This is a genomic window from Hydrogenophaga aquatica, assembly GCF_054780915.1.
In genome coordinates this window covers 510,039-621,529 of record NZ_BAAGVK010000011.1, presented here as the reverse complement: position 1 = coordinate 621,529, position 111,491 = coordinate 510,039, and the positions used below count along the sequence as shown (strand labels likewise).

Annotated in this window: 106 protein-coding genes, 3 tRNA genes and 1 pseudogene (2 of these 110 cut by a window edge); 74 read left to right on the top strand and 36 right to left on the bottom strand. The window is 63.5% G+C overall.

All coding sequences use genetic code 11. The features are described from left to right. From ACYVHH_RS10330 to ACYVHH_RS10300, 7 genes are all read left to right on the top strand, one after another. Positions 1-194, top strand: partial view of a cation:proton antiporter gene (locus ACYVHH_RS10330; protein WP_460565054.1) — the 3' portion only. 139 nt of this gene lie to the left of the window's left edge; the window shows 194 of its 333 coding nt (coding positions 140-333); its start codon lies off the left edge, out of view; its stop codon occupies positions 192-194. A 163-nt stretch (positions 195-357) separates the two neighbouring features. After that, positions 358-3,189 carry a monovalent cation/H+ antiporter subunit A gene (locus ACYVHH_RS10325; RefSeq protein ID WP_460565053.1) on the top strand — a complete coding sequence of 944 codons (2,832 nt, stop codon included), beginning with the start codon at positions 358-360 and terminating at the stop codon, positions 3,187-3,189. Further along, complete coding sequence (locus tag ACYVHH_RS10320; RefSeq protein ID WP_460565052.1) at positions 3,186-3,584, top strand: Na+/H+ antiporter subunit C; 399 nt, start codon at positions 3,186-3,188, stop codon at positions 3,582-3,584. Before ACYVHH_RS10325 ends, ACYVHH_RS10320 begins: the two co-directional genes overlap by 4 nt. Beyond that, positions 3,584-5,257: a monovalent cation/H+ antiporter subunit D gene (locus ACYVHH_RS10315; RefSeq protein ID WP_460565051.1), complete on the top strand. Its 1,674-nt coding sequence runs from the start codon at positions 3,584-3,586 to the stop codon at positions 5,255-5,257. Before ACYVHH_RS10320 ends, ACYVHH_RS10315 begins: the two co-directional genes overlap by 1 nt. After that, positions 5,254-5,805 carry a Na+/H+ antiporter subunit E gene (locus tag ACYVHH_RS10310; protein ID WP_460565050.1) on the top strand — a complete coding sequence of 184 codons (552 nt, stop codon included), beginning with the start codon at positions 5,254-5,256 and terminating at the stop codon, positions 5,803-5,805. Before ACYVHH_RS10315 ends, ACYVHH_RS10310 begins: the two co-directional genes overlap by 4 nt. Further along, positions 5,802-6,080, top strand: coding sequence for a K+/H+ antiporter subunit F (locus ACYVHH_RS10305; RefSeq protein WP_460565049.1), 279 nt, complete (start codon positions 5,802-5,804; stop codon positions 6,078-6,080). The genes ACYVHH_RS10310 and ACYVHH_RS10305 overlap by 4 nt, the downstream gene beginning before the upstream one ends. Positions 6,081-6,100: 20 nt before the next feature. Then, complete coding sequence (locus ACYVHH_RS10300; RefSeq protein WP_460565048.1) at positions 6,101-6,436, top strand: Na+/H+ antiporter subunit G; 336 nt, start codon at positions 6,101-6,103, stop codon at positions 6,434-6,436. Positions 6,437-6,444: 8 nt separating this feature from the next. Here the strand turns inward: ACYVHH_RS10300 and ACYVHH_RS10295 are convergent, their stop codons facing one another. From ACYVHH_RS10295 to earP, 4 genes are all read right to left on the bottom strand, one after another. Continuing rightward, positions 6,445-7,332 (bottom strand): LOG family protein, encoded by an 888-nt coding sequence (locus tag ACYVHH_RS10295; protein WP_460565047.1) that lies wholly within the window; start codon positions 7,330-7,332, stop codon positions 6,445-6,447. Positions 7,333-7,408: 76 nt separating this feature from the next. Continuing rightward, entirely contained in the window at positions 7,409-8,287 is an 879-nt protein-coding gene (locus ACYVHH_RS10290) for an AEC family transporter (protein WP_460565046.1), read from the bottom strand. 81 nt (positions 8,288-8,368) lie between these two features. Next, positions 8,369-8,923 carry an elongation factor P gene (efp, locus tag ACYVHH_RS10285; RefSeq protein ID WP_460565045.1) on the bottom strand — a complete coding sequence of 185 codons (555 nt, stop codon included), beginning with the start codon at positions 8,921-8,923 and terminating at the stop codon, positions 8,369-8,371. Positions 8,924-9,044: 121 nt separating this feature from the next. Continuing rightward, entirely contained in the window at positions 9,045-10,121 is a 1,077-nt protein-coding gene (gene earP, locus ACYVHH_RS10280) for an elongation factor P maturation arginine rhamnosyltransferase EarP (protein WP_460565044.1), read from the bottom strand. A gap of 56 nt (positions 10,122-10,177) precedes the next feature. Between earP and uvrC the strand changes: the two genes are divergently transcribed. Genes uvrC through ACYVHH_RS10265 form a run of 3 tightly spaced genes read left to right on the top strand, consistent with a single transcriptional unit; the run spans position 10,178 to position 13,701 of the window. After that, on the top strand, positions 10,178-12,199 hold the full coding sequence (gene uvrC, locus ACYVHH_RS10275; RefSeq protein ID WP_460565043.1) for an excinuclease ABC subunit UvrC: 2,022 nt from the start codon (positions 10,178-10,180) through the stop codon (positions 12,197-12,199). Positions 12,200-12,220: 21 nt separating this feature from the next. Then, positions 12,221-12,790: a CDP-diacylglycerol--glycerol-3-phosphate 3-phosphatidyltransferase gene (pgsA, locus tag ACYVHH_RS10270; protein ID WP_460565042.1), complete on the top strand. Its 570-nt coding sequence runs from the start codon at positions 12,221-12,223 to the stop codon at positions 12,788-12,790. Positions 12,791-12,807: 17 nt separating this feature from the next. Then, positions 12,808-13,701, top strand: a complete 894-nt coding sequence (locus ACYVHH_RS10265) for a DMT family transporter (RefSeq protein WP_460565041.1) — start codon at positions 12,808-12,810, stop codon at positions 13,699-13,701. Here the strand turns inward: ACYVHH_RS10265 and ACYVHH_RS10260 are convergent. Further along, positions 13,655-14,629 carry a LysR family transcriptional regulator gene (locus ACYVHH_RS10260; protein ID WP_460565040.1) on the bottom strand — a complete coding sequence of 325 codons (975 nt, stop codon included), beginning with the start codon at positions 14,627-14,629 and terminating at the stop codon, positions 13,655-13,657. The genes ACYVHH_RS10265 and ACYVHH_RS10260 overlap by 47 nt on opposite strands. A gap of 101 nt (positions 14,630-14,730) precedes the next feature. Between ACYVHH_RS10260 and ACYVHH_RS10255 the strand changes: the two genes are divergently transcribed. The 6 genes from ACYVHH_RS10255 (at position 14,731) to ACYVHH_RS10230 (ending at position 19,237) form a co-directional block, all read left to right on the top strand. Then, entirely contained in the window at positions 14,731-15,825 is a 1,095-nt protein-coding gene (locus ACYVHH_RS10255) for a tartrate dehydrogenase (protein WP_460565039.1), read from the top strand. Between the two features lie 129 nt (positions 15,826-15,954). After that, complete coding sequence (locus ACYVHH_RS10250) at positions 15,955-16,227, top strand: HU family DNA-binding protein (protein ID WP_460565038.1); 273 nt, start codon at positions 15,955-15,957, stop codon at positions 16,225-16,227. Positions 16,228-16,250: 23 nt separating this feature from the next. Then, positions 16,251-16,326, top strand: a tRNA-Val gene (locus tag ACYVHH_RS10245). 53 nt (positions 16,327-16,379) lie between these two features. After that, the gene (locus tag ACYVHH_RS10240) at positions 16,380-18,302 is read left to right on the top strand and encodes a SurA N-terminal domain-containing protein (protein ID WP_460565037.1); all 1,923 of its coding nucleotides are present in this window, start codon (positions 16,380-16,382) and stop codon (positions 18,300-18,302) included. Between the two features lie 42 nt (positions 18,303-18,344). Next, a tRNA-His gene (locus ACYVHH_RS10235) sits at positions 18,345-18,420 on the top strand. A gap of 301 nt (positions 18,421-18,721) precedes the next feature. Further along, positions 18,722-19,237, top strand: coding sequence for a porin family protein (locus tag ACYVHH_RS10230; RefSeq protein ID WP_460565036.1), 516 nt, complete (start codon positions 18,722-18,724; stop codon positions 19,235-19,237). A 159-nt stretch (positions 19,238-19,396) separates the two neighbouring features. Here ACYVHH_RS10230 and ACYVHH_RS10225 read toward each other — a convergent pair whose 3' ends face one another. Then, a complete protein-coding gene (locus tag ACYVHH_RS10225) occupies positions 19,397-20,386 on the bottom strand; it encodes an NADPH:quinone oxidoreductase family protein (protein ID WP_460565035.1) in 990 nt (329 codons plus the stop codon). 116 nt (positions 20,387-20,502) lie between these two features. Here ACYVHH_RS10225 and surE point away from each other — a divergent pair, with 116 nt between their 5' ends. From surE to rlmD, 4 genes are all read left to right on the top strand, one after another. Continuing rightward, positions 20,503-21,306: a 5'/3'-nucleotidase SurE gene (surE, locus tag ACYVHH_RS10220; RefSeq protein ID WP_460565034.1), complete on the top strand. Its 804-nt coding sequence runs from the start codon at positions 20,503-20,505 to the stop codon at positions 21,304-21,306. Beyond that, a complete protein-coding gene (locus tag ACYVHH_RS10215) occupies positions 21,303-22,142 on the top strand; it encodes a protein-L-isoaspartate(D-aspartate) O-methyltransferase (protein ID WP_460565033.1) in 840 nt (279 codons plus the stop codon). Before surE ends, ACYVHH_RS10215 begins: the two co-directional genes overlap by 4 nt. Before the next feature lie 123 nt (positions 22,143-22,265). Next, entirely contained in the window at positions 22,266-23,096 is an 831-nt protein-coding gene (locus ACYVHH_RS10210; RefSeq protein WP_460565277.1) for a peptidoglycan DD-metalloendopeptidase family protein, read from the top strand. Next, positions 23,096-24,568, top strand: coding sequence for a 23S rRNA (uracil(1939)-C(5))-methyltransferase RlmD (gene rlmD / locus ACYVHH_RS10205; protein WP_460565032.1), 1,473 nt, complete (start codon positions 23,096-23,098; stop codon positions 24,566-24,568). Before ACYVHH_RS10210 ends, rlmD begins: the two co-directional genes overlap by 1 nt. Before the next feature lie 25 nt (positions 24,569-24,593). Here the strand turns inward: rlmD and ACYVHH_RS10200 are convergent, their stop codons facing one another. Further along, entirely contained in the window at positions 24,594-25,076 is a 483-nt protein-coding gene (locus ACYVHH_RS10200) for a hypothetical protein (protein WP_460565031.1), read from the bottom strand. Between the two features lie 103 nt (positions 25,077-25,179). Then, positions 25,180-25,872 carry a Bax inhibitor-1 family protein gene (locus ACYVHH_RS10195; RefSeq protein WP_460565030.1) on the bottom strand — a complete coding sequence of 231 codons (693 nt, stop codon included), beginning with the start codon at positions 25,870-25,872 and terminating at the stop codon, positions 25,180-25,182. 118 nt (positions 25,873-25,990) lie between these two features. Between ACYVHH_RS10195 and ACYVHH_RS10190 the strand changes: the two genes are divergently transcribed. Both ACYVHH_RS10190 and ACYVHH_RS10185 read left to right on the top strand, forming a co-directional pair. Next, the gene (locus tag ACYVHH_RS10190) at positions 25,991-26,398 is read left to right on the top strand and encodes a GlcG/HbpS family heme-binding protein (protein ID WP_460565029.1); all 408 of its coding nucleotides are present in this window, start codon (positions 25,991-25,993) and stop codon (positions 26,396-26,398) included. Positions 26,399-26,553: 155 nt separating this feature from the next. Beyond that, positions 26,554-27,621: a hypothetical protein gene (locus ACYVHH_RS10185; protein WP_460565028.1), complete on the top strand. Its 1,068-nt coding sequence runs from the start codon at positions 26,554-26,556 to the stop codon at positions 27,619-27,621. A gap of 11 nt (positions 27,622-27,632) precedes the next feature. Here ACYVHH_RS10185 and ACYVHH_RS10180 read toward each other — a convergent pair whose 3' ends face one another. The 7 genes from ACYVHH_RS10180 to ACYVHH_RS10150 all read right to left on the bottom strand — a co-directional run bounded on the left by ACYVHH_RS10180 (position 27,633) and on the right by ACYVHH_RS10150 (position 33,950). Beyond that, complete coding sequence (locus tag ACYVHH_RS10180; protein ID WP_460565027.1) at positions 27,633-27,854, bottom strand: hemin uptake protein HemP; 222 nt, start codon at positions 27,852-27,854, stop codon at positions 27,633-27,635. Further along, a complete protein-coding gene (locus tag ACYVHH_RS10175) occupies positions 27,851-28,258 on the bottom strand; it encodes an ExbD/TolR family protein (RefSeq protein ID WP_460565026.1) in 408 nt (135 codons plus the stop codon). The genes ACYVHH_RS10180 and ACYVHH_RS10175 overlap by 4 nt, the downstream gene beginning before the upstream one ends. A gap of 10 nt (positions 28,259-28,268) precedes the next feature. After that, a complete protein-coding gene (locus ACYVHH_RS10170; RefSeq protein ID WP_460565025.1) occupies positions 28,269-29,000 on the bottom strand; it encodes a MotA/TolQ/ExbB proton channel family protein in 732 nt (243 codons plus the stop codon). Between the two features lie 9 nt (positions 29,001-29,009). Then, on the bottom strand, positions 29,010-29,735 hold the full coding sequence (locus tag ACYVHH_RS10165) for an energy transducer TonB (protein ID WP_460565024.1): 726 nt from the start codon (positions 29,733-29,735) through the stop codon (positions 29,010-29,012). Positions 29,736-29,863: 128 nt separating this feature from the next. Then, positions 29,864-30,958: an alpha-hydroxy acid oxidase gene (locus ACYVHH_RS10160; protein ID WP_460565023.1), complete on the bottom strand. Its 1,095-nt coding sequence runs from the start codon at positions 30,956-30,958 to the stop codon at positions 29,864-29,866. Then, entirely contained in the window at positions 30,955-31,641 is a 687-nt protein-coding gene (locus ACYVHH_RS10155) for a Fe2+-dependent dioxygenase (protein WP_460565022.1), read from the bottom strand. Before ACYVHH_RS10155 ends, ACYVHH_RS10160 begins: the two co-directional genes overlap by 4 nt. Positions 31,642-31,643: 2 nt before the next feature. Then, complete coding sequence (locus ACYVHH_RS10150; protein ID WP_460565021.1) at positions 31,644-33,950, bottom strand: TonB-dependent receptor; 2,307 nt, start codon at positions 33,948-33,950, stop codon at positions 31,644-31,646. A 241-nt stretch (positions 33,951-34,191) separates the two neighbouring features. Here ACYVHH_RS10150 and ahpC point away from each other — a divergent pair, with 241 nt between their 5' ends. Further along, on the top strand, positions 34,192-34,755 hold the full coding sequence (gene ahpC, locus ACYVHH_RS10145) for an alkyl hydroperoxide reductase subunit C (RefSeq protein ID WP_068166484.1): 564 nt from the start codon (positions 34,192-34,194) through the stop codon (positions 34,753-34,755). A gap of 219 nt (positions 34,756-34,974) precedes the next feature. Continuing rightward, a complete protein-coding gene (ahpF, locus tag ACYVHH_RS10140; protein WP_460565020.1) occupies positions 34,975-36,561 on the top strand; it encodes an alkyl hydroperoxide reductase subunit F in 1,587 nt (528 codons plus the stop codon). A gap of 98 nt (positions 36,562-36,659) precedes the next feature. Here ahpF and bfr read toward each other — a convergent pair whose 3' ends face one another. Next, a complete protein-coding gene (gene bfr, locus ACYVHH_RS10135; RefSeq protein WP_460565019.1) occupies positions 36,660-37,136 on the bottom strand; it encodes a bacterioferritin in 477 nt (158 codons plus the stop codon). A 171-nt stretch (positions 37,137-37,307) separates the two neighbouring features. Between bfr and ACYVHH_RS10130 the strand changes: the two genes are divergently transcribed. Next, the gene (locus ACYVHH_RS10130) at positions 37,308-37,619 is read left to right on the top strand and encodes a hypothetical protein (RefSeq protein WP_460565018.1); all 312 of its coding nucleotides are present in this window, start codon (positions 37,308-37,310) and stop codon (positions 37,617-37,619) included. A gap of 142 nt (positions 37,620-37,761) precedes the next feature. Next, complete coding sequence (locus tag ACYVHH_RS10125) at positions 37,762-38,115, top strand: hypothetical protein (RefSeq protein ID WP_460565017.1); 354 nt, start codon at positions 37,762-37,764, stop codon at positions 38,113-38,115. Between the two features lie 65 nt (positions 38,116-38,180). Here the strand turns inward: ACYVHH_RS10125 and ACYVHH_RS10120 are convergent, their stop codons facing one another. Beyond that, positions 38,181-38,414 carry a (2Fe-2S)-binding protein gene (locus tag ACYVHH_RS10120; RefSeq protein ID WP_460565016.1) on the bottom strand — a complete coding sequence of 78 codons (234 nt, stop codon included), beginning with the start codon at positions 38,412-38,414 and terminating at the stop codon, positions 38,181-38,183. A gap of 102 nt (positions 38,415-38,516) precedes the next feature. After that, complete coding sequence (gene argA / locus ACYVHH_RS10115; protein ID WP_460565015.1) at positions 38,517-39,866, bottom strand: amino-acid N-acetyltransferase; 1,350 nt, start codon at positions 39,864-39,866, stop codon at positions 38,517-38,519. A 116-nt stretch (positions 39,867-39,982) separates the two neighbouring features. On the opposite strand from argA, the gene hrpA reads away from it, so the two are divergent. Continuing rightward, on the top strand, positions 39,983-43,966 hold the full coding sequence (gene hrpA / locus ACYVHH_RS10110; protein WP_460565014.1) for an ATP-dependent RNA helicase HrpA: 3,984 nt from the start codon (positions 39,983-39,985) through the stop codon (positions 43,964-43,966). Positions 43,967-43,969: 3 nt separating this feature from the next. Here hrpA and ACYVHH_RS10105 read toward each other — a convergent pair whose 3' ends face one another. The 6 genes from ACYVHH_RS10105 to lptF form a co-directional block, all read right to left on the bottom strand. Continuing rightward, complete coding sequence (locus tag ACYVHH_RS10105) at positions 43,970-44,350, bottom strand: hypothetical protein (RefSeq protein ID WP_460565013.1); 381 nt, start codon at positions 44,348-44,350, stop codon at positions 43,970-43,972. A gap of 120 nt (positions 44,351-44,470) precedes the next feature. After that, the gene (locus tag ACYVHH_RS10100) at positions 44,471-45,652 is read right to left on the bottom strand and encodes a pyridoxal phosphate-dependent aminotransferase (RefSeq protein WP_460565012.1); all 1,182 of its coding nucleotides are present in this window, start codon (positions 45,650-45,652) and stop codon (positions 44,471-44,473) included. A 13-nt stretch (positions 45,653-45,665) separates the two neighbouring features. Continuing rightward, on the bottom strand, positions 45,666-46,610 hold the full coding sequence (locus ACYVHH_RS10095; protein ID WP_460565011.1) for a CysB family HTH-type transcriptional regulator: 945 nt from the start codon (positions 46,608-46,610) through the stop codon (positions 45,666-45,668). Further along, positions 46,607-46,972, bottom strand: a complete 366-nt coding sequence (locus ACYVHH_RS10090) for a sirohydrochlorin chelatase (RefSeq protein ID WP_460565010.1) — start codon at positions 46,970-46,972, stop codon at positions 46,607-46,609. Before ACYVHH_RS10090 ends, ACYVHH_RS10095 begins: the two co-directional genes overlap by 4 nt. Before the next feature lie 9 nt (positions 46,973-46,981). Beyond that, a complete protein-coding gene (gene lptG, locus ACYVHH_RS10085; protein ID WP_460565009.1) occupies positions 46,982-48,097 on the bottom strand; it encodes an LPS export ABC transporter permease LptG in 1,116 nt (371 codons plus the stop codon). Continuing rightward, the gene (gene lptF / locus ACYVHH_RS10080) at positions 48,094-49,203 is read right to left on the bottom strand and encodes an LPS export ABC transporter permease LptF (RefSeq protein WP_460565008.1); all 1,110 of its coding nucleotides are present in this window, start codon (positions 49,201-49,203) and stop codon (positions 48,094-48,096) included. The genes lptG and lptF overlap by 4 nt, the downstream gene beginning before the upstream one ends. A 26-nt stretch (positions 49,204-49,229) precedes the next feature. On the opposite strand from lptF, the gene ACYVHH_RS10075 reads away from it, so the two are divergent. From ACYVHH_RS10075 to ACYVHH_RS10060, 4 genes are all read left to right on the top strand, one after another. Beyond that, complete coding sequence (locus ACYVHH_RS10075) at positions 49,230-50,756, top strand: leucyl aminopeptidase (RefSeq protein WP_460565007.1); 1,527 nt, start codon at positions 49,230-49,232, stop codon at positions 50,754-50,756. Next, the gene (locus ACYVHH_RS10070) at positions 50,753-51,196 is read left to right on the top strand and encodes a DNA polymerase III subunit chi (protein WP_460565006.1); all 444 of its coding nucleotides are present in this window, start codon (positions 50,753-50,755) and stop codon (positions 51,194-51,196) included. Before ACYVHH_RS10075 ends, ACYVHH_RS10070 begins: the two co-directional genes overlap by 4 nt. Next, positions 51,193-51,561: a hypothetical protein gene (locus tag ACYVHH_RS10065; protein WP_460565005.1), complete on the top strand. Its 369-nt coding sequence runs from the start codon at positions 51,193-51,195 to the stop codon at positions 51,559-51,561. Before ACYVHH_RS10070 ends, ACYVHH_RS10065 begins: the two co-directional genes overlap by 4 nt. 157 nt (positions 51,562-51,718) lie before the next feature. After that, on the top strand, positions 51,719-52,900 hold the full coding sequence (locus ACYVHH_RS10060) for a branched-chain amino acid ABC transporter substrate-binding protein (RefSeq protein WP_460565004.1): 1,182 nt from the start codon (positions 51,719-51,721) through the stop codon (positions 52,898-52,900). 99 nt (positions 52,901-52,999) lie between these two features. On the opposite strand, the gene ACYVHH_RS10055 is transcribed toward ACYVHH_RS10060, so the two are convergent. Beyond that, positions 53,000-53,965: an RsmB/NOP family class I SAM-dependent RNA methyltransferase gene (locus ACYVHH_RS10055; protein WP_460565003.1), complete on the bottom strand. Its 966-nt coding sequence runs from the start codon at positions 53,963-53,965 to the stop codon at positions 53,000-53,002. Positions 53,966-53,967: 2 nt separating this feature from the next. Then, the gene (locus tag ACYVHH_RS10050) at positions 53,968-55,509 is read right to left on the bottom strand and encodes a GGDEF domain-containing protein (protein WP_460565002.1); all 1,542 of its coding nucleotides are present in this window, start codon (positions 55,507-55,509) and stop codon (positions 53,968-53,970) included. A 310-nt stretch (positions 55,510-55,819) separates the two neighbouring features. Between ACYVHH_RS10050 and ACYVHH_RS10045 the strand changes: the two genes are divergently transcribed. The 10 genes and pseudogenes from ACYVHH_RS10045 to ACYVHH_RS10000 all read left to right on the top strand — a co-directional run. Continuing rightward, positions 55,820-59,662: an EAL domain-containing protein gene (locus ACYVHH_RS10045; RefSeq protein WP_460565001.1), complete on the top strand. Its 3,843-nt coding sequence runs from the start codon at positions 55,820-55,822 to the stop codon at positions 59,660-59,662. A gap of 247 nt (positions 59,663-59,909) precedes the next feature. Further along, positions 59,910-61,157 (top strand): tyrosine-type recombinase/integrase, encoded by a 1,248-nt coding sequence (locus tag ACYVHH_RS10040; RefSeq protein WP_460565000.1) that lies wholly within the window; start codon positions 59,910-59,912, stop codon positions 61,155-61,157. Beyond that, positions 61,154-61,684 (top strand): hypothetical protein, encoded by a 531-nt coding sequence (locus ACYVHH_RS10035; RefSeq protein ID WP_460564999.1) that lies wholly within the window; start codon positions 61,154-61,156, stop codon positions 61,682-61,684. The genes ACYVHH_RS10040 and ACYVHH_RS10035 overlap by 4 nt, the downstream gene beginning before the upstream one ends. Positions 61,685-62,116: 432 nt before the next feature. Then, positions 62,117-62,500: a helix-turn-helix domain-containing protein gene (locus ACYVHH_RS10030; RefSeq protein ID WP_460564998.1), complete on the top strand. Its 384-nt coding sequence runs from the start codon at positions 62,117-62,119 to the stop codon at positions 62,498-62,500. A gap of 665 nt (positions 62,501-63,165) precedes the next feature. Further along, the gene (locus ACYVHH_RS10025; RefSeq protein ID WP_460564997.1) at positions 63,166-63,834 is read left to right on the top strand and encodes a hypothetical protein; all 669 of its coding nucleotides are present in this window, start codon (positions 63,166-63,168) and stop codon (positions 63,832-63,834) included. A 357-nt stretch (positions 63,835-64,191) separates the two neighbouring features. Further along, positions 64,192-64,398: a hypothetical protein gene (locus tag ACYVHH_RS10020; protein ID WP_460564996.1), complete on the top strand. Its 207-nt coding sequence runs from the start codon at positions 64,192-64,194 to the stop codon at positions 64,396-64,398. Between the two features lie 76 nt (positions 64,399-64,474). Further along, on the top strand, positions 64,475-64,717 hold the full coding sequence (locus ACYVHH_RS10015; RefSeq protein WP_460564995.1) for a hypothetical protein: 243 nt from the start codon (positions 64,475-64,477) through the stop codon (positions 64,715-64,717). Between the two features lie 191 nt (positions 64,718-64,908). Beyond that, positions 64,909-65,940 (top strand): DUF4917 family protein, encoded by a 1,032-nt coding sequence (locus tag ACYVHH_RS10010; protein WP_460564994.1) that lies wholly within the window; start codon positions 64,909-64,911, stop codon positions 65,938-65,940. 125 nt (positions 65,941-66,065) lie between these two features. Then, positions 66,066-66,731, top strand: a complete 666-nt coding sequence (locus ACYVHH_RS10005; RefSeq protein ID WP_460564993.1) for a hypothetical protein — start codon at positions 66,066-66,068, stop codon at positions 66,729-66,731. An 82-nt stretch (positions 66,732-66,813) separates the two neighbouring features. Then, positions 66,814-67,724, top strand: a pseudogene (locus ACYVHH_RS10000) (IS5 family transposase); the annotation flags it as partial. Between the two features lie 264 nt (positions 67,725-67,988). On the opposite strand, the gene ACYVHH_RS09995 reads toward ACYVHH_RS10000, so the two are convergent. From ACYVHH_RS09995 to ACYVHH_RS09985, 3 genes are all read right to left on the bottom strand, one after another. Beyond that, a tRNA-Ser gene (locus ACYVHH_RS09995) sits at positions 67,989-68,079 on the bottom strand. Between the two features lie 59 nt (positions 68,080-68,138). Continuing rightward, positions 68,139-69,056 carry an SPFH domain-containing protein gene (locus ACYVHH_RS09990; protein ID WP_460564992.1) on the bottom strand — a complete coding sequence of 306 codons (918 nt, stop codon included), beginning with the start codon at positions 69,054-69,056 and terminating at the stop codon, positions 68,139-68,141. Between the two features lie 32 nt (positions 69,057-69,088). After that, the gene (locus ACYVHH_RS09985; protein WP_460564991.1) at positions 69,089-69,517 is read right to left on the bottom strand and encodes an NfeD family protein; all 429 of its coding nucleotides are present in this window, start codon (positions 69,515-69,517) and stop codon (positions 69,089-69,091) included. Between the two features lie 118 nt (positions 69,518-69,635). On the opposite strand from ACYVHH_RS09985, the gene ACYVHH_RS09980 reads away from it, so the two are divergent. Continuing rightward, positions 69,636-71,930, top strand: a complete 2,295-nt coding sequence (locus ACYVHH_RS09980; protein ID WP_460564990.1) for an Orn/Lys/Arg family decarboxylase — start codon at positions 69,636-69,638, stop codon at positions 71,928-71,930. Positions 71,931-71,993: 63 nt separating this feature from the next. Then, the gene (locus ACYVHH_RS09975) at positions 71,994-72,212 is read left to right on the top strand and encodes a YdcH family protein (protein ID WP_460564989.1); all 219 of its coding nucleotides are present in this window, start codon (positions 71,994-71,996) and stop codon (positions 72,210-72,212) included. Position 72,213: 1 nt separating this feature from the next. Here the strand turns inward: ACYVHH_RS09975 and ACYVHH_RS09970 are convergent, their stop codons facing one another. Continuing rightward, on the bottom strand, positions 72,214-72,759 hold the full coding sequence (locus tag ACYVHH_RS09970; protein ID WP_460564988.1) for a C40 family peptidase: 546 nt from the start codon (positions 72,757-72,759) through the stop codon (positions 72,214-72,216). A gap of 90 nt (positions 72,760-72,849) precedes the next feature. On the opposite strand from ACYVHH_RS09970, the gene ACYVHH_RS09965 reads away from it, so the two are divergent. The 8 genes from ACYVHH_RS09965 (at position 72,850) to zapE (ending at position 83,199) form a co-directional block, all read left to right on the top strand. Next, positions 72,850-73,452, top strand: coding sequence for an isochorismatase family protein (locus tag ACYVHH_RS09965; RefSeq protein WP_460564987.1), 603 nt, complete (start codon positions 72,850-72,852; stop codon positions 73,450-73,452). A 116-nt stretch (positions 73,453-73,568) separates the two neighbouring features. Further along, on the top strand, positions 73,569-75,467 hold the full coding sequence (locus ACYVHH_RS09960) for a propionate--CoA ligase (protein WP_460564986.1): 1,899 nt from the start codon (positions 73,569-73,571) through the stop codon (positions 75,465-75,467). Positions 75,468-75,579: 112 nt separating this feature from the next. Next, on the top strand, positions 75,580-75,957 hold the full coding sequence (locus tag ACYVHH_RS09955) for an ArsR/SmtB family transcription factor (protein WP_460564985.1): 378 nt from the start codon (positions 75,580-75,582) through the stop codon (positions 75,955-75,957). A gap of 6 nt (positions 75,958-75,963) precedes the next feature. Further along, the gene (locus ACYVHH_RS09950) at positions 75,964-76,200 is read left to right on the top strand and encodes a hypothetical protein (protein WP_460564984.1); all 237 of its coding nucleotides are present in this window, start codon (positions 75,964-75,966) and stop codon (positions 76,198-76,200) included. A 191-nt stretch (positions 76,201-76,391) separates the two neighbouring features. Continuing rightward, positions 76,392-79,283, top strand: a complete 2,892-nt coding sequence (locus tag ACYVHH_RS09945) for a 2-oxoglutarate dehydrogenase E1 component (RefSeq protein WP_460564983.1) — start codon at positions 76,392-76,394, stop codon at positions 79,281-79,283. A gap of 39 nt (positions 79,284-79,322) precedes the next feature. After that, a complete protein-coding gene (odhB, locus tag ACYVHH_RS09940; RefSeq protein WP_460564982.1) occupies positions 79,323-80,576 on the top strand; it encodes a 2-oxoglutarate dehydrogenase complex dihydrolipoyllysine-residue succinyltransferase in 1,254 nt (417 codons plus the stop codon). Between the two features lie 63 nt (positions 80,577-80,639). Continuing rightward, positions 80,640-82,067, top strand: a complete 1,428-nt coding sequence (gene lpdA / locus ACYVHH_RS09935; protein WP_460564981.1) for a dihydrolipoyl dehydrogenase — start codon at positions 80,640-80,642, stop codon at positions 82,065-82,067. Between the two features lie 4 nt (positions 82,068-82,071). Then, a complete protein-coding gene (gene zapE / locus ACYVHH_RS09930) occupies positions 82,072-83,199 on the top strand; it encodes a cell division protein ZapE (protein WP_460564980.1) in 1,128 nt (375 codons plus the stop codon). Between the two features lie 12 nt (positions 83,200-83,211). Here the strand turns inward: zapE and ACYVHH_RS09925 are convergent, their stop codons facing one another. Continuing rightward, positions 83,212-83,976, bottom strand: a complete 765-nt coding sequence (locus ACYVHH_RS09925; protein ID WP_460564979.1) for a PP2C family protein-serine/threonine phosphatase — start codon at positions 83,974-83,976, stop codon at positions 83,212-83,214. A gap of 63 nt (positions 83,977-84,039) precedes the next feature. Between ACYVHH_RS09925 and ACYVHH_RS09920 the strand changes: the two genes are divergently transcribed. After that, on the top strand, positions 84,040-86,082 hold the full coding sequence (locus ACYVHH_RS09920) for an ATP-dependent DNA helicase (RefSeq protein WP_460564978.1): 2,043 nt from the start codon (positions 84,040-84,042) through the stop codon (positions 86,080-86,082). Here ACYVHH_RS09920 and ACYVHH_RS09915 read toward each other — a convergent pair. Beyond that, positions 86,045-86,869: an outer membrane protein assembly factor BamD gene (locus tag ACYVHH_RS09915; RefSeq protein WP_460564977.1), complete on the bottom strand. Its 825-nt coding sequence runs from the start codon at positions 86,867-86,869 to the stop codon at positions 86,045-86,047. The genes ACYVHH_RS09920 and ACYVHH_RS09915 overlap by 38 nt on opposite strands. A gap of 34 nt (positions 86,870-86,903) precedes the next feature. On the opposite strand from ACYVHH_RS09915, the gene ACYVHH_RS09910 reads away from it, so the two are divergent. From ACYVHH_RS09910 to ACYVHH_RS09815, 20 genes are all read left to right on the top strand, one after another. Then, complete coding sequence (locus ACYVHH_RS09910) at positions 86,904-87,935, top strand: RluA family pseudouridine synthase (protein WP_460564976.1); 1,032 nt, start codon at positions 86,904-86,906, stop codon at positions 87,933-87,935. Between the two features lie 91 nt (positions 87,936-88,026). Next, complete coding sequence (gene scpB, locus ACYVHH_RS09905; RefSeq protein WP_460564975.1) at positions 88,027-88,668, top strand: SMC-Scp complex subunit ScpB; 642 nt, start codon at positions 88,027-88,029, stop codon at positions 88,666-88,668. Beyond that, positions 88,559-89,812, top strand: coding sequence for a pseudouridine synthase (locus tag ACYVHH_RS09900; protein ID WP_460564974.1), 1,254 nt, complete (start codon positions 88,559-88,561; stop codon positions 89,810-89,812). Before scpB ends, ACYVHH_RS09900 begins: the two co-directional genes overlap by 110 nt. Before the next feature lie 78 nt (positions 89,813-89,890). Continuing rightward, positions 89,891-90,316, top strand: coding sequence for a nucleoside-diphosphate kinase (gene ndk, locus ACYVHH_RS09895; RefSeq protein WP_460564973.1), 426 nt, complete (start codon positions 89,891-89,893; stop codon positions 90,314-90,316). Positions 90,317-90,323: 7 nt separating this feature from the next. Then, positions 90,324-91,472, top strand: a complete 1,149-nt coding sequence (gene rlmN, locus ACYVHH_RS09890) for a dual-specificity RNA methyltransferase RlmN (RefSeq protein ID WP_460564972.1) — start codon at positions 90,324-90,326, stop codon at positions 91,470-91,472. After that, complete coding sequence (pilW, locus tag ACYVHH_RS09885; protein ID WP_460564971.1) at positions 91,469-92,266, top strand: type IV pilus biogenesis/stability protein PilW; 798 nt, start codon at positions 91,469-91,471, stop codon at positions 92,264-92,266. The genes rlmN and pilW overlap by 4 nt, the downstream gene beginning before the upstream one ends. Next, positions 92,259-93,248, top strand: a complete 990-nt coding sequence (locus ACYVHH_RS09880) for a RodZ domain-containing protein (RefSeq protein WP_460564970.1) — start codon at positions 92,259-92,261, stop codon at positions 93,246-93,248. Before pilW ends, ACYVHH_RS09880 begins: the two co-directional genes overlap by 8 nt. Before the next feature lie 3 nt (positions 93,249-93,251). Next, complete coding sequence (gene ispG, locus ACYVHH_RS09875) at positions 93,252-94,523, top strand: flavodoxin-dependent (E)-4-hydroxy-3-methylbut-2-enyl-diphosphate synthase (protein ID WP_460564969.1); 1,272 nt, start codon at positions 93,252-93,254, stop codon at positions 94,521-94,523. A gap of 30 nt (positions 94,524-94,553) precedes the next feature. After that, a complete protein-coding gene (gene hisS, locus ACYVHH_RS09870; protein WP_460564968.1) occupies positions 94,554-95,849 on the top strand; it encodes a histidine--tRNA ligase in 1,296 nt (431 codons plus the stop codon). A 57-nt stretch (positions 95,850-95,906) separates the two neighbouring features. Further along, positions 95,907-96,560: a YfgM family protein gene (locus ACYVHH_RS09865; protein ID WP_460564967.1), complete on the top strand. Its 654-nt coding sequence runs from the start codon at positions 95,907-95,909 to the stop codon at positions 96,558-96,560. A gap of 10 nt (positions 96,561-96,570) precedes the next feature. Further along, positions 96,571-97,716: an outer membrane protein assembly factor BamB gene (gene bamB / locus ACYVHH_RS09860; RefSeq protein WP_460565276.1), complete on the top strand. Its 1,146-nt coding sequence runs from the start codon at positions 96,571-96,573 to the stop codon at positions 97,714-97,716. Further along, positions 97,713-99,050 carry a ribosome biogenesis GTPase Der gene (gene der, locus ACYVHH_RS09855; RefSeq protein ID WP_460564966.1) on the top strand — a complete coding sequence of 446 codons (1,338 nt, stop codon included), beginning with the start codon at positions 97,713-97,715 and terminating at the stop codon, positions 99,048-99,050. Before bamB ends, der begins: the two co-directional genes overlap by 4 nt. 63 nt (positions 99,051-99,113) lie before the next feature. Beyond that, a complete protein-coding gene (gene hfq / locus ACYVHH_RS09850) occupies positions 99,114-99,377 on the top strand; it encodes an RNA chaperone Hfq (protein WP_460564965.1) in 264 nt (87 codons plus the stop codon). Positions 99,378-99,466: 89 nt separating this feature from the next. Continuing rightward, positions 99,467-100,591, top strand: coding sequence for a GTPase HflX (gene hflX, locus ACYVHH_RS09845; protein WP_460565275.1), 1,125 nt, complete (start codon positions 99,467-99,469; stop codon positions 100,589-100,591). A 46-nt stretch (positions 100,592-100,637) separates the two neighbouring features. Next, positions 100,638-101,993 (top strand): FtsH protease activity modulator HflK, encoded by a 1,356-nt coding sequence (gene hflK, locus ACYVHH_RS09840; protein ID WP_460564964.1) that lies wholly within the window; start codon positions 100,638-100,640, stop codon positions 101,991-101,993. 20 nt (positions 101,994-102,013) lie between these two features. Beyond that, positions 102,014-102,898 (top strand): protease modulator HflC, encoded by an 885-nt coding sequence (hflC, locus tag ACYVHH_RS09835; RefSeq protein ID WP_460564963.1) that lies wholly within the window; start codon positions 102,014-102,016, stop codon positions 102,896-102,898. Positions 102,899-103,046: 148 nt separating this feature from the next. Continuing rightward, the gene (locus ACYVHH_RS09830) at positions 103,047-104,213 is read left to right on the top strand and encodes an ATP phosphoribosyltransferase regulatory subunit (RefSeq protein WP_460564962.1); all 1,167 of its coding nucleotides are present in this window, start codon (positions 103,047-103,049) and stop codon (positions 104,211-104,213) included. A gap of 27 nt (positions 104,214-104,240) precedes the next feature. Then, positions 104,241-105,629, top strand: a complete 1,389-nt coding sequence (locus ACYVHH_RS09825) for an adenylosuccinate synthase (protein ID WP_460564961.1) — start codon at positions 104,241-104,243, stop codon at positions 105,627-105,629. Positions 105,630-105,669: 40 nt separating this feature from the next. Beyond that, on the top strand, positions 105,670-106,194 hold the full coding sequence (locus ACYVHH_RS09820) for a phosphoribosyltransferase (RefSeq protein WP_460564960.1): 525 nt from the start codon (positions 105,670-105,672) through the stop codon (positions 106,192-106,194). A gap of 10 nt (positions 106,195-106,204) precedes the next feature. After that, positions 106,205-107,377 carry a cystathionine beta-lyase gene (locus ACYVHH_RS09815; RefSeq protein ID WP_460564959.1) on the top strand — a complete coding sequence of 391 codons (1,173 nt, stop codon included), beginning with the start codon at positions 106,205-106,207 and terminating at the stop codon, positions 107,375-107,377. Here the strand turns inward: ACYVHH_RS09815 and mnmH are convergent. Both mnmH and ACYVHH_RS09805 read right to left on the bottom strand, forming a co-directional pair. Continuing rightward, positions 107,353-108,426: a tRNA 2-selenouridine(34) synthase MnmH gene (mnmH, locus tag ACYVHH_RS09810; protein ID WP_460564958.1), complete on the bottom strand. Its 1,074-nt coding sequence runs from the start codon at positions 108,424-108,426 to the stop codon at positions 107,353-107,355. The genes ACYVHH_RS09815 and mnmH overlap by 25 nt on opposite strands. A 15-nt stretch (positions 108,427-108,441) precedes the next feature. Then, on the bottom strand, positions 108,442-109,098 hold the full coding sequence (locus tag ACYVHH_RS09805; protein ID WP_460564957.1) for an arylesterase: 657 nt from the start codon (positions 109,096-109,098) through the stop codon (positions 108,442-108,444). Between ACYVHH_RS09805 and ACYVHH_RS09800 the strand changes: the two genes are divergently transcribed. Next, complete coding sequence (locus ACYVHH_RS09800; protein WP_460564956.1) at positions 109,097-109,786, top strand: ABC transporter ATP-binding protein; 690 nt, start codon at positions 109,097-109,099, stop codon at positions 109,784-109,786. The two genes, ACYVHH_RS09805 and ACYVHH_RS09800, sit on opposite strands and share 2 nt — an antisense overlap. Positions 109,787-109,796: 10 nt before the next feature. After that, entirely contained in the window at positions 109,797-110,543 is a 747-nt protein-coding gene (gene rlmB / locus ACYVHH_RS09795; protein WP_460564955.1) for a 23S rRNA (guanosine(2251)-2'-O)-methyltransferase RlmB, read from the top strand. Between the two features lie 16 nt (positions 110,544-110,559). Here the strand turns inward: rlmB and ACYVHH_RS09790 are convergent, their stop codons facing one another. Both ACYVHH_RS09790 and ACYVHH_RS09785 read right to left on the bottom strand, forming a co-directional pair. Further along, positions 110,560-111,156, bottom strand: coding sequence for a chromate transporter (locus tag ACYVHH_RS09790; protein ID WP_460564954.1), 597 nt, complete (start codon positions 111,154-111,156; stop codon positions 110,560-110,562). Further along, positions 111,153-111,491: the 3' portion of a chromate transporter gene (locus tag ACYVHH_RS09785; RefSeq protein ID WP_460564953.1), read on the bottom strand. 273 nt of this gene lie beyond the right edge of the window; the window shows 339 of its 612 coding nt (coding positions 274-612); the start codon falls outside the window, past its right edge; its stop codon occupies positions 111,153-111,155. Before ACYVHH_RS09785 ends, ACYVHH_RS09790 begins: the two co-directional genes overlap by 4 nt.

Sequence of the window (111,491 nt, the reverse complement as noted above, 5' to 3'; positions counted from 1 at the left end):
TGTGTCTGGGGGCCATGCTGGCGGTGGGTGACAGCGGCTGGACCTGGCGCCTGCTGCTCGTGCTGGGTTTTCTTTTGGCGACGTTGCCCGTGGCGTCCCATCTGCTCGCTCGCGCAGCCGTGCGTGAGGCGGGCAACGAGGCCGGCGTGAGCCAGGCGCCGCTGGTGGGCGAGCCTCCGGCAGGAGGCGCCTGAGCGAGGCAAGGGCCGGGAAACCTCGCTCTCCACCCCCCGTCCGGGTGCTGCCGGAAGAGGGGGCTCCCGGCTTCACTACAATCGGCGCTGCCTTCTCCCGCCGCCCGGGCGGTCGCGGTGTGCCTCGCGCGCACGATTCACTACGACAACCCCAAGAGACGCCGTGCTGCTGCTGATTGTTTTACTTCCCCTCGTGCTGGGGACGCTGGCCACCTGGTGGCTGGGTTCCCGCTCCCGCCCCCTCACCGCCATGGCGGCGGCGGCCGTCACCGCCACGAGCCTGGGCCTGCTGCTTTCGCAGGCTCCAGGTGTCATGAGTGGTCAGACCCTGGTCGAGTTCCTGCCCTGGGTGCCTGAAATCGGCCTGAACCTGGGTTTCCGGCTTGATGGGCTGTCGCTCATGTTCGCTGGCCTGATCATGGGTATCGGCCTGCTGATCATCCTGTACGCCAGCTACTACCTCAGCCCCGAGGACTCGGCCGCCAAGTTCTATGCCGTCATGATGCTTTTCATGGCGGCCATGCTGGGCGTGGTGCTGTCCGACAACCTCCTGGTCCTGGTGGTTTTCTGGGAGCTGACCAGCGTCTCCTCCTTCCTCCTCGTGGGTTACTGGAGCCACCGGCCCGATGCGCGCAGTGGCGCCCGCCAGGCACTGGCGATCACCGGCGGCGGCGGACTGGCCATGCTCGGGGGCTTCGTCCTGCTCGGGCAGATCGCCGGAACCTTCGAGCTCAGCGAGATGGCAGGGCGGGCTGCGGAGATCCAGGCGCATCCGCTGTTCGTTCCCGCGCTGTTGCTGATCCTGCTGGGTGCGTTCACCAAGAGTGCGCAGTTCCCCTTCCACTTCTGGCTGCCGGACGCCATGGCCGCTCCCACGCCGGTGTCGGCCTACCTGCACTCCGCCACCATGGTGAAGGCGGGTGTGTTCCTGCTGATGCGCATGTACCCAGTGCTCGCCGGTTCCGGCTGGTTCGAGGCTTTCGTCACCGCTGCCGGTCTGGTCACGGTGCTGTTTGCGGCGTTCATCGCCATCTTCAAGCACGACCTCAAGGGCCTGCTGGCCTATTCCACCGTCAGCCATCTCGGGCTGGTGACTTTCCTTGTCGGTCTGGGGTCGCCCCTGGCTGCCGTGGCCGCTGTGTTCCACGTGCTCAACCACGCCACGTTCAAGGCGTCGCTGTTCATGATTGCCGGCATCGTGGACCACGAAACCCACTCCCGCGACATGCGCCAGCTGGGCGGGCTCTGGTCGCTCATGCCGTGGACGGCAACGCTGTCCATGGTCGCGGCAGCCTCCATGGCGGGTGTTCCGTTGACCAACGGTTTCCTGTCCAAGGAAATGTTCTTCACCGAGGCGGTGGTTGGCACGCAGGGCATGTGGGGATGGCTCGTGCCGGTCACGGTCACCCTGGCTGGCATCTGCAGCGTGGCCTATTCGCTGAGGTTCGTGCACGACACCTACTTCAACGGTCCCCTGGGCGACGTACCCAACCAGCATCCGCACGAGCCCCCGCTGGGCATGAAGCTGCCTTCCATTCTGCTGGTGACGATGTGCGTGGTGGTGGGCCTGTTCCCGGCCATCACGTTCGGCCCCCTGGTGGATGTGGCCGCGACCGCACTGGTGGGCCGCCCTCTGCCCGAGTACCACCTGGCCATCTGGCACGGCTTCAATCTGCCGTTGCTGATGAGTGCCATAGCTTTGGTTGCGGGTGTGGGGTTGTACGCGTGGCTGGCCCATGGCAAACGCCTGCACCGCATCAGCTCCGAAGCGTGGTTTGGCCGCGCGACCGGGCGCCAGATCTTCGAGTCCACGATCGACGGGCTCTTTGGCATGGCCGGCCGGGTGTCCAGCCTGTTCGAGAGCGGGTCACTGCAACGCTACCTTGCGTGGATGATCGGCGCGGCCATCGTGGTGGGCGCGGCACCGCTGCTGGGCAGCCAGATCGGCGCGGGTGGCCGTGAGCCGATGCCTGCCAACCCGCTGGCCATCGCCGTCTGGCTCCTGCTGATCGCCACCTGCGTCGTGCTTGTGCTCACACACCACAAACGTTTCCAGGCGGTGGTGCTTGTGGGGGTGGTCGGCCTCGCCACGTCACTGTCTTTCGTCAGCCTGTCGGCGCCTGACCTGGCGCTGACCCAGCTCTCGGTTGAACTGGTGTCCACCGTCCTGCTGCTGATGGGGCTGGCCCTGTTGCCGCAACATTCGCCGCACGAGTCGTCCAGCGGCAGGAAGCTTCGCGACGCGGCGCTTGCCGTGGCTGGCGGTGCCGGGATCGCCTGGATCGCGTGGGTCATGCTCACCCGCGATCACAGCTCCATTTCCTGGTATTTCCTGGAGCAGGCACTTCCGCTTGGCGGGGGCTCCAACGTGGTCAACGTCATTCTGGTGGACTTCCGGGGGTACGACACCTTCGGTGAAATCACGGTGCTTGGCATCGCCGCCATCGGCGTTCTGGCCCTCATGGAAGGCATGAGGACACGCCGCCCGCCGGTGGACACGCAAGGGCGGAACTGGACGTTTGCGCGTCATCCCCTGCTGTTGCGCGTGGCGGCGTCCGTCGTCCTGCCGGTGGCACTGGTGTTCACCGTGTACATCTTCATGCGCGGCCACAACATGCCTGGCGGTGGCTTCATCGCAGGCCTGATCACCGCCGTCGCACTGGTGTTGCAGTTCATGGCCATGGGCCAGGGCCAGGCCGAGTCCTACCTCCGGGCCGAAGGCGGGCGCCGCTTCGTCAGATGGATTGGCACGGGCCTTGGCATCGCCGGCCTGACGGGTGCCGCAGCATTCCTGTTCGGCAGGCCGTTCCTGACCAGTGCGCACGGGCACCCGCATGTGCCGCTGCTGGGCGAGCTGCCGTTCGCGTCTGCTGCGATGTTTGACCTAGGTGTCTATTTCACGGTGGTTGGCGGCACGTTGCTGACCATCTCCGTGCTGGGTTCCGCCAGCCAGGAAGAGTCGGCGAACGCCGCCTCGCGTGGGAGCGCTTCATGAGTATGGAATTTCTGTTGTCCACCGGCATCGGTCTGGTGACGGCCTGTGGCATCTACCTGCTTCTGCGTGGCAGGACCTTTCCGGTGGTGCTCGGCTTGTCACTGCTGGGGTATGCCGTGAACGTGTTCATCTTCGTCATGGGGCGCCTCTGGACAGATGCCCACCCCATCCTGGTCGGCAACGAGCTCGTGGCCGATCCCTTGCCCCAGGCACTGGTGCTGACGGCGATCGTGATCGGCTTTGCCACGACCGGTTTCGTCATCGAACTGGCACTGCGCAGCCGGCACGAAAGCGGCAGCGATCACGTTGACGGTCACGAACCGGGACATGCCGTGGGCTATGTGCCTGCCGATGAGCGCACCGCAGCACCGCGCAAACAGGGAGGGCAGGGCTGATGGACGCCATCTTGGGTTTCTGGGCGCAGCATGCGCCCCTGTTGGCCGTTCTGCTGCCTTCGTTCACCGCTATCACACTGCTCCTGCTCGGCGATCACAACGGCATGTCGGCCCAGGGTGGGGGGCATGCCTTCGCACGCCTGCGCTGGCGCCGCCGTCTCAGCCTGGCTTCGGCCACGCTGGGGCTGGTGATGGCTGCAGGTCTGGTCTGGCGTGCCAGCAGCGGCAACCTGCAGGTCTACGAACTTGGCGAGTGGCCCGCGCCGTTCGGTATCGTGATGGTGCTGGACCGGCTCTCGGCCCTGATGGTGCTGCTGACCTACACCGTGGCCTTGCCGGTCCTCTGGTACGCCAGCGGCGGCTGGGACACCCGCGGGCGCCATTTCCACGCCGTCTTCCACTTCCAGCTGATGGGCCTGTGCGGCGCGTTCGTCACCGGCGACCTGTTCAACCTGTTCGTTTTCTTCGAGGTTCTGCTGATCGCCTCCTACGTGCTGCTCCTGCATGGGCAGGGACGTGAGCGTCTGCGCATGGGCGTGCACTACGTCGTTCTGAACCTGGCCGCCTCCGGGCTGTTCCTCATTGGCTTGTCGATGGTCTACTCGACCACCGGCACCCTGAACATGGCCGACGTCGCGCTGCACGTTGCCAAGCTGCAGGGGGATGCCCTGCTGCTGGCGCAGGCGGCAGCGTTGATCCTGCTGGTGGTGTTCGGCTTGAAGGGGGCGCTTGTTCCGCTGTACTTCTGGCTGCCGGGCACCTACGCGGCGGCCAGTGCGCCTGTCGCGGCGCTGTTTGCCATCATGACCAAGGTGGGGGTTTACAGCATCATCCGCGTGCATTGGGTCATCTTCGGCCTGGACGCTGGCGAGGCCTCGTTCACGGCGGCGTCCTGGCTGCTTCCGCTGGCGCTGACCACCAGCGTGCTGGGCGTCCTGGGCGCGCTGGCATCGCACACGATGAGCCGTCTGGTGGCCTACCTCACGGTGTCGTCCGTCGGAACGATTCTGGCCGGTGTCGGTCTTTTCACACCCGAGACGCTCTCTGCCGCGCTGTACTACACCCTGCACAGCACGGTGGTGATCGCCGGTCTCTTCCTTTTCGTCGAGCTGATGGGTTCGCAGCGTGGCCCGTCCTTCGACAAGCTCCAGCCCGCCCCGGCAGTCAAGGAACCCGTGATGCTGGGTGTGATGATGCTCTTCGGCGCGGCGTCTGCGGCGGGCCTGCCCCCCTTGCCGGGGTTCCTGGGCAAGCTCATGATCCTGGAAAGCTCCGCTGGTCTTGCGGCCCAGCCCTGGGTGTGGACGGTTGTGCTGGTTGTGGGTTTCCTGACGATCGTCGGCCTGGCCAGGGCCGGTGTCGTCGTGTTCTGGCATGTCCAGCCGGGCGTGAACGGACATGATTCTGGCTGCAGCGTGAAGATGCTGGGGGCCGCCTGGTTCTTCATGGGTGTGACCGTGGCGATGGCCGTTTTTGCCGCGCCGGTGAAGCGCTACACGGACGCCACGGCGCAGCAACTGACCGACAAGGCGGCCTATGCGCACGCGGTGCTTGGCCGCCAGGGCGGCGCCGACGTGCGCACGACCGTGCCTTACGATGGCAGGCGCGGTCCCGTGGAGCGGCCAGGTGCGGCCAGCCCAGGGGCTGGCATGGAAGAGGAGAAAGCCGAATGAACCAGACTGTTTCCGTTCGCGGCAGAGCCCGATGGTTTCCGCACCCGGTGCTGTCGCTGCAGCTGGCCGTGACCTGGCTGGTGCTCTCGCACAGCCTGGCGCTGGTGCACCTGCTGTCAGCCCTGCTCATCGCGTGGCTGGTGCCACGCATGCTGGCGCCGTTCCTGGGTGACGCCAGCCGGTTGCACTGGCCTTCGGTGCTTCGCCTGATGCTGGTGGTGCTCTGGGACATCGTCATCTCCAACATCACGGTCGCGCGCATCACCCTGGGCTCCATGAAGAAACCGCAGCCTGCGTGGCTGCGGGTACCCCTTGCCACCGACCATCCGCGGGTCAACGCGATCTTCGCGAGCATCATCACAACCACGCCCGGCACGGTGTCCATGACCATCGACGAACAGCGTCGGGAGATCCTGGTCCACGCGCTGAACTGCGACGATGCGGCGGCCATGGTGAGTGACATGAAGAACCGGTACGAGGCGCCGCTGATCAAGGCGTTCATGCTGGACAGGGCAGATGCCGTTCAACGCAAAGGGGATGTCGCATGACCAGTCTGTTGGATTTCGCCCTGAGTGTCGGCATCGTCACCGTGGCTCTGGCCGTGGTGCTGTGCAGCTGGCGGCTGCTCAAGGGCCCGGAGGTGGCCGATCGCGTGCTGGCCCTGGACACCCTCTACATGAACATGGTCGCGCTGATCATCCTGCTCGATATCCGCTGGGATACGGAGCTGCTGTTCGAGGCGGCGCTGCTTGTCGCCATGCTCGGCTTTGTCTCTACAGTGGCATTGGCCCGCTATCTGACGCGCGGCGACGTCGTGGAATGACTGTCTGAAGGAGACGAGAAATGACGGTATGGTTGGAAAACGCCGCGGCGGTGCTGATCCTCGTGGCATGCTTCTTTCTGCTGGTGGGGGCCATCGGCCTGGTCCGCTTCCCGGACTTCTACATGCGGCTGCATGCACCCACCAAGGCGTCGACGCTGGGTGTTGGCGGCGTGCTGATTGCGTCGATGCTGGTGACCTTCTCCCACGGGCGGCCAGGCATTGCGGAATTGCTCATCACGCTCTTCGTGTTCGTGACGGCGCCCGTGTCTGCCAACCTCATGGCGCAGGCCGCCCTGCACCTGAAGGTGCATTCCAAGGCGCCTGTGCCGCGTGATGCCGTTCCGGAACGGCACTAAGCCGCTGCTCAGTCTATCTGGCAGGCGTCCGGCAGGTTGTAGAACCGCTTGATGCCTTCCCAGGCTTCTTCCGCCTCGTCCACGTACTGGAACAGATCCAGGTCTTCAGGCGAGATGGCGCCTTCTTCCAGCAGCACGTCGAAGTTGATCAGCCGTTTCCAGTAGTCGCTGCCGAACAGGAAGATCGGCACCGGCTTGGCCTTCTTGCACTGCACCAGGGTCAGCACTTCGAACAGCTCGTCCAGCGTGCCAAACCCGCCAGGGAAGGCCACGAGTGCCTTCGCGCGCATCAGGAAGTGCATCTTGCGCAGCGCGAAATAGTGGAACTTGAAGCACAGCTCGGGGCTGATGTAGGGGTTCGGCGTCTGCTCGTGCGGCAGCAGAATGTTCAGGCCCACGTTGAGCGCGCCGCGGTCGTGCGCCCCGCGGTTGGCCGCCTCCATGATCCCAGGGCCGCCACCGGTGGCAATGTGCAGCTGGTCTGTCTTTGGGCAACTCAAGCTGTAGTCGGCCACGAGCTGCGCGAACCGGCGTGACTTCTCGTAATAGTGTGCGTTGCGAACCAGTGCCTGCCCCTTGCGTATGGCCAGGGCGTCGCCGCTGGATTCGGCCTCGCGCAGAATCCGCTCGGCTTCGTCCGGTTCACGAAACCGGGCGCTGCCGAAGACGACGATGGTGTTCTCGATGCCGTGCGAGTGTTGTGCCAGATCCGGCTTGAGCAGCTCAAGCTGGAAGCGGATGCCCCGCGTTTCACGCCGCAGCAGGAATTCGGGGTCGGCGAAAGCCAGGCGGTAAGCGTCGGGTTGGAGTCGGTGGCTGCCGTTTCCCATGAGGTGCATTTCGACGGCGGCATCGGCCAGACGGCTGGCCTGGAGGTTGTGTGTGTTGTTCTGCATGGTTGTCGGTTTAGGCCGTGTTGAAGCCAAGTGAGAGAAACGCTTCCATATTTGGACTCTTGCAATGTACCGGGGTTCAAAGTCCTATTGCGAGTGCCAGCGGCACAAAGATCACGGCCAGCGCATTGCCCAGCAGAATCATCGCGGCCACCTTGTCGGGTTCCTGGTGGTAGCGTTCCGCCAGCATGTATTGAATCACCGCGGGGGGAAGCGCCGCAAACAGCAGAAGCTGGCCTTTTGCGGCTCCTTCCAGGCCCAGTGCCCAGGCCAGGGGCAGGCCAATGGCCAGGCCGATGAGCGGGCGCGCAAGTGCCCCGGCCATGCCCAGCGCAATGCCAGATCGTGTGAGCGACGTCAGGCGAACCCCCAGGGCAAACAACATCATGGGCAGCATCGAGTCGCCCAGCATCCTCATGCCTGCCATGGCCAGGTCAGGCGGGCGAACATCGGTCAGCGCGCTGACGAAGCCCAGCAGGGTGGCGATCATCACCGGGCTGAGCAGAAGATCACGGGTTCGCGCGGCAGCACTGGTGACCCGTGCGCCCAGCGAGAAGTGCAGAAGGTTGCTGATGGCAAACAGCGCCACCGCGGCCCCGAAGCTGGACGGGCCGAAGGCCAGCAGGGCCAGCGGCAATCCCATGTTGCCGCAGTTGTTGAACATCACCACCGGCACCAGTGTGCGCGGCGAAGCCTTCATCCAACGGGCCAGGGGCCAGGCCAGCAGGCCGCTGCCCAGGATGAGGACGGTGCCGCCAACCAGCAGCGGCAGGTGTTCCGTCAGCCGGAAATCGCGTGAGGCCAGCGCCGAATAAACCAGTACCGGCGCAAGCACGTCGAGTGCGATGCGGTTGAAGGTGGAAAGATCGGGCGGCGCCTTGCGGGCATAGAAGTAGCCCAGGCCGACAATGAAGAACACCGGGACGATAACGTCCGCAATGCGGGCCAGCAATTCCATGGCGGGGTCACCGGTTCGGGTTCAAAAAGCAAGAAAGGCTCCGAGGAGCCTTTCTTGACAGGGCGTTGCGCAGGGCAATCCTCAGACGCGCTTGCGGTATTCGCCGGTGCGGGTGTCGATTTCGATGCGGTCACCCTGGGAAACGAACAGCGGCACTGCCACTTCGAAACCGGTGGCGATCTTGGCGGGCTTGAGCACCTTGCCGGACGTGTCGCCCTTCACGGCGGGCTCGGTCCAGGTGATTTCGCGCTCGACGCTGGTGGGCAGTTCGACGGAGATGGCCTTGCCTTCGTAGAACACCACTTCAACGGCCATGCCGTCTTCCAGGTAGTTCAGCGCGTCGCCCATGTTTTCGGCTTCGACTTCGTACTGGTTGTAGTCGGCGTCCATGCAGACGTACATCGGGTCGGCGAAGTAGGAGTAGGTGCACTCCTTCTTGTCGAGGATGATGTTGTCGATCTTGTCGTCGGCCTTGAAGACGACTTCGGTGCCGATGTTGCCCAGCAGGCCCTTGAGCTTCATGCGAACGGTGGCCGCGCCACGGCCGCCACGGGCGTATTCGGTCTTCAGGACGATCATGGGGTCTTTGCCATGCATGATCACGTTGCCGGCGCGGATTTCTTGAGCGATTTTCATAGTGTTTCCAGGGGGTTGTGCCGCTCGGGCTGGGCACTCTGCCTAGGCGCGCGGCGGGGCGGCTGCGTGTACCGTGTGGCTCTGGTCCACCCGGTTAGGCAGGCTCGCAAAACCATATATTTTAGCGTTTTTCCATGACAAAGCCCAGCAACTGTGTCAGCAGATCGTCCTGTTTCAACAGGCGTTCGCGGGCGGCCAGGGCGCAAGCGTGCCATTCGTCCAGCGCGGGCGCCGCCAGGGGGGCGCTGTCGATGCCGTTCCACGTGTGGTGGAAGGCGCGCAGCGAGGCCGGGGCCTGCAGCCAGTCCAGGAAGGCGTCCAGCTTGGCGTGGTGGGCGTCGTCGTGCTGGGGGTAGATCTGCCAGACAAAGGGTTTGCCTGCCCACAAAGCGCGTACCAGCGAGTCCTCACCCCGCACAAAGTTCAGGTCGCAAGCCCACAGCAGGTGGTCGAAGCCGGCCTGGGGCAAGTGGGGCAGCGCGGTGCAGCGGGTGCCAGTTGCCACCGCCTGGCTGAATGCCGCCTGCGCGCGGCCTGGCGCCACCAGCCAGCGCGCGCTGGCCAGCGAGGGCAGGCGGAGCAGGGCGGGCAGGGCGGGCGGCTCGTAACAGAACAGCGAAACGACAGGCGAGCCGCCGTTGGCGATGTTCTGGCTGCGCAGCCAAGCGTCCCGGTCGAAGCTGCTCTGGCGCTCCAGCAACGCCGTTTCGCGCAGCAACCCGCCCGTGCCGGTTGTAAACCCCGGGTAGAAGAACCATTTCGTGCGCCCCGCCAGCGGGCCGCTCAATACGGGTGACGGCAGGCCATGACAGCGCTGCACGTAGGCCTCGGCGCTCAGGTATTCCAGGTTCAGCCATACGCGGCCTTCACCGGCTGGTTGCAGCGCCTGCACCCATTGCGGTTGTATGTCGCAGCCAAAGGCCTCTACCAGCACGTCGCCGGGCGGTGCTGGTGGCGGGACGGCATGGGCATCTGCGCGGGGCCAGTCATGCACTTCCACGCCCGGCCAGCGTCCCTCGCGCGCTCCGGGTGCCATCCAGCTCAAAGGTCCGCTGTCGTCTGCCCACAGGCGTACCCGCTGCCCGTGTTCGGCCAACTGGGCTGCCAGTCGCCAGCACACCCCCAGGTCGCCCCAGTTGTCTATCACATGGCAGAAGATGTCCCAGGTCAGCCGGGGCAGGTCGCGTGTGTCTTGCATGGCTGCATTGTCACCCGGCCTGCAAGGCACCATCGCGGTGCGACAATCGGATATCCATGACTGCATCCCATCCTGAAGAGTTGCTCAAGGCCGTGGCGGCGTTGCCATCGCTGCCGGGCGTCTACCGCTACTTCGACGCAGCCGGCATGCTGCTGTACGTCGGCAAGGCGCGAGACCTGAAGAAGCGCGTCTCCAGCTATTTTCAGAAGAGCCACGATGGCACGCGCATCGGCCACATGGTCAGCAAGATCGCGCGCATGGAAACCACCGTGGTGCGCTCCGAGGCCGAAGCCCTGCTGCTGGAAAACAACCTCATCAAGACGCAGCAGCCACGGTTCAACATTCTCTTTCGGGACGACAAGAGCTACCCCTACCTGCGCCTGAGCGCCAGCACCTGGACGCCAGCTTTTGAACAGTCGCCTGCCGCAGCGGACCCGCAAGCGCGGCCCGAGCACTTTCCCCGCATGTCGTATTACCGGGGTGGGGTAGAGAAGAAGCACCAGTACTTCGGCCCTTACCCCAATGCCTGGGCGGTGAAGGAAACCATCCAGTTGCTGCAGAAGGTGTTCCGCCTGCGCACCTGCGAAGACACGGTATTCAACCACCGCACACGGCCCTGTCTGCTGTACCAGATCAAGCGTTGCTCGGGCCCTTGCGTGGGCTTCGTATCGGCGGCCGACTACGCCGCCGACGTGCGCAGTGCCAGCGCCTTCCTGCGCGGCGAAACGCAGACCGTGCTCGACGAACTGGAGCAGCGCATGCTGGGCCACGCCGAGCAGCTGGCCTTCGAGCAGGCGGCCGAAGTGCGCAACCAGATCAAGGCGCTGTCCACCGTGCTGCACCAGCAGGCTATGGAAAGCACCAGTGACCAGGATGTGGACATCCTGGCCGTGAAGGTGCATGGCGGGCGCGCCTGCGTGAACCTGGCGATGGTGCGCGGCGGCCGCCATCTGGGGGACCGGCCGTACTTTCCGGCCCATGTGGAAGAGGGTGCCGTGCTGGCGGCACTGGACGCCGATGCCGATGCCGATGCTGGCAGCGCTGAGGTTGCCGGCGAGGGCACAGCTGCCCCGCATGCCCCCCATGCCGCCAATGTGGAGCAGCGCGTGCTGGAAGCCTTCATGGCCCAGCACTACACACAGGCCGCGCCGCCGCCGGTGCTGGTCCTGGGGGCGCCAGTGGATCCGGGGCTGCTGGAACTGCTGGGCGAGCAAGGCGGCATGCGCCTGCACCCCGTGTTCAACCCGCGCGAGCACCGCCGTGTGTGGCTGGAACTCGCGCAGAAGAATGCCGACCTTCAGCTGGCCCGCCTGCTGTCCGAGGAGGGTTCTCAGCAGGCGCGCACCCGCGCGCTGGCGCAGGCGCTCGACCTGCCCGAAGACGCGCTGGATGCCCTGCGCATCGAGTGCTTCGATATCTCGCACACGGCGGGCGAGTCCACCATGGCGTCGTGCGTGGTGTTCGAAGGCCACAAGATGCAAGGCAGCCAGTACCGCCGCTACAACATCGAAGGCATCACCCCTGGCGACGACTACGCCGCCATGCGGCAGGTGCTGGAGCGCCGCTACGGCAAGCTGGCCCAGGCACTGCGCGAATCCGGCGACACGAACAAGGCGGCTGGCGGCGCCCGCATGCCCGATATCGTGCTCATCGACGGCGGCAAAGGGCAGGTGGGTGTGGCGCGCGAAGTGTTTGAAACCCTCGGGCTGGACCTTGGCCGCATTGTCGGCGTGGAAAAAGGCGAGGGCCGCAAGGTGGGGCTGGAGGAACTGGTGTTTGCCGATGGGCGCGAGAAGGTCTACCTGGGCGCCGATTCGGCCGCGCTCATGTTGGTGGCCCAGATCCGCGATGAGGCTCATCGCTTCGCCATCACGGGCATGCGCGCCCAGCGTGCCAAGGCCCGTACGGGTGGCAGCAAGCTGGAGGACATTCCCGGCGTGGGCCCGAAGAAGCGCGCGCGCCTGCTGCAGCGTTTTGGCGGCGTGCGCGGCGTCGCCAACGCCAGTGTCGAGGACCTGTGCACCGTGGAGGGCATTTCTGCCGATCTGGCCGAAGCCATCTACCGTGCCCTGCATTGAAGTCCACGCATAATCACGTTCATGTTCTTCAATCTGCCAACACTGTTCACGTGGGCACGCATCGTGGCCATTCCCCTCATCGTGGCGGTGTTCTACCTGCCGGGGTTGACGTTGCAGATGCAGAACCTGCTGGCCACCGTGCTGTTCGTGGCCTTCGCGCTCACCGACTGGGCCGACGGCTACCTGGCCCGCCGCCTCAACCAGACGTCGTCGTTCGGCGCCTTCCTTGACCCCGTTGCCGACAAGTTCCTGGTTTGCGCCTGCGTGCTGGTGTTGGTCCATCTGGGCCGCGCCGACGTGTTCGTGGCCCTCATCATCATCGGCCGCGAGATCGCCATTTCCGCGCTGCGCGAGTGGATGGCCATGATTGGCGCGAACAAGAGCGTGGCCGTGCACATGATCGGCAAGCTCAAGACCACCACGCAGATGGTGGCGATTCCTTTCCTGCTCTACGACGGCCGTCTGTTCGGGCTGATCGACACTCGCCAGTGGGGAACGGTGCTGATTTGGGTGGCGGCGGTGCTTACCGTGTGGTCCATGGTCTATTACCTGCAAAAGGCCTTGCCCGAAATCCGGGCCAAGGCGCGTTGAAAACATTGTCACCCTCCATGGCTGGTTCCGCTTCTGACAACGCCTGGCTGCGCGCCATGCCCGGCGTGTTCGTGCTCATCTGGAGCACGGGCTTCATCGTTGCCCGCTACGGCATGCCGCATGCGCCACCCATGTCCTTTCTGGCTTGGCGGTACGCGCTGTCCATCCTGTGCTTCCTGCCCTGGATTCTGGTGGCCAAGGTGGCCTGGCCCAAGAGCCGCGAGCAGTGGTTCCATCTGGCCGTCACGGGCGTTTTGATGCACGCCGGATACCTCGGTGGCGTCTGGGCGGCCGTCAAGGCTGGCATGGGGTCGGGGTTGTCGTCGCTGGTGGTGGGGCTGCAACCTGTGCTGACTGCCATCTGGCTCTCGTCCACGGGTGGCCATGTGTCGCGTCGACAGTGGATGGGGCTGACGCTGGGCTTCACCGGCCTGGTGTTGGTGGTGTCCCGCAAGTTCGGTGCGGGTGGGCCGGGTGACACGGCAACCTGGCTGAACCTTTCGTTCGCGGTGCTGGCCCTTTTCAGCATCACCATCGGCACGCTGTACCAGAAGCGTCACGTCAAACCTTGCGACGTGCGCAGCGCCAACACGGTTCAGCTGGCTGCGGCTTTTGCCGTGACCTTGCCGCTGGCATGGCTGGAGACGGAGAGCATGGTCTGGAACGGCGAACTGGTCGGCGCCATGGCCTGGTCGGTCCTGGGGCTCACACTGGGTGGCAGCTCGCTGCTGTACATGCTCATCCAGCGTGGGGCGGCCGCTTCGGTCACCAGCCTCATGTACCTGGTGCCTCCCTGCACGGCCATCATCGCCTGGTTCCTGTTCAGCGAACCCATCACCGTGGTGACCATCGCTGGCACGGCGCTCACGGCCCTGGGTGTGAGCCTGGTGGTGCGAGCCCCGGCGCGCTGACCTGCGGGTTTCGCCAGGGCTCGTGCCGGAAGCTCTGGTGAAGGTGCTCCACCAGCAGGCGGATTCGCCGTGGCACCTGCGGGCGCAGTGGTGCCAGCCAGTGCACGTCGGCGTCTGGCATGGTGTGTCCGGGCAGCACCTGTACAAGGCTGCCGCTGGCCAGCAGGGGCGCCACGTCCCACAGGCTGCGCAGCATGATGCCGTGCCCGGCCAGGCACCAGTCGCGCACCATTTCGCCGGAGTTGCTCGACAGCGGGCCGTGCACGGTGACGCGTGAGCGTTTCCCGCCAGGGCCTTTGAGCAGCCAGCTGTCGAAGCGCTGGCCAGGGTCGCTGCCGTTCTCTCTCACGATCAGGCACGCGTGGCTGGCCAGGTCGTCCGGGGCCGCTGGGGTGCCATGTTTGGCCAGGTAGCGGGGCGCGGCCACCAGCAAGCGCTGGTTGCGGGCAAGCCGCCGCGACACCCATTCCGCTGCCCGGTGTTCTGGCGCATTCCATAGCCATACCGCGCCATCCAGCCCTTCCCGGGCGAGGTCCGGCAAGGTTTCGGTGAGCTGCAGCTGTATTTGCAGCCTGGGGTGGCGCTCTTGAAACGCCGCCATGGCAGGGCCCAGCCAACGTCTGCCAAAGCCAAATGGCGCCGCCAGACGGATGAGCCCTGCGGGCTCCGTCTGGCGTTCGCGAAGTTCCTCCTCAGCGTCCCTGAAACCCTGGAGCAGGGCGGCAGCGCGCTCGCAAAGGGTTTCCCCCTCCGGCGTGGGGCTCACGTGCCGTGTCGTCCTTTGAAAGAGCCGAAGCCCCAGCTTCAGCTCGAGCGCTGCCAGGCGCTTGGTCACCACCGAAGGCGCCAGCCTCAACCCCTGGGCGGCGCCCGCCATGCTTCCGTGCAGTCTGATGGCCTGTACCAGCTCAAGGTCCGAGCGCTCCATTTGTTTCCTCTGTGGAAATAATCAATTGAAGAATTATTTCCTGGTTTCTGGCTAAGCTAAAGGTATCCACAACGTGCCATCAAAGTTTCAGAGGAGCCAACATGAGCAGGAAGCGCATCGCAGTCATCGCCGGTGACGGCATCGGCAAGGAAGTCATGCCCGAGGGCCTGAGGGTGATGGAGGCGGCGGCCAGCCGTTTCGGCATCGATCTGCAGTTCGACCATTTCGACTTCTCCAGTTGGGACTATTTCGAGAGGCACGGCAAGATGCTGCCCGACAACTGGAAGGAGCAGATCGGCGGGCACGATGCCATCTACTTCGGTGCCGTGGGCTGGCCCGAGAAGATTCCCGATCACATCTCGCTCTGGGGTTCCCTGCTGCTGTTCCGGCGCGAGTTCGACCAGTACGTGAACCTGCGCCCCGCACGGCTCATGCCCGGCATCGTGGCGCCGGTGGTCCGCCGTGATGGCTCGCCCAGGCAACCCGGTGAGATCGACATGTACATCGTGCGCGAGAACACCGAGGGCGAATATTCCAGCATCGGTGGGCGCATGTACCCGGGTACCGAGCGCGAAATCGTGATGCAGGAGACGGTGATGTCCCGCGTGGGGGTGGACCGTGTGCTGAAATTTGCCTTTGAACTGGCGCAAAGCCGTCCGAAGAAGCACCTCACCAGTGCCACCAAGAGCAACGGCATCGCCATCACCATGCCCTACTGGGACGAGCGCGTCATCGAAATGGCCAAGGCCTACCCAGGCGTGAAGGTGGACAAGTTCCATATTGACATCCTCACCGCGCACTTCGTGCAGCGGCCAGACTTCTTCGACGTGGTGGTGGCCAGCAACCTGTTCGGCGACATCCTGAGCGATCTGGGCCCGGCCTGCACCGGCACGATCGGCATCGCGCCCAGCGCCAACCTCAACCCCGACCGCCAATACCCTTCGCTGTTCGAGCCGGTGCATGGCTCGGCGCCGGACATCGCTGGCCGCAACATTGCCAACCCCATCGGGCAGATCTGGTGCGGTGCCATGATGCTCGACTTCCTGGGGCACCGCGATGCGCACGATGCGGTGCTGAAGGCGATCGAGACCGTGCTGGACCCTGCCAGCGGCGGGCCCCGCACACCAGATATCGGGGGAAATGCTTCCACGCAGGACCTGGGCCGGGCCGTCGCGCAAGCCCTGACACGTGGCTGACAGCCATGTGTGGCGCTGGGGCATTCCCAGCCTGTGGGCCCCAGTCCTAGAATCCATTTCCCTGCGCCGTTGCACGGCTGCCCGTGCACGGTTCGGGCCCATAAACGACATTTGATGAGGGGATATTCGGTGAACAAGTCTGAACTCGTTGATCACATTGCCGCCAGCGCCGACATTTCCAAGGCTGCTGCCGCACGTGCGCTGGAAGCAACTTTGGCCGCGGTGCGAACCACCTTGAAGAAGGGCGGCACGGTTTCTCTCGTGGGCTTTGGCTCATTCTCCGTGACCAAGCGCGCGGCGCGTACCGGGCGCAATCCGCGCACGGGCGCCGCCATCAAGATCAAAGCGGCTAAAATCCCGAAGTTCCGTCCTGGCAAGGCGTTGAAAGACGCCATCAAGTAAGATACGGGTTACAAGTTTCGGTGGGGTGCTTAGCTCAGTTGGTAGAGCGGCGCCCTTACAAGGCGTAGGTCGGCGGTTCGACCCCGTCAGCACCCACCACCCACACAAAAGGCGAACAGGGGTTCGCCTTTTTTGTTGCAGGCCACAAGCGTATGTTCGACTACTTCCGAAACAACATGAAGTTCCTCATGGGCTTCCTGATGTTGTTGATCATTCCCTCTTTTGTGCTTTTCGGTATCGAGGGGTACAGCCGTTTCCGCGAATCGACCGATGTGGTTGCCAAGGTCGGAAAGCTGGAGATATCCCGGCAGGAGTGGGACGCCGCACACCGCAGGGAAGTCGACCGCCTGGCGGCCTCGATGCCCGGGCTCGACCGCTCATTGCTTGAGACGGAGGAGGCGCGCCTTGGCACCCTGGAGCGCATGGTCACCGAACGTGTCCTGGCGCTTGCTGCGCAGGATGCCCACATGGTTGCATCCGACCAGCGTCTGGCGCGTGAGCTCAGCCAGGACCCCGCCATTGCCGCGCTGCGCCGCGCCGATGGGACGCTCGATGCCGAGCGTTACCGCGAGCTGCTTCGCGCGCAGGGCATGACGCCCGAGATGTTCGAGGCCAGCGTGCGCGCAGACATTGCGCGCCGCCAGGTGTCGAACGGGGTTGCCGCGTCAGGCTTCGTCTCAACCGGGGCCGCCGAGCCTGCGTTGCGCGCCTATTTTGAACGCCGGGAGGTCCAGGTCGCACTGTTCCAGCCCCGTGACTTTGCCGCGTCGGTGCAGATCAGCGATGCGGATGTGCAGCGCTATTACGATGAGAACCAGGCGCAGTTCCAGGCACCTGAGCTGGTTGATCTGGAATACGTCGTGCTCGATCTTGACGCCGTGTCGCGCAGCATCCGGCCAAGCGAGGACGAGTTGCGCGCCTACTACGAGCAGAACAACGCGTCTCTGGCCCTTCAGGAGCAGCGTCGTGCCAGCCACATCCTGCTTACCGTGGATGCAGGTGCTTCGGCCGAGCAAAAGGCTGCCGTGAAGGCGCGTGCGCAGGCGCTTCTGGAAGAACTCAAGAAGAACCCTGGCCGCTTCGCCGAAGTCGCGAAGGCGAACTCGCAGGACCCGGGCTCTGCCGCCAATGGCGGTGACCTCGACTTCTTCGCTCGCGGCGCCATGGTCAAACCGTTCGAAGATGCGGTGTTTGCCCTGGAAAAGGGGCAGATGTCCGGCGTGGTCGAGACAGACTTCGGCTACCACATCATCCAGCTGACCGATGTGCGCCGTCCCGCCGCCCAGCCCTACCAGGCTGTGCGCCCCAAGCTTGAAGAAGACTTCAAGCGCCAGCAGGCGCAGCGCCGCTTCGCGGAATATGCCGAGGATTTCAGCAACCTGGTCTACGAAAACAGTGACAGTCTGGCGCCTGCGGCACAGAAACTGGGCTTGGCCGTTCGCAAGGCCGAGGGTGTGCTGCGCAGCGGTCCTGCCACCTCCGGCAAGGATGCTGTGCTGTCGTCGCCCCGTCTGCTTTCGGCAGTGTTCGCTGAAGACGTGCTGCGCCAGAAGGCCAACACCGAGGCGGTTGAAACGGGGCAGAACCAACTGGTTTCCGCCCGCGTTGTGGCGCATCGCCCGGCGCATACCCTGCCGCTGGATGAGGTGAAGACCCAGGTGCGCGACCGTCTGCAGCAGCAGCGTGCCCGCGAGCTGGCTGTTGCCGAAGGCAAGGCCAAGCTGCAGGCCTGGCGGGATCAGCCCAATGGCGCCGCGTTGCGTGCGCCGGTCGTCATATCCCGCACCAACGTCCAAGGCCTGCCGGTGGCTGCTGTGACGGCTGCCTTGTCTGCGCCGGCCGGTGCCAGTGTCGCTGCCTGGACTGGGGTTGAGCTGGGCAACGAAGGCTACATGGTGATTCGCGTCAACCGCGTGCTGGACCGCGAGGCTCCCAGTGCCGAAGCGGCTGCCCAGGAGCGCAGCCAACTTGGTCAGCTGTGGACGCAGGCGGAATCCCAAGCCTATCTGCTAGCCCTGCGTGCGCACTACAAGGTGCAGGTCAATCCGAAGAAAGAGTCCTCTGGCGCGCAGTAAGGGTGAAAACTGCCTAAAATCGCGTTATAATTTAAGGCTACGGTGGCTGTAGCTCAGTTGGTAGAGTCCCAGATTGTGATTCTGGTCGTCGTGGGTTCGAGTCCCATCAGCCACCCCAGGTAAAGCAAGCAAAAGGCCCGGTTTTGACCGGGCCTTTTGCTTTTCCGGGTACAGGTGTTTCCTGCCATGAAACATCAAGGCACATACCCGTTTTCCGGGCTGCATCCCCATGTATTCAGGCATGAACTGCTGCTGTTACACATGGTAGCCAAATTCCCCTGTTTCGGTAGGTCGGGCAGAAGCCCCGTGATACGGTGACCTCACGCCAACGGTCGCGGACGGGTAACCCAAGCAATCATTGGCGTGACTTCTCGTATTGGAATTGGGGCGTTTTGCCTCACTGCTTTTTGGAGGTTGGTATGCAAACTTGTAAATGGTTGGCCGTGGCGATACTGGGCGCTGCTGCACTTGGTGCGCAGGCGCAAGGGATGTATGGTGAGATTGGGTACAGCGGTCTCAAGGCCAAGGTGAACGGGGCGTCCCCGAAGCCGGACGCATTGCGCGCCATCGTCGGCGTGGACTACAACGACAACCTGGCCTTCGAGGGCATGGTCGGCTTTGGCTTGAATGACGACAGCGCCAGCAACGTTGCGGCTGACCTCAAAAGCACGTACGGCTTGTACGTGAAGCCCAAAGTGAAGCTGGGTGAACGCGTCGAACTGTTCGGCCGCGCTGGCTGGGCGCACAGCAAGGTGGCTGTAGCGAGCAATACGGGCTTCTCGGGAACCCGGTCGTCGGGTGATTTTGCCTACGGTGTGGGCGTGGGCTACCAGATCACCAACGCCATGTCGGTCAATGCCGACTACATGCGGTATTTCAACAAAAGCGGCCTGAAGGTCGATGGTTACACCATCGGGCTGGGCTTCAGGTTCTGACCGGGTTTCTCTGGTTGTTTTCGGGGTCACCTTCGGGTGACCTTATTTTTTGAGGGCAGGGCTTGAGGCAAGAATGTTGTCGCACCAGCGCGACAGCCGGATGTGACCGAAGGTAACAGTCCGGAGCCGCCTCAAGATTCCATTGGGGGCGTGATGTCGTCACGCGTTTACGAGCACCAGCTTGCCCTTGACCCGCCGCTGCCCCATCAGGGCGTAGGCCTGTTTGAGCTCGCTCATGGGCAGGGTCTGCTCGACCACGGGTTTGATCTTGCCTTGCATGTACCAGCCCGCCAGCGATTGAAGCATTGCCGCGTTTGCCTTGGGCTCGCGCTTGGCAAAGTCGCCCCAGAACACCCCAACCACCGACGCGCCCTTGAGCAAGGGCAGGTTCATGGGCAGGCTGGGAATGGGGCCACCCGCGAAGCCGATGACGAGGTAACGGCCACGCCAGGCGATGGACCGGAACACGGGTTCTGCGAAGGCGCCACCCACGGGGTCGTACACGATGTCGGGCCCCTTGCCGTTGGTCAAGGCCTTGATCTGGTCGCGCAGCGAGCCCTCCGGCGTGTGAAGGCTGTAGTTGATGGTGGCGTCGGCGCCAGCGTGTTTGCACAAGTCGCACTTTTCCTCGCTGGAGGCCGCTGCAATCACTTTGGCCCCTGCCTGTTTGGCGATCTGTATGGCAGCGGTGCCGACACCGCCCGCCGCGCCCAGCACCAGCACGGTTTCTCCGGGCTGCAGGGCGCCGCGGTCCATCAGCGCATGGTGGCTGGTGGCGTAGGTCATGATGAAGGCGGCGGCATCCACCAGGTCGAAGCCGCCGGGCAAAGGCAGGCACAGGCTGGCGGGCGCCAGGGTGTGGGTGGCGAACCCGCCCGTGCCGCTGAGGCAGGCCACGGCCTGGCCCACCTTGAGGTGTGTGACGCCATCTCCCATGGCCTTGACGGTGCCCGCGTACTCCGAGCCGGGCACAAACGGCAGTGGGGGCTTCATCTGGTATTTGTTCTGCACGATCAGCAGATCCGGGAAATTCAGGCTGGCGGCCTTGATTTCGACCAGCACCTCGCCGGGCCCTGGCGTTGGCATGGGCAGGGTCTTCCATTCCAGGGCTTCCACGCCAATCGGGTTTTCGCATAGCCAGGCTTGCATGAGCTGTCTCCTTCAATCGGTTATGGGTATGCAGGGCGATGATAGGCAGCCCGGTTGGGCGGGGCCAGCGCGGCTTGTCCCGGCGGCGACCGGAGGCACCCCTACAATGGATGGCGATGAAGATTCTCCTGTCCAATGACGATGGCTACCAGGCCCCTGGCATATGTGCGCTCTACGAAGCCCTGTGTGAACTGGGTGAGGTCGAGGTCGTGGCGCCAGAGCAGAACAACAGCGCGAAGTCCAACGCGCTGACGCTGCATTCGCCGCTGTACGTGCACACGGCGTCCAATGGATTTCGCTATGTGAATGGCACGCCCGCAGACTGCGTCCACATCGCTTTGACAGGGCTGTTGGGCTACAGGCCCGATCTGGTCGTTTCCGGCATCAACAACGGCGCCAACATGGGAGACGACACCATCTATTCCGGCACGGTGGGCGCCGCCATGGAGGGCTACCTGTTCGGCGTGCCGGCCATCGCGTTCTCGCAGACGGAAAAAGGCTGGAGACACCTGGATGCGGCTGTGGGCAAGGCGCAAGAGCTGGTCAGGTACCTGACGCCGTCAGTGATGTCGCACGTGCCGCCTGCCAAAAGCGTGCAGGCTCAGCCCTGGCTGCTGAATGTGAACATTCCCTGCCGTCCGGCAGAAGAGATATTGGGTTTCAAGGTGGCCCGGCTCGGTCGGCGCCATGCTGCGGAGCCCGTCATCACGCAGGTGAGCCCGCGCGGCGAGACCATGTACTGGATCGGCGGCGCCGGTGCAGCCAAAGACGATGCCGAGGGCACCGACTTCCACGCGACCAGCCAAGGGTTCGTGTCGGTCACACCGTTGCAGATCGACCTGACCGATCACTCTCGGCTGGCCTACTGGGCACAGTCTGCGGTCCAGTTGTCGGCGGCCAGCCGGGCGGACGCGCGGTGAGCCGGTACGTACCGCCAGCAGGCAAGCCCCCAGGGGGCGATGTCCGGCCGCGTCCTGCTTTCCCGGCAAGGCTGGGGGCTGTGGTCCCCCCGTCTGCACCGGTTGCGGCCCGTGCGCAACCATTGGCAGGCACCGCTTTGACACGCCCTGGTGCGAGGGGAGGCTTGGACTTGCCCGCCGCATCTGGCACGGGGCTGGATTCCCAGGCGTTCAGGCATGCGATGGTGCGAAAGCTGGTGGCGCAGGGTTTGCAGAACCCGAACGTTCAGCAGGCCTTTGCCACCGTCGAGCGCCACCGTTTTGTGGATTCGGCACTGGTGCCCCAGGCCTATGAGGACACCAGCCTGCCCATTGGCTTTGGCCAGACCATCTCTAAGCCCAGTGTGGTGGGGCGGATGCTGGAACTGCTGTGCGAGGCCCGTGCCCTGCCCATGGGCAGGGTGCTGGAGATCGGCACCGGCTGCGGCTACCAGGCGACGCTGTTGTCGCACCTGGCCACCGAGGTTTACAGCATGGAGCGGTTGCGCGGCCTGCACGAGAAAGCCCGCGAGAACCTGCGCCCGCTGCGCCTGCCGAATGTCCATCTCATCCTTGGGGATGGCATGCTGGGCTTTCCGTCCGGGGCGCCTTACGCAGGTATCGTTTCTGCGGCAGGTGGAGAGGCCATTCCCCAGGCGTGGCTTGACCAGCTGGCCATTGGCGGGCGCCTGGTGGCTCCTGCGGAACTCAGTCCCGGGCGGCAGAGCCTGGTGGTCATTGACCGCACGGCGCAAGGGTATGTACGCAGTGTGCTGGAGGCGGTACTCTTCGTACCTCTAAAATCGGGCGTGGCCTGACCACGGCGCCATGCTGGCACCGTGGCTCTTTGCCTTTTTGATTTCAGGATGAGGTAACGCATGGAACAAACGGTTCCGCTGCGGCGTTTTCCGGCAGAAGCCGGGGCGCCGCGCCAGACGCGCATGTTGAAGTGGGGAGCGGCCGTCGTCGCTGTTGTTCTGCTGGGGGCTTGCGCAGCCCCGAAAAGACCCGCCCAGCGTGCTCCCGTGGTTGACCGCACCGGTTCTGCGGCAACAACAACTGCCCAACCTTTGCCACCAGGTGCCGAAAACGCAGGCAAACCTGGCTACTACACCGTTCGCCCGGGCGACACGCTCATGCGCATCGGTCTTGAAACAGGCCAGGCCTGGCGCGACATCCAAGCCTGGAACGGCATTGTCAACCCCAACCTTATTGAAGTGGGGCAGGTTCTGCGTGTCGTTCCTCCCCAGGCCACGGCGTCTGCATCGGTGGCAGCACCAGCCGGGCCCACCACCAGCGCCATCGGTGGTTCGTCGGTCCAGGGGCAGCCGCTTGGCACGCCTGGCAGCGCGGCGCCTTCTTCGTCGCCGGGTGGCGCGGCCCAGCCGCCGGTCGCCCCGTCAGAGGAACTCAGCTTCATCTGGCCCGCTTCGGGCCCGGTGATTGATGCGTTCGATGAATCGCGCAACAAGGGTGTGGGGATTGGCGGCAAAGCAGGTGATGCCGTGCTCGCCGCCGCCGATGGGCGTGTGGTTTATGCAGGAGCGGGTCTTCGCGGTTACGGAAACCTGGTGATCCTCAAGCACAACAACACCTACCTGACCGCTTACGCGCACAACCAGGCCTTGCTGGTACGTGAAGACCAGACCGTGCGCAAGGGGCAGAAGATCGCCGAGATGGGCAGCAGCGACGCCGATCGGGTCAAGCTGCACTTCGAGGTTCGCCGCCAGGGCAAGCCGGTCGATCCCCTCAAGCATCTGCCGGCGCGCTGATGGAGACCGCCGAGCAGCAAGCGGGCACGCTGGTGCCCGATGGGAACGTGTCGTCTGCCTTGCCCGAAGGTTGGCTGGAAGTCGTTTCACTGGACCTGGAGGCCCAGGGTGTAGCGCGCAAGCCAGATGGCAAGGTGGTCTTCATCGACGGTGCGCTGCCTACCGAATGGGTGAGCGCACAGACACACCGCAAGAAGAACCAGTGGGAACAGGCAACGCTTACTGACATTCACCGTGAGTCCGCCCAACGGGTGCGGCCTAAGTGCCCGCATTTCGGCTTGCACGCCGGGGCCTGCGGTGGATGCAAGATGCAGCACCTGGAGCCTGCCGCGCAGGTCGCCACCAAGCAGCGTGTGCTGGAGGACAACCTGTGGCACTTGGGCAAGGTCCGGGCTGAGGCGTTGCTGCGCCCTATCTCCGGGCCGTCGTGGGGGTACCGCTACCGGGCGCGCCTGTCGGTGCGCTACGTGCACAAGAAGGGTGAGGTGCTGGTGGGTTTCCACGAGCGCAAGAGCCGTTACGTGGCAGACATGTCGGTCTGCCACGTGCTGCCGCCCCATGTGAGCGCCTTGTTGCGCCCCCTGCGTCAACTGATCTATAGCCTACAGGCACGGGAGACCTGTCCGCAGATCGAACTGGCCTGTGGCGACAACGTGACGGCGCTGGTGTTGCGGCACCTGGAGCCGCTGAGCGCTGGCGACAAGGATGCTTTGCGTGCCTTCGCGCGCGAGCACAGCAACGAAGAGCAGCCCATTCAATGGTGGCTGCAGCCCAAAGGGCCGGACACCGTGCACCTGCTGGACGGCGCGATGGATACGCCTGAGCTGTCCTACGGCCTGCCGGAATTCGGCATCACCATGCCGTTCAGGCCGACCGACTTCACCCAGGTCAACCCCCACATCAACCGGGTGCTGGTTTCCAGGGCGCTGCGCTTGCTTGACGTGGGCAGGCACGAACGCGTGATCGACTGGTTCTGCGGGCTGGGCAACTTCACGCTGCCGTTGGCCACGCAGGCGGCCGAGGTGGTGGGGATCGAAGGCAGTCAGGCATTGGTCACGCGCTCGGGAGAGAACCTGGAGCGCAACCAGTCGAGCCGGGGCGGGCTGGCACCTACCCGTTTCGTCGCGCGAAATCTGTTCGAGATGACGCCCGAGATGCTGGTGGCAGACGGTGTTGCCGACAAATGGCTGGTGGATCCGCCGCGTGAGGGGGCGTTTGCCCTGGCCAAGGCCATCGCCGATATCCATCAGGCAAGTCTGGCTGGTGGCTCCCCGCTGCTGACGCCCTCGGGCCAGCCGTGGCAGGCACCCAGGCGCATCGTCTACGTCAGTTGCAACCCCGCCACGCTCGCCCGAGACGCCGGGCTGCTGGTGCACCAGGCGGGCTACCGCTGCACGGCTGCGGGGGTGGTGAACATGTTCCCGCACACCGCGCACGTCGAGAGCATCGCGGTGTTCGAGCGGGCGGCCTGATCCCGCAGGTCCGCCCGGGCAAGCATCACTTGGAAGGTGCGATGTTCGGGCGCTGTGGCAGCCCCTGTATCAACGGGATGCCGCCGGTCGGCGCTGTGCTTGCCTGGCCGGGGCGGCCATTGCCGTTTGCCGCCGCAGGGGCTGCGCCCGCCGGGCGCTGCTGTGCCGCAGGCGCATGGTCTTGTGCCGGTTCGGTTGCTGGCTCGGGGGTGGGCTGGTACGGCATGCCCTGGATGTCGTTCTCGCGCATGTAGCCGTCCATTTCGCGCCAGCCATCGAATATCGCGGCCTTGGGCGACTTGGGGTTGTTGCGGTAGCAGTCTTCGATGCTTCGAACGGCATGTCGGCATGCACTGCCTATGGCGCGCCCCTCGGCTTCCTTCTTGGCGGCCACGATGGCTGGTGTTTCGATGCCCAGCTGATCACAGCCAGCCAAGGCCAGCAACAAGGGCAGCCAGAAGAGGGAGCGCAAGCGCGTGGAAGAATGGGAGGAGAAATTGGCCTGCATGCTAGGATTTTCGGCGATTCATGCACGAACTTGACGCGCGAGCATGAAAAAGGGGCCGAATGGCCCCCGTGCATGAACCGGCGGATGCCGGTCTGGCGCCCCGTCAGTCGCGCTCACCGCCGAACAGCCCCAGCAACGCCAGCAGGCTCTGGAAGATGTTGAACAGGCTGAGGTACAGGCCCAGTGTGGCGCTGATGTAGTTGGTTTCCCCGCCGTCGACAATGCGCTTGAGGTCCACCAGCAAGAAGGCGCTGAAGATGCCGATGGCCATCACGCTGATCACGGCCATTCCGATAGGGCTGCCAACAAAGACGTTGATGATGCCGCCGATGAGCAGCACGATGGCACCCATGAAGAGCCACTTGCTCAAGCCTTCCAGGTCGCGCTTGATCACGGTGGACAGGTTGGCCATGACCAGGAACACGCCAGCCGTGCCGCCAAAGGCTGTCATGATCAGGTCGGAGCCGTTCTTGAAGCCCAGGACCATGGCCAGCATGCGTGACAGCATGAGGCCCATGAAGAACGTGAAGGCCAACAGGACGGGCACGCCAGCCGCGGAGTTCTTGGTTTTCTCGATGGCGAACATGAAGCCAAAGGCACCACCCAGGAACACCACCAGGCCCAGGCCGCCAGTGAGCGACGCCGTGATGCCCGTGGCAACGCCGATCCAGGCGCCCAGCACGGTGGGCAGCATGCTCAGCGCCAACAGCCAATAGGTATTGCGCAACACCCGGTTGCGCTGCTGCAGTGCAACGGAAGTGCCAAAGTGGCCGTAGCTGTGGGTCTGATCGGTCATTGCTGTTTGCTCCTCATTGAAACGATGGGTCATTCTACGGGCGCCAGCCATACCCATGCGTCAAAACGTTTAAGCTTGCGCCTTCGTTGATTCAGAGACCCGTGAAAAGGAAAAGTTCATGAAAACCAAGTCCGTGCTCGAACTTGCAGACGTCAAGGCCATTGCGGCTGCCGCAGAAGCCGAAGCCCAGAAGAACCACTGGGCGGTGACGATCGCCATCGTTGACGACGGCGGACACCTGCTGTGGCTGCAGCGCCTGGATGGTTGTCCCGCGATTTCCGCTCACATCGCACCCGCCAAGGCGCACACTGCCGCCATGGGGCGCCGTGAGAGCAAGTCTTACGAGGATGTGATCAACCAGGGTCGTGTGTCTTTCCTGAGCGCACCCGCGATTGAAGGCATGCTGGAAGGCGGTGTGCCGATCATCAAGGACGGGCAGTGCATTGGCGCTGTTGGCGTCAGTGGGGTCAAGTCCACCGAAGATGCGCAGATTGCCAAGGCCGGGATTGCCGCGCTGGGACTCTGATCGGCTTTTTCGCTTGAAGCACGTGCCTCCGCCCACCGGCGGGGGCATTTTTTTGACGGGTCTCTGGGGTCTATCTGGCGCCTTGAGATGGGTCAAGACATGGCCAGCGGGGCGGCGCTAATGTGGGGGCATTTGCTTACCGATGGAGGTGGCTGATGTGTGGCAAAAAGCGCTGGAGGTTGATAGGTGTGCTTGTGACGGCGTTCCTGACGGGGTGCGCCTCGACCAAGGGCGTTGAGCTGCCGGTGGGCACACTGCTGCTGGGTGAAGTTTCCCACGCGGTGACCAAGGAAAGTTTGCAGGCTGACGAGATTGCCCCTGGGGTGACGGCGCCGGGTTGGGGCCGTGTAATGGCGGAAAACGGCTACACGGCTGAAATGGTCGACCAGGGCAGGGTAATCATGGTCAGGGACTACATCTACTGGAACAACACGGTTTCAGGCGTCAAGCGCAGCCACTGGGTACCCACTTTGCTGCCGGAAGGCATGTCTGTTCAGCCGGGCCAGGTGGTGGAGATGGTACGGACAGAGCGGCCGCCGTCCAGGGTGAGCCGGGTGAGGGCACCGTCGCTGGCCAACGGTGGTTGCTACTACGGCGACATATCGCCCGGGGCGGTGAAGCAGATCATGGGTGTGGTCAGCCGCGTCGGGCCAAGCGGGCTGGCTTCACTTTACTGCGCAGGCATCGAGAAGGACGGTTGGCAGCGTCCGAGGACGCTCTGGCACAAGTTGCCGGGAGGCATGCCGACGGACGAGACTCCGCCTCCCCAAGAGGTTCCCCTGGCGGAAGACGTCAAGCCCAGGGTGGTGGCGGACGGCATGGCAACGTTGACACTGCTGGCGCCGAACGCGCCGCTGGGTGTCGTTTTGGAGTTGCCGTTCTGGGTGGATGGGGTCAAGGTGGCGTCGATGCAGGCGGGACAGTGCGACGTGCTGCTGCTGGGGCCCGGCCGCTACCAAGTGACAGCGGGTACCGGTACCGTGATGGGGGTGGGCTGGCCGAAGCGCGAGCTGGAAGTGCAAGTGCTTGCAGGCAACGAAGTGGTAGTGGAGTACGTGCTGAATGAAGCCGTCTACCGGGAGTTGGGGCTGCGGGACTTCTTCAACCCTGAAGACTGGTTGAAGCGGTCGTTTCAGATGGTGTTGCGCCAGCCCCTGCCTGACGACAGGTGCACGTTGCGCCATGAACCCCTCAGGTTGCAGCCCAAGGCACCCGCTGACTGATGCGCGGCAATCTACTTGGTGAGGATGAGCTTGCCCAGCCTGGTCGCTTGCAAGCGGTAGGTGATGCCGTTGTGGGCGATGCGGATTTCGCGTTGGCCCCGCAGGAGCAGGTCGCTGTCGACGAGAGGGGCATCGCCTTGGTCCAGCGCGTGACGGCTCCCGCCCGCAGCCCCCTGGATGGACTGCGGAACAATCTGGTTGGCGCCTGACGAAGGGGTGGGTGGGCGGTTCATGGTTCGGTGATGAAGCCCAGTTTGCGCACCCCGGCACGCTGGGCTGATGCCATGGCCTGGGCCACGCGTTCGTAGCGCACCGATTTGTCTCCCCGGATGTGCAGTTCGGGTTGCGGCTCCTGCCGCGCTGCGGTTTCCAGGCGGGCCTGCAGCTCTTCGTCGCTCACGGGGGCTTCGTTCCAGTGGTAACGGCCCTCGGCGTCAACGCTCAGGCGCACGGTTTCGGGTTTGTCCTGGCTGGGCTGGGCCGCGGCTTGCGGCAGATTGACGTCGATCGAGTTCTTCATGACCGGTACCGTGATCATGAAGACGATCAGCAGCACGAGCATCACGTCGATCAGCGGGACCATGTTGATCTCGCTGAGGACTTCGCTGTCGTCCTGTTCGGGCGTGGAAAAGGCCATGACCGTGTCCTCAGGCTTTCTTCATGGGCAGCACCTTGGTGCTGTCGCTGGATTCACCGCTCACCCGGGCACCCGTGACGAAGTAGGCGTGCAGGTCGTGTGCGAAGCGGTTGAGCTTGTGTAGCACTGACTTGTTGCCGCGGACGAGCGCGTTGTAGCCGAGCACGGCGGGAATGGCGACCACCAGGCCAAAGGCCGTCATGATGAGCGCCTCGCCAATGGGGCCGGCCACTTTGTCAATGGTGGCGGAACCGGAGACACCGATGCCGAGCAGGGCGTGGTAGATGCCCCAGACTGTGCCGAACAGGCCGATGAAGGGAGCCGTGGAGCCGACGGAGGCCAGGACGACGAGGCCCGATTGCAGGCGGGCGGTGAAGTCGTCGATGGCGTTGCGCAAGCAGCGGGTGACCCATTCGCTGACGTCCAGGCTGTCATGCAGCTGGCGCGGGTGCTCGCCGTCCAGGTGCAGGATGTGTGTGGTGGCTTCCCGGCCTTGCAGTGCCATGACGTAGAAGGGGTTGTCGGCTTCAGCGCCCAGCTTGTTGAGGCCTTCAGCGAAGTCTTTGCTGTGCCAGAAGCTGTCGCAGGCACGGGCCTGGGCGCGGTGGCGACGCAGGTTGAGCGCCTTGATGGCGATTACCACCCAGGTGGTGATGGACATGGCCAGCAGGATCAGCGCGACGATGCGTATGACCCAGTCGCCCTGTTGCCACACGTGTGCGAGCCCGAATGCGTTTTCCATGGTGTCTATTTACTCCAGAACAAAATTGATGGGGACGTTGAACCACATCGCCTCGGGCACACCGTTGCGCTTGCCGGGCACATAGCGCCAGCGCAGCACGGTTTGCAGGGCGGTCTGGTCCAGGCGGTCGTAGCCGCTAGACGTGCGGATTTCTGCCTTGGAGGCGGTGCCGTCAGGCTCAATCAGCACGCGCATGACGACCTTGCCTTCCTCTCGCAGACGCCTGCTCAACGGGGGGTACGCAGGCTTGGGGTTGTTGAGGTAATCGGCCTGCGAGGATGGCAGCTCTATGCGCGGCGCTGCCGGCTGCGTGGGGGGCGCCGCAGTCGTGGCAGGTGCTGCCGGCGCGGCTGCAACCTGCTGGGCAGAAGAGGGCGCTGGGGCGCTTTCGGCCGGTGGTGCCGCCAGCGGCGCCATGGGTGACGTTTCGGCGACGGGGGCTGCCAGCGGCTGCGCCGCCTTGGAAGGAGGTGTAACCGGGGCAGGCCGGGCAGGTGCCGCTTGCCTGGCGGGAGGCTGGGGTGCTTGTACCGGCTTGGGTGCCGGGGTGGCACTTTGGCGGGGTTCGGTCTGCACCAGATCCATCAGCACCTGGGCGGGAATCAGCACTTCCGCAGGGCGGCTTTGCAGGGCCGCGTGAGCCAGCCACAGCACGCCTGCGTGGGCCGCCACCACCAGCGTGGCAACAGCAATGTTGCGAGGTTGCAGAGGAGGAGCTGAGTGCACGAGGGGCATGGTGTGTGTCACCGCAGAGCCCACCAGGCTGTCAGGACGACAAGCAGCAGACTGCCAAACAGGACGGATATTTCAATCATGACATCAAACGGGCGTGTCTGAAAATTATAAATGAGAATCAATCGTGTTTATTTGTATGATTGAAAAATCAAGGAAGAGTTGATCTCCTGCACCCGTCGTTTGCCGCACAAGGCCATGGCTGCATGGAATTCGTCCAATAGCAGGCGCAGGACGTGGGCAACGCCTGCAGCCCCAGCGTTGGCGAGTCCGTAGAGCACGGGACGTCCGACAAGCACCGCCTGGGCACCCAGGGCCAGTGCCTTGATGACGTCTGTGCCGCGCCGAATACCGCCGTCCACCAGCACGGGGCAGCGCTCTTGCACGGCGTCGACCACGAGCGGCAGAAGCGTGGCGGTGGGTGGCAGGGTGTCGAGCACCCGGCCGCCGTGGTTGGACACGATCAGACCGGCCACGCCCAGCTCGCAGGCGAGCCGGGCATCGTCAGGGTGGGTGATGCCCTTGAGCAGCACGGGCAGCGGGGTGTTCTCGGTGAGCCAGCGCAGATCGTCCCAGGTGGGGGCTTGCGCCATCAACTGGTTCCAGCTGCCAGCCACATGGAGGGGCGGGGCATGCACGGCAGACAAGCCCGGCGGCAAGGCGAAACCGCTGCGGCGCTCGCGGTCGCGCACGCCGTTGACGGGGGCGTCCACGGTGAGCACAAGCGCTTCGAAACCGGCGCCCTTGGCGCACTGCATGAGCTCGCGAAGCCAGACGCGGTCGCCCAGTGCGTAGAGCTGGAACCACAGTGGCCCGCGTGCCGAGTCGGGCAGGTAGGCTTGGGCAACGGTTTCAAGCGGCGTGTTGCTTTGGGTGCTGAGGACCATGCCAGCGCCCAGCGCGGCGGCGGCCACGGCGGTGGCAAGTTCACCGTCGGGGTGGGCAAGGCATTGATGGGCCATGGGCGCCACCAGGATGGGGCTGGGCCAGGCCCGCCCCAGCAGGGAGGTGCTGGTGTTCAGGCCTTCCAGCGGTTGTAACACACGCGGCAGAAGCTGCAAGGCGTCCCACGCCTGCCGGTTGGCATGCTGGGTGATTTCGTCGCCTGCACCGCCGTTGAAGTAGGCCCAGGTGGCATCGCCCAGAACCTGGCGGGCATGGGCTTCGTGGTCGGCCAGGTTGACAAGGCCGGGCGGCAGCGGCTGTAGCCGTGGCGATGCATTCATGTGCTGGCCCACTGACGCAGAAGGTTGTGGTACACGCCCGTGAGCGCGGTGGTTTCGGCCGTTTCGCCGTGACGCTCGCGCAGTTTGAGCAGGTTCATGTCCAGTTCGAAAAGCAGGCGGCGCTGCTCGTCGCTGCGCACCATGCTTTCGATCCAGAAGAAAGAGGCGATGCGCGCGCCGCGGGTGACGGGCGTGACCTCGTGCAGGCTGGTGCCGGGGTAGATGACGGCACTGCCAGCGGGCAGCTTGACCTGCTTGACGCCGTAGGTGTCATGGATGGTGAGTTCACCACCGTCGTATTCGTCGGGGTCGCTGAGGAACACCGTGCAGGATACGTCGGTTCGAACCCATTCCTGGCTGCGCCGCGAATGCAGAACCGCGCCATCGATGTGTGGCCCGTAGGTGGGGTGTTCCGGCGTGTAGCGGTTGAACAGCGGGTTGTAGCAGCGCCGTGGGAGGGTTGCCGAGAAAAACAGGGGGTTGCGCTGCACTGCCGCCAGAATGCGGGACTGCAGTTCTTGAGCCAGGGGACTGTCTTGCGCCAACTGTTCGTTGCGTTTGACCTCCAGCGCCTGTGTCCCTGCGCTGGTGCGGCCGTCGATCCAAAGTGCGTCGTCGGCCAGCCGGTCGCGCATGGCGCGTACTTCGTCCCGGTTCAGAATCTGGGGCAGTTGCAGCAGCATGATCAGAACACGGTTTTGACGGACAGCATGACCTTGCGCGGAGCGCCTGGGGTGTAGAAGCCGGTGTACAGACTGTCGGCGTAAGTTTTGTCGGTCAGGTTGCTCACGTTGAGTTTGACGGTCGTGTGTTCGTCCACGGTGTATTCCACCATGGAGTCCCACACGGTGAAGGCGCGCGCGGTGTTGATACGGCTGGTCAGCGGTGTCTGCTCGCTGCGGTAGGTGGCACCCAGGCCGACACGCCACTGGGGTGCCACGCGGTAGGTGGTCCAGGCGCTCAGGCTGTGCTTGGGCGTCAGGCCAGGGCGATCGCCTTGACGCGGTGCGTTGCCGGTGCAGGTGTTTGCATTGCAGTTGTCGATCTTGGCGCTGGGGATCCACGTATGGTTGTAGAACACTTCCCACTTGGGCGTGATGCGGCCAGCGGCACTGATCTCCATGCCGCTGGCGTGGCGCTTGCCGGACAGCAACATCTGGGTAGCGGCGCTGTCCGGGTCGGTGTTGCGCTCGTTGTATTTCTCGGAGTGGAACAAGGCAACGTTCAGGGTCGCGCGTTTTTCGAACAAATCCCACTTGCCACCGACTTCAAAGTTGCGGCTTTTCTCTGGCGGAGTATTGGCCATGCGGCCGTTCGCGCTGTTGGCTGCCAGGTTTCCTAGTGCGAACTGGTAAGTATCGCCAGAAGTGTTGTAAGACTCACCGAACGAGATGTAATACGACGAGGCATCATCAGGCTGGAAGAGCGCGCCAACCCGTGGACTCCAAAGGTTTTCCTTCATACTCCCGCTGTTGCCGGCGGTATCGCGGTAGTTGGCTTTGAAGTGGTCGAACCGCACGCCGCCGACCAGCTTGACGGTAGGTGTGATGGTGGCTACGTCCTGCACGTAAAGACCAAGGCTTTTTGCATCGAAGCTGTTGTATGCCCAACTGCGAGTATCCACTCGATAGGCCCCATCATTGGGGTTGCCTACTGTGGTCAGGCGGGTGCTGGCAGTGTCTGCCGTGTTGGCAAGATTGCCTCCGCCATTGCTGTTGTTTCGCAAGGCATCTTCCATGGTGAGATCCACCCCGGCTGTCAGGTGATGGCCGGTGCCGCCAAGCTTGAACTTGTTGCTGTAATCGCTCTGAACCTGGGTGATGTCGCTGATGCCCCGGCGGCCTTTGAAGTTGTTTCTGTTCAACACCGTGTTGGCGGTGGGAAGGTTGGTCAGACTGATGGCTTGTCCATTGGGCTGACTCCCCGCCGCAGCGAACGAAACCACGGTGGCCCAGAGGTCACGCTCGTAGCGGCCATGGCGTACCGTGGTCTTGAGCTCTTCGTCTGCGCTGAATCGGTGGGTGTGTGAGACAGACAGAGCCGTTTGTTCGCTGTGCAGGTAGTCGCTGGCCAGGCCGTAGAAGTTTTCCGGGTCCAGCACGGGAACGATATAGCGCTTGGCGTCACCAGCAACGCCGGTCAGCAGTTGAGGGTGGTTGTAGATCGGGCGCTGTTCCGTCTTGAGGTGGTAGAGGTCCACCTGGAATTCGTCGCGTTCGCCTATGCCTGTGCGCCAACTCGCGGCCAAGCCTTCCCGGTCGTCTTTGGCCCCCTTGTTGTCAGCGTCCTGCACCATGGCGTTCAGACGGATGGCACTGCTCTGGCTAAGCTGTTTGTTGAGGTCGACCTGCGCTCGCTTGTGATTGCCTGTGCCCACGGTCAACTCTGCTTCGTAGCGGTCCAGCAGGAACGGTTGCTTGGTCACTTGGTTGACTACACCGCCGGTGGAACCCTTGCCAAAAAGCATGGAGGCAGATCCCTTGAGTACTTCGACGCGGTCTGTGGCAAACGTGTCGCGCGTGATCAGCTGGCCCTCGCGCATGCCGTCGCGGTAAATGTCTCCCGCCTGACCCAGCGAGAAGCCGCGCAGCCGCACATCTTCCTCGCCGGTTTCGCCAGCCAGGAAGGTGACGCCCGCCGTCGTCTTGAGCACATCGCGGAAATTGTCAAGGTTGCGGTCGTCCAGCAGTTGCTCCGTCATCACCGTGACGTTCTGCGGGATGTCACGCAACTGTTGTTGGCCCTTGCCTATGCGTGTGTCGGTGGCGCGCAGGGTGCTCTTGGCTTTGATTTCTTCCGGCTCGGCCTGTTCTTTGACGGTAACGGTGGAGAGGGTTGCCTCTGCCGCGGGAGCGTTTTGCGCCAATGCACTTACCGAGCCCGCGAGGAGCATGGCGCCCAGCGGCAGTAAGGCGGCCTTGGCGGCGGACGGGGTGGCAGTGGGGTGTTGCGATGGACGGGACGAAGCCTTGCGGCGGCTGGAGCGTGACATGGTTGCAGCGTTGTTGCTAGAGGGGTTTCTGGCTGGCTGGCAACGCACGGGCACGTTGTGGCTGGCTGACAATCCGTTATATTAACATAAACGAGAATCGTTCTTGTTTCGATATTTGTTCGGTTCGTTTCCTATCGGTGTGATAGTGACTATCAATGCAGAAAAGCCATTGTTTCAAGCTATGATTGCCGGGTCCTGACAAATTTCTCCATCCTTCAACTTCAAGCAAAAGGAAACAGCAATGTCCCTCATCAACACCCAAGTGCAGCCGTTCAAGGCCCAGGCTTTCCACAATGGCAAGTTCATCGAAGTCTCCGACGAAAGCCTGAAGGGCAAGTGGTCCGTGCTGATCTTCATGCCGGCCGCCTTCACCTTCAACTGCCCCACCGAAGTGGAAGATGCCGCTGACAACTACGCCGAGTTCCAGAAGGCCGGTGCCGAGGTTTACATCGTGACCACCGACACGCACTTCTCGCACAAGGTGTGGCACGAGACTTCTCCCGCCGTGGGCAAGGCCAAGTTCCCGCTGGTGGGCGACCCCACCCATGCCCTGACCAACGCCTTTGGCGTGCACATCCCCGAAGAGGGCCTGGCCCTGCGCGGCACCTTCGTGATCAACCCCGATGGCGTGATCAAGACGATGGAAGTGCATTCCAACGAAATCGCCCGTGATGTGAAGGAAACCCTGCGCAAGCTGAAGGCTGCCCAGTACACCGCCGCCAACCCCGGCCAGGTGTGCCCCGCCAAGTGGAACGAAGGCGCAAAGACCATCGCTCCCTCGCTGGAACTGGTTGGCAAGATCTGATCCTGCTCAACTCAGGAACCCGCGCAAGCAGGTATCAACAGGGGGTGTTGCCTTGGGCAACGCCCCTTTTTTGTTTCGCACGACGAGGAGCATGGATTTTGACTATTGATAGGTTTTGAAAAATGAATCCATAAATCAATAGTCAGTATCTATACTTGAGTCATTCAAGAACACAGGCACCTGCCTAACCAGACACAACCGCACCACAAGGAAGAAACCATGCTCGACGACACCCTGAAAGCCCAACTCAAAGCCTACCTGGAGCGAGTGACCCAGCCGTTTGAAATGGTGGCGTCGCTGGACGATTCCGATGGCGCCCGCGAGATGCTGGAGCTGCTGCAGACCATTGCCGGTTTGTCGGACAAGATCACCGTGCGCACCGATGGCAACGACGCGCGCAAGCCTTCCTTCAGCCTGAAGCGCCTGGGTTCCGACATGAGCCTGCGTTTTGCCGCCGTGCCGCTGGGGCACGAGTTCACGTCGCTGGTGTTGGCGCTGTTGTGGACGGGTGGCCACCCGCCCAAGGTGGAGCCTGAGGTGATCGAGCAGATCAAGGGTCTGGACGGCGACTACAACTTCGAGGTCTACATGTCCTTGAGCTGCCACAACTGCCCGGACGTGGTGCAGGCGTTGAGCCTGATGGCCGTGCTGAACCCGAAGGTGAAGACCGTGGTGATCGACGGCGCGCTGTACCAGCAGGAGGTGACGGACCGCGAGGTGATGGCCGTGCCCATGGTTTACCTGAATGGCAAGGTGTTTGGCTCCGGCCGCATGTTGATTGAAGAGATTGTGGCCAAGCTGGACACCAACGCCGCCGCCAAAGAAGCCGCCAAGCTGAGCGCGAAGGATGCCTTCGACGTGCTGATGGTGGGTGGTGGCCCTGCTGGTGCGGCGGCTGCGGTATACGCGGCGCGCAAGGGCATCCGCACCGGCGTGGTGGCCGAGCGCTTTGGCGGCCAGGTGAACGACACCATGGCGATCGAGAACTACATCTCGGTGCTGGAGACGGATGGCCCCAAGTTTGCTGCCGCGCTGGAAGCCCAGGTGCGCCATTACGAAGTGGACATCATGAACCTGCAGCAGGCGGCGAAGATCGTGCCTGCCGCACAGGAAGGCGGCTTGGTGGAGGTGCACCTGGCCAACGGTGGCGTGCTCAAGTCGCGCAGCGTGGTGTTGTCTACCGGTGCGCGCTGGCGCAACGTGAACGTGCCCGGCGAGCAGGAGTACAAGAACAAGGGTGTGGCTTATTGCCCGCATTGCGACGGCCCGTTGTTCAAAGGCAAGCGTACGGCGGTGATTGGTGGGGGCAACTCCGGTGTGGAAGCGGCCATCGACCTGGCCGGTATCGTGCAGCACGTGACGCTGATTGAATTCGCCGACCAGCTCAAGGCGGATGCAGTTCTGGTGAGCAAGCTCAAGAGCCTGCCGAACGTGACCATCATCACCAGCGCGCAAACCACCGAGATCACCGGTGACGGCAGCAAGGTGAACGGCATTCGCTACAAGGACCGCGTGAGTGGCGCCGAGCATCACGTGGAGCTGGAGGGCATCTTCGTGCAGATTGGCCTGGTGCCCAACACCGAATGGCTCAAGGGCACGGTGGAGCTGAGCCGTTTTGGCGAGATCGTGGTGGACGCCAAGGGCCACACCAATGTGCCGGGCGTGTTCGCCGCCGGCGACTGCACCACGGTGCCGTACAAGCAGATCGTGATTGCGGCGGGAGAGGGCGCCAAGGCCGCGTTGAGCGCCTTTGATTACCTGATCCGCACGCCGCAGCCTGCGGCTGAGGCGGTGACCGCTGCCTGACGTTTGCCGGGGCTGTACGCCCTGGCGCGGTGAAGCTCAAATGACAAGGGCCCCGGTTTGCGCCGGGGCCCTTTGTGCCTGTGCGGGGGTGCCGAGGCTTACTCGATCTCGCCCATGATGCTTTGCTGGTAGTTCTGCAGGCCGACCTTGTCGATGAGGTCGATCTGGGTTTCGAGGAAGTCGATGTGCTCCTCGGTGTCGTCCAGGATGTCTTGCAGCAGGTCGCGCGAAACGTAGTCACGCACGCTTTCGCAGTGGGCTATGCCGTCCTTGATGGTGGCCTGCGCAGCGCGTTCCAGCGCCAGATCGCTTTTCAGGATCTCTGGCACGTCTTCGCCGATGTTGAGCTTGCCCAGGTCTTGCAGGTTGGGCAGGCCGTCGAGCATGAAGATGCGGTCCATCAAGCGGTCGGCGTGCTTCATTTCGCCGATGGATTCGGCGTATTCCTTCTTGGCCAGCTTGTCGAGCCCCCAGTTCTTGAGCATGCGGTAGTGCACGAAGTACTGGTTGATGGCGGTGAGCTCGTTCTTGAGCTGGGCCTGCAGGTGGGCGATGGCTTGGGGGTCGCCTTTCATGGGGTGTCCTTTCTGCTTGCGCGTGGGCCGGTTGGCTGCTGCATGGGACAAGTTTAAGCCGTTGCGTGGACGGATCGATGGTCCCAACGGGATGCCCTGAATTTTCATTTGCAAACGAGAATCATTCGCATAAAATAAAATCCATGTTCACAAACAATGGAGAGCTTGGCCATGCATGGTGATACCCGCGCCCAAAGTGACGAATACACCCTGCCGCGCGCTGAGGCACTGCTTGCAGGTACCCTGGCGTTGATGACGGCCCACGTTCAGGCAAGTGACAACGGGCAACGACTGTTGATGGCCAACAAGATTTCTCACAACCTGTTTTCCTTGCAGCACCATCCGGGCTTTACGCCGGAGTTTGCCCTGGTGCTGGCGCGGCTGCAGAAGACTTGGCAGCAACTGGCTGCACATGCCGTCCCAGCAGAAGGTGGCATCAAGACACCCCGGTTTTGGCATGGCGCAGCCAGCCTGGTGCAATGAGGGCGCCGGGATGAGCAGGGCATGGAAGCCGGAGGCTGGGGCAGGCCGGATGCATTTGGTATGGGAGCCGCCGCCGTTGATGTGTGATTGCGAGGGCGGAGGGCAGGGGCTTGCTGCGGAGCATGCGGTGCTGGTAAAGCGCATGGCGCGCTTGCAATCCCTGTTCGACGAACTGCTCAACGACAACCAACGCAAGACGGCAGAGTTGCAGGCCGAGATCGTGCGCCTGCGAGGGGGCCTGGTTCTGGCCCGAACGCAGTCGCTTTGGGGGTTGGGGGCTTCTGGGGCACTCGTTCCGCGTGCGCCCCTCTTGTCGCGTGCACCATCGTCCTCTCCAGGGGAGTCCATGCCGCAGGCTGAGCAGGTGCTGTGTCAGGTGGCTTGCGTGGGGCATGCCCATCACTGGCTGCAAGACGGTGGCGATTGCGCGCGTTCGGGTGAGCGTTGCGAGAGCCTAGGTGCCGTGGTTGTGGGCGGCATTCGTTCAAGGCCTTGAGCCACGGAGAAGGGGGTGTGCCATCCGCTGGCGTCTGTTCTGGCCAGCGGTGGCCCGATGCGGGCTCAGGCGCAGGCCAGATTGGCCCAGGTCGTCTGGGGCTGCGCCTCGGCGGAACTGATGTGCGCCACGGCATGCCGCTTTTGGCATTCCGCCCATAGGTCGCGTGCGCAGCCTTCGCATTTGCCACACTGCGTAGCTACGCCCAGTTCAAACTGGATGGTGTCGAAATCCGCCCCCATGCGGGCGTGGCGCTCGATGGTTTTGTCGCTGACGCGGTGGCAGACACAGACGATCATGAACAGGTCCTTGGCGGAAACTTGATTTCGCGAATGATAACCGTTCCTATTAAGCTTTGCAAAAAAGCCCTTGTCCTTTCGCGGACAAGGGCCTGGCAGCGGTCAGCTCAGTTTCTTGACCAAGACCTTGCTGCGCCGGTCCCAGTTGTACTTGCGCTTGCGGGCGTCTGGCAGCCAGTCCGGGTCGACCGGCTGGAAGCCGCGCTTGATGAACCAGTGCATGGTGCGCGTGGTGAGCACAAAGATGCTGTCCAGCCCCATGTACTTGGCTCGCTGTTCAATGCGCTTGAGGATCTTTTCGCCGTCACCCTGGCCCTGTGCCTGGGGCGACACCGTGAGTGCCGCCATTTCGGCGGTACGTGCCTCGGGGTAGGGGTAGAGCGCCGCGCACGCAAAAATGACGCCGTCGTGCTCGATGATGGTGTAGTTGGCAATGTCGCGCTCGATCTCGGTGCGGCTGCGCTTGACCAGCGTGCCATCCTTCTCGAAGGGCTCGATCAGCTGCAGGATGCCGCCAACGTCGTCGGAATTGGCTTCGCGCAGTTCTTCCAGCTTCTCGTCCACCACCATGGTGCCGATACCGTCGTGCACGTACACCTCCAGCAGCAAGGCGCCGTCCACCACGAAGGGGATGATGTGGCTGCGCTCCACGCCGGCCTTGCAGGCCTTCACGCAGTGCTGCAGGTAAAAGCCCACGTCGGTAGGCAAGTGGCTGGGAGGCAGTTCGGCCAGGATCTTCTCGGCCTGTGCCAGGGGCAGCTCGGTGTCGATCGGGTTGTCCTCGCTCTCGGGGGCATGCGGGTCCATGCGGATGCCGGGAATCTCCGTCACGAACAGCAGCTTGTCTGCCTGCAGTGCGATGGCCACGCTGGTGGCCACCTCCTCCATGCTCAGGTTGAAGGCTTCACCCGTGGGCGAAAAACCGAAGGGCGAGAGCAACACCATCGCGCCCATGTCCAGCGCGCGCATCATGCCCGCCACGTCCACCTTGCGCACCAGGCCGGAATGCTGGAAGTCGATGCCATCCACAATGCCCACCGGGCGCGCGGTGATGAAGTTGCCCGAGATGACGCGCACCGTGGCGCCCGCCATGGGGGTGTTGGGCAGACCCTGGCTGAACGCGGCCTCGATCTCGTAGCGCAACTGCCCGGCGGCCTCCTGCGCGCAGTCCAGGGCCACCTCGTCGGTGATGCGGATGCCGTTGTGGTATCGCGCCTCGTGCCCCTTGGCGCGCAGCTGTTCGTTCACCTGCGGGCGAAAGCCGTGCACCAGCACCACGCGCACGCCCATGCTCTGGATGAGCGCCAGATCCTGCGCCAGATTGGGCAGCTTGCCGGCGGCAATGGCCTCGCCTGGCACGCCCACCACGAAAGTCTGGTTGCGGAACTTGTGGATGTACGGCGCGACCGAGCGGAACCAGGGCACGAAGGTGAAGTTGAAGACCGTGGACATGTTCGGGGTTGTGGGAAGAGCAGGTGGCCACCGCGTGGCCCAGACCGCAAGGATAATCGCAAGCTTCGCCTTTTCAGGTTTCTGCCCAGCCATAGCCCGTTTTGACAGCTCCCGCCTTGAAGATCGAGTTCCCCGAATCCTTGCCCGTCTCCGGCAAACGCCACGAGATCGAGGCCGCCCTGCGCGAGCACCAGGTCATCATCGTCTGTGGCGAAACGGGCTCTGGCAAGACCACCCAGTTGCCCAAGATCGCCCTGGCCATGGGGCGGGGACGGGCCAACGCCAAGCCGGGGGAGCGCGGGCAGCTCATCGGCCACACCCAGCCCCGGCGCATTGCAGCCAGTTCAGTGGCCAGCCGCATTGCCGAGGAACTCCACACCCCGCTGGGCGAGGTGGTGGGCTACAAGGTGCGCTTTCACGACCGGCTGAGCAAGAGTGCATCGGTCAAGCTGATGACCGACGGCATCCTGCTGGCCGAAACGCAGACCGACCCGCTGCTGCGTGCCTACGACACGCTCATCATCGACGAGGCGCATGAACGCAGCCTCAACATCGACTTCCTGCTGGGCTACATCAAGCAGATCCTGCCGCGCAGGCCGGATTTGAAGGTCATCGTCACATCCGCCACCATCGACGCCGACCGCTTCGCGCAGCACTTTGCTTCAAGGAAGGGCCCCGCGCCGGTGCTGATGGTGTCGGGCCGCACCTACCCCGTGGAGGTTCGCTACCGCCCCTTCGAGGAAAGCCGGGACTTCGACCTGAACGACGCCATCGCCGACGGTGTGGACGAACTCTGGCGCGGCGGCGCCCACGGGGGCGACATCCTCGTCTTTCTGCCGGGCGAGCGCGAGATCCGCGAGGCGGCCGACCACCTTCGCAAGCACTTGAGCCACCAGCCGGTGCTGCGCAATGCCGAAGTGCTGCCCCTGTTCGCGCGGCTCAGCCAGGCCGAGCAAGACCGCATCTTCCACCCCGGTCGCGAGCGGCGCATTGTGCTGGCCACCAACGTGGCGGAAACCTCGCTCACCGTGCCGGGCATCCGCTACGTCATCGATGCGGGCACGGCGCGCGTCAAGCGCTACAGCCTGCGCAGCAAGGTCGAGCAGTTGCTGGTGGAGCCCATCAGCCAGGCGGCGGCCAACCAGCGTGCTGGCCGTTGCGGCCGTGTGGCCGACGGCATCTGCATACGGCTGTATGACGAGGCCGATTTCAACGCCCGCCCGCGCTTCACCGACCCCGAAATCCTGCGCTCGTCGCTGGCGGCGGTGATTTTGCGGATGAAGTCGTTGCACCTGGGGGCCGTGGAGGAATTCCCCTTCCTGGAGGCACCTTCGCGCCGCGCCATCACCGACGGCTACCAGCTGCTGCAGGAACTGGGCGCGGTGGACGAGGCCAACGAGCTCACCAAGCTCGGCGGCGAACTGGCCAAGCTGCCGCTGGACCCGCGCGTGGGCCGAATGATTCTGGAAGCGCGCGAGCGCCAAGCTTTGGACGAGGTGCTGGTGATTGCCAGTGCGCTGAGCGTGCAGGACGTGCGCGAACGCCCCATGGAGGCGCAGGCCCAGGCAGACCAGGCGCATGCCAAGTTTGACGACGAGAAGAGCGAATTCACCAGCTACCTCAAGCTGTGGCAGTGGCTGGCGAACTCGCGCGGCGGCAAGCCCAAGGATGGGCATGCCGAACACAAGCTCAGCAACCGCCAGTACGAGGCTTTGCTGCGCCAGAACTACATCAGCGTGCGCCGTGTCCGCGAGTGGCGCGACATCCACAGCCAGCTCCACACCGTGGTGGCGGAGCATGGCTGGAAGCTCAACACGCTCCCTGCCAGCTACGAGCAACTGCACCTGTCCATGCTGTCCGGTCTGCTGGGCAACATTGGTTGCAAACACGAGACCGAAGACGTCTACATGGGCGCGCGCGGCATCAAGTTTCACCGCCACCCTGGGGCACACCTCAGCAAGAAGCCCGGGCGCTGGATCGTCTGCGCCGAGCTCGTGGAAACCGCCCGCCTGTTCGGGCGGGGCATTGCCGCCATTGAGCCACAGTGGCTGGAACAGGTGGGTGCGCACCTGCTGAAGAAGCAGATGCTCGACCCCCACTGGGAAAAGAAGGCTGCCGAGGTGGTGGCGTTGGAGCGCGCCACGCTCTATGGCTTGGTCATCTATAACCAGCGCCGCGTCAACTACGGCCGTGTGGACCCGGCTGGCGCGCGTGAAATCTTCATCCGCGAGGCCCTGGTAGGCGCCCTGCACGACGACACCTGGCCCGCCGAAAGCGTGAGCCGCCTGCCGTTCCTGGGCGCCAACCGCAAGCTCATCGCGCAGGTGCAGGAGTTGGAGCACAAGTCCCGCAGGCAAGACGTTCTGGTGGACGACGAGCTCATCTACGCCTTCTACGACAGCCAGTTGCCCGCCGACATTTGCAGCGGCCGCGAACTGGAACGTTGGTACCGCCATACCGTGCGCGAGCAGCCCCAGTTGCTGCGCCTGACGCGCGAGGAATTGATGCGCCACGAGGCGGCGGGCATCACCACGCAGGCGTTCCCCAAGGTCATCAAGCTCGGTGGTGTGGACTGCGCCGCCACGTACTTGCACGAACCCGGTGACCCCAAGGACGGGCTCACCGTTACCGTGCCGCTGTTCGTGCTCAATCAGGTGCAGGAAGACCGCTGCGAATGGCTGGTGCCCGGCATGCTGAAGGACAAGATACAGGCCCTGCTGAAAAGCCTGCCGCAAAAGCCGCGCGCGCGTCTGGTGCCGCTGCCAGAAAGCGCCGAAAAGCTGGCCGCGCTGCTCAGCGCGCCTGAACGCTGGGCGCAGGGTGCATTGACCGACGCCTTGCTGACCGAGGTGCGCCAGATGACTGGGCTGGACGTGAAGCGCGCCGATTTCAAGCTCGACATGCTGCAGCCCCACCACTTCATGAACCTGCGCGTGGTGGACGAACACGGCAGGCAGTTGGGCCAGAACCGCAACCTGCCTGCGCTCAAGGCAGAGTGGGGCGTGAAAGCACGCGGTGCGTTCCAGGCCTTGGCGGGATTGCGTTTGCAGGGCGGAGCGGCCGGCAGCGAGTCTGCAAACGTGCCGCAACAGACAGCCACGTCAGCGGGTTCGTCTGGCAAGGGCAAGGATGGCGGTGGGGCACCTTCCACGGCCACTGCTATGCCCAAAGGGAGCCAAGGGCCTGCGGCGCAAGCGCAGCAGGCCAAAGCCAGTGGAGCAACAAATGCCAATGCGCCCCTGGACGGCGCGCAACGCTACACAGCCTGGACCTTCGGCGAGATGCCGGAACTGCTCGAAATCCGTCAGCGGGGACAGACGCTTATCGGCTTTCCCGCCCTGGTGGACCAGGGCGACGCGGTGGCCATCGAGGTGTTTGACGACCCCGCCGTGGCGGCAGCCAAGCACCGCGTCGGCCTGCGCCGCCTTTTTGCACTGCAGGTTCGGGACGCCCTCAAGTATCTGGAAAAGAACATCCCCGAGTTGCAGAAGATGGCCGTGGCCTACATGCCGCTGGGCACGCTGGAGGAGTTGCGTACCCAGATCATCGACGTGGCCCTGGAGCGTGCCTTCCTGCTGGAGCCCCTGCCCACCACCGAATCTGCCTTCCGCCAGCGGCTGGACGAAGGGCGTGGCCGCCTCACGCTCATCGCCAACGAGGTGGCGCGCCTGGCGCTAAACATCCTGCAGGAGTTCGCGGCGGCCACGCGCAAGGTGAAGGACAGCAAGGGCGCCACCGATGCCGTGGCCGACATCCAGCAGCAGCTGCAGCGCTTGTGCCCCAAACGCTTCATCGTCGACACGCCCTGGACGCAGCTGCAGCACTTGCCGCGCTATCTCAAGGCTATCGTGCTGCGGTTGGACAAATGGCGCGCCGACAGCGCCCGCGATGCAGCCCGCCTGAGCGAACTGCGCCCGCTGGAGCAAAAGTTCTGGCGCCTGGTGGCAGAACGCAAGGGCACCCTGGACAGCCGCCTGGAAGAGTTCCGCTGGCTGCTGGAGGAACTGCGCGTGAGCCTGTTCGCGCAGGAACTGCGCACCCCGCAACCGGTCAGCGTCAAGCGCTTGGAGCGGGCCTGGGTGCAGGTGCAGGGCGGTTAAGGCTCAGGGCGCCACCGTTCGCCATACCTGAACGGCGAACAGCACCACGGACAGACCGACCAGCACTGACGCAAGGCCCAGCAACGGGCCCACAGCCGCGTACCCGAGCAGTTCGACCACGAGCAGTGCGAGCAACACCGGCAACGTCAGGTTGAAGAGCCAGAAATGGATGGTGGCGAGCCTGCCCTGGGCCGTGGATGGCCAAGTGTGGTTCACGAAGGCAAAGAGGCTCATCGAAACCCACCCCAGCAGGTTGATGTGGGCGTGTGCGGGTCGAAGGGTGAAGTCGCCGCTGGCACCCATTCCTACCCCGATCAGCACCCCTACGGAAAAATAGACCACCGCAATGCGCAGCCAGACCGCGCTCCTCAGATTGGTGTTCATGACCGTTCTCCTCGGTTGTGGAGGTGTCCGGTGCACGTGTCTGCGGCGTGTCCGTCCCATCCCCGAGGGCATTGTCTGCCTGTGACCGGGGTTGTCAACCTGTTTGGCGTCGGGGTTATTTCAGAGCCGGGCCAGCCGGTCCAGCGCCAGGCGCAAGGTTTCGTCCTTCTTCGCAAAGCAGAAGCGCACCACATGCTGGTCAAAGCCGTTGCCGTAGAACGCTGAAAGGGGGATGGCCGCCACGCCCACCTCGCGTGTCAGCCACTGGCAGAAATCGGCCTCGCTCAGGCTGCGCTCTGGCACGGCCAGTTCGCTGTAATCGACGCACTGGAAGTAGGTGCCTTCGCCGGCCAGCATCTTGAAGCGTGTCCTTGTCAGGCCCTGGCGGAAAAGGTCGCGCTTGGCTGCGTAAAACGCGGGCAACTCCAGGTAGGGCGCCGGGTCGGCCATGTAGGCAGCCAGCCCGTGCTGCATGGGCGTGTTGACGGTGAACACGTTGAACTGGTGGACCTTGCGGAACTCCGCCATCAGCGGTGCGGGCGCGGCCACGTAGCCCACCTTCCAGCCGGTCACGTGGTAGGTCTTGCCAAAACTGCTCACGATGAAGGCGCGTGCCGCCAGCCCGGGGTAGCGTGCGGCGCTCTCGTGCGGCTGGCCGTCGTAGACCATGTGCTCGTACACCTCATCGCTGATGAGCAGTACGTCGGTAGGGGCCAGCAGTTCCTGCAGGCGCAGCATGTCGTCGCGCTTCCACACCGTGCCGCTCGGGTTGTGCGGGCTGTTGACGATGATGGCGCGCGTGCGTGGCGTCATGGCCGCCGCGATCTTTTCAAAGTCCGGCCTAAAGGTGCCAGGGGTCAATGGCACACGCACCACCACACCACCGGCCAGTTCGATGTTGGGCACATAACTGTCGTAGCATGGCTCCAGCACGATCACCTCGTCGCCCGGGTGCACCACGGCCAGTATGGCCGTGAGGATGGCCTGCGTGGCGCCCGCTGTGACGGTGATCTCGCTGCCCGCGTCGTAGGCATGGCCGTACAACGTCTGCACCTTGCGTGCAACGGCCTCACGCAGCACCGGCACGCCGGTCATGGGCGGGTACTGATTCAGGCCAGCGCGCATGGCTTGCGTCACCGCGTCCACCAGGCGCGGATCGCAGTCAAAGTCGGGGAAGCCCTGGCCCAGGTTCACTGCGCCGGTTTCTGCCGCCAGGGCAGACATGACCGTGAAGATCGTGGTGCCCACGTTGGGCAGACGGCTTTGCAAACTGGGGGTGCGCGGGGTGTTTGTCTCGCTCATGGTTCTTCTGGTTTCAGAGTTCGTAGTCTGGGCCACCGCCCTGCATGGCTTTGAGGATGAGGTTGCGGTTGAGCCGGTCGCTCAGCAGTTCCGCGAAGCGCAGGACGAATAGGCGCAGGTAGGCGCCGCGCTTGAAGGCAACGCGGGCTGTGTTCTGCCCGAACAGGTAACCTGCCGGGCGGGCCACCAGGTCGGGGTTGCGTTCTTCGCCTTGCATGGCCATTTCCGCCACGACACCCACGCCCATGCCCAGCTTCACGTAGGTCTTGATCACGTCCGAGTCAATCGCCTCCAGCACCACATTGGGCTGCAGGTGTCGCTGGGCGAATGCCTGGTCAATCCGCGTGCGTCCGGTGAAAGAAGGGTGGTAGGTGATCAGCGGCACCTTGGCCAGGTCTTCCAGGCTGATGCGTTCCTTGTCCAACAAGGGGTGCGCGAAAGGCAGCACCAGCGTGTGCTGCCAGTCGTAGCAGGGCAGGGTGATCAGGTCCTCGTACTGCGAGAGGGACTCGGTGGCCACGCCAATGTCGGCCACGTCGTCCAGCAGCATGCGTGCCACCTGGTCGGGGGAGCCCTGGTGCAGGCTGACACCCACCTTGGGGTAGGCCTGCCGCAGCTTGGCCACTGGACCAGGCAAAACGTAGCGGGCCTGCGTGTGGGTCGTGGCAATGCTGATGGTGCCGCTGTCCTGCGCCGAGAACTGCTCGCCGATGCGCTTGAGGTTATTCACCTCGCGCATGATGATTTCGATGCTGCGCAGCACGTGCGTGCCGGGTTCTGTCACACGTTTGATGCGCTTGCCGTGCCGGGCGAATATCTCGACGCCCAACTCGTCTTCCAGCTCGATGATGGCTTTGGACACGCCGGGCTGGGAGGTGTGCAGGGCCTTGGCAGCCTCGGTCAGGTTCAGGTTGCGGCGAACCGCCTCCTGCACGAAGCGGAACTGGTGCAGGTTCATGCGGGGTTCTCCAGGGCCAATTCGGCCAGCAGTGCGGTCAGGCGCGGGTGTTCTCCGGCAGCGGGCAGCAGCCGGAAGCTGGTTGACGGGTGAGCTGCCCGCAGGTCTTCCATCAACTGCGGCAGGTCTTCACGCGCGTGCTTGCCCATGCCAAAGAACAGCGGCAGCACGCGCACGTCCGTGGTGCCCAGGCTCACCAGCGTGGCGGCAGCCTCGGGCAGGCTGGGTTCGCACAGCTCCAGGTAAGCGCAGCTCACCAGGGCTTGCGGGTCGCGCTCGCGCACCGCCTGGGCCACGGCCTCCACAGGCACACGCCACAGCGGGTCGCGCGAACCATGGGCAAAGACAATCACGCCACGCATAGTTGTTCCTCAGCGCCTGAGCACCAGCCAGCCAAAAGCGCCCAGCGACGCCAGTGAATACAGCAGCGCCGGTGACGCCGCCGCCACCCAGGGCTCCCAGGCCCGCAGGTTGCCGATGTAGCCAAACACGTTGTTGAGCAGGAAGAAGCTGATGCCGATCATCACGCCCATGAAAACGTACCCCGCAATGCCGCCAGAGCGGAAATGCAGGTAGGCGAAGGGCAGCGCCAGCACCACCATCACCAGGCAACTGAGGGGGTAGAACACCTTGCGCCAGAACTCGATCTCGTAGCGCTGGGCAGACTGGTTGTTGGCTTCCAGGTGGCGGATGTACTGGAACAGGTCCACCGTGCGCATGCGTTCAGGTTTCAGCAGAGCGGCCGAAACCATCTCGATGGAAATGCCTGTGGGCCAAGTCAGGTTGGCTTGCTGGCGCTGTTCAACGGCAGCCGTCTCGGTGCTGGCCGTGTTGAAGTGGGTGCTGCGAACCTCGCTCAGGGTCCAGGTGTCGGAGCCAACCTGCCCATGCTCGGCCGTCAGCAGCATGACGAGGCGCCCGTCGGCCGAGAACTCGAACAGCCTCACGCCTTGCAGTTCACCATTGGCGTCCATCGCGCGGATGTTCACGGAATACTGGCGGCCATCCTGCCGTTCCTTCAGCCAGGCGCCAGTCTGCCCGACGCTGATGCGTCCCTGGTACTGCGCCTTGAGCAATTGGCCGGTGCGGTCTGCCAGCGGGGCGAGGTAGTCTCCAATGCCGAAAGTGAGTACCACGAACACGGCGCCCAGCCCAAGCAGTGTGCGCAGTGCCCGCCAGGGGCCCAGGCCGCTGGTACGCAGGATGGTGTATTCCGAACTTTGGGCCAGGCGTGCCAGCGCAAACACCGAACCGATCAGCACCGCGATCGGCATCAGTTCATAAACCCGGTTGGGCACCAGCAGCAGCACGTAAAGCAGGGCATGTTGCAGGCCATAGACCTTGCTTGCGTCAATGGGGGACGCCCGGCCCAGCGCGGGCAGTTCGTCGACAAAGTCGAAGAACAGGAACAGCCCCAGGAAGGCCAGCAGCACAAAGCCCACCGCCAGCAGGATCTCACCGTAAACCAGTCGGCGCAGGGTTCTCATGCTGCGGCCCTCGCGATGGTGCGCCTGCGCGGCCACAGGCGCAGGTTGTAGTGGCGCTTGGCCAGCCAAAGCAGCGAAAGCGCGAGCACACTGCCGTGCAGGCCCAGCATGAAGGGCGCAAGGTTGACCATGCCCGACGCCACCCAGCTCTGCCCCAGGTTGAGCAGGTTGTAATAAAAGATGAAGGCAAAAAGCATGAAGATGAGGTTGCCGCTGCGGCCCGCTCGCGGGTTGCCCGCCGAGACAGCCAGGGCGAGGAGCACGAAATTCAGCGCCGTCAGGCCCATGCCAATGCGCCAGCCCAGTTCGCCCAGGTAGGCACGGTTGGGCTGTTCGATCAGCGTCTTGGTGGGCAAGGACTTGAGGCCGCGGGCGCTGCCATCGATGGCTGGCGCGCTGCCCACCTGTACGCCGTACTCTTCAAACTCGCTGATGCGCAGCAGCATGCCTTCGTTGCCGCGGCGCTGCTCCAGGCGCTGGCCCTGGCTCAGCAGCAGTATCTGGCTGTCGCCCATCCACTCGATGCGGCCCGAGCGCGCCGAGGTGATGCTTTCGCTGCCATCGGACTCGGTGCTCGCCACGAAAACGTTGCGGCCCTCCTTGCCATCGGCGGTGTCCTTGTCGATGAAGAAGACCCGGCGGCCATCGGAGGACTCCTGGAACTGCCCGGGCGCAATGCGCTCAAGGTCGCCGCGCCGCTCATACCGTTCACGCAGGTCGTCGGTCTGCTGGTTGGCCCAGGGCCACACGAACAGCACCATCAGCATGATGACCAGCAGCACTGGCCAGGAAAAACGCATTACCGGGCGCAGGAAGCTGGCCAGGCCATGGCCGCTGCTGAACCAGATGACCATCTCGCTGTCGCGGTACATGCGCGACAGCGTGGATACGATGGAGACGAACAGCGCCAGTGTCAGCACCGTGGGCAGCCGGCCCAGCACGGTGTAGGTGAGCACCAGCATGATCTCTTGCGGGTCCACGCTGCCTTTGTGGGCCAGGCCCAGCGTGCGGATCAGCAGCATCGTGATGACGATGGTGATGAGCACGAGCAGGCTGGCGCCAAAGCTGCGGGCGAGTTCGCGCCTGATGGAAGAGTGGAATAACATCGTGGAAACCAACAACAGCCGACATTATGAACTTTGAACTCCAATCCCTGAGCCTGCCCCTGGTGGCCGATGTGGCTGCCGATGCCTTGGTTCTTCTGTGGCCCGACGAGGCCGCCTCCGCCAGATCGAAGACCGCGCCCAAGGACCCGCTGGGCCAGTGGGTGCACGAGGCACTGGCCGCCAAGGACCTGGACGAAGGCGCTGGCCAGTGCCTTCCCGCGCATCGCCTGCCGGGCGTCAAGGCGCGGCGTGTGGTGCTGGTCCGCACGGGTGACGGCAGCGCGCCTCAGGTGCGAAAGGCGGTCCTGGCAGCCATGGGACTGCTCAAGGGTGGCGCCGTCAAGACCCTGGCCCTGTGCGCGGGTGCGGCTTCCGGCTCGGCGGTGGCCGCTGCGGTGCAGTGCGTGGCTGATGTCTCCTACACCTACACCACCACCAAGTCCAAGGGCAAGCCGCGCGCGTTGCAGAAAGTCATCCTCGCGGTGAACGACAAGGCGGCGGTCAAATCCGCGTTCGATCGTGCGCGTGCCACGGTGGCGGGGGTGGAGCTGGCCAAGGAGTGGGCAAACCGGCCCGGCAACCACGCCACCCCGACGCACTTGGCCAAGGCCGCTCAGCAGTTGGCCAGGAATGCCCGCATCTCCACCGACGTGCTGGGCCCGCGCGAGGTTGCCAAGCTGGGCATGGGGGCGTTTCTTTCCGTTGCCAGGGGCTCCGAGGAGCCTTTGCGCTTCATCATCATGAAGTACCAGGGGGCGCCCAAGTCCAGCGCCCCCGTCGTCCTGGTGGGCAAGGGCATCACCTTCGACACTGGCGGCATCTCGCTCAAACCCGCCCCCGAGATGGATGAGATGAAGTTCGACATGGGTGGAGCCGCCAGCGTGCTGGGTACCTTCGCCGCGCTGGCAGAACTCCAGCCGGCCATCAACGTGGTGGGGCTCATACCCGCATGCGAGAACATGCCCGATGGCCGCGCAACCAAGCCTGGTGATGTCGTGACCAGCATGAGCGGCCAGACCATCGAGGTTCTCAACACCGATGCGGAAGGCCGTCTCATCCTTTGCGACGCGCTGACTTACGCCGAACGCTTCAAACCTCATGCGGTCATCGACATCGCCACGTTGACCGGTGCCTGTGTCATTGCGCTGGGCGGTGTGCGGGCCGGTCTCTTCTCCAGCCGGGACGATCTGGCGCAACAGCTTCAGGAAGCCGGGGATGCCGCGCTCGATCCGTGCTGGCGCATGCCGCTGGACGACGACTATGCCGAAGGCCTCAAGTCCAACTTCGCTGACATGGGTAACGTCGGCGGCCGCCCTGCGGGGGCGGTCACCGCTGCCAAGTTCCTGCAGAAGTTCGTGAAGGACATGCCCTGGGCGCACCTGGACATTGCTGGCGTGGCCTGGAAGGGCGGGGCGGCCAAGGGTGCGACCGGCCGTCCGGTTCCCTTGCTCGTCCAGTACCTGCTGGACGAGGCCGCACGCCGCACGGTGAAGCCGCCAGCACCTGCGACGTCTGGGCGTACCGCCGCCAAGCGCCGGGGAACCCCTGCATGACCGACGTGGCTTTTCACTTCAACGTGCCAGACAAGCCGGCCTACCTGTGCCGGCTGCTGCGCAAGGTGGTGAACACGGGCATGCGTGCACTGGTCCTGGTCCCCGAGCCTCTTGCGCGTGAACTGGACCAGTTGCTCTGGACTTTCTCGCAGGAAGACTTCATCTCCCATGCTCTGGCTAGCGATCCCGTCGCGCGGCGGGATCGCTCATCGGTCGTGCTGGCCCACCAGGAGTGTGATGCGGGCCCTAGGCAGGTGCTGGTGAACTGCCTGGCGGATGTGCCACAAGGTTTTGACAGCTTTGACCGGGTGGTTGAAATCGTCGGGCTGGACGACGAAGACCGTGCTTTTGCACGCCAGCGCTGGAAGCGTTACGCCCAGCAGGGTATCGAGCTGACGCGGTACGACGTCGCCCAACTGCAACGAGCGAGTGCCGGATGAACTGGGAAAACGGTCGTATCCCTCCCAGCTACGTGCCGACCCTGACCGAGGTCGTGGCGGTACCTGCAGGCGGCACGGCCGCGCCTGCCCACGAAGGGCGCGATGCAACGCTGGCTCCCTTGGCAGGGCCCTCCGTGGCCCAGGCTGCACCGGCCCCTATGGCCGTGGACATCGATACCGTCGTTGCCCGCCTGCAACAGGATCTCGCTCGCCAGCTGGAGGAAGAACTCCGCAGGCTGGCCGCCGCCTGGGTCGAACAGGCCGTCGGAAACGCGCTGGAGCAGGCCAAACCGCTCCTTAACAAGGCATTGCGCGATGTTGTGGTGCAGCAATCTGCACAGGTGCCCGACAGTGGTGCGAATTAACACTGCTAATTGCCCATAAGCCACTGCCAAACTAGGGTCAGGTCTAACCCGAATTGTTGAAATATCGAGTATCTTTGCGTCCTGTGTGGAGGAAAAACAAGAAAGTTCCCTTCGCTCAAAACCTTTTGTCATCCACTTTCACCTTTCAAGGGTTCTTATGCAAATGAAGATGAAACTTGCCGTGGTTGCCGCGGCTGTGGCACTTGCCGCTTGCGGCAAGAAGGAAGAGGCTGCTCCCGCTGCGGCGCCTGCCGCAGCTGCACCTCAAGAGCTGGTCATCAAGATCGGTCATGTGGGCCCCACCAGTGGCGCTATCGCTCACCTGGGCAAGGACAACGAACTCGGTGCGCGCATGGCCATCGAAGAGTTGAACGCCGCAGGCCTGACCATTGATGGCAAGGCTGCCAAGTTCGAACTGCTGGCCGAAGACGACGCTGCTGACCCGAAACAGGGCACGGCCGCTGCACAGAAGCTGGTTGACGCCAAGGTCAACGGCGTGATCGGTCACCTGAACTCTGGTACCACCATCCCCGCTTCGCAGATTTACGACGCGGCTGGCATCCCCCAGATCTCTCCCTCCGCTACGAACCCCAAGTACACCCGTCAGGGCTACAAGGGCGTGTTCCGCATGGTGGCTGACGACGTGCACCTGGGCGGCACCCTCGGCAAGTACGCCGTGGAAACCCTGGGCGCCAAGAAGGTTGCCGTGATCGATGACCGCACTGCCTATGGTCAGGGCGTTGCCGACGAGTTCGAGAAGGGTGTCAAGGCCGCTGGCGGCGAAGTGGTGGGCCGCGAGTTCACCAACGACAAGGCGACCGACTTCAACGCCATCCTCACCAGCCTCAAGGCCAAGCGCCCTGACGTGGTCTTCTTCGGCGGCATGGACGCCGTGGCCGGCCCGATGATCCGCCAGATGAAGCAACTGGGCATCAAGGCCAAGTTCATGGGCGGCGACGGCATCTGCTCGTCCGAGCTGCCCAAGCTGGCTGGCGACGCCATGGCCGACGACATGGTGTTCTGCGCCGAAGCCGGTGGTGTTGAAGGCGAAGAGAAGGCTGGCATGGACAAGTTCCGCGCCGACTTCAAGGCCAAGTACAACGTGGACGTCCAAGTGTACGCTCCGTACGTGTACGACGCTGTGAAGGTCATGGCCAAGGCCATGGAGACCGCCAACTCCGCCGATCCCGAGAAGTACCTCCCCGCTCTGAAGGCTGTCGAGCACAAGGGTGTGACCGGCACCATCGCCTTCGACGAGAAGGGTGACATCAAGAACGGCGCGCTGACGCTCATGACCTACAAGGGCGGCGCACGCACGACCCTGGCCGTGATTCGCTGATTCCCGGTCTGCTCTCTGATACAGGACGCGCCTTCGGGCGCGTCTTGTTTTTTTGGGTCCAGTCATTGTCATCCCGCGTAGCGCAGGACGGCCCATCCGTCAGGCAGGGCTTTTGCGCAGGCGGCAGATAAAGAACGCGTCGGTGTGCCCGCTGGGCAGAATCCTGCGCGCTGCGGTCAGGCGCGGGTCCAACGGCTGCCCTTTCCATTCGGTCAACCCACCCAGCCAGGGCAGAGCGGGCATATCGGGCAACGGCTCCGGGCTCATTTCCGGGTGTTGCTGCAACATGCCGCTCAGCACGCACTCGTCTTCCTCAGGTGACAGCGAGCACGTGCTGTAGACCAAGGTGCCGCCTGGTTTCAAGGCAGCCACCGCAGAGCGGATCAGCCTGGCCTGCAGGCGCGCGCTTTCCTTGACCTTTCGCGGACTCCAGTGCTGCCACGATGTCGCGTCCAGCCGGGTGAACTGGGCCTCGGAGGAGCAGGGCGCATCCAGCAGGATCCTGTCGAAACGCTCGGGCGTCAGCCTGCCTACCACGGCGCCGTCTTTCAGGTAGGTGTGTGTGTTGCTGACACCCAGGCGTTGCAGGTTGGCCTTGAGCTTGAAGTACCGGGCCCTTGCGGGTTCCACGGCTGCAAGCCGTCCCGTGTTGTTCATCAGTGCGGCGATGTAGGACGTCTTGCCCCCGGGGGCTGCCGCCAGGTCAAGCACCTCTTCCCCGGGCTGGGGTTGAAGTGCCCATACGGCAGCCATGCTGGACAGCCCCTGGATGTAGATGCGACCGTCTCCGGCCGCCGGATGGTGTGTCAGCGTCTGGCGGTGATGCGCCGGAAGGCTGAAAACGTCCGGGGCGCCGGTGACCGGCTCGGGCAGGAGCGGCTCCAGGTCCTTCAGGGTTGGCCCGGTACTACCCCGCAAGGGGTTGAGCCGGAAGTACACCTGTTTGCTCACTGTGTAGCTTTGGTCGGCCAAGGGGCGCTGGGCGGCTGGCACCAGGGCGTCAAGCAAATCCTTGAAGGCTGCCGGGAGTTCCGGCAGATCGTTGTCTGTGCTGTCGGGTGGCATGTTCAGTCAGGAGCGGTGCATACACGGTTGCGTCCGTTGCGCTTCGCATCGTACAGGGCCGCGTCAGCCCGTCTGACAAGGTCCTGTGTGTTCAGGTCTTCTGGTGCGATGGTGGCCAGCCCGGCACTGCACGTCACCACGTTCATCGGGCCGTTCAAGGGATGGGGCAGTTCCAGCGCCGCCAGCGCATCGATGATGCTCTTTGCACACACCAGGGCGCCTTCGGCGTCGGTGTCTTCCAGCAGAAGGGCAAACTCCTCGCCGCCATGGCGGGCAGGCAAATCGCCTGGACGATGCAACGACTCCCGCATGCATTGAGCGAACGCGCGCAGCACGCGGTCTCCCTCCAGGTGGCCAAACCGGTCGTTGTAGGGCTTGAACTGGTCCAGGTCGAACAGCACCAGTGACAAGGGGCGGCCGCTACGCTGGGCCTGCGCCATCGCCCTGGAAAGCCCCAGGTCGAAGGCCCGCCGGTTGGGCAGCCCGGTCAAGGCATCCGTGTGAGACTGTTCCTGCAGGCTTTGGACCTGGCTTTGTATGACCCCCAGCAACTGGTTGGCACTGCGGGCAACATCGCCTATCTCGTCCTGTCCAGAAGCCTTCACGCGCGCCTCCCAGTCGCCATCCGTCGTGACGCGGGTGATGTCGCGGTGTAGCCGCTTCAGGCGCGCAACGAGCAGCCGGTCAACCAGGACCAGCAGCGCCAATGCCATGGCCAGGCCCACAATCCACCGCTGTACCCGCACACGCTCCAGCATGAGGGTTCCGTGCTGGGTGATCTTGCGCGGCCACGTCATCTGCAGCACGGCCACCTCCTGTTTCGCAGTGTCCACCAGGGAGATGTCAACGGTCAGCAGATCCGGTGTTTCGCCGGTCAGCAAGATTCGCCCCGTCAGGCCGGGGTCGCCGTTGATTCGCAACGCAGCATGCATGGACGGCGCTGGTGGCAGGGTTCGCTGCAGGGCCAGAGTCAGCCGTGTGGTCTCTGCCAGGCGGGTCACGCTGTGCTCATCAAATTCTCGTGCCAGGACGACGGTGCCTCGGGTCGGGCCCTGTCCTTTTGTGTCGAGTACCGTGCGCATGCACAGCATCAACAGCCTGGATTTGGGTGCGATCAGACCGCAATGTTCCCCTTCCAGTTCTGCAGCTATGGTGCCGAGTCCCGATAACAGGTCTGGGCGGGTCAGCAGTGAAGCGATGTCCGCATCGCCCTCTGTCCGAGATGCCGTTGCCACCGCCACGGCACGGTCATCGGGCGAGAACACCGCCAGACCATCGATCCGTGAGGCCTGCAAGCCTTCCGGGTTCAGGTTTTCGTCGCGGAAGGCCGGGTCGCCCGACTCAATGAACGCGGCCATCTCGCTCCACTGGGCCCATTCCCTGGTGACCTCGTCGAGCGTGGTGAGCTGCTGGTGGAGGCCGTCGATGACACGGTGTACGTCATCGTTGAGGGCCTCTTTCTCAAGTTGCTGGTAGGACGCGCCCAGGGACCAGAGCAGCCATTGCCCGCTCGTCCAGCCGACAAGCAGGATGACGGCGGCCATCGCTGTCATCAGCTTGAACCGGAGTCCCAGGCGCCAGCGTTTGCGCGTTTCAGTTGGTGTGGGTGAAACGGTCTTGTTCAAGTGTGGAGTAGCGCGTCGAGTTCTATGGCTATGTTAGCCGTCACGTGATCTATGCGGTGAAAAGATAAGCCACTTGGTGCGATATGGTTAAACAAAAAATGTTGTAAATGATCATTTGAGGAGGTAGCATCAACAACGCAAGCAGGTTGTTTCCAGGAGTTGTGCTGTCCTATCAGGCAACGCTGCCTGGAAAATCAGACTAAGGCGGTTCCTGCAGGGGGGAATCAAGATGTCGGAACAAGACTCGACTGGCGGCGCCCTTGCTGTCGTGACAGAGCCCGAGTACCGGGCTCTGTTCAATGCTGCGCCAGGGCTTTATCTGGTGCTGGATACCTCTCTTCGCATCGTTGCGGTGAACGACGCTTACGCGCGCGCCACCATGACGCAGCGGCAGGCCATTGTTGGCAGGCGCCTTTTCGACATCTTTCCCGACAACCCAGACGATCCCGCCACCGAGGGTGTTCGCAATCTGCGTGCCTCGCTCAACCGTGTATTGCAAACGGGCCTGCCAGACGCCATGCCCGTCCAGAAGTACGACATTCGCAAGCCGCCGGAGGAAGGCGGGGGCTTTGAGGTTCGTTACTGGAGTCCGCTCAACACGCCAGTGCCTGGCCCGGATGGCAAGACCCGCTACATCATCCACCGGGTCGAGGACATCACCGACTTCGTGCACCTCCGTGAGCAGGGTCAGGCCGACAGCCGGCTCAATGGCGAGCTGCGCGAGCGCACCATGCGCATGGAGGCGGAAGTTTTCACCCGCTCTAGGGAGGTGGCCGAGGCCAGCGCCCGCCTCAAGAGTGCCAACGAGGAGCTTGAGCGACTCTACGCACGCACCCGCGAACTGGATGAGCTGAAGACGCGCTTTTTCGCCAACGTCAGCCACGAGTTGAGAACGCCGCTGACGCTGATCCTCGGTCCCCTTGACCGGTTGAAGGAGGCAGCGAGCCTGGACGAAGCGGATCGGCACAACGTGGATATTGCGGTGCGCAATGCCCGGTGGCTGCGCAGGCAGGTCGATGACTTGCTGGACCTGGCGAAGCTGGACGCTGGTTATGTGGAAATCCGGTATGTGCGCTTTGACCTGGCAAGGTGGATGCGCGTGCTCGCCTCGCATTTCGAGACCATTGCCGAGGACCGAGGCATCACCTATGACATTCGCGTGCCCGAGGTGCTGTGGGTAGAGGCCGACCCCGAGAAGGTTGAGCGTATCGCGATCAATCTGCTGGCCAACGCCTTCAAGTTCACCCCAACCGGCGGCACCATCAGCGTGGTTCTGGAGCCGCTGGAAAGCAGTGTGGCGCTGCGTGTGCAAGACAATGGCCCGGGCATACCCGAATCGATGCGCGAGGCGGTGTTCGAGCGGTTCAGGCAGGTCGATGGCGGCGATGAGCGTCACAGCGGCGGCACTGGTCTGGGGCTGGCCATCGTCAAGGAATTCGTGGTCCTGCACCGGGGACAGGTGGGCGCCGAAGAGGCGCCCGGCGGCGGTGCATTGTTCCAGGTGCACCTGCCATTGCGTGCACCTCCGGGGGCTGACGTGTCGCTCAAGGCGTCGTCGATGGAGCCACCGGCGTGGCAGGACTCCCATGCGCGTGCCCGCGATGCCGCCCGCGGCCCAGCCCAGCCGGCTCCCGCGGATGCGCCGCTGATCCTGGTCGTCGAGGACAACCCGGACATGAACACCTTCGTGGTGGCCGCGCTTGCAGGCACTTACCGGGTGGCCAACGCCTTTGATGGCCTGACCGGTCTGCAGCTGGCTATCGACCTGAGGCCCGACCTGATCCTCTCCGATGTGATGATGCCGGGCATGAGCGGTGACAAGCTGGCCGAAGCCGTGAGGGCCAACCCGGAGCTCGACGACACCCCCATCGTGATGCTGACGGCCAAGGCGGACGACGAACTTCGCGCCCGTTTGCTGCTGCACGGCGTGCAGGACTACGTGCACAAGCCTTTTTCCACTGAAGAGTTGCTGGCCAGGGTAGGCGGACTGCTCAAGGAGCGCCGGCGCGTGGGCCAGCGCATGCACCGGCTGGAGGAGCGGTTCAGGGCCACGTTCGAGCAGGCCGCAGTGGGGATTGCGCACGTGGCGCCGGACGGCCGCTGGCTGCGCGTGAACAGCAAGCTCTGCGACATCCTGGGTTACACCAAGGAAGAGCTTATGGGGGGGCGTTTCCAGGACCTCACCGCCCCAGAGGATCTCCAGTCGGACCTCCAGCAGGTGCAACGCCTGCTGCGAGGCGAAGAGGCGCACTACGTGATCGACAAGCGCTACAGGCGCAAGGATGGTGTCACCATCTGGGCTCGCCTCACCGTTTCACTGGTGCGCGACGAGGCAGACCGGCCCGATTACTTCATCTCGGTGGTGGAAGACATCACCGCCCGCCGAGCGGCGGAAGAGCGCTTGCGGCAGGCGGCAGCGGTCTTCGAGAGCGCCAGCGAGGGCGTCATGATCACCAGTCTTGACGGGGCGTTACTGGCCGTCAACCAGGCGTTTTGCGACATCACCGGCTTCAGCCGGAGGGAAGCCCTTGGACAGACGCCTCGGATGCTGCGCTCCAACCGCCACGGGCGCGAGTTCTTCCAGAGCCTTTGGGCCAACCTGCGCCGAGCAGGCCGTTGGCAGGGCGAAGTCTGGAACCGCCGCAAGAGCGGTGAAATCTATCCTGCCTGGATGACCATTTCCACCGTATACGACGCGCGGCGCAAGCCCGTGCAGTACGTTGCGTTGTTCACTGATGTGAGCCAGATCCGGCGCAGCGAGGAGCAACTGGCCAGGTTGGCCCACTACGATCCACTGACCGAACTGCCCAACCGGTTGCTGCTCCAGTCCCGGCTGGAGCATGCCCTGGAGCGCGCCCACCGAGCGGGTGGACGTGTCGCGGTGCTGTTCATCAACCTGGACCGCTTCCAGAACGTCAACGACAGCCTGGGTCATGTCGTGGGCGACCAACTGCTGGCCAAGGTGGCGCAACGGCTGCGCAGGCGCGTGCGCGAGGAGGACTCGCTCGGTCGCTTCGGTGGCGACGAGTTCCTGCTGATCCTGGAGTCGATCCCCCGGCCAGACGCCGTGGCCGCGGCGGCGCAGGACCTGCTGAACGAACTGTCGGCGATGTTCGAGCTGGCCGACGGCATGGAACTGTATGTGGGGGCCAGCATAGGCATAGGAATGTTCCCGGACGATGGCAACACGGCCACCGACATTCTGCGCAATGCAGATGCGGCACTGCACCAGGCCAAGGCGCAGGGGCGTAACCGTTTCTGCTTCTACGCCGCTTCCATGAACGCGGATGCCCTGGCCAACCTGGAACTGGAAAGGTCGTTGCGCCATGCGCTGGAACGCCGCGAATTCGTGCTGTATTACCAGCTCAAGGTCGACGCGCGAACCGGCAGCGTGTGCGGTGCCGAAGCGCTTATCCGCTGGAAGCGCGCGCAAGGCGTTGAGTCGCCCGCACGTTTCATACCCTTGGCCGAAGCGTCTGGAATGATCGTCCCCATCGGTGCCTGGGTGATCGACGAAGTGGCCAGACAACAGCGGAGCTGGCGCGACGCCGGCCTGGAGACTTGCCGCATAGCGCTCAACGTGTCGGCGCGGCAGTTCCGTGCCGGGGACTTGCGCGACGTCGTCGCCGACGCCCTGAGCCGGCACGGGGTGCATGCGTCGTGCATGGAGCTGGAACTCACCGAGAGCATGCTCATGGACGACCCCTTGCAGACCATGAGCACCATGGAGCAGCTCAAGCAGCTTGGGGTGCACTTGGCGCTGGACGACTTTGGCACGGGCTATTCCAGCTTCGGCTACCTCAGCCGCTTTCCCATCGATGCCCTGAAGATCGATCAGTCCTTTGTGCGCAACATCGTCACGGAGCGTGAATCCGCGCTCATCGCCGTGTCGATCATCGACCTGGCACACAACATGGGCTTGAAGGTGGTGGCCGAGGGCATAGAAACGCGGGAGCAGCTTGAATACCTTTCGGCCCGCGGCTGCGATGAAATGCAGGGTTACCTGTTCTCCCGCCCTCTGGAGGCTTCGGCTTTCGAGCGGGTATTGCAGGAAAAGCGCGCTTTCCTTTAGGGCCGATGCCTGGCGCCCGAATGAAAAACGCGCCCTAGGGCGCGTTCCATTGCATCTTGGATGCTTGTCCTGGCGGAGAGGGCGTCCCCGGAAATCGAACTTCAAGCAGTTGCACGGTGCGTCATCATCACCATTTTTCTCTATGTAGATTGGTCTCCTAGCGCATCAATATGTGCCATCCTGTATCATCTCATTGCACCCAGATTGGGCGGGTGTTTGGGCGGGTGAAACATGAAAGGATGGTTCCATGCCAAAAGCTGCCAAAGAGCTTGCCCCGGTCGCGGTCGCTGGGCTGAAACAGCCGGGCATGCACCCAGTGGGCGTCGTCCCAGGCCTTCACCTTCAAGTACTGCCTACCGGTGGACGAACTTGGGTGCTGCGTGTTCGTATTGGAGACCGCCGCCGCGAAATCGGTTTAGGTGGGTTCCCCGATGTGACGCTGGCCCAGGCACGTGAAAAGGCTCGCGAACTGCGGGAGCAAATCCGATCTGGCCGCGACCCGGTGGCAGAAAAGCGCGACGCCAAAAGTGCGACCCGCGCAGCCCAGGCGGCACAGCGCACATTCAAACAATGCGCTGTTGCCTATATCGAGGCACACGAATCAGGCTGGCGCAATGCCAAGCATGCCCAGCAATGGCGAAACAGCCTGGAGCAACATGTTTACCCTGTGCTGGGTGATCTGCATGTCCGTGACATTGGATTGCCCCATGTCATGGATGTGTTGCGCCCGATCTGGACAAGCAAGAACGAGACCGCCTCCCGGCTGCGAGGCCGTATCGAGTCCGTTTTGGACTGGGCCACGGTTCACAAGTACCGCGAAGGTCTCAATCCGGCCCGTTGGAAAGGGCACCTAGACAAGCTGTTGCCTAAGCCGTCGAAGGTCGCGAAGGTGGACCACCACAAAGCCGTCGCAGTAGGTGATGTGGGCGCGTTCCTGGCGCGGCTGCGTCAGTCAAGTGGCATGGGTGCGTTGGCGCTGGAATTTGCCATACTGACCGCTGCGCGATCTGGCGAAGTGAGGGGGGCGACGTTGGCCGAAATCGACCGTGCCGCGAAGGTTTGGATCATCCCCGCAGAGCGCATGAAAGCGGGCAAGGAGCATCGTGTGCCCCTGTCCGATGCGGCCCTGGCGGTGGTCGACCGCGCCGCAGCATTGCCCAGGCTGGCCGCCACTGATCTGCTGTTTCCTGCGCCGCGTGGGGGGCAACTCTCGGACATGACATTGACCGCTGCCATGCGCCGCATGGAGGTTGACGCGGTGCCCCATGGTTTCCGGTCCACTTTCAGGGACTGGGCCGCAGAACGCACAAATTACCCTCGCGAAGTTGCTGAGGCTGCGTTGGCCCATGTCATTTCCGACAAGGTCGAGGCTGCATATCGACGGGGTGATCTGTTCGACAAGCGCCGTCGCATGATGGATGACTGGGCCGCCTTCGTTGCTCGCGTTGAGATACCCACTGATAACGTGGTCTCGCTCAATCGGAGCACAGCATGACCGGCGATGAAGAAATCCACCGCCTTGGGGCGGAGCATTGGGCGCGACCGGTAAATGAGTACCACCTTGCGGTCAAGTTTCATGCACTTCCTGTGCCACCCGAGTCTGCCCCGGATAAGACGCAAGACCTGATTCTTGAGGCGTTCAAGTCGCCAGTGCGCTTGCCAGATGGGGCTTTCTCATTTGACAAAAATCCATTGAAGCGCACGGGCCGTGGCAGACCTTTCAAACGGTCACGCTATGACGATTTTATTGACGCGCTGAGAGGCGCGATCCAACGGCAAGCACGGCTACCAAGACTGAGAGTCGGTGCTAAGAAGCAAGGCAGCTCGGTGGAGATTGCGACCCGAGAAATCGCGGAGATTGTGGCTCGGATTTCTCCGAAGGAACGTGTTACTGCCCCCAAGGTGTGGAATCGTCTGAATGATCGCCGGGTGCAGCGTTTGTACTGTGGGCCAATGGTCAGTGAATGGACCATTCAGAAAGTCCTTGCTGATCTGAGGCGAAAGGGACTTATCCCCAAATGATCTGAACCAAGTATTTCAAACGGGTGCGCTGAAAGTCGAGCCGTGTCTAACTTCACGGAGCGAAAAATGCCCACCACAAGAAGCGCGGATGTCTCACGACTCCGCCTTGTTGATCAGAAAGCCCTTGAAGGCTTCGATCAACTTCCCGGGAGCGCCAACGTGCGCCTGCCCGTGGTTGCTGCGCTGTGCGGGGTCTCCCCCGTCACTGTCTGGCGCTGGAGTAAGTCAGGCCGCTTGCCGACACCCCGTCGCCTGTCTGAAGGCGTGACTGGGTGGAACGTTGGCGAACTGCGCCGCCACATAGTGAAGCAAGCGTAATGGGTGGCAGCCATGAAAAAGCCCCCCATCCTAAGAGCAAGGAGCCGCTCTACCGATGCGGCCCCTTTGGAAACCGAGCGCCAAAGCCAAGGCACCCCTCGCAATTCTGCCGCTATGCAACGCACTGCACAACTGGTTGCGTCCGGTTCGCGTGCCGCTGTTGTTACGTCGCTGCGCGACCGTGCCCGCCTTACACGCCAGCACGCGCCGAAAGAACACACGCCGCCTGAGCGCCGCGCCCGGCTGTTGCAACTGTTGCGTGACCACAGTGGCAACACAGCCGAAACACAAGCTCGCCGGATGCTGTTGGCGCTGGAGGGTGGACCTGCCACCACTATCGAACTGCGCCGCTATCTCGATGTGATGCAGGTATCGACCCGCATCTATGAGTTGCGCAGCGACGGGCACCATATCGATACCGTGTGGGTGCAGCAAGAGACCGACTCCGGTAAACCGCACCGCGTGGCCTTGTATGTGTTGCGTGCGAGGGCGCGATGAATGGGCCGGGACAAAAAGCGTGGTATCGCGGTAAGCGGCGCATGGCTACCGGCGCCACTCGCGTTCCTCCGGTCCCGCGCATGCGCCGAACTGTCGCCGCACGCAGCAAAACTGTTCCTGGACCTGTTGGGCATGCTTGGGCCGAACGCGTCGCGCAATGGCGATCTTTCACTTGCGCCCGCAATTATGCGTGTGCGTGGATGGTCTGGCCGCACCTCGTTGGAGGCTGCTACCAAGGAGCTTGTCGAGGCAAAGCTGTTGATTCAAACCCGGCAGGGAGGGCGGAAGGATTGCAGCCTGTGGGCCGTAACCCTGTACCCGTTGGCTTGCGACTTGAACAAGATCGAGGTTCGGCCCGGTTGTTACCTGACCACGGATTACAGCGGCGCAAATGGTGTGCAGGAGAAGCCGCCTACTGCCGATCGGCCCGCAGTCTGGCGACGTGCCAGAAAAAACACTTCGGCATGCCCCGCCACGGGACAAACCGTGACCGAACTGTCCCGCCATGGGACGAAGTAACCCGGTGTAGTAAGCGAGAAAGGGCAGTTTGTACCGCCACGGGACAAAACCCCGAAAAAGCTGCGCTGACTTTGTACCGCTGCGGGGCACCTTTCTAAACAAGCCATCTCCCCAGCTTTCCCCCAACCTATCCCAAGGAGTGATCCATGACAACGAAATCCCAGGCCATCAAACAGCTGGCCGCAATCAAAACCGAACGCGACCGACTGAGCGCCGAAGCCCAGGTCATCAATGCCAAGGCTGACACCTTGCGCGATCAACTGGCCGACCTGGAAGCCGCTGCAACTGGTGACGCCGAAGCCGTGGTCGCTGCAACTGCCGCGCTGGCCACTGCGCTTGAAGCTGGCGACCGGGAAGCCATCGAGAGCGCCCGAAATCGAGCCGCTGCCGCATCAAAAGCCGCAGCGATGGCTAACGGACGCGAAACGGAAATAACGGCGCTCAGGGTCGCACTCGCTGGACTGCAAGAGAAGGCTCGACCGCTTGGGCAGCGCATGATGGAGCTTGCCGAGCATGAAAAGGGGCTGACCGGGCAACGCCTGGACGAAGTTGCTGCTGAAGTTGCCCAACGCTACCAAGCCAAGATGTGCGAGCTTGCGCTGATCGTGGCTGAGGCCCAGGCGCTGGCCGTGACCGCCATCAGGATCGACCGACCCGGCAACTATGCCCCGCCGCCCTACGCCGTGCCTTCGCTGGTAGGGGAGAGCATTTGCGCGAGTGGCCGCGTGGCGATTGATCTGGCTCCAATGCGTGACAAGGCCATTTCCAAACTGGTTGGTGGCTTGCAAGCTGAAGGCTTCGAGGTGGGGATGTGATCGTGACGAGGACCCGCGCAATTGCCACGGTTGGCGAGCCTCTAGGCCAAGCGCCGCGTGGTTTTCAGGGCGACCCTCCCCCCCGCCGAAGTCGAGTGATTCTTCGCACGCTAGATGATGTATCGGTGGAGCTTGCCCGCTTGTATCGCAGGGCCGAGCGCGGCCAGATTCCCACGGCAGACGCCTCAAGGCTGGCTTATATGCTCACAAGCTTGGCGAGGGTGTTGGAGGCTGCTCGACAGTCTCCCCTCCCAATCGCCGAAACCATTTCCACCAACACCATGCAACCGCTAAGCCTCGCTGACTTATATCGAGCTATGGAGGCGCTCCGGTTGGACCGACTGGAGGGGGCAACCCATGACACCCAACCTTGACCAGTCTGATGACATCGATGCCCGGGACATGGTGAACGCCCGAGAGGTCCTCACCATGTTCAGACACGGCTTCGCCGAACTGAGCGCCGATGAGCAACTGCAAGAGGTGGCTTCGTTCGTACTTGAGCGCCGTGAGGAACTTGCGCGTTCGCCGGAATTGCAACAGTGGCTGGCGGCTGGGCTCAATTGAGGTGCTGCCCTCCATGTACAAGCATGAAGTTACGTGGCATATTTGCAGTGGTCCAAATGATACTTGGAGAAGCTTGATGCCACGCCATGATGTTACGGTTGCAATTCCCCAGAAGCTCGTGCTTTCAAAGGATGTTGAGTTTGAGGTTAAGTCCGATGGGAAACTGCTGGGTAACCTATTGATCAGCAAGGGGAACATCGAATGGAGGCCTGCAAAAGCCAGCGTTAACAAACTCCGCCTCTCGTGGGAGAGATTCGCTGCGCTGATGTCGGAAGAAGGCTCAAACGCCAAGATCAAGAACGGGAATTCACAAGGCTGATGGGTACATGCCAATCGCAATTTATGTAGCCATTTTTTTGGGCGGGTGCAAACATGAAGGCCACCTGTAGTCCGCTTGATTCCTTGTTTCTTGGCTGAGCAGTGATCATGGCCCCCGAACCTGCTCAGGTCAGGATGCATCATTTTTTGATGTGCCCGGGGTTTCGAGCCACTCCGAGCCCAAATTGAGTTATGGTCAACAATATGAAGCGAATAAAAATTAGATCTTGGGTCGACATAGCGGGTGAGAGTTGGAGTTCTCTGATTCTGGGCAACGGTGCCAGTATCGCCATCCACAAGGATTTTGCATACCCAACACTACATGGCATTGCAAATGCAAAAGGACTGCTCGCTAAAACTGCCCCAATATTCGCTAAGCTCGGGACAACCGATTTCGAGCATGTTCTGCTCGCGTGCTGGTATGCCGAGCACGTCAATGGGGCATTGGGGAACCCGTTCGCCGTCATCTCGTCAGCCTATGAGGAGGTCCGTACAGCGCTGATCGAAGCTGTGCACAGTGTGCACCCAGCGCATGCCAATGTTGCCGCCGACCTTCAGCGGGTCGGTTTGTTTGCTAGCGTCTTTCCCACTGTCGTTAGTTTGAACTACGACCTCACCTTCTACTGGGCCATGCTGCTGTTCAACGCGGAGAACGGAAGTTGGTTCAAGGATGCATTCCACGACGGGGAGTTTCAAACGGATTGGGAATATTTGCGGCGACCCTATGGGCACGCTTCAGGAGCAACATTAGTCTTCTATCCTCATGGCAATCTTGCGGTTGCGCGTGACTACCTTGGTGATGAAACTAAGCTAGCTGTTGGCGTGGGATCCCCAGGTGACTTACTAGACACCATAACTCGGAGGTGGGCGTCCGGGCAATATGTGCCCGTGTTTGTTAGCGAGGGAACCACTCATCAGAAGTTTGCAGCGATTCGTCGTAGTCGCTACCTGACGAACGTATATGAAGAGGTCCTTCCTGCCCTGGGAGAGAGGCTGGTCGTTTATGGATGGAGCTTTGACGAGCGCGATCAGCATGTGCTCGATGCCATCGCGAAGAGTCAACCAAAGCAAATGGCCATTTCGGTATTTACGGGTCTACCAGATGGAGATCAGCAGGCGTTCTGTCACCAGGTCCTCAAGGCCGTTGGTCGATACTTGCCAGATGCCGATGTGACGTTCTTTGATCCCCGGAGCCCGGGTTGCTGGAACGAACCTCTCACGTAAGGCTATGTGAATATATTGATCGCAATATCGCCACCACGAATCTTTCGGTCAACGCAAGCAAGCGCATTTTGCTGAAAAACTCAAGATGAGGTCCCTCTCTCTCCCAGTTAATCTGCTGATTATTAATGAAAGAATTTGAAGTGAATAATCTTATTACTACTGGTCATAAAAATAAGAGACTCACCACCGATCAATTCATTGAGTGGTTGATAAAAAGAAATCAAGAGAGGTGTGTGGAGCTATTTGGGTTGGAAAAATACATTATGAATGTTGAGGAAAAAGATGGCTTTACTCTCATAAGTACTTATAATGGATCAATCTACACCTTGCCATTCAATAAAAACAGTCACGACGATTTGGTTGATCTGACTGGATACAGGGTTACTCTATATCCTAAGGATTATGGAGGCTACGAATTGGAGGCTTTTTTTATATGGAACTGGGAAAGGCCTGTGAATTCAAGTGATTTTGGATTTCTGGTGATAAATAAAGTTGTCGATGTTCAGGTCAATGATTTTGGTGGATCATTGTTATTTGAGAACGGAGATGAACTAAAAATACCATATAAAGAATATGAGAGGCCGTATTTCAGAGCATCAAAAAAGACGCATGGCGATGACGCGGCACAGGAGGGTTTTAAGATTGACTTTGCTTCAAAAATGGCTGAAATAAAGTGCAAATTCATTGGTAAATTTGTGGTGTACAGTACAAATCTTAAGTCTGTCGATGTTGCCCGAATTTCATATAACACAGATATTTGCGCATACGAGGATTCTGCTTATCGGGAATGAGCATAAATAGAGGCTTTGTTGCGTAAAGGCCCCGCAGCAGGTGTAGGCTCGGCACAGGAGTGAAAGCAAGCGCCCGCGTGGCAAGTACAAGACGACAAACTGGCGGACTACAAAAAAGCACTCAAGGCCCGTGGGTCACTGACGGTCTGGCTAGACAAGGGCATGCAGTGGTATGCCACTGCCACCGGCAAGCGAGGCCGCCAGCCCACGCTCTCCAATGCCGCCATCCAGTTCTGCTTGAGCATCAAGTGCTTGTTCGGTCTGGATCTGCGTCGAAGCCTTGGATTGGTCGAAAGCCTGTTGCGTCTGGCCGGCCTGGACTGGAAGGTGCCAGACTTCAGCACTGTGTGCCGACGCCAAAAGTCCCTGGGTGTGACACTACCCTATCGCCCAATTACCACCGCATTGGATTTGCTGGTCGGCAGCATCGGCATCAAGTTTCTGGGTGAAGGCGAGAGGAAATGCAAGAAACACGGGGCCGAATGCCGGCGCCAGTGGCGCAAGGTACACCCGGCCATTGATGCCCACACACTGGACATCCGCGCCATTGAAGTCACCGATAACGGCATGGGCGATGCGTCGATGTTGACGGAACTGCTGAGCCAAATTCGAGCGGACGAACCGCTTGCCAGCGTGGGCGGCGATGGCGCTTACGACACCAAGGCTTGCCATGCGGCGATAGCCCAACGCAACGCGCAGGCCATCGTCCCACCACGCAAAAACGCACGGGCTTGGAAGTCCACCCAGACGGGAGCGGCATCACGCAACGAGGCACTGTGAGCATGTCAGCGACTCGGACGGTGTATCTGGAAGAAGTGGAGCGGTTACCACCGCCGCAGTTTGGTGGAAACAAAAATGAACTGCTTTAAACGGTTGGGTGAACGGGTGATGGCCAGGACGTTCGAGCGTCAGGTGACGGAGTTGCACGTCCGCGTGGCCTTGCTCAACCGGTTGAGTCAACTTGGACGACCGGTGACGGTAGCTCTGGGGTAAATACGTCCGTGGTTGGGGTTAGGCCGTCTCCATCAGGAGTTGTGCAACAACGCCACAGCTAGGACGTCCGGTGACGCTGGCCGTGGCATAAATCCGGCTGGGATGAGGACATTGCGTCCCATTATTGCTTTGTGCAACAAAGCCCCGTCTCGCCCAAGCTTTGTACAACAAGGCTAGTACAACCTAACCACAATTTTTGTTGGCGGGTTTTTGGGCGGGTGCAAACAAAAAAGCGGCCTGGAGGCCGCTAGTTTGCTTGTTTCTTGGCGGAGAGGGCGGGATTCGAACCCGCGGTGGGCTATTAACCCACACACGCTTTCCAGGCGTGCGACTTAAACCGCTCATCCACCTCTCCGTGAAGCCCTGCATTCTACAACGAGTTTGGCTCGCTTTTTGGTTGAGCCTCGCAAAAGTTCAGGAAGGTGTCTTCATCGTCTTGACCATTTGCATGGCCGAGCCTATCAAGTGGCTCACTTCCGACATGTTTCCCGGGACGATCAGGGTGGTGGTGGCGTCAGCCGCGACACGGCCATAGGCTTCCACTGCCTTTTCCGCCACTTTCAGTTGCACGGCCTGTTCACCGCCTTCGGTCCGGATGGCAGTCGCGATGCGTTCAATCGCCTTGGCAGACGCCTCCGCCACGGTCAGGATCGCGGCGGCCTCGCCCTGGGCCTGGTTGATGGCGGCCTGCTTGTCGCCCTCCGAGCGTGCGATGGCGGCCTCGCGCTCACCCGTTGCAATGTTGATCTGCTCCTGCTTGCGGCCTTCCGACGCGGCGATGAGTGCGCGCTTCTCCCGTTCGGCGGTGATCTGGGCCTGCATGGACCGCAGAATCTCCGCAGGCGGGGTGAGGTCCTTGATCTCGTAGCGCAATACCTTCACGCCCCAGTTCAGCGCAGCCTCGTCGATCGCGTTGACGACCTGTGCGTTGATCATCTCGCGCTCTTCGAAGGTCTTGTCTAGCTCAAGCTTGCCGATGACGCTGCGCAAGGTGGTCTGAACCAGCTGGGTCACTGCCATGATGTAGTTGGACGAACCATAGCTGGCGCGCATCGGGTCGGTCACCTGGAAGTACAGGATGCCGTCCACCTGCAGCTGCGTGTTGTCCTTGGTGATGCAGACCTGGCTGGGCACATCCAGGGGAATTTCCTTCAGGCTGTGCTTGTAGGCTACCTTGTCGATGAAAGGCACCAGGAAGTTAAGGCCCGGGGTCAGCGTGCCCGCGTACTTGCCCAGTCTTTCCTTCACCCAGGCGTTCTGTTGTGGCACGACCTTGATCGACTTGATGACGAAGATGGCCGCTATGACCAGCAGGAGAAAGGCAATTTCCATGTTGTTGATCCCTTGGGTTGCTCAAGAACGATTCACTGTGGCTCAACGATGAGCCGGTTGCCCTGGACCGCGACGATGCGGTAGTTTCCCGGTGGCGCATCTGCGCTGGGCGTGCGCAGGGATACGGTCCAGTCCGCGCCACGGTATCTCACATGCGCACTGCCATCGGTGTTCCAGTTTTCCACCCGCACCGCTTGCCCAATGTCCAGGTTCACATCCTGGTTGTCAGAGGCGGGCAGGGCAGGGCCGCGGCGCTTTCGCAACCTTTGCCACAGCACGACGGCCCCGCCGCCGCCCAGGGCTGCTGCCACCAGTTGCGTGCTCACGGACAGCTCCAGATGCGCGGCAACGGCGCCAGCCACCAGCCCTACGGCCAGCATGAGCAGAAAAAATGTGCCGGTGACAAGTTCCAGGGCCACGGCGGCCCCGGCAAGCAGCCACCAGACGGTGGACTCGGTCATGTACAGTCCTTTCTGACGTGTCCACAGGCCCGTGGGGGCCTGCGCATGAACCATTTTGGTTCAAAAAGGCGCCAACTTGCCCACAGGCCGACACATTATTTACGTACACTTGGGCGCCATGAAATTCCGCTTCCCCATCGTCATCATCGACGAAGACTTTCGCTCCGAAAACACCTCCGGCCTGGGCATCCGCGCCCTGGCGCAGGCGATCGAGAGCGAAGGCTTCGAAGTCGTCGGCGTCACCAGCTACGGCGATCTTTCCCAGTTCGCCCAGCAGCAAAGCCGTGCCAGCGCCTTCATTCTGTCGATTGACGACGAGGAGGTCACTGGCAACCCCGACCTGGACCCCGCAGTTCAAAACCTGCGCAACTTCATCGCCGAGGTGCGCCGCAAGAATGCCGAGGTGCCCATCTACGTCTATGGAGAGACCAAGACCAGCCGGCACTTGCCCAACGACATCCTGCGCGAACTGCACGGTTTCATCCACATGTTCGAGGACACGCCGGAGTTCGTGGCGCGCCACATCATCCGCGAAGCCAAGAGCTACCTGGAAGGCATCCAGCCGCCGTTCTTCAAGGCGTTGCTCGACTACGCCGAGGACGGCTCCTACTCCTGGCACTGCCCCGGGCATTCCGGTGGCGTGGCTTTTCTGAAGTCACCCGTTGGCCAGATGTTCCACCAGTTCTTTGGCGAGAACATGCTGCGCGCGGACGTCTGCAACGCGGTGGAGGAACTCGGCCAGCTGCTGGACCACAACGGCGCCATTGGCGAAAGCGAACGCAACGCGGCCCGCATCTTCAACGCCGACCACTGCTTCTTCGTCACCAACGGCACCAGCACGTCGAACAAGATGGTCTGGCACCACACCGTGGCGCCCGGCGACGTGGTGGTGGTCGACCGCAACTGCCACAAATCCATCCTGCACAGCATCATCATGACGGGTGCCATCCCCGTCTTCCTCAAGCCGACGCGCAACCACTGGGGCATCATCGGCCCTATCCCGCAGAGCGAATTCGAGCCCGAGGCCATTCGCGCCAAGATTGCCGCCAACCCTTTGCTCGAGGGCGTCGACCCTGCTACGGTCAAGCCCCGCATCCTCACGCTCACGCAGTCCACCTACGACGGCGTGCTCTACAACACCGAGACCATCAAGCAGTTGCTCGACGGGTACGTCGACAACCTGCATTTCGATGAGGCTTGGCTGCCCCACGCGGCGTTCCATCCCTTCTATGGCCCCTTCCATGCCATGGGCAAGAAGCGTGCGCGGCCGAAGGAGTCGGTGGTGTACGCCACGCAGTCCATCCACAAGCTGCTGGCAGGCATCAGCCAGGCCAGCCATGTGCTGGTGCAGGACTCGCAACACACCAAGCTGGACAGGCACCTCTTCAACGAGGCCTACCTGATGCATACCAGCACCAGCCCGCAGTACAGCATCATCGCCAGCTGCGACGTGGCCGCCGCGATGATGGAGCCGCCTGGCGGCACCGCGCTGGTGGAAGAAAGCATTGCCGAGGCGCTGGACTTCCGCCGTGCCATGCGCAAGGTGGACGCCGAGTTCGGCGACAACGACTGGTGGTTCCAGGTCTGGGGACCTGAGGAGCTGGCCGAGGAGGGTGTGGGGCAGGCCAAGGATTGGGTGCTGGGTCGCACCGACGCCGAAGGCCACCAGCCCGCCAGTGGGCAGGGCGCGTGGCACGGCTTTGGCGACATGGCCCCCGGTTTCAACATGCTGGACCCCATCAAGGCCACCATCGTCACCCCCGGCCTCAACATGAACGGCGACTTCGCTGCCTCAGGCATACCGGCCAGCATCGTCACCAAGTTCCTCGCCGAGCACGGCGTGGTGGTCGAGAAGACCGGGCTGTACTCGTTCTTCATCATGTTCACCATCGGCATCACCAAGGGCCGCTGGAACACGCTGCTGACGGCGTTGCAGCAGTTCAAGGACGACTACGACAAGAACCAGCCCATGTGGCGCGTGATGCCCGAGTTCTGCCAGAAGCAGCGCCGTTACGAGCGCATGGGGCTGCGCGACCTCTGCCAGTTCGTGCACGAGATGTACGCCAGGTACGACATTGCCCGCTTGACCACCGAGATGTACCTGAGCGACCTGACGCCGGCCATGAAGCCGACCGATGCCTACGCCCAGATCGCCCACCGCAACACCGAGCGTGTTCCCGTTGACGACCTCGAAGGGCGCATCACCACAGCGCTCATCACGCCTTACCCGCCGGGTATCCCGCTGCTCATTCCTGGCGAGGTATTCAACAAGAAGATCGTGGACTACCTGAAGTTCTCACGCGAATTCGCGCTGAAGTGCCCGGGTTTCGAGACCGACATCCACGGCCTGGTGGTGGAAGAGGGGCTTGACGGTGTCAAGCGGTATTTTGCGGACTGCGTGAAGAAGGTTTGAACCAGATCAAAGTGCCGACTGGCTTGGGCGGTGAGAATGGAACAGTCATTTTGAGGAGTACCCATGTTTCCTGAATACCGCGACCTGATCACCCAGCTCAAGACCTCGGACCACCATTTCACGCGTCTTTTCGACAAGCACAACGAACTTGATCAGCAGATCAAGAACATGGAGAGCCACATTGCGCCGGCCACTCCAGAAGAGATCGAGGTGTTGAAGAAGGAGAAGCTGCAGCTCAAGGACGAGCTGTACTCCATTCTGCGCAAAGCTTCGGCGGCCTGAGTCAGGTGCCCGCGGGTGCCTTGTCCGAGGGCTGAGGCACCCGACGCGCGCCATTGAAGCGCTGTACCCAGTAGCCCTTGCTCATGTCCTCTACCCGCACGGATGCACCGCTGCGGGGGGAGTGGATGAATTTCCCGTCACCAATGTAGATGCCGACATGGCTGAAGGCATGGCGCATGGTGTTGTAGAAAACCAGGTCGCCAGGACGCAGTTCCTCTGTCGAGATCTTCTGTGTGACCTCGGCCTGTTCCGCTGCCCGGCGCGGCAGCAGCAGGCCGGCGCTTTGTTCGTAGATTGCGCGGACGAAGCCGCTGCAGTCAAAACCCGTTTCGAACGACTCACCGCCCCGCTTGTACGGGACACCCAAAAAACCCATGGCATGAATCACGAGTTCGGAGGCTTTTTCGCGGACACTGTCCAGACGCTCGATCAGCCCCCGCTGGCTCAGAAAGCCTGCCAGCGAGTCGCCCGGGGCGGGTTCGGCCTGAACCTGGGCGGCTGAAAACAGCAACCCTGTGACCAAAGCAATTGTCGTCAAACGGCGCATGCGGTGCAGGTTAATTTGAAAATACTGTAAAGTCAATGACTTATACAGTTTTGTGAATGTATTTGCGTTAACGCAACGGAGCTCTCAACCATGCTGCTAGATGTGCAGGACAGCCAGCTCGTACTGGTCGATTATCAGGCCAAATTGATGCCGGTCATTCATCAGGGGGGCGATGTGCTGGCCCGTGCCACGTTTTTGGCCAAGGTGGCGCGCCTGCTGGACGTGCCCGTATGGGGCACGGAGCAGAACCCGGAGAAGCTGGGCCTCAACGATGCTGCGGTGCGCGATCTGTGCCAGAAGACGTTCTCGAAGACCAGTTTCGACGCCAGCCAGTCGGGCCTGGTGCAAGCTTTGCGCCCGGCGCCCAAGAGCAGTGGCAACGCACGCAGCCTGCCCAAGCACTTGCAGAAAGCAGCTCCGCCGGCGCCTGGCCGTTCTACGGTGGTTCTGGCAGGCGTGGAGGCCCATGTGTGCCTTTTGCAAACCGCACTGGGCTTGCTGGAACAGGAGTTTGACGTGTGGGTGGTGACCGATGCCTGCGGTTCCCGCCGCGAGCGGGACCGCGACGCGGCTTTTGACCGCCTGGCGGGCAACGGTGTCGAGCTGGTGACGAGCGAGATGGTGGCTTTTGAGTGGCTTGAAGACTGCGAGCACCCCAACTTCCGCGATGTGCTGCAGCTGATCAAGGGTTGATTCGATCTGGCAGGGCGCCCTGGTTGCTTGTCAGGGACATGCAAGCCGCCTATCCATAATTATGAATTCACTTTGAGGCGGCGCTTTTCCTGTCCGCCCCTGCCAGGAGACTTCCCATGTCAGCCACCAGCTACAACGCTTTCTACCGCCGCTCCATCGATGACCGTGATGCCTTCTGGGCAGAGCAGGCCCAGCTGATCGACTGGCACAAGCCTTACGAGCGTGTCTGCAATTACGACAACCCGCCGTTTGCGCGCTGGTACGAAGGGGGGCTGACCAACCTGTGCCACAACGCCGTGGACCGCCACCTCAAGGACCGCGCCGATCAGAATGCACTGATCTTCGTATCCACCGAGACCGATACCGAAAAAACCTACAGCTTCAAAGAGCTGCATGCCGAGGTGCAGCGCATGGCGGCCATCCTGAAGGGGCTGGGCGTTGGCAAGGGCGACCGCGTGCTGATCTACATGCCCATGATTGCCGAGGCCTGCTTCGCCATGCTGGCCTGCGCGCGCATCGGTGCCATCCACTCGGTGGTGTTTGGCGGCTTTGCCAGCCACAGTCTGGCCAGCCGCATTGACGACGCACAGCCCAAGGTCATCGTCAGTGCCGACGCCGGCATGCGCGGTGGCAAGGTCGTGCCCTACAAGCACCTGCTGGACGAGGCCATTCACCTGTCCACGAACAAGCCCGCCAAGGTGCTGATGGTCAACCGTGGACTGGCCGACCTGGCGCCCGTGGCTGGGCGCGATGCGGATTACACCGAACTGCGCCAGAAGCACATGGATGCCCAGGTGCCTTGCGAGTGGGTGGAGAGCACCCACCCCAGCTACATCCTGTACACCAGCGGCACTACCGGCAAGCCCAAGGGCGTGCAGCGCGACACCGCCGGTTACGCCGTGGCGCTGGCCGCGTCCATGAAACACATCTACATGGGCGAGCCGGGCGAGACTTATTTCTCCACCAGCGACATCGGTTGGGTGGTGGGGCACAGCTACATCATCTACGGGCCGCTGATCAACGGCATGGCCACCATCATGTACGAGGGCCTGCCCATCCGGCCAGACGCGGGCATCTGGTGGAGTCTGGTGGAAAAGTACAAGGTGTCCGTGATGTTCTCGGCGCCCACGGCGGCGCGCGTCCTGAAGAAGCAGGATCCGGCCTACCTGACCAAGTACGACCTGTCCAGCCTGAAGGCCTTGTTCCTGGCAGGCGAGCCGCTGGACGAACCCACGGCCACCTGGATTGCGGATGCCATCAAGAAGCCGATCATCGACAACTACTGGCAGACGGAGACTGGCTGGCCCATCATGGCCATCTGCAACGGCGTGGAAAAGGCGCCTACCAAGTTTGGCTCACCGGGCAAGGCCGTCTACGGCTATGACGTCAGGCTCATCGACGAGTCGAGCGGCGAGGAGATCAACGAACCCAACAAGAAGGGTGTGATTGCCGTGGAAGGGCCGTTGCCGCCCGGCTGCCTGCAGACCGTCTGGGGCGACGACGAGCGTTACGTCAAGACGTACTGGTCCAGCATCCACGGGCGCACCATGTACAGCACCTTCGACTGGGGTGTGCGCGACGAGGAGGGCTATTTCTTCATCCTGGGCCGCACTGACGACGTGATCAACGTGGCGGGCCACCGGCTGGGCACTCGGGAGATCGAGGAAAGCATTTCCAGCCATCCGGCCGTGGCCGAGGTGGCGGTGGTCGGCGTGGCTGACCAGCTCAAGGGACAGGTCGCGGTGGCGTTCGCCGTGCTCAAGGACGCAAGCCTGGCTGCCTCCGACGCCGACGCCCTCAAGCTGGAGGGGGCAATCATGAAGGTGGTTGACGATCAGCTGGGGGCGGTGGCGCGACCGGCGCGTGTGCGGTTTGTCTCGGTGTTGCCGAAGACGCGCAGCGGCAAGCTGCTGCGGCGCGCCATACAGGCGGTGTGCGAGGGGCGCGATCCCGGAGACCTGACCACGATGGACGATCCTGCCGCGCTGCAGCAGATCCGCGACCTGGTTGCCTGAAGGCATCGGTCTGCCATCAAGGAGGGGGGCTGGAGGGCGGGGAAATCCGCCCTTGTATTTGTGCGTTCTGTCGTTATGATAGACATGTACGAATAGAAGGGTGTATTTATATATGCAGCAGATCATCGACTCAGAGACTGGTGTTGAAGATAAGGGTCGTGTGTTCGAGCTGGCTGCTGAACTCTTTGGCATCCTGGCTACCCCGATGCGCTTGCGCATCCTCAGCGCCCTGTGTGACAAGGAAAAGTCGGTTTCGGAGCTGCTGGCTGAAATAGACACCACACAACCCAATCTGTCCCAGCACCTCAACCTTCTCTACCGCTCTGGCGTGCTTGCCAAACGCAAGGAAGGCACCCAGGTCATCTACCGGGTTCAGAGCGAAAAGGCGGTCATGCTGTGCCGCACCGTGTGCACTCAGATCGCCATCGAGATGGACGAACCGTCCTCCATTCCTGCTTCGGAGCGGCTGTCCCCTCGCGCGGCCAGTTGACGCGTCATGTCTCCCTTGCGCCTCTTCGCTGTCTTGTCGGCCGCCGCTGCATTGGCGGCCTGCGGTTCGCTCAATCTGGGTGTTTCGGTGCCGGTGGGGCCGCACACCGGTGTCGGCGTCTCCGTCGGCACTGACGGCCGCGTTGGCGTCGGCATCGGCGTTTCGGCCGGTGGCGGCCAGGTAGGGGTGAGCACTTCCGGCCGTCTGCCGAAAGCCGAACCGGAGCAAGAACAGCAGAAGTGATCCGCAGCGCTCTGCCGTAACGTCGGTTTTGCGCAAATAGTTTCCACACCGTCCAAGAACGGTGGCACAATCCGAGGCTTTGCACAGGTCCTTCCAGTCACTGTCGCATCCGCCAACCGGTTCAGCCGTGTCGCGGAAGGTTGTATTAACCAGCTAATGTTTCCCAAAGGGAAACGGAGGTCAGCGGACTCATGAGCGATTCCCCTTCGAACGCGGGCAGCGTCTACGTTGCTTACCAGGGCAACTCGTATCTCTTCGGCGGCAACGCGCCGTACGTGGAAGAGATGTACGAAAACTACCTGGCCGATCCCACCAGCGTGCCCGATTCGTGGCGTGGTTACTTCGACGCACTGCAGAACGTGCCCGCTGTGGACGGCACCGATGCCCGTGATGTCCCGCACCTCCCCGTCATCAACGCGTTTGCCGAGCGTGCCAAGCAGGGCGTGACCCAGGTGGTCATCGCTGCGGGCGCCGACTCCGACCTGGGTCGCAAGCGCGTGTCCACCCAGCAGCTGATTGCCGCTTACCGCAACGTGGGCCAGCGCTGGGCAGACCTGGATCCGCTCAAGCGCACCGAGCGTCCCTCCATTCCGGAACTGGAACCGTCTTTCTATGGTTTCAGCGATGCCGACCTGGAAACGGTGTTCAACACCAGCAACACGTTCTTCGGCCGCGAAACCATGTCGCTGCGCGAGTTGCTCAATGCGCTGCGGGAGACGTACTGCGGCACCATTGGCTCCGAGTACATGTACATCACCGACCAGACGCAGAAGCGCTGGTGGCAGGAGAAGCTGGAAAGCATCCGCAGCAAACCCAATTTCACCGCTGACAAGAAGAAGCACATCCTGGAACGCCTGACCGCCGCTGAAGGTCTGGAGCGTTACCTGCACACCAAGTACGTGGGCCAGAAGCGTTTCTCGCTGGAAGGTGGCGAGAGCTTCATCGCCGCGATGGACGAGCTGATCCAGCAGGCCGGTTCGAAGGGCGTGCAGGAGATCGTGATCGGCATGGCCCACCGCGGCCGCCTGAACGTGCTGGTCAACACCCTGGGCAAGATGCCCAAGGACCTGTTCGCCGAGTTCGACCACACCGCCCCCGAAGACCTGCCCGCTGGCGACGTGAAGTACCACCAGGGCTTCAGTTCCGACGTGACCACCGCAGGCGGCCCGGTTCACCTGAGTCTGGCGTTCAACCCGTCCCACCTGGAAATCGTTAACCCGGTGGTGGAAGGTTCCGTGCGCGCCCGCATGGACCGCCGTGGCGATGCCGAGGGCAAGCAGGTTCTTCCCGTGCTGGTGCACGGTGATGCCGCCTTCGCTGGTCAAGGCGTCAACCAGGAAACCCTGGCATTGGCAGCAACCCGTGGCTACACCACGGGCGGTACGGTGCACCTGATCATCAACAACCAGATCGGTTTCACCACTTCCGACCCGCGCGACCTGCGTTCCACGCTGTATTGCACCGACATCGTCAAGGGTGTCGAGTCTCCGGTGCTGCACGTCAACGGCGATGATCCCGAAGCCGTGGTGCTGGCGGTCCAGCTCGCGCTGGAATACCGCATGGAGTTCCGCAAGGACGTGGTGGTGGACATCATCTGCTTCCGCAAGCTGGGCCACAACGAGCAGGACACCCCGAGCCTGACCCAGCCGCTGATGTACAAGAAGATTGCACAGCACCCTGGCACCCGCAAGCTTTACGCCGACAAGCTGGCCGCGCAAGGCCTGGGCGAAACGCTGGGCGACGACATGGTCAAGGCCTACCGCGCCGCGCTGGACGAAGGCCGTCACACCATCGACCCGGTGCTGACCAACTTCAAGAGCAAGTACGCGGTGGACTGGGCGCCCTTCCTGGGCAAGAAGTGGACCGATGCCGCCGAGACGGCCATCCCCCTGTCCGAGTGGAAACGCCTGTCCGAGAAGATCACCACGCTGCCCGACAGCATCAACGCTCACCAGCTGGTCAAGAAGGTCTATGCAGACCGCGCCGCCATGGGCCGTGGCGAGATCAACGTCGACTGGGGCATGGGTGAGCACATGGCCTTCGCATCGCTGGTGGCCAGCGGCTATGCCGTGCGTCTGTCCGGCGAGGACTCGGGCCGTGGCACCTTCACGCACCGCCACGCGGTCATCCACGACCAGAACCGCGAGAAGTGGAACGAGGGTACCTACATCCCGCTGCAGAACGTGGCCGAGAACCAGGCACCGTTCGTCGTCATCGACTCCATCCTGTCCGAAGAGGCTGTGCTGGGCTTCGAGTACGGCTATGCCTCCGCCGACCCGAACACCCTGGTGATCTGGGAAGCGCAGTTCGGTGACTTCGCCAACGGCGCGCAGGTTGTGATCGACCAGTTCATTGCCTCTGGTGAAGTGAAGTGGGGCCGTCTGAACGGCATCACGCTGATGCTGCCGCACGGCTATGAGGGGCAAGGCCCCGAGCACTCGTCGGCCCGCGTCGAGCGCTTCATGCAGCTGGCTGCAGACACCAACATGCAGATCGTGCAGCCCACCACGGCCAGCCAGATCTTCCACGTGCTGCGTCGCCAGATGGTGCGCAATCTGCGCAAGCCGCTCATCATCTTCACGCCCAAGTCGCTGCTGCGCAACAAGGACGCCACCTCGCCCCTGAGCGAGTTCACCAAGGGTGGGTTCCAGACTGTCCTGGGCGAGCAGAACGCTGAAGTCGTGAAGAACGCCGCCAAGGTCAAGCGCGTGATTGCGTGTTCCGGCAAGGTCTATTACGACCTGGTCAAGAAGCGCGAAGAGAAGGGCGCCGACGACGTGGCGATCATCCGCGTCGAGCAGCTCTATCCGTTCCCGCACAAGGCTTTCTCTGCCGAGATGAAGCGCTTCCCGAATGCGGTGGACGTGGTGTGGTGCCAGGACGAGCCCCAGAACCAGGGTGCCTGGTTCTTCGTGCAGCACAACATCCACGAAAACATGATCGAAGGTCAGCGCCTGGGCTATGCCGGCCGTGCGGCTTCCGCTTCTCCTGCCGTGGGTTATGCCCACCTGCACCAGGACCAGCAGAAGCACCTCGTGGACGCGGCTTTTGCCAAGCTCAAGGGCTTCATCCTGACGAAGTAAGCACCAGAACAGAACAACGCATTCAAGGACAGTTACATCATGGCTATCGTAGAAGTCAAAGTGCCTCAGTTGTCGGAATCCGTGGCCGAGGCGACCCTGCTGCAGTGGAAGAAGAAAGTCGGCGAAACCGTTGCCGCCGATGAGATCCTGATCGAGATCGAGACCGACAAGGTGGTGCTGGAAGTGCCCGCGCCGTCCGCTGGCGTGCTGGCCGAACTGGTGGTGGGTGATGGCGGCACTGTGGTGTCCGATCAGCTGATCGCCCGCATCGATACCGACGGCAAGGTGGCCGCCGCTCCCGCGGCAGCGCCTGCCGCAGCCGCACCCGCTGCTGCCCCGGCTGCTGCCGCAGCAGCATCCAAGGACATGAGTGCCGTGGCAATGCCCGCCGCCGCCAAGCTCCTGGCCGACAACAACCTGTCGGCAGCTGCAGTGGCTGGCACAGGCAAGGACGGCCGCATCACCAAGGGCGACGTGCTGGCCGCCGTGGCTGGCGGTGCCGCCAAGCCTGCCGCCGCACCGGTGGCCATTCCCACGGGTGCTCCCACCAAGGTGTTGCCCCAGGTGGCCGCACCTACCGTGGACCTGGGCAACCGCCCCGAGCAGCGCGTGCCGATGAGCCGCCTGCGTGCCCGCGTCGCCGAGCGTCTGCTGCAGTCACAGTCCACCAACGCCATCCTGACCACGTTCAACGAAGTGAATATGGCTCCGGTCATGGAACTGCGCAAGCGCTTCCAGGACCAGTTCACCAAGGAGCATGGCGTCAAGCTGGGCTTCATGAGCTTCTTCGTCAAGGCTGCCGTGCACGCATTGAAGAAGTTTCCGGTGCTCAACGCATCGGTCGATGGCAACGACATCGTCTACCACGGCTACTTTGACATCGGTATCGCGGTGGGTTCGCCCCGTGGCCTGGTGGTGCCCATCCTGCGCAACGCTGACCAGATGAGCTTCGCCGACATCGAGAAGAAGATCGCCGAGTTCGGCAAAAAGGCACAGGACGGCAAGCTGGGCATCGAGGAGATGACCGGCGGCACGTTCTCCATCTCCAACGGTGGCACCTTCGGCTCCATGCTCTCCACGCCCATCATCAACCCGCCGCAATCGGCCATCCTGGGCGTGCACGCCACCAAGGACCGTGCCGTGGTGGAAAACGGTCAGGTCGTGGTCCGTCCCATCAACTACCTGGCCATGAGCTACGACCACCGCATCATCGACGGCCGCGAAGCCGTGCTGGGCCTCGTCGCCATGAAGGAAGCGCTGGAAGATCCGTCGCGCCTGCTGTTCAATATCTGATCGGCAAGTCAGTGAACACGACGCCCCTTCGGGGGCGTTTGTCCAACCTCACAGGAAAAGAACATGTCCCAAGCATTTGACGTTGTCGTGATCGGCGCAGGCCCCGGCGGCTACATCGCCGCCATTCGCGCGGCCCAGCTCGGCTTCAAGGTCGCGTGTATCGACGAGTGGAAGAACGCCGCAGGCGGCCCCGCTCCTGGCGGCACCTGCACCAACGTGGGCTGCATTCCCTCCAAGGCGCTGCTGCAGTCGTCCGAGCACTTCGAGCACGCCAACCACCACTTCGCCGAGCACGGCATCTCCACCGGCACAGTGAAGATGGACGTGGCGAAGATGGTCGCCCGCAAGGACGCCGTCGTCAAGCAGAACAACGACGGCATCCTCTACCTGTTCAAGAAGAACAAGGTCACCTTCTTCCACGGCCGTGGTTCGTTCGTCAAGGCGGTTGACGGCGGTTATGAAGTCGCCGTTTCGGGTGACAAACCCGAAACCCTGGTGGGCAAGCAGGTGATCGTGGCCACGGGCTCCAACGCCCGCGCGCTGCCTGGCGTGCCGTTCGACGAGCAGAACGTGCTGAGCAACGACGGTGCGCTGCGCATTGGTTCTGTGCCCAAGAAGCTGGGCCTGATCGGCTCTGGCGTGATCGGTCTGGAAATGGGCTCTGTCTGGCGCCGCCTGGGTGCGGACGTCACCATCCTCGAAGGTCTGCCGACCTTCCTGGGCGCGGTGGACGAGCAGATCGCCAAAGAGGCCAAGAAGGCCTTCGACAAGCAGGGCCTGAAGGTCGAGCTGGGCGTCAAGGTCGGCGAGATCAAGACCGGCAAGAAAGGTGTGAGCGTGGCCTACACCAATGCCAAGGGCGAAGCCCAGACACTGGACGTGGACAAGCTGATCGTCTCCATCGGCCGCGTGCCCAACACCAATGGCCTGAACGCCGAGGCCGTGGGCCTGAAGCTCGACGAGCGCGGCGCCATCGTGGTGGACGACGAGTGCAAGACCAACCTGCCCGGCGTGTGGGCGGTGGGTGACGTGGTTCGCGGCCCCATGCTCGCGCACAAGGCCGAGGAAGAGGGCGTTGCCGTGGCCGAGCGCATGGCTGGCCAGCACGGTCACGTCAACTTCAACACCATTCCCTGGGTCATCTACACCAGCCCGGAAATCGCCTGGGTGGGCCGCACCGAACAGCAGCTCAAGGCCGATGGCGTGGCGTACAAGGCCGGTACCTTCCCGTTCCTGGCCAACGGCCGCGCACGTGCGCTGGGCGACACGACCGGCATGGTCAAGTTCCTGGCCGACGCCAAGACCGACGAAATCCTGGGTGTGCACATCGTGGGCCCGATGGCTTCCGAACTGATCTCCGAAGCCGTGGTGGCCATGGAGTTCAAGGCCAGTGCCGAAGACATCGCTCGCATCTGCCACGCGCACCCGTCGCTGTCCGAGGCGACCAAGGAAGCTGCGCTGGCGGTGGACAAGCGCACGCTGAACTTCTGAGCGCATGGCGTCGCTGGGTGAGAGCGCCGGCTTCGGGCCGGTGCGGACGGCTTACGAAGCCGAGCTCCAGGCGCGGGGTTTCAAGAGTGACCCCGCGCAGTTGCGCGCCGTCGAGGCGCTGGAGCGCTGTGCCGCGGAGTGGTCGCACTTCAAGCAGCGGCGCTCCAACGCGCTCAAGAAGTTCATCAATCGGCTGCCCATTCCGCGTGGGGTCTACATGTACGGCGGGGTGGGGCGAGGCAAAAGCTTCCTGATGGACTGCTTCTACAACGCCGTGCCCCTCCGACGCAAGACGCGCCTGCACTTCCACGAGTTCATGCGTGAGGTGCACCGCGAGCTGGCCGAACTGCAGGGCACCGTGAACCCGCTGGACGAGCTTGGCCGACGCATGTCGCAGCGCTACCGCCTGGTATGTTTCGACGAATTCCACGTGGCGGACGTGACCGACGCCATGATCCTGCACCGCGTGCTCGATGCCATGCGCAAGTACGGCATTGGCATGGTCACCACGAGCAACTTTCATCCGGACGGACTCTACCCCGACGGCTTGCACCGTGACCGCATTCTGCCCGCCATTGCCCTGCTCAAGCAGACCATGGACGTGGTGAACGTGGACAACGGCACCGACTACCGGCGCCGTACTCTGGAGCAGGTGAGGCTCTACCACTGCCCCCTGGGACCCGGCACGGACGCCGAGATGGAGCAGGCCTTCAGCCGTCTGGCCGAAGCCCATGACGAAGACCCGGTGCTGCACATCGAGCAGCGCGAGATACGCGCCCTGCGGCGGGCCGGTGGCGTGGTGTGGTTCGACTTCCGAACGCTCTGCGGCGGCCCCCGCTCGCAGAACGACTACCTGGAGCTGGCCACCCAGTTCCACACGGTGCTGTTGAGCAATGTGCCGCACATGCCGGTCAAGCTGGCTTCCGAGGCGCGGCGCTTCACGTGGCTGGTGGACGTGCTTTACGACCGGCGTGTCAAGCTCATCCTGTCGGCGGAGGTGCCGCCGGAGCAGCTCTACACGGAAGGACCGCTGGCGCACGAATTTCCCCGCACCGTGTCGCGGCTCAACGAGATGCAGTCGGCCGAATACCTGGCGCTGGAGCGCCGCACGGTCGACACGTCTCTGACGTAACCGTCGCGGGCCTCACTGGCTGCCAAGCGGTAGCAGCTTGACGACGATGAGGGAGATGTTGTCCCCGCGCCCGCCCGAGCGCTTGCGGGCCTGTTCAACCAGCAGCTCGCAGGCTTCGCGCGGCGTCAGCTGGTTGATCACGTGGCCAAGCTCGTGTTCCGTGAAGTAGTGCCAAAGGCCGTCGCTGCAGGCCAGCAGGCTGTCGCCAGGGCCGAGCTTTCCCGTTTCGTGCATGCTGATCTGCGGCGCCTGTTCAGCGCCCAGGCAGCTCAACAGGATGTTGGCGCGAGGGTCGCTGTGCGCCTCGTCTTCGCTGAGTTCACCGCGGTCAACGAGGGCCTGCACATATGAGTGGTCCTTGGAGCGGGACACCAGCTTTTCCTGACGGAAGTGGTACAGCCGCGAATCACCGGAGTGTGCCCAGTGGCAGTGGCCGTCGGGATTGAGCAGGAACGCTGCCAGCGTGCTGTGTGGCTCCTGCTCGGCTGACACGGCAATCAGCCGGATCACGAGGTGTGCCTCCTGCGCCAGCTGATTCAGGAAGGCGGCGGGTGAATCGCTTGAGGAATCGTAGCGTTCGAACAGCTGCTGCGCCGTCAGAAGCACCTGATCCGCAGCTTTGCGGCCACCGCTGCGGCCACCCATGCCATCGGCCACGACACCGAGCAGGCAGCCTTCCTCGCGGGCGTGTGACAAGAGCTTGACTTGGTCTTGCTGGTAGGGCCGGTCTCCTTGGTCCAGGCCGGTGGCTGCGACGATTTTGTAGCCGGTTGACATTCGGTGGGCAGTCTGGTCCAAGGGCGAGGTTGCAGGTGTTGTCTGCACGTATTATGAGTGCAGATGACCGCGCCCGATCTTGCCTCGCTTGCCCATGAAGTGTCCTCGTTCTTTGCCGAAGGAGGCCGGCTGTCGCAAGTGCACCCCCACTACGTGCCCCGGCTGTCCCAACTGGCGATGGCGGAGGCTGTTTCAGACGCCATCGAGCAACGCCAGAGCGTTGCCGTAGAGGCAGGCACCGGGGTGGGCAAGACCTATGCGTACCTGGTGCCGTCCCTGCTGAGTGGCAGGCGTGTGGTGATGTCGACTGCGACCAAGGCGCTCCAGGATCAGCTCTACACGAGGGATCTGCCTGCCGTCGCTCAGGCGCTGGGCTTGCCGGTCCGCATGGCCTTGCTCAAGGGGCGCTCCAGCTACCTCTGCAGGCAGAGGCTGGAAGCGGCCGGGCAGAGGGCGTCGCCCGATGACCGTTACCTGCCTGAGCAGATCCGCCGTGTCGAAGTCTGGTCTACCTGCACCACCACGGGTGATCTGGCGGAACTGTCCGGTCTGGATGAACGCTCTGCCATCTGGCCGCTGATCACGTCCACCAGGGAGAACTGCCTGGGTGGCCAGTGTCCGCACGCGAAGTCCTGCCACGTCAATATCGCGAGAAACCAGGCACTCGCGGCCGACGTCACGGTGGTGAACCACCACCTGTTCATGGCCGACTGGGCTGTGCGTGAAGCGGGTGTGGCAGAGCTGCTGCCCGCAGCCGAGGTGCTGGTGTTTGACGAGGCGCACCGTTTGCCCGACGTTTGCGTCCAGTTCCTGGGCACTTCCGTGAGCGCCAGCCAGTGGCGGGACTGGGCGCGCGATGTCCTGCTGGGCGGGGTGCGGCACGCCCGGGGCCTGGCGAATTGGGAAGCCCTGGCGCTGGCCATGGAGTCCGAGGTCAAGGGATTGGCTGCCTGCCTTCCCGTCTGGGGCGCCGGGCCGTCCCAGGAGCGCAGGCTGAACTGGGCGGGTGTCGCGCCCGAGGGAGTGGACCCCGACAGCTGGCGATCGTCGATTGCCAGCCTGCGCAGTGCGGCAGTAGCAGCTTGTGAGGGGCTTGACCACGTGGCGGCCGCGGCGCCGGAGCTGGCGCGCCTGCATGAACGGGGCTTGACCTTGCTCTCCAGCTTCGACAAGGTGGTGCAAGGTGCCGAGCCTTCGGGGGCTGCAAGATGGGTCGTGCCCGGTCAGCACTTCCGGCTCACGCTCGCACCGCTTGCCGTCGCCGAGGCTTTCGGCTCGCTAGTGTTGCCTGCCGGGTCTGCTGAGCGCAAGACCTGGGTGTTCACGTCGGCCACCCTGGGAACGGATGCGGGCCTGTCCTGGTTCACCGAGGCGTTGGGGCTGGGCGGGATCTCGACCCTGCAACTGGAAAGCCCATTTGACTATGCGCATCAGGCCGCCGTCCATGTGCCGGAGTCTCTGCCCGAGCCCGCCGATCCGCGCCATGCCGCCGCCCTGGCGGCCCGCATCTGGCCCTGGATCGTCAAGCTGGGCGGGCGAACGCTGGTGTTGACCACCACCTTGCGCGCACTCGATGCCATCGGCAAGCACCTTGCGGCTTTGAGTCAGCGGGACCTCGGGCCCGCGGTGCTGGTGCAGGGCGAGGCTCCCAAGCGCGAGTTGCTCGACCGTTTTCGCAGGGCCTCACGCGGGGGCGGGCCTGGTGCCGTACTGGTGGCGTCGGCGTCTTTCTGGGAAGGGGTGGACGTGCCGGGGGACGATCTGCAGATGGTGGTCATCGACAAGCTGCCGTTTCCGCCGCCAGACGACCCGTGGGTCGCGGCGAAGACGGCGGCGCTGCAAGTGGCTGGACAACGGCCGTTCAAGACCTACTTCCTGCCTGAAACCGGTGTGGCGCTGAAGCAGGGGGCAGGGCGCCTGATACGCAGTGAACTCGACAAGGGGCTGCTGGTGATCGGAGACACCCGACTGCTGGACAGGCCTTACGGCAAGGTCCTGCGCTCGGCACTGCCCCCGATGCGCTGGCTGCACAGCGACGAGGAGGTTCAGCGCTGGCTGGATGAGCTGGTCACCACAGTTTCCACCAGGGACCTTCCTTGGACTTGACGCCCTCGGTGAGGTAGGTGCTCTGGGGGTAGTTGGTTTCCAGTACCCGCCGTGTGTCCTTGGCCAGTTCCTCCATGCTCAACGCCTCGTAAGACTTCAGGAGGATGTAGAGCGCCTCTTCCACGGCAGGGACGCCCCGGTAGTCGGCAATCGCTGTCTGTGCGCGGTTGATGGCTGCCACATAGGCGCCACGCTGGTAGTAGTAACGGGCAACGTGAACTTCGGACTGGGCCAGCGAGTTCACGATGTAGGTCATGCGAAGCCGGGCATCGGGCGCATAGCGGGAGTCCGGGAAGCGTTCGGCCAGTTCCTTGAAGGACTCGAAGGACACCTTCGCAGCCTTCTGGTCGCGTTCCGACAGATCCTGCTGCGACAGCCAGCCGAACAGGCCCAGGTTGTCGTTGAAGTTGACGATGCCCTTGAGGTACAGCGCGTAATCGATCGCCGGGCTGGCAGGGTGCAGCTTGATGAAGCGGTCGATGGTGACGACGGCCTGTGCCTGTTCGCCTGCCTTGTAGTGCGCGTAAGCCTTTTCCAGCTGGGCCTGCTGGGCCAGGGGTGTGCCTGCGGCCCGGCCTTCCAGCTTCTCGAAAAGCTGGACGGCTTTCTCGTAATTGCCGCTGTTGCGCTCGTCCATCGCTTCGGCATAGAGCTTGTTGGGGCTCCAGCCTGCGGTTTCGTCAACGGTCTTGGTGCTGCCTGCACAGCCCGCCAGCAGCGCTGCTGACAGCAGCATGGGCAGGCAGGAGCGCTTCAGGCACACAGCGGATAATCGGGGAGAAAACATCGTGCGTACACCTTTGTAGCAGCGGGACAGCGGATTGACTCAGCAAATTATATCGACCCCCCTTGACCAGGAGCCCGAGCTGGCCGAGGAAGAGACCGAGCTTGAGGCTGGCGCGGAAACGCGGGCCCTGGCCGCGTGTCCCGAAGACCACGGTGACCGGATCGACCGCTTCCTGGCGCGGTCCTGCCCGGCGTTTTCCCGCTCGTATTTTCAGCAGTTGCTGGAAGAGGGCGCCGTAGCCCTGAACGGTCAGCCGGTATCCAAGCCCGCCACCCGTTTGAAGACGGGAGACCGTGTCGAGGTTGAACTGCGGCCGACGGCACAGGCTCAGTCCTTCCTGCCCGAGGCGATGGCGCTGCAGGTGGTGTACGAAGACGAGCACCTGATGGTGGTGGACAAGCCCGCGGGCCTGGTGGTGCACCCGGCCGCAGGCAACTGGACAGGCACTCTGCTCAACGGCCTGTTGGCCCACCACGGTGGCGCGGCGCGGCTGCCCCGTGCTGGCATCGTCCATCGGCTCGACAAGGACACCAGCGGCCTGATGATCGTGGGCAAGACGCAGCAGGCTGTCGATGCGCTGGTGCGCATGATCGCGCGCCGTGAAGTCCACAGGATCTACGTGGCCCTGGCGCACGGTGGCTGGCGCGGGGCTTCCGAGGTGCTGGTTGACCAGCCTATTGGGCGCGACCCGCGCAACCGCCTGCGCATGGCGGTGCTGCAGGGTGCCAGCGGGGCCAAGGAGGCGCAGACCCGCGTGAGGCTGCTGGATGCGGGAGGCGGGCTGAGCTGGGTCGGCTGCAAGCTGCACACCGGGCGCACCCATCAGATCCGTGTCCACATGGCCTGGCTGGGCCACCCACTCGTGGGCGACACGTTGTATGGCGGCCGCGCCTTGGCAGGCATGGGCCGCCAGGCGCTGCATGCGCTGCGGCTGGTGTTCGTGCACCCCGTGACGGGCGTCACGCTCAGCCTGGAAAGCCGTTTGCCGCCAGATATCCATGCTGCCCTGCAAAACGCTGGGCTGCATTACAATTTCGAGCAACTGTGGCGGGTTGACCCCGCCTGACGTTTCTGCCCTGTCGCTCGGCCTTTCGCTGCACACCCGTGTCTGCGGCCGCCCCGGAACCTCCGGCCATTGTCTTCTCGGACCCACGACCATGAACACCGCGGATGCACAGCGCATCCTCGAAACCGCCCTCATTTGTGCGCAGGAGCCTTTGTCCCTGCGCGAGATGTCGGTGCTGTTCGAGGGTGCCGTCTCGCACGACACCCTGCGCCTGATGCTGGGTGACCTGCAGCGTGCCTGGGCCAACAAGGGTGTGGAGCTGGTTTGCGTGGCGAATGGGTGGCGGTTTCAGAGCCGCCCGGAGCTGCGCCCTTTTCTGGACCGGCTGCACCCTGAGAAACCCCCCAAGTACAGCCGGGCCGTGCTGGAGACCCTGGCCATCATCGCCTACAGGCAGCCGGTCACGCGTGGCGACATGGAGGACATCCGTGGTGTCACCATCAACTCGGCCATCCTCAAGCAGCTGGAAGACCGGGGGTGGGTGGAAGTGATCGGCCACCGCGAGACCGTGGGCAGGCCGGCGCTTTACGCCACCACACGCCAGTTCCTGGACGACCTGGGGCTGCCTTCCCTGGATGCGTTGCCGCCTTTGGAGGCTGGCGACATGCCGCAGGACATGCTGAGTGACCTGGACTTCGGGGAGCCGGGCACAGAGGCAGTGGCAGAAACAGAGTCCTTGGCGCAAGCTGGACACAACCTTGAAGAAGCAGAGCATGAACCACCCACCGCATGACCCACAGTCCGGCCAGAGCGCACCTGAGCCCGAGCTGTTCGAGGAGGTCGTCTCTGGCGCCTTCGACGCAGAGCAAGAGGCCGTTGAGCCCGAACAGGGCAAGCGTGTGCTGCAACCGCAGGCCGATACCCCCAAGCTGCACAAGGTGCTTGCGCAGGCAGGGCTGGGTTCGAGGCTTGAGATGGAACAGATGATTCTCGAGGGGCGGATTTCGGTCAACGGCGAGCCTGCCCACATCGGTCAGCGCATCCAGTACGGCGATTCGGTGAAGGTCAACGGCAAACCCATTCGCGTGCGCATCGCGCCGCCGCCGCCCCGTGTGCTGGCGTACCACAAGCCCACGGGCGAGGTCGTGACGCACGACGACCCGCAGAACCGCCCGACGGTTTTCCGTCGCCTGCCCAAGCTGCACAACGGCAAGTGGCAATCCGTGGGACGGCTGGATCTGAACACCGAGGGTCTGCTGCTGTTCACCAACTCCGGTGAGCTGGCCAACAAGCTGATGCACCCGCGCTTCGGCCTGCAACGTGAGTACGCCGTCCGGGTGCTGGGGGCCTTGAGCAACGAGGAAAAGCAGCGTTTGCTTGACGGTGTCAATCTGGATGACGGCGTCGCGCAGTTCCAGTCCATCGAAGACGGTGGTGGCGACGGCGCCAACTGCTGGTACCGCGTGACGATCGCCGAGGGCCGCAACCGCGAAGTCCGGCGCATGTTCGAGGCGGTCGGGCACGCCGTCAGCAGGCTGATTCGCATCCGCTATGGCGCCGTGGTCCTGCCGCGCGGCCTGCGCCGTGGCGCCTGGCTGGAGCTGGATCACCGTGACATCGAGCGGCTCACGCAGGCCGCAGGCATGGCGCGGCCTGCGGAAGAGCAGGGGCAACGGCGCGGGCAGCCACCGCGCCGCAACCGGGGCAAGGGGCCGCGCCCTGGCGCCCCCAAGCTGGTGGACGGGCCTGCCTTGCCGCAAGGGGCGGGGAAGAAGCGCTTCACGCCGCGTGGCGGTGACAAAGCGGCCGGAGGGCAGCCCGACCCCATGCGTACCAGTTATGGCTACATCGGGGCGGACGCGCGTCCGCGTACTGGCGGTGCCGGCCGCGGGCCTGGTGCGGCCGGGCAACGCCGCCGCCAGGGGGGCAAACGTTGACGCAATTTGCGTGCCCTGAACTGTTAGAATCAAGGGCTTTGCTGACTTTGTCTTTCCAACAAATCCCTAGGTAACAAAATGGCCATCGAACGCACCCTTTCCATCATCAAACCCGACGCCGTCGCCAAGAACGTCATCGGCCAGATCTACTCCCGCTTCGAGGCCGCTGGCCTGAAGGTCATCGCTGCCAAGATGGTGCACCTGTCGCGCGGCGAAGCCGAGCAGTTCTACGCCGTGCACAAAGAGCGTCCTTTCTTCAAGGATCTGGTGGACTTCATGATCTCCGGCCCGGTGATGATCCAGGTGCTCGAAGGCGAAGGCGCCATCCTGAAGAACCGTGACCTGATGGGCGCCACCGACCCCAAGAAGGCCGCTCCGGGCACCATCCGCGCCGACTTTGCCGACAGCATCGACGCCAACGCCGTGCACGGCTCCGACGCGCCTGAAACCGCCGCCGTGGAAGTGTCGTTCTTCTTCCCTGGCATGAACGTCTACTCGCGTTGATCATGTCATGACGGCCAATTTGCTCGATTTCGACCTCGAGGGGTTGGCTGCCTTCTGTGAGCGGCTCGGGGAAAAGCGTTTCCGAGCCGTTCAGCTTTTTCGCTGGATTCATCAGAAAGGCGTGGCCCGCTTCGAGGACATGACCGATCTGGCCCGCAGCCTGCGTGAGAAGCTGCCGGGCGTGTGCGAAGTGCGCGGTCTGCCCGTACTCTCGCAGCAGGACTCTGCCGACGGCACCATCAAATGGCTGTTCGACGTCGGCGACGGCAACGCCGTCGAGTCTGTTTTCATCCCCGAGGATGACCGTGGAACGTTGTGCGTATCCAGCCAGGCTGGCTGCGCAGTGGGTTGCCGTTTCTGCTCCACCGGTCACCAGGGCTTCAGCCGCAACCTCAGCACGGGTGAAATCGTTGCCCAGCTCTGGTTTGCCGAACACTACTTGCGGCGCAAGTTCAACACGCAGGAGCGTGTCATCTCCAACGTGGTGATGATGGGCATGGGTGAGCCGCTCCAGAACTACAGTGCGCTCGTTCCGGCCCTGAAGGTGATGCTGGACGACCACGGTTACGGCCTGTCCCGCCGCCGGCTCACGGTGTCCACCTCTGGCGTCGTGCCGATGATGGATCGCCTGGCGCAGGATTGCCCGGTGGCGTTGGCCGTTTCCCTGCACGCGCCCAACGATACCCTGCGCGACCACCTGGTCCCGCTGAACAAGAAATACCCGCTGGCGGAGCTGCTGGATGCCTGCCTGCGCTACCTGCCCGCAGCACCAAGGGACTTCATTACCTTCGAGTACTGCATGCTCGACGGGGTGAACGACCAGCCCGAGCACGCCCGTGAGCTGGTGGCGCTGCTCCAGCAGCACGCGGGGCGGGGCGTTCCGTGCAAACTCAACCTCATCCCCTTCAATCCCTTCCCGGATTCGGGGCTCAAATGCTCGTCTCGCGCAACGGTGCAGGCCTTTGCTCAAGCGCTCAACGGCGCAGGTATCGTCACCACCGTTCGCAAGACGCGGGGAGACGACATCGATGCCGCCTGCGGACAGCTGGCGGGCGACGTTCTGGACCGTACCAACGCCGCCCGGCGCCTTGCACAGCGCCGTGCCGCCGCTGAAGAGCAGCCTGTCGTCTGGAAGAAGAAGGAGACCCACCGATGATGCCCGCTCGCTGGCTTGCTGCTGTGTTCGTCCTGCTCACGTTGATGGGCTGTGCGGGCGGTGCCGGTGACTATGTCACCGGCTCGGGCAGGGACCTGGTGACGGAGTCCGACGAGCCACAAGCCCGCAAGCGCGCCAGGGTGAGGTTGCAGCTGGCTGCCGGTTACTTCGAGCAGGGCCAGAACACGGTCGCGCTGGACGAGGCCAAGCAGGCCATTGCGATCGATCCGACCTTCGTGGCGGCCTACAACTTGCGGGGGCTGATCTACATGCGCCTCAACGAGATGCGGCTGGCGGAGGAGAGCTTTCAGCAGGGGCTGCGTGTGAACCCCCGCGACCCCGATACGCTGCACAACCTGGGCTGGATGCGTTGCCAGGAAGAAAAGTACAGCGAGGCTTCACAGCTGTTCACGCGCGCGCTGGCCGTTCCCAACTACGCCGCCGCGGCCAGGACCTGGATGGCGCAAGGCGTATGCCAGGCGCGCGCCGGCCAGTTCAGCGAGGCGGAAGCCAGCTTCACGCGCTCCTTCGAACTGGATCCCGCCCAACCTGTCACCAACTACAACCTGGCCGTGCTGCTCAACAAGCGGGGTGAGTCCGAGCGTGCCCGCTATTTCGTGCGGCGCGTGAACACCTCAGACTTTGCGAATGCCGAGTCGCTGTGGCTGGGCATCAAGATCGAAAACCGCTTGCGCAACCACGAAGCGGCACGGCAACTGGGTGAGCAGCTGCGGCGCCGTTTCCCGGAGTCCCGCGAAGCCGGTGCCTATGAAAGAGGAGCGTTCAATGAGTGACACGTTGGTGCAGGTGTCCACTGCCCCCTCCCAGGAAGCGCCCGCCGCCGAACTGGGGGGCGTGGAGCTTTTGCGCGCGGCGCGTGAGCGGGCTGGTCTGCATGTGGTTGCATTGGCTGCCATGCTCAAAGTGCCGGTTCAGAAGCTGGAGGCATTGGAGGCTGGCCGCTTCGATGAGTTGCCCGACGCCACCTTTGCACGGGCCCTGGCTTCAAGCGTGTGCCGCACGCTCAAGATCGATGCGGCGCCGGTGCTGGCGAGCCTGCCACAGGCCAAGGGCGTGCGGCTGGTTGAAGAGGGCTCGGGTCTGAACGCGCCATTCCCACTGCACTCCGCGCGAGCCATGTCGGCGGGGGAGCCGGTGGTCAACAAGCCCCTTTCAAAGCCCGCAGTGGCTGCGCTTGTCATGTTTTTCCTGGCAGGTTTGCTCTGGTTCCTGCTCCCGGAGGACGGTTCCTGGTCGCTTGCCAATTTGTTCGACGACAACAGGCCCGATGCGGCACAAGCCGTTATGGTTCCGGCACCGCTACAGACGGCCGATGCGCTGCCGCAGGCTGCCAGCGAACAGGCTCATCCTGAGGATGCCGCCCCGAGTCCAGTGGCCGGGTCGTCCTCTTCCGATTCGGGCGGCGCTCCAGCGTCCAGCTCTGTGCCTGCGCAGCCGGTTGCCGAAGTGGCTGCCGCGGTCACTCCCGTGACGAGCCAGGCGGCTGCCGAAGCGCCAGCTCAACCCGTCGACCTCAGTCGCCAGCCCTTGACCCTCAAGGCCAAGGAGGCAAGCTGGGTTCAGGTCACTGGTGCCTCTGGCCGGGTGCTGATCCAGCGCAGCCTCCAGTCCGGCGAGGTTGTATCGGTCGGGACCGATCTTCCGCTGACGGTGGTGATCGGGCGTGCCGATGAGACCGAGGTTTTGGTGCGCGGAGTCCAGTTCGACCTGACGCCGCATGCCCGCAACAATGTGGCGCGTTTCGAGGTGAGGTGAGCCGTGGATCGACATACCGACGCTTCTGAGGCAACGCCTCTCGGAGGCGCCCTGCAACGCAAATCCCGCCAGGGTGTGGTGGCCTGGGGTGACCACAAGGTCACCGTAGGAGGCGATGCCCCCGTGCGCGTGCAGTCCATGACCAACACCGACACGGCGGACGCCATCGGCACTGCCATCCAGGTGAAAGAACTGGCGCTGGCTGGCTCCGAGCTGGTGCGCATCACGGTGAACAACGACGAGGCGGCCAAGGCTGTGCCGCATATCCGCGAACAGCTGGACCGCATGGGCATCCCTGTGCCGCTGATCGGTGACTTCCACTACAACGGGCACCGCCTGCTCACCGAATACCCGGACATGGCGCAGGCATTGTCCAAGTACCGCATCAACCCGGGCAACGTGGGCCGGGGTGACAAGAAAGACCGCCAGTTCGGCCAGATGGTCGAGGCGGCGGTGCGCTGGGGCAAGCCGGTACGCATCGGTGTGAACTGGGGCAGCCTTGACCAGGATCTGCTGGCGGCCATGATGGACGAGAACGCCCGGCGTGCGCAGCCCTGGGATGCCAAGCAGGTGATGTATGAGGCGCTGATCACGTCTGCGCTGCAGTCTGCCGCCCAGGCGCAGCAGATGGGCATGAAGCCCGAGGACATCGTGCTGTCCTGCAAGGTCAGCGGCGTGCAGGATCTCATTGCCGTGTACCAGGAGTTGAACCGCCGCTGCGACTATCCCCTGCACCTGGGGCTGACAGAGGCAGGCATGGGTACCAAGGGCACGGTGGCGTCGGCAGCCGCGCTGTCGGTGTTGCTGCAGCAGGGCATCGGCGACACCATTCGCGTGTCGCTCACCCCGCAGCCGGGCGAGGCGCGCACCCAGGAAGTGGTGGTGGCCATGGAGATTCTGCAGGCGCTGGGCCTGCGCAGCTTCGTGCCCAGCGTCACCGCATGTCCGGGCTGTGGGCGCACCACCAGCACGGTGTTCCAGGAGTTGGCCAAGCAGATCGACGACTACCTGCGCGCTTCCATGCCGCAGTGGCGCGAGAGCTACCCTGGCGTGGAAAACCTCAAGGTCGCTGTGATGGGGTGCATCGTCAACGGGCCGGGCGAAAGCAAACATGCCGACATCGGCATCAGCCTGCCCGGCACGGGCGAGGCACCTGCCGCGCCTGTGTTCATCGACGGCGAGAAGCGTGTCACGCTGCGCGGGGACACGATTGCTGCGGATTTCCAGCAGATCGTGGAAGACTACATTCAGAAGAAGTTCGGCGCGTCCGTCTGAGGCGCGCTCGACCAGAAGCAGGCAAAGCAAATGGCAGAAAAACTCAGTGCCGTCAAAGGCATGAACGACATCTTTGCGCCCGAATCGGCGCACTGGGAGTGGCTGGAAGGCAAGGTGCGCGACCTGATGGCGCGGTACGCCTACCGCAACGTGCGCACGCCTATCGTCGAGCCCACGGGCCTGTTTGTGCGTGGCCTGGGCGAGGTGACCGACATCGTCGAGAAGGAGATGTACTCCTTCGAGGATCGCCTGAATGGTGAGCAGTTGACGCTGCGCCCGGAGGCCACGGCTGGCGTGGTGCGCGCCGTCATCGAACACAACCAGCTTTACGAGGGCCCCAAGCGCCTGTACTACATGGGCCCCATGTTCCGCCATGAGCGCCCGCAGCGCGGCCGTTACCGGCAGTTCCACCAGATCGGCGCCGAGGCGCTCGGCTTTGCGGGGCCCGACGTGGACGCGGAATTGATCGTCATGGCGGCCGACCTGTGGGCCGAGCTGGGCCTGACGGACGTGACGCTGGAGATCAACAGCCTGGGCCAGCCCGCCGAGCGGCAGGCGCACCGGCAGGCACTCATCGCCTACCTGGAGCAGCACCAGGACCAGCTGGACGAGGACGCCAAGCGCCGCCTGCACAGCAACCCGCTGCGCATCCTGGACACCAAGAATCCGGCGATGCAGGCGCTGGTGGAAGCCGCACCCAAGCTGATGGAGTACCTGGGCGAGGAGTCGCTTGCGCACTTCAATGCCTTGCGCGCGTTGCTGGACGCGCAGGGCATTGCCTACCGCATCAATCCGCGCCTGGTGCGAGGCATGGATTACTACAACCTGAGCGTGTTTGAATTCGTCACCACGTCGCTGGGTGCGCAGGGCACGGTGTGCGCCGGCGGCCGTTACGACGGGCTGATCGCACAGATTGGCGGCAAGCCTGCGCCAGCCGTGGGCTGGGCGCTGGGGGTCGAGCGCATCCTGGAACTGCTCAAGGCGCAGAACCTTTTGCCTGCCACCCCGGTGCCTGACTGCTATGCCGTCGTGCCCCAGGCGCAAGGGCAGGCACAGGTGATGCAGGCGTTGCGCGCCTTGCGTCAGGCTGGCGTGTCGGTGCAGATGCACGCGGGCGGCCCGGACGGCCAGGGCAGCATGAAGTCACAGTTCAAGAAGGCCGATGGCAGCGGCGCGCGCTACGCGCTCATCTTTGGCGAGAGCGAGTTGGCTGCCGGCCAGGTGTCGGTCAAGCCGTTGCGTGCCGACGGCGCGGCTGGCGGAATCACGGAGCAGACCGCGCTGCCGCTCGCCGAGGCCGCTTCCTGGGCGCACCGCCTCAAATGAGGCCGCTGCCGGGCAGCCTACAATCCCTTGCAATCCTCTGAACACTCATCGCCCTGAATGGCTTCTCACTACGACCTCGAAGAGCAGGAACAGCTCGCCCAGATCAAACATTTCTGGTCCAAGTACGGCAACCTCATCACGTGGCTCCTGATCGCGGTGCTGGGGGCTTTTGCGGCCTGGAACGGCTGGCAGTACTGGCAGCGCAAGTCGGCCCTGGAAGCCGCCGTTCTTTACGAGGAACTGGAGCGTGCTGCCCAGGCCAACGACGACGAGAAGCTGCGCCGGGTGTGGGCTGACATCCAGTCCAAGGCGGCGGGTGCGGTACAGGCCCAGCAGGCCGGGCTTCTTGCCGCCAAGGTGTTTTACGACGAGGGGAAGGCTGACGACGCCAAGGCGGCCCTGAACTTTGTCATTGGCAAGACCAGCGACGAAGGCATGGCTGCCGTGGCGCGCTTGCGGCTGGCGGGTCTGGAGCTGGATGCCAAGGCCTACGATGCCGCCCTAAAGGCGCTGGATGCCAAGGTGCCCGCCGCGTTTGAGGGCCTGGTCGCTGACCGCCGTGGCGACGTGCTCCAGGCCCAGGGCAACGCCGATGCCGCCCGCCAGGCGTACAAGGACGCCTACGCCAAGCTGGACCAGGCTGCCGATTACCGCCGCATCGTTGAAGCTAAACTGAATGCGTTGGGTGTGGACCCCACCGCAACCCCCTAATGGAGACCTCCTGGTGAAAGCAACCCGTTCTGCCAACCGGTTTCGTACGCTGCCCGTGGTGCTGGCAATGGCTGCGGTGCTGGCCGCATGCTCGTCCGGCAGCAAGAAGCCCGAACCGGCTCCGCTTGTTCCGGTGACTGCACTGGTTTCTGCCCGGCAGGCCTGGAGCCTGCAAGTGGGCACTGGCGCACCTCTCGTTGAGCCTGCTGTGTCCCGCAACACCGTGGTCTTCGCCAACGCAGCGGGTTCGCTCGTGGCGGTCGACGCACAGGCGGGCAGGGAAGCCTGGCGCGCCGACGTGGGCTCAGCGCTGGCCGCTGGCGTGGGTTTTGACGGCGAAACCGCAGCCGTCGTGACCAAGGACAACGACCTGGTCGCAGTATCTGCGGGCCGTGAGCTTTGGCGCACCCGCCTGGCTGCGCGCGTTTTTACTGCGCCACTGGTGGCTGGTCAGCGGGTGTTCGTTCTCAGCGGTGACCGCAGTGTCTCGGCTTTTGATGGCAAGACCGGTGCCCGCCTCTGGACCCAGAGTGCCCGGGGCGCGGACGCCCTGGTGCTGCAGCAGGCCGGTGTCCTGATGGCCGTCGGCGACACCCTGGTGACGGGCATTTCGGGGCGCTTGACCGGCCTCAACCCGGCCAACGGCGGCGTCCGCTGGGATGCCGCCATCGCCAGCCCGCGTGGTGTCAATGAGATCGAGCGTCTGGTCGACCTGGTCGGGCGTGTGGGCCGGGTGGGCGACCAGGTCTGTGCCCGTGCGTTCCAGTCGGCTGTTGGCTGCGTGGATGCCAACCGTGGCGTCCTGGCCTGGACCAAGCCCGCGAACGGGGCCGTCGGTGTCCATGCGGACCCTGACCATGTCTATGGCAGCGAGGCCAATGGCCGTGTGGTGGCGTGGAAGCGCGCCTCGGGAGACGTTGCCTGGTCCACCGACCGGCTGCTCAACCGGGGCCTGACCGCTCCGCTGGCGGCTGGCCGCTCCATCGTCATCGGCGATGCGCAAGGTTATGTGCACCTGCTGTCCCGTGAAGACGGTAGCATGCTCAACCGTCTGACCACAGATGGTTCCCCCATCGTTGCTGCGCCTTTCCTGGCGGGCAATACCCTGATCGCCGTCACCCGCAACGGTGGCGTGTACGCCTGGCGTCCTGAATGAAACCTGTCATCGCCCTCGTCGGGCGGCCCAACGTCGGCAAGTCGACGCTGTTCAACCGTCTGACCCATACCCGCGACGCGATCGTGGCCGACTTCCCCGGACTGACGCGGGACCGCCACTATGGCAATGCGCGCCTGGGCAAGCGCGAATTCATCGTGATCGACACGGGCGGTTTCGAGCCTGACGCAGGCAGTGGCATCTACAAGGAAATGGCCAGGCAGACCCAGCAGGCCGTGGCCGAGTCCGATGTCGTCATCTTCGTGCTGGACGCGCGCGCGGGTTTGAGCGCGCAGGACCACGACATCGCCAACTACTTGCGCCGCCTGGGCAAACCCTGCCTGCTGGTGGCCAACAAGGCCGAGGGCATGAAGGCGGGCGCACAGCTGTCGGAGTTCTACGAGCTGGGCCTGGGCGACGTGCTGCCCGTTTCCGCAGCGCACGGGCAGGGCGTTCGCTCCATGGTGGAGTCGGCGCTGGACAAACTGCCCTGGGCCGACGACGCTGCCGATGAGGAGCCAGCCGAAGGCGCCGAGACGGTGATCAAGCTGGCTGTGGCAGGGCGCCCCAATGTCGGGAAATCCACCCTGATCAACGCTTGGCTCGGGGAGGAGCGCCTCGTGGCCTTCGATATGCCAGGCACGACCCGCGACGCGATCTCGGTCCCGTTCGAACGCAATGGCCAGAAGTTCGAGCTGATCGACACGGCCGGCCTTCGCCGCAAAGGCAAAGTGTTCGAGGCGATCGAGAAGTTCTCGGTGGTCAAGACGTTGCAGGCCATCGAGAACGCGCATGTGGTGCTGCTCCTGATTGACGCCACGCAGGGCGTGACGGACCAGGACGCGCACATTGCAGGTTTCGTCCTGGAGAGCGGCCGCGCGGTCGTCGTGGCGATCAACAAGTGGGACGCCATCGACAGCTACCAGCGCGAGCAGCTGCAGCGTTCCATCGAAAGCCGCCTGGGGTTCCTCAAGTTTGCGGCCATGCACATGATTTCCGCGAAGAAGCGGCAGGGCATCGCGCCGCTGTGGAAGTCGATCGCGCAGGCCTATGCCTCGGCCACGCGCAAGATGTCCACCCCTGTGCTCACGCGTCTGCTGCAGGAAGCGGTGGCCTTCCAGGCCCCCAAGCGCGGCGGCATGTTCCGTCCCAAGATGCGCTACGCCCATCAGGGCGGCATGAACCCGCCGGTGATCGTGATCCACGGCAACTCCCTGGAGCACGTGGGCGAGGCCTACCGCCGCTTCCTGGAAGGTCGGTTCCGCAAGGCCTTTGACCTGGTCGGAACGCCTCTGCGCATCGAGTTCAAGACTTCGGCCAATCCCTACGACGCCTAGGTCTCGCCCCATGGGTGATCCGCCGCGGCCCTTGCTGTGGTATGGTCGCACTTCCACAACTTTTTGAACACGGAGCATATCGTGAGCAACAACAAAGGCCAGCTTTTGCAGGATCCCTTTCTGAACCAACTCCGCCGCGAGCACGTGCCGGTGTCTATCTACCTCGTCAACGGGATCAAGCTTCAGGGGCAGATCGAGTCCTTCGATCAGTACGTCGTCCTGCTGCGCAACACGGTCACCCAGATGGTCTACAAGCACGCCATCTCCACCATCGTTCCGGGCCGTCCGGTCCAGTTCAGCGCTACCCAGTCTGGCGAAGCAGCCTGAGTGGCGCATTTTGAGGGCCGGTGCCCCGTGACCGGCTCCAAGCACACCAATTGACTTCCCCTGAAAAAGCCCCTCCGGCTCTGCCAGGCGTGATCCTGGTGGGGGTCGATCTGGGGCTTCCTCATTTCGACGAAGACCTTGAAGAGCTCGCGCAGCTGGCCACCACGGCCGGTTATGTCGTGCTTGACAGGGTGACCTGCAAGCGGCGTGCGCCCGATGCCGCGCTTTTCGTCGGTTCCGGGAAGGCTGACGAGATCAAGGCACTGGCGCTAGGCCATGATGCCAAGGAAATCCTCTTTGACCAGGCTTTGAGCCCGGCTCAGCAGCGCAACCTTGAGCGTCACATGGGCATGCCCGTGAACGACCGCATCTTGCTGATCCTGGAGATCTTCGCGCAGCGGGCACGCAGCCACGAGGGCAAGTTGCAGGTCGAACTGGCTCGGTTGCAGTACCTTTCCACGCGGTTGGTCCGGCGCTGGTCGCACCTGGAACGTCAGAGCGGTGGCATCGGCATGCGCGGCGGCCCTGGTGAAACACAGATCGAACTGGACCGCCGCATGATCGGCGATGCCATCAAGCGCACTCGCGAGCGGCTCGACAAGGTCAAGCGCCAGCGCAGCACGCAGCGGCGCCAGCGGGACCGGCGCGGGGCATTCAACATCTCGCTGGTGGGTTACACCAACGCGGGCAAGTCGTCTCTGTTCAACGCGCTGGTGAAGGCACGGGCCTACGCGGCCGACCAGTTGTTCGCCACACTCGACACGACCACCCGCCAGATGTACCTGGGTGAACTGGGGCGAAGCGTATCTCTCTCCGATACGGTGGGCTTCATCCGGGACCTGCCTCACACGCTGGTGGATGCCTTCGCAGCAACCTTGCAGGAAGCCCGCGACGCCGACCTTCTGCTGCACGTGGTTGACGTCTCGAACCCCGCCCATCCGGAACAGATCCAGGAGGTGTTGCGCGTCTTGCACGAAATCGGGGCTGCAGATGTGCCGCAGATACTGGTGTTCAACAAGCTTGATGCGCTTGATCCAGGTCAATGGCCTCTGGAAATGGTCGATCAAACGGAACTAGATGGCCAGAGCGTTCCTCGTATCTTTCTCAGTGCACGTACCGGCCGGGGCCTGAACCAGCTTCGTCAGCTGCTGGCAGAACGTGTTGCATCGATGGGTTGTGCCGTGCAACCCGGCGAAGCGCGGGTGCCCGGCTGATTCGGCACAATAGAACCTTGTACTTCCTCCTTCATCATCATTGCTCATGAACTTGAATCCGCTGAACCTTCGCCCGCCCCGCTGGAGTCGCGTGAGGGGTATGTTCAACCTGAACGACCCCCGCTGGGGGCGTGACGACGAAGGGAATTCGTCCGGACAGGGTCGCAATGCCCAGGGGGATGACGATCGGCGTCACGAAGAGCCGCCACGGCAGCGGCCCCAGGGGCAGGGGCCCGACCAGGGGCCGCCGGACCTGGATGAACTCTGGCGGGATTTCAACCGCAAGCTCGGCGGGCTGTTCGGCGGCCGGGGCGGGCGTGGTGGCCAGGGTGGCGGCACGCCGCCCGGCTTCAGGCCCGACCCCAAGAACACGGGTATCGGCGTTGGCCTGATCGCCGGTGTCGCGGCGCTGATCTGGCTTGGCACAGGTTTCTTCATCGTGCAGGAAGGCCAGCAGGCCGTCATCACGCAGTTCGGCAAGTACCACAGCACGGTAGGGGCGGGCTTCAACTGGCGTCTGCCGTATCCGATCCAGCGGCACGAGTCGGTGTTTGTCACGCAGATACGGTCTGTCGACGTCGGCCGTGATGCCATCGTCCGGGCCACCGGGCTGCGCGAATCCGCCATGCTCACGGAGGACGAGAACATCGTCGAGATCAAGTTCGCGGTCCAGTACCGTCTGAACGACGCGCGGGCTTATCTGTTCGCCAGCCGGGATCCGGATGCGGCCGTGCTGCGCGCAGCTGAAACGGCCGTCCGCGAAGTGGTGGGCAAGATGAAGATGGACGCTGCCCTGGCCGAGGAGCGGGACCAGATTGCTCCCCGCGTCCGCACGCTGATGCAGACCATCCTGGACCGTTACAGCGTGGGTATCGAGATTGTCGGCATCAACCTGCAGCAGGGTGGTGTTCGACCGCCCGAGCAGGTCCAGGCGGCTTTTGACGACGTGCTGAAGGCTGGCCAGGAGCGTGAACGCGCCAAGAACGAGGCCGAGGCCTATGCCAACGACGTTGTGCCACGCGCACGAGGCGCCGCGTCCCGCCTCATGGAAGAGGCAGAGGGCTACAAGGCGCGCATCGTTGCACAGGCGCAGGGTGATGCCCAGCGCTTCCGTCTGATCCAGGCCGAGCACGCCAAGGCCCCGCAGGTGATGCGCGAACGCCTGTACCTGGAGGCGATGCAGGAGGTATACGGCAGCGTGACCAAGGTGCTGATCGATACCCGGCAGAACTCCAACCTGCTGTACCTGCCGCTGGACAAGATCATGCAGTCCGTGTCGTCCTCGGCGCCTGCTGCGGGCGGCGCGTCCAGTGGCGCAACGGCACCTCCGGCACCACCTCTCCTGCCCAACGACGCTCGCGCCCGTGACGATTCCCGTTCACGCGAACGTGAAACCCGCTGAACGCCAGGAGAACGCACACCATGAACAAGCTTGGCTTCATCATTTCATCCTTCCTGGTGGCACTGGCCATCGCCAGTTCCATGCTCTTCGTCGTCGATCAGCGCCAGTTTGGCGTTGTCTACGCGCTGGGGCAGATCAAGACCGTCATCACCGAACCCGGCCTGAACTTCAAGCTGCCGCCGCCGTTCCAGAACGTGTCCTACATCGACAAGCGGCTGTTGACGCTGGAAAGCACGGACACCGAGCCGACGCTGACGGCCGAGAAGCAGCGCGTCGTGATCGACTGGTATGTGCGCTGGCGCATCGCGGAGCCGTCTGCTTACATCCGCAACGTGGGTGTGGACGAGCGCGCCGGCGCCATCCAGCTCAACAGGGTGGTGCGCAACTCCTTCCAGCAGGAGGTCAACAAGCGAACCGTGCGTGAACTGCTTTCCACCCGCCGTGAGCAGCTGATGGAAGACGTAAAGCGGGAAGTGCTTGCTGCCGTCCGTGGCGCCGAGAAGCCCTGGGGTATCGATGTGGTCGACGTGCGCATCACCCGGATCGACTACGCGGAGACCATCACCCGTTCCGTGTACGACCGCATGGAGGCAGAGCGCAAGCGCGTGGCCAACGAACTCCGCTCCACCGGCTTTGCCGAGGGGGAAAAGATCCGTGCCGACGCTGACCGCCAGCGTGAGGTCATTGTGGCCGAGGCTTTCCGCAACGCCCAGAAGATCAAGGGTGAAGGGGACGCCGAGGCCGCCCGTGCCTACAACGAGGCTTTCGGGCGCGACCCGGCCTTTGCACAGTTCTACCGCAGCCTGGAGGCCTACAAGGCCAGCTTTGCCAACAAGAACGACGTCATGGTGGTTGATCCATCGTCCGAGTTCTTCAAGACGTTCAAGGGCGCCAGCGGACGCTGAGTCAGGCTCTCGCCAGGGGCCGCCACAGGCGGCTCCGGCGGCTCTGTGACACATGCCTGTGGCGGCCGTCCATGTCCGTGGCGGCCGCTTTTTTCATGGGGTGTCCAGACCCCGGTAAAATCCTCTTTTTAACAGCCCTCCCATCCCCATGTCTGCCTGGGTCCTACCGGATCAAATTGCCGATGTCCTGCCCTCCGAGGCCCGGCACATCGAAGACCTGCGCCGTGCCTTGCTGGATACCGCTCGTGGCCACGGCTACGAGCTGGTGATGCCGCCGCTGATCGAGCACCTGGATTCCCTGCTGACCGGCACGGGCGAGGCGCTCGACCTGCAAACCTTCAAGCTGGTGGACCAGCTGTCGGGGCGGTCGCTCGGCTTGCGAGCCGACACCACGCCGCAGGTTGCCCGCATCGACGCCCACCTGCTCAACCGCCAGGGCGTGACGCGCCTGTGTTATTGCGGCCCTGTGGTGCACACTCGGGTCGACCGTCCGCACGCCACACGTGAGCCCCTGCAGCTTGGCGCGGAACTCTATGGCCATGCCGGCCTGGAGGCCGATCTGGAAGTGCTTGAGCTGGCCCAGGCCTGCCTGCTGGCCAGTGGCATGGAGCAGCTGGCGCTGGACTTGGGTGACGTGCGGATCATCGATGCCGTGCTGGCAGGGCAGGCGCTCGACGCTGGCACCGTTGCGCGCATCCACTCCGCGCTGGCGGCCAAGGATGTGGCCACGCTGGATGCGTTGAGCAAAGGCCTGCCGCAGGCGGTGCGTGACGACCTGCTCGCATTGCCCACCCTTTACGGGGACGTTTCGGTGCTGGACGAGGCAGCTCGTCGCCTGCGTTCCAGCCCGCTGCTGGACAAGGCGCTGGGCGATCTGCGCTGGCTGGCGTCTCACCTGCAGGGCATGACGGTGTCGTTTGACCTGGGTGACTTGCGCGGCTACGCCTACTACACAGGTGTGCGGTTCTCCATGTTTGCCGCCCAGCGTGCTGGCGGCCGTCTGGTGGAACTGGTGCGCGGGGGCCGCTACGACGAGGTCGGCGCGGTGTTCGGCCGCAAGCGCCCGGCGGCAGGTTTCAGCCTGGACCTCAAGGAGCTGGTGGCAGCAGTGTCCGCACCGGCGCTGCAGGCGGCCATCCGCGCCCCCTGGGGCAGTGATTCCGCGTTGCGCTCGACGATAGCCCGTTTGCGCGCCGCAGGCGAGACCGTGGTGTGCGTGCTGCCCGGGCATGAGCACGAGGTGGACGAATTCCTTTGCAACCGCGCACTCGTGGCGCGAGATGGCCAGTGGGTGGTGGAGCCACTGACTGCCTGAGAACCCCTTTTGTTGGATCGGTACCAAATGAACCAAAATTCTTTCAAGGCCCAGCCCGGGCGCAACGTCGTGGTCGTGGGCACCCAGTGGGGTGATGAAGGCAAAGGCAAGCTGGTGGACTGGCTGACGGAGACCGCGCGTGGCGTCGTCCGTTTCCAAGGTGGGCACAACGCGGGCCACACGCTGGTCATCAATGGCGTGAAAACGGCACTGCACCTCATTCCCAGCGGCATCATGCGCCCTGGTGTCAAGTGCTACATCGGCAACGGCGTGGTGTTGTCGGTGACCAAGCTGCTGGAAGAAATCGCCGGGCTGGAGAAGGCTGGCGTGGAAGTGCGTTCGCGCCTGCGGGTGAGCGAAGCCTGCCCGCTGATCCTGCCTTTCCATGCTGCCATCGACGTGGCCCGCGAAGCCGCCAAGGAAAAAGCCGGTGTTGCCAAGATCGGCACGACTGGGCGCGGCATTGGCCCCGCTTACGAGGACAAGATCGCTCGCCGTGCGCTGCGCGTGCAGGACCTGAAGCACCCCGAGCGCTTCGCCGCCAAGTTGCGCGAACTGCTGGATTTGCATAACCACCTGCTGACTTCCTACCTGGGGGCCGCAGACATGGATTGGGGCCCGGCGTTCGAAGGTTTCATCAAGGAAGGGCGCATCCAGTTCGAACCGGTGTTCGAGCAGGCCATGCAGCAGGCCGAGCAGCTCAAGCCGATGATCGCCGACGTGTCGCGTGAACTGAACGAGGCAAACAAGGCGGGCGTCAACCTGCTGTTCGAAGGCGCGCAAGGCACGTTGCTGGACATCGACCACGGCACCTATCCGTTCGTGACTTCCAGCAACTGCGTTGCTGGCAATGCGGCAGCGGGCGCGGGCGTTGGCCCGGGCATGTTGCACTACGTGCTGGGCATCACCAAGGCGTACTGCACCCGTGTGGGCGGCGGCCCGTTCCCCACCGAGCTGGACTGGGAAAAGGAAGGCACGCCGGGCTACCACATGAGCACCGTGGGTGCCGAGAAGGGCGTGACCACTGGCCGTTCGCGCCGCTGCGGCTGGTTTGATGCCGCGCTGCTGAAGCGCTCGGCCCAGGTCAATGGCCTGAGCGGTCTGTGCATCACCAAGCTGGACGTGCTGGACGGCTTGACCGAACTGCAGCTGTGCGTGGGCTACAAGCTCGACGGCGAGATCATCGACATTCTGCCGCTGGGGGCCGACGAAATCGCCCGCTGCGAGCCGATCTACGAAACGCTGCCGGGCTGGAGCGATTCGTCTGTGGGGGTGACCCGTTACGAAGATCTGCCCGCCAACGCGCAGGCCTACCTGAGCCGCATCGAGGCAGTGACGGGTGTTCCCATTCACGTGGTGTCCACCAGCCCGGACCGCGACCACACCATTCTGTTGCACCACCCCTTCGCCGCCTGAGCGGCAGCCTACCCAAGACCCTCTGAAACGGAGATCCGATATGCTGACCGAAGACGGCAAACACCTGTACGTGTCTTACGACGAGTACCACAACCTGATCGAAAAACTGGCGATCAAGGTGCACCAGTCGGGCTGGGAGTTCGACACCATCCTGTGCCTGGCCCGCGGCGGCATGCGCCCGGGTGACATCCTGAGCCGCATCTTCGACAAGCCCCTGGCCATCATGTCCACCAGCTCGTACCGGGCGGAAGCGGGCACGGTGCAGGGCCAGCTGGACATCGCCCGTTACATCACCACGCCCAAGGGCGAGATTGCAGGCCGTGTGCTGCTGGTGGACGACCTGGCTGATTCCGGCCACACGCTGCGTGCTGTGATCGACATGCTCAAGAACAACTACCCGCCCATCACCGAGCTGCGCAGCGCGGTGATCTGGACCAAGGCGGTGTCGGTGTTCACGCCGGATTATTCGGTGGAGTTCCTGCCCACCAACCCGTGGATCCACCAGCCTTTCGAGGGCTACGACAACATGCGCCCGGCGCAACTGCTGGCCAAGTGGAAGGTTTGAGCGGGCCTCCATGGACCTGCGCACTGGACTGATCCATCACCCCTACGTGCCGCCGCCCGAGTTCGAGGCGGTGGCGCCGGGCGTGCACAAGGCCTCCACGGTCATCTTCCCAGGCGTGGCGGCCATGCGTGCCCGCGACTGGAAGAACAAATCGGCCTACACGTATGGCTTGCATGGCACGCCCACCACGTTCACACTGGAAGAGCGCATAGCGTCGGTGGAAGGCGGCAGCCATTGCCTGCTGGCCCCCAGCGGCCTGGCAGCCATCGCGCTGGTGGACATGGCGTTGCTGCGCACGGGCGAAGAGGTGCTGCTCCCCGACAACGCGTACGGTCCAGGCAAAACCCTGGCCGAAGGCGAACTTGCAGCCTGGGGTATCACCCACCGTTACTACGACCCTATGAACCCGGCCGACCTGGCTGCCAAGATCGGCGCGTCCACGCGCCTCGTCTGGCTGGAGGCCGCGGGCTCGGTCACGTTGGAGTACCCTGATGTGCCCGCGCTGGTGGCTGTCGTGCGCGAGGCGAATGCCTCCCGGCAGCTGATTGCGGCGCTGGACAACACCTGGGGTGCGGGAGTGGCGTTCCAGCCTTTTGACATGGGCGTGGACATTTCCATGCAAGCCCTCACCAAGTACCCCAGCGGCGGGGCGGACGTGCTGATGGGCTCGGTCGTCACGCGTGACGAGGCCTTGCACCGGCAGTTGCTGCTGACGCACATGCGCCTGGGCCTTGGGGTGGGTGCGAACGACGCGGAGCTTGTGCTGCGCGGGCTGAACAGCATGGTGTTGCGCTACCACGCGCAAGACACCACAACCCGTGAACTGGCCGCCTGGATGCAGGACCAACCCGGTGTGGCCAAGGTGTTTCACCCCGCCTTGCCAAGCTCACCGGGTCATGCGAGCTGGGCGCGCGACGCCAGAGCGGCCGCGTGCCTTTTCAGCGTGGTGTTCGACCCAGCCATCTCTGCGGAAAAAGTTGACGCCTTCTGCGACAGCCTCAAGCTGTTCCGTCTGGGTTACAGCTGGGCAGGGCCCATCAGCCTGTGCGTGCCCTACGACGTGCCTTCCATGCGAACAACGCCCTGGCCGCACGCCAGCCGCCTGGTTCGCTTCGCCGTGGGCCTGGAAGCCGCTGCCGACCTGAAGGCTGACCTGCTTCAGGCCATGGCGGCACTTTCCTGAGCGATCAGGTCGCGGGCGAGGGCGGCCATGGCCGCCTCTGATCGGCTGGCAACCGGACAGGGCAGCGCTTGCCCATACTGCACGAAGTTTCGGCGGATCGAAGCCGCGTACACCGGGTCGTAGTGCTTGGCCAGGAGTTCGTGTACCACGGCGTCCGAGCGGCCAGCCTGCACCATGTCCACCCATTCGTCGATCACTGCCTTGCCGCGCAATTCGGTGAGTGCGCGCAGGCGTTCGCAGAAGAACTCGCTGTCGCGCAGGAAGAAGTCGTAGTCTTCCATCAGCAGCGCCACGCGCTCATCCAGCGGCAGTTGCAGGTCCAGGCAGGGGCTGGCACGCATGGCGTCGATCAGGGCGTCAGGCACGCGCAGGTTCCCCACCTTCTTGCTTTCGCTTTCCACGAACACCACACGGGCGGGGTCGTAGGTGTGCAGGGCTTCCCACACGAGGGTGTCGAAGCGCTTCTGGCTGGGCTGCGGCTGGCCGGGGATCAAGCCGAGCACGGAACTGCGGTGTGAGGCCAGACCCTCCAGATCGAGCACCTGTGCGCCCTGGGCCGCCAGTGCCTGAAGCAGACGCGTCTTGCCCGAGCCTGTGGGGCCACACACCACCTTGTAGCGCAGGCGTTGCACCAGGGTCGGCAGGGATTCCACCAGCGCATTGCGTGACGCCTTGTAGCCGCCTTCGATCAGGGTGACCTGAAACCCGATGGCACTGAGTATGGTGGCCAGCGAACCACTGCGGTTGCCGCCCCGCCAGCAGTAGACCAGTGGCTTCCAGTTCTTGGGCTTGTCAATCACTTCGCGCTCGATGTGCGCGGCGATGTTGCGGGCGGCGAGCGCCGCGCCCCGCTTCTTGGCCTCGAAGGCGTTGACCTGCTTGTACATCGTGCCGATGACGATGCGCTCCTCGTTGTTGAGCGTGGGCCAGTTGATGGCACCGGGCAGATGGTCGAGGGCGTACTCGTCCTCGGTGCGGGCGTCGATGACGGTGTCGAAGTCGGCCAGACGTTCCAGGGCGGCGCTGGCGGGCAGGGTTTGCAGGGGCATACGGTGGTGATGGCTTCAGCGCTTGGGCAACAGCTTGCGCAGTTCAGGCCATACATTGTCCAGCATGCGGGGCTGGGCGCTCTCGTTCGGGTGGATGCGGTCGGCCTGGAACAGCGCAACCGGGTCGGGGCCGTCGGCCACGCCCTTGAGGAAGAAGGGGAGGAGGGCCGCCTTTTCGGCTTTGGCGACGTCGGCGAACATCTGCCGGAATTCCTCGGCATAGCGCGCGCCGTAGTTGGGCGGCATCTCCATGCCGAGCAGCAGCACCTTGGCACCGGCCTCGCGGGCCTGGCGGGCCATGGCCGAAAGGTTGCCACGGGTCATGTCCAGCGGCAGGCCGCGCAGGGCGTCGTTGCCGCCGAGTTCAATGACCACGATGGCGGGCCGGTGCTGCTGGAGCAGCGCGGGCAGGCGGGAGCGGCCGCCTGAAGTGGTGTCTCCGCTGATGCTGGCGTTGACCACGCGCACGCCAGCCTTGCTGCTGGCCAGGCGCTGTTCCAGCAATGCCACCCAGCCACTACCGCGGCGCAGCCCGTACTCGGCGCTGAGGGAATCGCCCACCACCAGCACAATGGGCTCCGGCTCCGCCCAGGCCGGGCAAGACCCCACGAGGGCGGCCAGGGCGGTGATGGCGTTAAAGTGTCGTCGATTCAACTTGAAGAGCCTTTCCATGTCGGATGTGATGATCGCAGTGCAGAACCTGTCGAAGTCGGTGAGCGACGCCACTGGCCAGCTGGACATTCTGCGTGAGGTCGATTTCGAGCTTTACAAGGGTGAAACGGTGGCCATCGTCGGGGCCTCCGGCTCCGGCAAGAGCACCTTGCTGGCCATCGTCGCCGGGTTGGACACGCCCAGCGCAGGAACGGTTCACATCGACGGCACGGATATTTTCGCTCTGGACGAGGATCAGCGCGCGGCCTTGCGGGCGCAAAAGGTGGGTTTTGTGTTCCAGAGCTTCCAGTTGCTGGGCAACCTCACGGCGCTGGAAAACGTGATGCTGCCGCTGGAGCTGGCCGGCCGGCGCGACGCCCGCACAGCGGCCACCGAGATGCTGCGGCGCGTGGGGTTGGGCGAGCGCCTGGGGCATTACCCCAAGGTGCTTTCGGGTGGCGAGCAGCAGCGCGTAGCGCTGGCTCGTGCCTTCGTGGTGCGCCCGGCGGTGCTGCTGGCCGACGAGCCCACGGGCAGTCTGGACTTTGCCACGGGGGAGCGTGTGATGGAGCTGATGTTCGAGCTGAACCGCGAACTGGGGACGACGCTCGTTCTGGTGACGCACGACCGGGCCATTGCACAGCGTTGCGAGCGCCGCATCACCATCGAAGCCGGGCGGGCCAGCGAGCCTGCGCTGGCCGAGGCGTGATAATCGAGGGATGTCCTCTCCCAAAGTCCTGTTCGGCTTCCATGCCGTTGGTGTGCGCCTGAAGACGGCGCCCGCGTCCATCATCGAGATTTACGTTGACCCCTCGCGCCGCGACGCGCGCATGAAGCAGTTCCTGGAGCGCGCCAAGGAAGCGGGCGCGCGGCTGATCGAGGCCGACAGCCTGCGCATAGCCAAGCTGGCGGGCAGCCACGGTCACCAGGGTGTGGCCGCGCGCGTGGAGCCGGTGGCGCAGGCCCGCTCGCTAGACGATCTGCTGGACCAGCTGGAGCAGGGCAGCGGCGACGCGCCCTTGCTGCTGGTGCTCGATGGTGTGACGGACCCGCACAACCTGGGTGCATGTCTGCGCGTGGCCGATGGTGCCGGTGCTCAGGCGGTGATCGCGCCCAAGGACCACGCTGCGGGCATCAACGCCACGGTGGCCAAGGTGGCCAGCGGCGCGGCAGAGACCGTGCCTTACTTCATGGTGACCAACCTGGCGCGCACGCTCAACGAGCTGAAGGAGCGCAATGTCTGGATCATTGGCACGAGTGACGATGCGCCCAAGACCATCTACCAGGTGGATCTGAAGGGCCCCGTGGCCCTGGTGCTGGGGGCCGAAGGGCCCGGCATGCGCCAGCTCACGCGCAAGACCTGCGACGAGCTGGTGAGCATACCCATGCGCGGCGCGGTGGAAAGCCTGAACGTGTCGGTGGCCAGCGCTGTGTGCCTGTACGAGGCGCTGCGCCAGCGCTCCTGACCCCGATCTGCCGGGCTCAGACCCAGCCCAGGGAGCCCAGCACGGCGCCAGCACCGAGCATCCAGAGCAGATGGAGCTTGGTGCGCCACACCAGCAGGGCGCTCACCACGGTCAATAGCCACAGCCGCCAGTCGCGTGCGGGGTCGTCATGCGCGGCGCTCAGCACCCAGCCTGTGGCGATGAGCAGGGCGATGACGATGGGTGCCATGCCTTGCTTGAACGCCTTCACCTCGCGCCGCTCGCGGTTGCGGTGGGCCCAGCGCGTTGCCACGTAGGTGAGTGTGGAGGAAGGCAGCAGGATGGCCGCCATGGTCAGCAGCACGCCGAGCACGCCCATGGGCCAGGCGGTGGTTCCCGCCACCACGCCGCCACCCGCGTTCACGCCCACTGTCCAGCCCAGCAGGGCAACGAACAGTACGTTGGGCCCGGGGGCAGCCTGGGCCAGCGCAATCGATGCGGTGAACTGGGCGTCCGTCAGCCATCCGTGCTGCGTCACCAGGTAGCGGTGCATGTCGGGTGCCGTGGTGATGGCGCCGCCCACTGCCAGCAGCGAGAGCATCAGGAAATGCAGAAAAAGCTGTACCCAGTCTGCGGCGTGCAGGGTGGCGGTCATGTCCTGTTCTCCGCGATCTGTGTGGCCAGGCGCGTCCAGGCCCAAATACACGCCACGCTGCCCAGGCCCAGCAGCACCCAGGCCAGGGGCAGCCGGGCCAATGCGATCGCCACGAACGTGGCCGCGGCGAAACCCCAGCAGACGAAGCGCCCCATCACGTTGTTCTGCAAGGCACCTATCAGCTTCAGCCCCGTGGCGGTGATGAGCCCTGCGGCCACGGCGCCCATGCCACGCAGGGCACCGAGTGCAGCGGGGGCGTCGGCAATGCTGGCGAACGCAACAGCCAGGACCAGCGCCACCAGCAGCGGAGCCAGCAGCATGCCCGCCAGCGCCGC

Bases quoted from the DNA above. Each gene is read 5' to 3' on its own strand.
- ACYVHH_RS10320 (WP_460565052.1), top strand. From the start codon at position 3,186: ATGAGTATGGAATTTCTGTTGTCCACCGGCATCGGTCTGGTGACGGCC.
- ACYVHH_RS10315 (WP_460565051.1), top strand. From the start codon at position 3,584: ATGGACGCCATCTTGGGTTTCTGGGCGCAGCATGCGCCCCTGTTGGCC.
- ACYVHH_RS10310 (WP_460565050.1), top strand. From the start codon at position 5,254: ATGAACCAGACTGTTTCCGTTCGCGGCAGAGCCCGATGGTTTCCGCAC.
- ACYVHH_RS10305 (WP_460565049.1), top strand. From the start codon at position 5,802: ATGACCAGTCTGTTGGATTTCGCCCTGAGTGTCGGCATCGTCACCGTG.
- ACYVHH_RS10300 (WP_460565048.1), top strand. From the start codon at position 6,101: ATGACGGTATGGTTGGAAAACGCCGCGGCGGTGCTGATCCTCGTGGCA.
- ACYVHH_RS10295 (WP_460565047.1), bottom strand. From the start codon at position 7,332: ATGCAGAACAACACACACAACCTCCAGGCCAGCCGTCTGGCCGATGCC.
- ACYVHH_RS10290 (WP_460565046.1), bottom strand. From the start codon at position 8,287: ATGGAATTGCTGGCCCGCATTGCGGACGTTATCGTCCCGGTGTTCTTC.
- efp (WP_460565045.1), bottom strand. From the start codon at position 8,923: ATGAAAATCGCTCAAGAAATCCGCGCCGGCAACGTGATCATGCATGGC.
- earP (WP_460565044.1), bottom strand. From the start codon at position 10,121: ATGCAAGACACACGCGACCTGCCCCGGCTGACCTGGGACATCTTCTGC.
- uvrC (WP_460565043.1), top strand. From the start codon at position 10,178: ATGACTGCATCCCATCCTGAAGAGTTGCTCAAGGCCGTGGCGGCGTTG.
- pgsA (WP_460565042.1), top strand. From the start codon at position 12,221: ATGTTCTTCAATCTGCCAACACTGTTCACGTGGGCACGCATCGTGGCC.
- ACYVHH_RS10265 (WP_460565041.1), top strand. From the start codon at position 12,808: ATGGCTGGTTCCGCTTCTGACAACGCCTGGCTGCGCGCCATGCCCGGC.
- ACYVHH_RS10260 (WP_460565040.1), bottom strand. From the start codon at position 14,629: ATGGAGCGCTCGGACCTTGAGCTGGTACAGGCCATCAGACTGCACGGA.
- ACYVHH_RS10255 (WP_460565039.1), top strand. From the start codon at position 14,731: ATGAGCAGGAAGCGCATCGCAGTCATCGCCGGTGACGGCATCGGCAAG.
- ACYVHH_RS10240 (WP_460565037.1), top strand. From the start codon at position 16,380: ATGTTCGACTACTTCCGAAACAACATGAAGTTCCTCATGGGCTTCCTG.
- ACYVHH_RS10230 (WP_460565036.1), top strand. From the start codon at position 18,722: ATGCAAACTTGTAAATGGTTGGCCGTGGCGATACTGGGCGCTGCTGCA.
- ACYVHH_RS10225 (WP_460565035.1), bottom strand. From the start codon at position 20,386: ATGCAAGCCTGGCTATGCGAAAACCCGATTGGCGTGGAAGCCCTGGAA.
- surE (WP_460565034.1), top strand. From the start codon at position 20,503: ATGAAGATTCTCCTGTCCAATGACGATGGCTACCAGGCCCCTGGCATA.
- ACYVHH_RS10210 (WP_460565277.1), top strand. From the start codon at position 22,266: ATGTTGAAGTGGGGAGCGGCCGTCGTCGCTGTTGTTCTGCTGGGGGCT.
- rlmD (WP_460565032.1), top strand. From the start codon at position 23,096: ATGGAGACCGCCGAGCAGCAAGCGGGCACGCTGGTGCCCGATGGGAAC.
- ACYVHH_RS10200 (WP_460565031.1), bottom strand. From the start codon at position 25,076: ATGCAGGCCAATTTCTCCTCCCATTCTTCCACGCGCTTGCGCTCCCTC.
- ACYVHH_RS10195 (WP_460565030.1), bottom strand. From the start codon at position 25,872: ATGACCGATCAGACCCACAGCTACGGCCACTTTGGCACTTCCGTTGCA.
- ACYVHH_RS10190 (WP_460565029.1), top strand. From the start codon at position 25,991: ATGAAAACCAAGTCCGTGCTCGAACTTGCAGACGTCAAGGCCATTGCG.
- ACYVHH_RS10185 (WP_460565028.1), top strand. From the start codon at position 26,554: ATGTGTGGCAAAAAGCGCTGGAGGTTGATAGGTGTGCTTGTGACGGCG.
- ACYVHH_RS10180 (WP_460565027.1), bottom strand. From the start codon at position 27,854: ATGAACCGCCCACCCACCCCTTCGTCAGGCGCCAACCAGATTGTTCCG.
- ACYVHH_RS10175 (WP_460565026.1), bottom strand. From the start codon at position 28,258: ATGGCCTTTTCCACGCCCGAACAGGACGACAGCGAAGTCCTCAGCGAG.
- ACYVHH_RS10170 (WP_460565025.1), bottom strand. From the start codon at position 29,000: ATGGAAAACGCATTCGGGCTCGCACACGTGTGGCAACAGGGCGACTGG.
- ACYVHH_RS10165 (WP_460565024.1), bottom strand. From the start codon at position 29,735: ATGCCCCTCGTGCACTCAGCTCCTCCTCTGCAACCTCGCAACATTGCT.
- ACYVHH_RS10160 (WP_460565023.1), bottom strand. From the start codon at position 30,958: ATGAATGCATCGCCACGGCTACAGCCGCTGCCGCCCGGCCTTGTCAAC.
- ACYVHH_RS10155 (WP_460565022.1), bottom strand. From the start codon at position 31,641: ATGCTGCTGCAACTGCCCCAGATTCTGAACCGGGACGAAGTACGCGCC.
- ACYVHH_RS10150 (WP_460565021.1), bottom strand. From the start codon at position 33,950: ATGTCACGCTCCAGCCGCCGCAAGGCTTCGTCCCGTCCATCGCAACAC.
- ahpC (WP_068166484.1), top strand. From the start codon at position 34,192: ATGTCCCTCATCAACACCCAAGTGCAGCCGTTCAAGGCCCAGGCTTTC.
- ahpF (WP_460565020.1), top strand. From the start codon at position 34,975: ATGCTCGACGACACCCTGAAAGCCCAACTCAAAGCCTACCTGGAGCGA.
- bfr (WP_460565019.1), bottom strand. From the start codon at position 37,136: ATGAAAGGCGACCCCCAAGCCATCGCCCACCTGCAGGCCCAGCTCAAG.
- ACYVHH_RS10130 (WP_460565018.1), top strand. From the start codon at position 37,308: ATGCATGGTGATACCCGCGCCCAAAGTGACGAATACACCCTGCCGCGC.
- ACYVHH_RS10125 (WP_460565017.1), top strand. From the start codon at position 37,762: ATGGCGCGCTTGCAATCCCTGTTCGACGAACTGCTCAACGACAACCAA.
- ACYVHH_RS10120 (WP_460565016.1), bottom strand. From the start codon at position 38,414: ATGATCGTCTGTGTCTGCCACCGCGTCAGCGACAAAACCATCGAGCGC.
- argA (WP_460565015.1), bottom strand. From the start codon at position 39,866: ATGTCCACGGTCTTCAACTTCACCTTCGTGCCCTGGTTCCGCTCGGTC.
- ACYVHH_RS10105 (WP_460565013.1), bottom strand. From the start codon at position 44,350: ATGAACACCAATCTGAGGAGCGCGGTCTGGCTGCGCATTGCGGTGGTC.
- ACYVHH_RS10100 (WP_460565012.1), bottom strand. From the start codon at position 45,652: ATGAGCGAGACAAACACCCCGCGCACCCCCAGTTTGCAAAGCCGTCTG.
- ACYVHH_RS10095 (WP_460565011.1), bottom strand. From the start codon at position 46,610: ATGAACCTGCACCAGTTCCGCTTCGTGCAGGAGGCGGTTCGCCGCAAC.
- ACYVHH_RS10090 (WP_460565010.1), bottom strand. From the start codon at position 46,972: ATGCGTGGCGTGATTGTCTTTGCCCATGGTTCGCGCGACCCGCTGTGG.
- lptG (WP_460565009.1), bottom strand. From the start codon at position 48,097: ATGAGAACCCTGCGCCGACTGGTTTACGGTGAGATCCTGCTGGCGGTG.
- lptF (WP_460565008.1), bottom strand. From the start codon at position 49,203: ATGTTATTCCACTCTTCCATCAGGCGCGAACTCGCCCGCAGCTTTGGC.
- ACYVHH_RS10075 (WP_460565007.1), top strand. From the start codon at position 49,230: ATGAACTTTGAACTCCAATCCCTGAGCCTGCCCCTGGTGGCCGATGTG.
- ACYVHH_RS10070 (WP_460565006.1), top strand. From the start codon at position 50,753: ATGACCGACGTGGCTTTTCACTTCAACGTGCCAGACAAGCCGGCCTAC.
- ACYVHH_RS10065 (WP_460565005.1), top strand. From the start codon at position 51,193: ATGAACTGGGAAAACGGTCGTATCCCTCCCAGCTACGTGCCGACCCTG.
- ACYVHH_RS10060 (WP_460565004.1), top strand. From the start codon at position 51,719: ATGCAAATGAAGATGAAACTTGCCGTGGTTGCCGCGGCTGTGGCACTT.
- ACYVHH_RS10055 (WP_460565003.1), bottom strand. From the start codon at position 53,965: ATGCCACCCGACAGCACAGACAACGATCTGCCGGAACTCCCGGCAGCC.
- ACYVHH_RS10050 (WP_460565002.1), bottom strand. From the start codon at position 55,509: ATGGCCGCCGTCATCCTGCTTGTCGGCTGGACGAGCGGGCAATGGCTG.
- ACYVHH_RS10045 (WP_460565001.1), top strand. From the start codon at position 55,820: ATGTCGGAACAAGACTCGACTGGCGGCGCCCTTGCTGTCGTGACAGAG.
- ACYVHH_RS10040 (WP_460565000.1), top strand. From the start codon at position 59,910: ATGCCAAAAGCTGCCAAAGAGCTTGCCCCGGTCGCGGTCGCTGGGCTG.
- ACYVHH_RS10035 (WP_460564999.1), top strand. From the start codon at position 61,154: ATGACCGGCGATGAAGAAATCCACCGCCTTGGGGCGGAGCATTGGGCG.
- ACYVHH_RS10030 (WP_460564998.1), top strand. From the start codon at position 62,117: ATGCAACGCACTGCACAACTGGTTGCGTCCGGTTCGCGTGCCGCTGTT.
- ACYVHH_RS10025 (WP_460564997.1), top strand. From the start codon at position 63,166: ATGACAACGAAATCCCAGGCCATCAAACAGCTGGCCGCAATCAAAACC.
- ACYVHH_RS10020 (WP_460564996.1), top strand. From the start codon at position 64,192: ATGACACCCAACCTTGACCAGTCTGATGACATCGATGCCCGGGACATG.
- ACYVHH_RS10015 (WP_460564995.1), top strand. From the start codon at position 64,475: ATGCCACGCCATGATGTTACGGTTGCAATTCCCCAGAAGCTCGTGCTT.
- ACYVHH_RS10010 (WP_460564994.1), top strand. From the start codon at position 64,909: ATGGTCAACAATATGAAGCGAATAAAAATTAGATCTTGGGTCGACATA.
- ACYVHH_RS10005 (WP_460564993.1), top strand. From the start codon at position 66,066: ATGAAAGAATTTGAAGTGAATAATCTTATTACTACTGGTCATAAAAAT.
- ACYVHH_RS09990 (WP_460564992.1), bottom strand. From the start codon at position 69,056: ATGGAAATTGCCTTTCTCCTGCTGGTCATAGCGGCCATCTTCGTCATC.
- ACYVHH_RS09985 (WP_460564991.1), bottom strand. From the start codon at position 69,517: ATGACCGAGTCCACCGTCTGGTGGCTGCTTGCCGGGGCCGCCGTGGCC.
- ACYVHH_RS09980 (WP_460564990.1), top strand. From the start codon at position 69,636: ATGAAATTCCGCTTCCCCATCGTCATCATCGACGAAGACTTTCGCTCC.
- ACYVHH_RS09975 (WP_460564989.1), top strand. From the start codon at position 71,994: ATGTTTCCTGAATACCGCGACCTGATCACCCAGCTCAAGACCTCGGAC.
- ACYVHH_RS09970 (WP_460564988.1), bottom strand. From the start codon at position 72,759: ATGCGCCGTTTGACGACAATTGCTTTGGTCACAGGGTTGCTGTTTTCA.
- ACYVHH_RS09965 (WP_460564987.1), top strand. From the start codon at position 72,850: ATGCTGCTAGATGTGCAGGACAGCCAGCTCGTACTGGTCGATTATCAG.
- ACYVHH_RS09960 (WP_460564986.1), top strand. From the start codon at position 73,569: ATGTCAGCCACCAGCTACAACGCTTTCTACCGCCGCTCCATCGATGAC.
- ACYVHH_RS09955 (WP_460564985.1), top strand. From the start codon at position 75,580: ATGCAGCAGATCATCGACTCAGAGACTGGTGTTGAAGATAAGGGTCGT.
- ACYVHH_RS09950 (WP_460564984.1), top strand. From the start codon at position 75,964: ATGTCTCCCTTGCGCCTCTTCGCTGTCTTGTCGGCCGCCGCTGCATTG.
- ACYVHH_RS09945 (WP_460564983.1), top strand. From the start codon at position 76,392: ATGAGCGATTCCCCTTCGAACGCGGGCAGCGTCTACGTTGCTTACCAG.
- odhB (WP_460564982.1), top strand. From the start codon at position 79,323: ATGGCTATCGTAGAAGTCAAAGTGCCTCAGTTGTCGGAATCCGTGGCC.
- lpdA (WP_460564981.1), top strand. From the start codon at position 80,640: ATGTCCCAAGCATTTGACGTTGTCGTGATCGGCGCAGGCCCCGGCGGC.
- zapE (WP_460564980.1), top strand. From the start codon at position 82,072: ATGGCGTCGCTGGGTGAGAGCGCCGGCTTCGGGCCGGTGCGGACGGCT.
- ACYVHH_RS09925 (WP_460564979.1), bottom strand. From the start codon at position 83,976: ATGTCAACCGGCTACAAAATCGTCGCAGCCACCGGCCTGGACCAAGGA.
- ACYVHH_RS09920 (WP_460564978.1), top strand. From the start codon at position 84,040: ATGACCGCGCCCGATCTTGCCTCGCTTGCCCATGAAGTGTCCTCGTTC.
- ACYVHH_RS09915 (WP_460564977.1), bottom strand. From the start codon at position 86,869: ATGTTTTCTCCCCGATTATCCGCTGTGTGCCTGAAGCGCTCCTGCCTG.
- scpB (WP_460564975.1), top strand. From the start codon at position 88,027: ATGAACACCGCGGATGCACAGCGCATCCTCGAAACCGCCCTCATTTGT.
- ndk (WP_460564973.1), top strand. From the start codon at position 89,891: ATGGCCATCGAACGCACCCTTTCCATCATCAAACCCGACGCCGTCGCC.
- rlmN (WP_460564972.1), top strand. From the start codon at position 90,324: ATGACGGCCAATTTGCTCGATTTCGACCTCGAGGGGTTGGCTGCCTTC.
- pilW (WP_460564971.1), top strand. From the start codon at position 91,469: ATGATGCCCGCTCGCTGGCTTGCTGCTGTGTTCGTCCTGCTCACGTTG.
- ACYVHH_RS09880 (WP_460564970.1), top strand. From the start codon at position 92,259: ATGAGTGACACGTTGGTGCAGGTGTCCACTGCCCCCTCCCAGGAAGCG.
- hisS (WP_460564968.1), top strand. From the start codon at position 94,554: ATGGCAGAAAAACTCAGTGCCGTCAAAGGCATGAACGACATCTTTGCG.
- ACYVHH_RS09865 (WP_460564967.1), top strand. From the start codon at position 95,907: ATGGCTTCTCACTACGACCTCGAAGAGCAGGAACAGCTCGCCCAGATC.
- der (WP_460564966.1), top strand. From the start codon at position 97,713: ATGAAACCTGTCATCGCCCTCGTCGGGCGGCCCAACGTCGGCAAGTCG.
- hflK (WP_460564964.1), top strand. From the start codon at position 100,638: ATGAACTTGAATCCGCTGAACCTTCGCCCGCCCCGCTGGAGTCGCGTG.
- hflC (WP_460564963.1), top strand. From the start codon at position 102,014: ATGAACAAGCTTGGCTTCATCATTTCATCCTTCCTGGTGGCACTGGCC.
- ACYVHH_RS09830 (WP_460564962.1), top strand. From the start codon at position 103,047: ATGTCTGCCTGGGTCCTACCGGATCAAATTGCCGATGTCCTGCCCTCC.
- ACYVHH_RS09825 (WP_460564961.1), top strand. From the start codon at position 104,241: ATGAACCAAAATTCTTTCAAGGCCCAGCCCGGGCGCAACGTCGTGGTC.
- ACYVHH_RS09820 (WP_460564960.1), top strand. From the start codon at position 105,670: ATGCTGACCGAAGACGGCAAACACCTGTACGTGTCTTACGACGAGTAC.
- ACYVHH_RS09815 (WP_460564959.1), top strand. From the start codon at position 106,205: ATGGACCTGCGCACTGGACTGATCCATCACCCCTACGTGCCGCCGCCC.
- mnmH (WP_460564958.1), bottom strand. From the start codon at position 108,426: ATGCCCCTGCAAACCCTGCCCGCCAGCGCCGCCCTGGAACGTCTGGCC.
- ACYVHH_RS09800 (WP_460564956.1), top strand. From the start codon at position 109,097: ATGTCGGATGTGATGATCGCAGTGCAGAACCTGTCGAAGTCGGTGAGC.
- ACYVHH_RS09805 (WP_460564957.1), bottom strand. From the start codon at position 109,098: ATGGAAAGGCTCTTCAAGTTGAATCGACGACACTTTAACGCCATCACC.
- rlmB (WP_460564955.1), top strand. From the start codon at position 109,797: ATGTCCTCTCCCAAAGTCCTGTTCGGCTTCCATGCCGTTGGTGTGCGC.
- ACYVHH_RS09790 (WP_460564954.1), bottom strand. From the start codon at position 111,156: ATGACCGCCACCCTGCACGCCGCAGACTGGGTACAGCTTTTTCTGCAT.